The organism is Pseudomonas laurylsulfatiphila (genome assembly GCF_002934665.1).
Lineage (GTDB): Bacteria > Pseudomonadota > Gammaproteobacteria > Pseudomonadales > Pseudomonadaceae > Aquipseudomonas > Aquipseudomonas laurylsulfatiphila.
Map to the genome: position 1 here is coordinate 460,535 of NZ_NIRS01000006.1, position 113,117 is coordinate 573,651.

Consider the following 113,117-nt stretch of genomic DNA (forward strand, 5'->3'; position numbering starts at 1 on the left):
TGGGCCTGTCACCGTGGCGCAAGGGGCCGTTCGACCTGTTCGGTGTTCACGTCGACACCGAATGGCGCTCGGACTGGAAGTGGTCACGGGTCGCCCCGCATCTGGACCTTGCGGGCAAGCGCATCCTCGATGTCGGCTGCGGCAATGGCTACTACATGTGGCGCATGCTCGGCGCCGGTGCCGACAGCGTGATCGGTGTCGACCCCAACTGGCTGTTCTTCTGCCAGTTCCAGGCGGTGCAGCGCTACCTGTCCGAACCGAACGCCTGGCACCTGCCCTTCCCGTTCGAAGACCTGCCGCCGAACCTCGAAGGCTTCGACACGGTATTTTCCATGGGCGTGTTCTACCACCGCCGCTCACCCATCGAGCATTTGCTGGCGCTGAAGGACTGCCTGGTCAAGGGCGGTGAACTGGTGCTGGAAACGCTGGTGGTCGAAGGCGACAAGCATCAGGTGCTGGTGCCGGAAGACCGCTACGCGCAGATGCGCAACGTGTGGTTCCTGCCGTCGGTGCCGGCGCTGGAGTTGTGGCTGCGTCGTGCCGGGTTCACCGATGTGAAATGCGTGGATGTGAGCACCACCACAGTCGAAGAACAGCGCGGGACGGAGTGGATGAAGTATCAGTCGCTGAGCGACTTCCTCGATCCCGAGGATCACAGCAAGACGATTGAAGGGCTGCCGGCGCCGATGCGGGCGGTGATTGTGGCCCGTAAATAACAGCAAGATCAAAAGATCGCAGCCTGCGGCAGCTCCTACAGGGGGGTCTGTGTTTAGTCTGCTGGCTTGGCTCTTCGAGCCTTGAAGAACTCGCTCAACACCGCCCCGCACTCCTCCGCCAACACCCCCCCCTCATGCAACACCCGGTGATTCAAAAAACCCTGGGTAAAAAACTGCCCCTGGCTCTGCACAATCCCCGCCTTCGGCTCCAGCGCGCCATACACCACCCGCGTTATCCGCGAATGCACGATCAGCCCGGCGCACATGCTGCACGGCTCCAGCGTCACATACAGCGTGCTGCCGGGCAGGCGATAGTTGCTGACAGCCTCGGCGGCGGCGCGAATCGCGACCATCTCGGCGTGGGCACTGGGATCGCTGGTACTGATCGGGCAGTTGAAGCCACGCCCGATGATTTCACCGTCCTGCACCAGCACCGCGCCCACCGGCACTTCGCCCAGGGCCGCGCCCTGGGCGGCCAGGGCCAGGGCTTCACGCATGAATTCGCGATCACGGCTGCGATCGATGATGGCGGCGGGACGAATCTGACGCATCACGCCACCTCGATGGCGGCCATCAGGCCGGTTTCCATGTGGTCGATCACATGGCAGTGGAACATCCAGACCCCGGGATTATCCGCCACCAGCGCCACTTGCGCGCGCTCGTTCTTGCCCAGCAGATAAGTGTCGGTAAAGTACGGAATCACCTTGTGCCGGTTCGAGGCGATGACCTTGAAGCTCATGCCGTGCAGGTGAATCGGGTGCTGATACTGGGTCATGTTCTTCAATTCGAAAATGTAGCTCTTGCCCTTTTCCAGCTTGGCAATCGGGCGGTCGGCGCAGGTCTTGTCGGTGATGTCCCAGGCCTTGCCGTTGATCTGCCACAGGCTCGGCGGCTTGCCGTTGTCGACGTTGACCGACACCGAGCCGACCCATTCGAAATTGAAGTTGAGTTTCACGGCATTGGCCAGGTCCGGCTCGGCAATCGGGTTGGCCGGCAGTGCCGGCGGCCATTCGCTCGGTGCGTCGGTATTGGCCACTGAACGCAAGGTACCCAGGCGCACCGGACCGTTGCGCAAGGACAATTCTTCACCGGCCGGCGGGGCCTTGATCGCCAGGCAAATACGCATGCCGGGGCCGAGCCAGTATTCCTTGCCCAGCGGGCGCGGTTCGATGGGGTTGCCGTCCAGCGCATAGATCTGCGCCTCGACGCCGGGAATGTTCAGGCGATAGGTCAGGGTGTTGTCGAGGTTGAGAATGCGCACCCGGGTGATCTGCCCGGCCGGCAAGTCGATCACCGCCTGCGGCACACCGTTGATGGTCGCCAGGCGCCCCGCCGTGCCGCCACGGGCCGCTTCCCGGGGAATGCTGAACTCGACGAAATTGCCGACCTCGTCGACATGCCAGCTCTTCAGGCTCAAGGTCTTTTCGTACTTGAAACCGGTGGGCTCACGCTCTTCGATGATCAGCGGTCCCACCAGGCCACGGCCGAGTTCTTCGCTGCTGTTCACATGCGGGTGATACCAGTAGCTGCCGGCATCCGGCACGCGGAACTTATAGTCGAAGTACTCGCCCGGCAGCACCGGCAATTGCGAGACGTAGGGTACGCCGTCCATTTCCAGCGGCAGGCGTATGCCGTGCCAGTGAATGGTGGTCGCCACCGGCAGGTGGTTGATGAAGCGCACCCGCAGCCATTCACCCTGGCGCACCCGCAACTCGGTGCCCGGCGCCGACGGGCCGAAGGCCCAGGCCTGGGTCTTGTGCCCGGCCACCAACTCCACGTCCAACGGCGCCGCAATCAGCTCATAGTCATGACCGGCATCCGCGTCGGCCATCTTGCCCAGCCAGTAGCGTGACGCACCACCGGCTCCCACGCCAACCACCACAAGACCGGCCAGACCACCGAGTATTTGTCGACGGGAAAAGGACATTAACCAACCACCTCGCGAATCGGACAGGCCCCGGGGACCCGCAAAAGGCGAATACGATACACCTGCGATTGCGAAACAGTAAGGGCAGCGCGGCGGATGGACGCAGATGGCCTTGTCTCTACACCCATTCCGCGGACAAAGAGACATAACTATGCAGTGCATTTTCATCGAACGAGGGCAGCATCCTCGGCATTCGAATTCTCAAGGAAAGAGAGTGCAATGAACTCGACACAAACCCAGCCGTTGCCCAACGCCGCCGACAAGGCCGCCCTCAAGGCAATCGCCACCACCGTGATCCAGACCTGCCCGAGCCTGCAGGACACAGCCCACGAAGTCGCCAGCAATCTGCTGAAGAAGTACCACGTCACCGGCCTCGATCCGGACAAGGTCTATTTCCACCGTTTCGACGCTTCCCAAAGCAGCTCGAAAGCCTTCACTGGCTGGGAACACGTGCACGCCACGCCAACGTCGACCATGACCCTGACGCAACTGGTGATCCAGCGCTTTCGGGTCGGCGACCAGGACAATGCCGACCTGCTCGACGTGTATGGCGGCTTCTACACCGCCGGTCCCAATGCCGGTACGTTCAATGAAAGCAACGAAGTGCGCCTGCATGGCAACGAAGTGCTGAAGGACTTCTGGAACATCAATTTCAGCTCGCTGTACGAGGAACGACTGACCACCTTCTGGACCAGGTCCGGCGACGATTTCCGCACGCTGGCCAAATGCAACTTCCTCATCAAAGCCGTAAAGGCCCGGGACAAAGGCCAGTTGAGTGACGAGGATTTCCAGTACGTCACTCAAGCCGTAATCGGCCCTGTCACCTGGCCCGTCAGCCTGCAGATGCTGCAAGCGCTGCACCCTTGCGCCGGCAACGTTCGCAGCCTCGATGTCGCCGGCTACGTCGCCATCAATGCGCTGCGCATTGTCGCGCCCAAGGGGCGGCAGATCGTCTACCTGCCCGGTGAGATCAATGCGTTCACGGTATTGGAAACCGCGACGGACATGCACTTCTGGGTGTTGCAGCAGATGAACAAGAAAGAAGTGCGCCGGCAGTTCATGACGCACTTCTCCCAGGCTGACCGGCAGGCAATCGACGAGAACATCACCGACCTCATGAACCGGCTGGTGAGCACCTGGGGCCAGTACGATCATCACCTGATCAACCAGGAAGATCAGGTCATCAGCGGCGATGCCTTCACCTGGCTGCGCGACTCGACCAAGGACGCGATGTTCGCCGAAGCCGCGCTCTCGCTGACCTCCAATGGCGATCTGCGCAAAAAGCTCTGGCTCGGCTACCTCAGCGCCGGTGTGAAAGTCTTCGGCCCGATGGCGGTGGTCGGTTGGCCGGTCGCCCTTCCCGTGATCGGCGCCAGCATCGCCAGCATCGGTCTGAACATCGATCAGGCGGTGAACGGCAAAACCGCGCAAGAGCGCAAGGCCGGGATCCTTGGTGCGGTGCTCAGCGGCATTGATTTGCTGTTCAACCTGCTCGTCCTCAAGGGCCCGGGCTCGCTGGAGGAAATCGGCCCTGATATCGAAGCAGCCGAGGCCAAGGAAATGTCCGATCTGATTGAATCGACCACACCCGCGGTTAAACCAACACCGATCGAAACCGGTTTGCCCGCCGACCGCACGCCAACGGTACCGGACAGCTTCAGGATCGACGTGCCGTTGTCCGAGGACTCGCTGATACGAGAGCCCGGCAAGTTCCAGGGCATTCATCAGCTCGCTTCCAACCCTTCCACCGCGATCGAGCTCAACGACAGCGCGTACTTCGTGCGCTACGAAAGCGATCTCAACGGTCGCGGACACTGGGCAATCATCGACCCGGCCAACCCCAACGCCTTTTCCGGTTCGATTCCCGTGCGCCTGGGCGTCAATGGCAAGTGGGAAGTCATCCCGCGCCTTGGGTTGCAAGGCGGTTTGGAGGTGCCCCCTGTTTCGGATGCCAGCGCAACAGGCGCGCCCGTCGTCGAAGAGTGGGCGCAATCGCAGGGTATCCATGTACCTGGGCTTGATGCCCCCGAAATGAGGCGTTGGGCACTCGGCGGCGCCGAGGTGCGCACGGCATTCACCACCGAATCAGGGGCAACGGTGTCGGTGAGCGAGTTCGATCTGGCCCAGGATGTACCTCGCCGAAACCTGATCAGCGATGCCAACGCGTATTACCAACTTCATCCACCGACGCTCCGCCTGCCAAGACCTGCCGCCGAACTGATCAAAACCCCTGCTCAACTGCTCGACACTGTGTTCGCGAGCAAGCCGGGGCTGGTCTTCGGCGAGAGCCGCGGCGCCATCGGCAGCAAACAGTTCCTGATCAAGAACATGCCCGAACTGGCTCGGCGTGGGGTCAAGACGCTGTACTTGCAGGAACTGCTGGCGAACGCCAATCAGCTCGACCTGGACGCCTTCGCCCGCAGCGGAGAAATGTCCGAAGAACTGGAGAACTACCTGAACAAACTCGACTTGAAGGCGGGCAACGATCCCGAAGGTCAATTCAATCTCAAACAGTTGGTGAAAGCGGCCAATGCCCAGCGCATCCGGGTTCAGGCCATCGACATGTCCACCACCTACAACGTCAATGACGACCCGATCAACCCGAAACCGCAAAACCAGATGGTGCGAGGTTTTTTCGCCAGTGAGGTGATCAACTTCAACGAACAACTGAAGGGTCCAGCGAAATGGGTTGCCTTGGTCAATCAAGAAAACATGACGGCATTCAGAGGTTACCAAGGCATCAGCGAACAGACCGATGCTTTGAGCGTGCGCATCGTTGACGTCACGCCAGGACGGGCGCTGCCTGTCAGTTCCGATCCCGGTTTGACGGTAGAGTTTGCCGACTATCCGGACTCCCCTGTTTATGAAATGGACGGTGTGGCCGATCCCGACAGCCTCCAGGCCCGGATCAAAGGCGACTGGTGTGTGCAAGTGGAAACCCCGTGGGCCTACAGAACGCCACAAGACCTGCGGGGGCTGTTGCCGGAACCGGGGATGTTCACCTTCCAGCGCTACCGCAGCAGCGTGCTGGTGGTTTATCGCAACGCCGAAGGGCACATGGCCGACAGTGTTATCCGCTGGACACCCGGCGGCAGGATCAATCTGGATACCCCGCTCGCGCCGGCCTACGAGTCCATGACGGTGGATAATTACGAAGAACTGAAGCAGGCATTGATTACAAAAGGCATGCGGCCAATGGGCTGGCCGGTACTTCAAGACGTGGCAGAGGCGCTGCCTGACATTCCGCGACCGACCATTCCCTCCAACTGGCAAGCCAACGAACTGCTTGAAGGTGAAACGATGGTTGATGAGCCCGGAAAATTCCAGGGCATCTATCGACTCAACTCAAACCCTTCAACCGCCATCATGCTCGATCACACGCCTTACTACGTGCGTTGGGAAGCCGACCTCAACGGCGGCGGGCACTGGGCCGTCATCGACCCGGAAAACCCCCACGCGTTCTCCAACTCGATCCCCGTGCGTCTCAACGCCGAGGGTGAATGGCAAACCATGCCACGCGTTGGGCTCAACGGTGGTGGCAAGACACCTGTGCTGCGCTTGCCCGCCTCGGAGTACGACATGCCCGAGCAGTTGAAGGCCGAACTGAAAAGCGGTGCGAACGGGCAGGACGACGAGTCGTTACGCGACTTCTACGACAGCCTCAACGAGCACGATCCCTACCGTGATTTCAAGACGATCAGAAAACGCCTGCATCGCGATGCCACAAGATTTTATGCCGAACTTCAATTGCCTCCACGCCCGCCGATTCCGGCTCTCAATCCCGACGCCAGTGCCGAAGAGATCATCGAGAAAATCCTCGAGCACGCCCGAGGCCTGGTCATCGGCGAAAGCCATAGCTCTATCGCCAGCAAACAGTGGTTGATCGAAAACATGGAACTGCTGGCCAACAAAAACGTGAAGACCCTGTACATGGAACATCTACTGACAGATTTCCATCAAGCGGCGCTGGATACGTTTTTCGAAACAGGGACGATGGCGAAAGACCTGGAGAGCTACCTCAACGCACTCGATGTCGGCAACATGACCGATCCGCTGGGGCACGACACGTTTCTGCAACTGGTCAAACAGGCCCGTCGTTTCAAGATTCGTGTGCAGGCCATCGATTGCATGGCGAGCTACCGGCTCAATGGCATGGAGAGGGTCGGATCCCTGGAGCCTGCCGTTGAGCCAACGGCGCGACAGAAAATGATGAACTACTTCGCCCGCTCGATCATTCGCAGCGACCAGGCCTTGCGTGGCGCACACAAATGGGTGGCGTTGATGGGCAACTCCCACTCCAACAGCTTCGAAGGTGTGGCGGGGGTCAGCGAACTGGAAGAAGCCATCGGCATTCGCGTTGAAGACGTCGCCGAAGGTGCGCCGGCAGGTATCGATACCGATCCGGGGAGAATCCTTCCCCTGGGCGGCACCGAGTTTGATCGCAGCGCATTGGTCAGAGGTGACTTGCGCTTGCGAATAGAGGCGCCATGGACAGCACAGACCTCGTCGGAAATCGAAGCCGCCCTGCCTAGGCACGGGATGTACACCTTGAAACTGCAACCGCGCATGACCTTCCTGGTTCATCGCAGTCGCAGCAATGCAATCGTGCGCACACTGATCGAAAGCAACAACGGCCACTTCTACATCGTTCGTGCGGAATGGCCCTCGGTCAGCGGCAAGCGCTACGCCAGCATCAAGGCGCTGCTCAACGGGCTGGACCAAATGGGCATGACATTGGCCGGCTGGTCGAAACCGCTGTAACCCGGAAACAAAAAAGCCGTGTGAAATCTGATTTCACACGGCTTTTGCTGTTCCAGCCTTCAAACCCTCAAGGCTGGCGCGGGATCACTCCCACTCAATAGTCGCCGGCGGCTTGCTCGACACGTCGTAGGTGACGCGGGAGATGCCTTCGATTTCATTGATGATGCGGCCGGATACGGTTTCCAGCAGTTCGTAAGGCAGGTGTGCCCAACGCGCGGTCATGAAGTCGATGGTTTCCACGGCACGCAGGGCCACGACCCAGGCGTAACGACGGCCATCGCCAACAACGCCAACCGACTTCACTGGCTGGAACACCACGAAGGCCTGGCTGACCTTGTGGTACCAGTCGGCCTTGCGCAGTTCTTCGATGAAGATGTGGTCGGCACGACGCAGCAGGTCGGCGTATTCCTTCTTCACTTCACCGAGGATGCGCACGCCCAGGCCCGGGCCCGGGAACGGGTGACGGTAGACCATGTCGTACGGCAGGCCCAGTTCCAGGCCCAGACGACGGACTTCGTCCTTGAACAGTTCGCGCAGTGGCTCGACCAGTTTCAGGTTCATTTCTTCCGGCAGGCCGCCCACGTTGTGGTGCGACTTGATCACGTGGGCCTTGCCGCTTTTCGCGCCAGCCGACTCGATCACGTCCGGGTAGATGGTGCCCTGGGCCAGGTACTTGATGTTGTCCAGCTTGCAGGATTCGGCATCGAACACGTCGATGAAGGTGCGGCCGATGATCTTGCGCTTCTTCTCCGGGTCGGCTTCGCCGGCCAGGTTGTTGAGGAACTGGTCCTCGGCGTTGGCGCGGATCACCTTGACGCCCATGTTCTCGGCGAACATGGCCATCACTTGCTCGCCTTCGTGCAGGCGCAGCAGGCCGTTGTCGACGAACACGCAGGTCAGCTGATCGCCGATGGCCTTGTGCAGCAGTGCGGCAACCACGGACGAGTCAACACCGCCGGACAGGCCGAGCAGGACGTTGTCGGTGCCGACCTGGGCGCGAACCTGGGCGATGGCGTCTTCAGCGATCTTCGACGGGGTCCACAGCGCTTCGCACTCGCAGATGTCGAGGATGAAGCGCGACAGGATGCGACCGCCCTGCTTGGTGTGGGTCACTTCCGGGTGGAACTGCACGCCGTAGTAACGGCGCTCGTCGCTGAACATGCCGGCGATCGGGCAGCTCGGGGTGCTGGCCAGGATGTGGAAGTCTTCCGGCATCCGGGTGACTTTGTCACCGTGGCTCATCCATACGTCGAGGCCGAACAGGCCGTCGGCGTCGATGTGGTCTTCAATGCCGTCGAGCAAACGGCTCTTGCCAACCACGTCAACGCGGGCGTAACCGAACTCACGCAGCTCGGAACCTTCAACCTTGCCGCCCAGTTGTTCGGCCATGGTCTGCATGCCGTAGCAGATACCGAAGACCGGCACGCCCAGATCGAAAACGGCTTGCGGGCAGCGAGGGCTGTTGGCTTCGTGAACCGACTCCGGGCCACCGGCGAGGATGACGCCTTTAGGAGCGAACTCGCGGATCGCATCTTCGTCCATGTCGAACGGATGCAGTTCGCAGTACACACCGATTTCGCGCACGCGGCGGGCGATCAGCTGGGTGTACTGGGAACCGAAGTCGAGGATCAGGATGCGGTGAGCGTGAATGTCGAGGGCCATGATTCAGTCTCGTCTAAAAAATTCGGAAACAGTCGTGATTCAGAAACAACTCGGGGCTGATTAAAACAGCCCCGGTTGCTTAGCTTGTTGCTTGAAGGCTCAACCTACGCGGTAGTTTGGCGCTTCCTTGGTGATCTGCACGTCGTGGACGTGGGACTCGGCCATGCCGGCGCCGGTGATCCGCACGAACTCGGGCTTGGTGCGCATTTCTTCGATGTTGGCGCTACCGGTGTAGCCCATGGAAGAACGCAGGCCGCCCATCAGTTGATGGATGATGGCGCTCAGGGTGCCCTTGTACGGAACACGCCCTTCGATGCCTTCCGGAACCAGCTTCTCGGCGCCTGCCGAGGAGTCCTGGAAGTAACGGTCGGACGAACCCTGGGCCTGGGACATGGCGCCCAGCGAACCCATGCCGCGATAAGCCTTGTAGGAACGGCCCTGGAACAGTTCGATTTCGCCCGGCGCTTCTTCGGTACCGGCGAACATCGAGCCCATCATCACACAGGAAGCACCGGCCACGATGGCCTTGGACAGGTCACCGGAGAAACGGATGCCGCCGTCGGCGATCAACGGCACGCCAGTGCCTTCAAGGGCAGCGGCGACGTTGGCGATGGCACTGATTTGCGGTACGCCGACACCGGCGACGATACGGGTGGTGCAGATCGAGCCAGGGCCGATACCGACCTTGACCGCGTCAGCGCCGGCTTCGGCCAGGGCCTTGGCGGCAGCGCCGGTGGCGATGTTGCCGCCGATGACCTGCACTTCAGGGAAGTTCTGCTTGACCCAGCGAACGCGATCGATCACGCCTTTGGAGTGACCGTGAGCGGTGTCGACCACCACCACGTCAACACCGGCGTTGACCAGGGCCGCGACGCGGTCACCGGTGTCTTTACCGGTACCGACGGCAGCGCCAACGCGCAGACGACCTTGATCGTCCTTGCTGGCCAGCGGGTAAGCCTTGGCTTTTTCGATGTCGTTGACGGTCATCATGCCTTTGAGGGCGAACTTGTCGTCGACGATCAGCACGCGCTCGATGCGGTGCTTGTGCAGGAGTTCACGCACATCGTTCTTGTCGGCGCCTTCCTTGACCGTGACCAGACGCTCTTTAGGCGTCATCACTTCACGGACAGTGGCTTCCAGACGGTTCTCGAAACGCACGTCACGGGAGGTGACAATGCCGACCAGGTCGCCATTGTGCAGCACCGGAACGCCGGAGATGTTGTGCATGCGGGTCAATTCGAACAAATCACGCACCGTGGCATCAGCCTCGATGGTGATCGGGTCTTTTACGACGCCGGCTTCGAACTTCTTGACCTTGCGGACTTCGGCAGTTTGCTGCTCGATGGTCATGTTCTTGTGGATGATGCCGATACCACCTTCCTGAGCCATGGCAATTGCCAGACGGGCTTCAGTGACGGTGTCCATGGCGGCGGAGACCAGTGGAATATTCAGCTCGATGCCACGGGTAAGGCGGGTCTTGAGACTGACTTCGTTAGGAAGCACCTCGGAATAACCGGGCACTAGGAGAATGTCGTCGAATGTCAGAGCTTCTTGGCTGATACGCAGCATCGCGGGGGCTCCCGAGCGGGAAAATGGAAGCGCGCCATTATAGTCAGACACCCCCTCGGGTTCAATGTAAAACTCTGACTATTATTGGCATTACTGACATACGGGGATTAATGCCCGAATCTACGGGATTCACCACGTTCCTGTAGGAGCTGCCGAAGGCTGCGATCTTTTGACTTTGATTTTCAGAAACAGGATCAAAAGATCGCAGCCTTCGGCAGCTCCTACAGTCAGAGTTCGACTTTGACCCAGCTCACCGGTTGATCGAGCCAATCGGCGAATTCGTCGAGAAAGCTCTGCTTGAACCCGGCTTCGGCCCAGTTGTTGAAGATGAATCCGAGGTTGGAGAAGCCGCATTCCTGCAGGAACAGAAAGCCGTTGATGTCGTCTTCATGCCCGCATTCCGGGCAGGTGAAGTTATCGGTGCGCCCCGGCATCCAGTCTTCCAGGCTTTCGAACAGGGCTTCACCGACCTCTTTGCGACACTCGGCGCAGCCGGCTTCTTCAAGGAAACCCTTGGCTGGCGTATAGATGCAGCGTTTGGTAATGATCTCCAGGCCATTGACCGGCTCGCCGAACGGCAGGGCTTCGGGGTGCAGGACCACTGCGCGAGCACCGTCGGCGATGGCATGGGCCATGCGATTGCCGGTGCGACCACAGGTTGTCAGCTCTTCCTGGATGATGTTCTTGCGCACCAGCCAGCGCACAACGGCCCGGGCCCGGGGCTCGTGCACCGGCAGGGTGGAGATTTTCGGGACGATGATGCTTTGGGAATTCATGGGGTACAGGCCTGGAGCATTGATAAATGACCTGTAGGAGCGAGCCTGCTCGCGATGGTCGTTAACGATAACGCGGGGAGTCTGGTTCCCCGCGGTGTTCTTGAGTCCATCGCGAGCAGGCTCGCTCCTACAGGTAAAGCAATGGTGCGATGCCTATAGAAGGTATAGGCCCGCCATAGCTGTTTTTACAACTCGACGACAACCGCCTGCGAAGCACGGGTCGCCTTGGCGCGGGCGGCTTCGATCGACTCGTCGCGCGCCAGGGCCACGCCCATGCGGCGCTGGCCGTTGACTTCAGGCTTGCCGAACAGGCGCAGCGCGGTATCCGGCTCGCTCAAGGCGGCACCGAGGTTGGCGAAAGCGGTCTGGGTCGACTGCCCTTCCACCAGAATCACCGCCGAAGCCGATGGCCCGAACTGACGGATCAACGGGATCGGCAGGCCGAGAATGGCCCGTGCATGCAGGGCGAACTGCGACAGGTCCTGGGAGATCAGCGTGACCAGGCCGGTGTCATGCGGGCGCGGCGAGACTTCGCTGAACCACACCTGATCACCCTTGATGAACAACTCGACGCCGAACAGACCACGACCACCCAGGGCTTCGGTCACGGCTTTGGCGACGCGTTCGGATTCAGCCAGGGCAATCGGGCTCATGGCCTGCGGCTGCCAGGACTCCTGGTAGTCGCCCTTCTCCTGACGGTGACCGACCGGTGCGCAGAAGGTGGTGCCGCCGACGTGGCGCACGGTCAGCAGGGTGATTTCGTAGTCGAAATCGATGAAGCCTTCGATGATCACCCGACCTTTACCCGCACGGCCACCTTCCTGGGCGTAGTCCCAGGCTTTCTGCACGTCATCGACGCTGCGCAGCAGGCTCTGGCCCTTGCCCGAGGAACTCATGACCGGCTTGACCACGCATGGGAAACCGAGGTCTTCAACGGCTTTGCTGTAGTCCTCGAAGGTGTCGGCAAAGTGGTACGGCGAGGTCGGCAGGTCCAGCTCTTCAGCGGCCAGGCGACGGATGCCTTCGCGGTTCATGGTCAGTTGCGCGGCGCGGGCGGTCGGGATCACGGTGAAACCTTCAGCCTCCAGCTCCACCAGGGTCGCGGTGGCGATGGCTTCGATTTCCGGGACGATGAAATGCGGCTTCTCGGCCTCGATCACGGCACGCAGGGCAGCGCCATCGAGCATGTTGATCACGTGGCTGCGGTGCGCCACCTGCATGGCCGGCGCGTTGGCGTAGCGATCCACGGCAATCACTTCAACGCCCAGGCGTTGCAGCTCGATCACCACTTCCTTGCCCAACTCGCCACAGCCACACATCAATACGCGGGTCGCGGTGGGCGACAATGGAGTTCCGATACGGGTCATCTGAAGGTCCTCAAGAAGCGGATCATCGAGGGAAGCACGCTTCCCATGGGGAGAAAGCGCGGCATTTTACATGAACTTCAGCTGACGACAGCCTGTTTGCGCAGGCGCCAGGCCATGATCAGCCACACGGCAGTGACCCCGGCGAATTTCGAACCCAGGGCGGTGAGGATCACCCCCGGCGTCAGGGCGTCGATCATGCCGAAAAAGATAAAGGTATCGAGGGGAATGCTCAGGGCCGAACTTATCCACAGGCGATCATGCAGCGGACGCTTGGTGATGCTGAACACCAGCCAGTCGATGCACTCGGAAACCGCGAACGCCGTGGCGCTGGCCAGGGCGATGGAGGGATCGGAGGTGGCGTAGGACAACACCAGCGCCACCAGCATCGCCACGAGGGCACCATGCCCGAAACGGGTTTGCACCATGTCGCGCAGGATAAACACCAGCCCGCCCCAGGCCGACCAGATGATGTCCAGGTGGGGGGCGGTGGAGAAGGCGAAGTTGATCAGCACGACGCTACTGATGTAGGTGATCAGGAAGAGCATGGGAGCAGTAGTACCTGTCAATTTTGTGCACAGGGTACCGTAGGAGCGAGCCTGCTCGCGATGGTCGTTAACGATAACGCGGGGGAATCTGGTTCCCCGCGGTGTTCTTGCGTCCATCGCGAGCAGGCTCGCTCCTACAACTGCGGTTTTGCCCCGATCATCCACACCAGCCCACTGACCTTGGCCCGCTCATGACACAACCCCAGCACCGTACGGCGCTCTTCATTGGTCATACGGCTCCAGCGGGTGATTTCCTCAACCGTACGCTGGCAACCGGTGCAGATATCATCGTCATCCAGCGCACAAATGCTCACGCAGGGCGATGCCACCGGGCGTTCGGGCGTGCTCATTCTTCCTGCTCGACCAGATCGCGGGCATAACGCTGTGAGTTGTGCACATAGTGGGCTGCGCTGGCTTCCAGCATCTTGATTTGCGGTTCGGTCAATTCGCGCACCACTTTGCCGGGCGAACCCATGACCAGCGATCCGTCCGGAATTTCCTTGCCTTCGCCGATCAGCGAATTGGCGCCGATGATGCAGTTCTTGCCGATCTTCGCGCCATTGAGAATCACCGCGTTGATGCCGATCAGGCTGTTGTCGCCGACGGTGCAGCCGTGGAGCATCGCGTTGTGGCCGATGGTCACGCCGGTGCCGATGGTCAGCGGATAGCCCATGTCGGTGTGCATCACGGTTCCGTCCTGGACGTTGCTGTTCCTGCCGATCAGGATCAACTCGTTGTCGCCGCGCAGTACAGCGTTGAACCAGACGTTGGCGCCCTCTTCCAGCCTGACCTTGCCCACCAGCACGGCATTGGGGGCGACCCAGCTCTGTGGATGGGTTTCGACACGGGCGTCGCCCAGGCGGTATTTCATTGTTGTATTCCTCAGGGCTCGGGCAGTGCCATTCGAACGATGGCTTCAGGTATTGATAAAGCTTTTGGGAGGTTGATGCAGGCTGATTTTGGCGTCATACAGCAGGTTGATCAACTCGACGATCATGATCGCCGTCAGCCCCCAGATCTTGTATTCGCCAAAGCGATAGCTCGGCACGTACCAGCTGCGGCCCTGATAGTCGATGCGATGGGTATGTTCGCGGGGGTCTTTGCGGAAGAACTCCAGGGGTACGCTGAACACCGCGGCGATCTCGGCATCATTGGCCCGGTATTCGACAAAATCCGGGATCACCCCGACATAGGGCGTGACCATGATGCCATGCAGGCTGATCAGCGGGCTGAGCGGGCCGATCACCTCGACCAGCCCCGGCGGCAGGCCGATTTCTTCCTCGGCTTCACGCAGGGCGGTGAAAATCAGGTCGGAGTCTTCGGGGTCGCGGCGACCACCGGGGAAGGCGACTTCGCCGCCATGGGTCGACAGGCCGCTGGCACGCAGGGTCAAAACCAGCTCGGGCTCGTCACTGCGGGTGATGGGCACCAGCACTGCGGCCTCGGGAAAACGACGATCGGTCTCCAGCGTGCGTGGAGTGTGGTTACTAACCCGATGCAGTAGCTCGTCCAGCATGAGTGTTCTCGATTTGTGCCTTACCCGGCATCATGCACCAATCGCTGCGGTCGCCCAACCCCCGCAACCGCCCCATGTCGCGAAACGACAACTTGCCGACCGGCACCGCCGCACGCCAAGATAGGCGCAGCATTCAGGAACCCCAGCATGAAATTTTGCAGCCAGTGCGGTAACCCGGTGACCCAACGCATTCCCGAGGGCGATTCACGCCTGCGTTTTGTCTGCGACAGCTGTCAGGTCATTCACTACCAGAACCCCAATATCGTCGCCGGCTGCGTGGCGACCTGGGGCAGCAAGGTGTTGCTGTGCCGGCGGGCCATCGAGCCGCGCCGCGGCTACTGGACCCTGCCCGCCGGTTTCATGGAGAACGGCGAGACCATCGAACAGGCCGCCATTCGCGAAACCGCCGAGGAAGCCTGCGCCCGGGTGCGCAACCTGAGCATCTATACCCTGATCGATGTGCCACACATCAGCCAAGTGCATGTGTTCTTCCGTGCCACGCTTGCGGACCTGGATTTTTCTGCCGGCCCCGAGAGCCTGGAAGTGCAACTATTCGACGAAGCGGACATTCCTTGGGATGAGCTGGCTTTCCGCACGGTGGGCCGTACCTTAGAATGCTTCTTCGCTGACCGGCGGACCGAGGTCTATCCCGTACGGTCTGAATCGATTCCGCCGCTTGCTCAGCCTGCCATTATCTGATGCCATATTGGTATCATTCGTAGCCGCTGAAAAATCGTCCGAACGCGGCCCGAGCCTTCGGCAGCTCCTACATAAAACATCTATAAATAAATAGTCGCGACACCTCCTGGGGAATCGTTTCAATGCGCTGGTTGCTTGCCTTGTTCTGTTTGTCTTTCGTTGCGGTGTCCCAGGCTTCTGCCCTGGAACCCCTGGACGGCAAGGTCATCGAGAAAATCCTGGTTCTCAAGTCTTCCCATCAATTGCAATTGATCAATGACGGCAAGCCGCTCAAGACCTATCGCATTTCCCTGGGCAAGCGTCCCAAGGGGCCAAAACTGATGGAGGGCGACAAACGCACCCCGGAAGGCCTCTACTGGGTCGACTGGCGCAAGGTCAGTGATAAATTCAACCTGGCGATGCACATTTCCTACCCGAACATCAGTGACTCGGCCCGCGCCCGCCGTGAAGGCGTCGAGCCCGGCGGCATGATCATGATCCACGGCACCCCGGACACCGAAGACACCCCGGAAGACCTGTTCCACACCCTGGACTGGACCGACGGCTGCATCGCCATGCGCAACATGGACATGCGCGAAGTCTGGAACCTGGTGCCGGACGGCACGATGATCGAAATTCGTCCGTAATTCCCTCGACCATTGGTCGGCATCAAAAAATAAAATCAAAAGATCGCAGCCTGCGGCAGCTCCTACAGGGTGAATACCATTTCGCTCTGTAGGCGCTGCCGCAGGCTGCGATCTTTGTCGTTTTAAAGCCTACCGCTAATACCACTTCAAACCACCCCGCCTCCAGCCGGCCACAATCGGCATATTCTTGTAAAACAACCGCGTTGACATGGTATGCAAGTGGTATTAGTTTCGCCTCACAACCGGGCGACAACAATCCTATATCCGCATCGGACATTGCCTACATGAACGACCTACAGGCCCTGCGCCCCGACGACACCCAACCCACGCCGTTGTACCTGCAACTGGCACGCAATCTGGAAGCGGCGATCCATGCCGGCCAGTGGAAAGCCGAACAGGCCATGCCGTCGGAGCGCCATCTGAGCGAAACCCTGGGCATCTCCCGCGTCACTGCACGCAAGGCGCTGGAAGTATTGTTCGAACAAGGCCTGATCCGCCGTAACCAGGGCTCCGGTACCTTCATCACGCCGCGCCTCGAACAACCGCTATCGCGTCTGTCCGGTTTCAGTGAAATGCTCCGCCTCAAGGGTTTCGTGCCCGGTTCGCAATGGCTGGAGCGGGAAATCACCCTGCCGACACACGAAGAGCTGATCCGCCTCGGCCTGTCGCCCAACGACAAGGTCGCGCGCCTCAAACGCCTGCGCAAGGCCGACGACACCGTGATGGCCATCGAGATGAGCACCCTGCCCGCCTCGATCATCCCCAAGCCGCAATCGGTGGGCGACTCCCTCTACGAATTCCTCGACGGCATCGGCAAGCCGGTGGTGCGCGCCTTGCAGCACATCCAGGCGATCAACGCCTCGGACGAGTTCGCCGCGCTGGTCGGCATCGCCCCCGGCACCGCCATGCTGTTGATGACCCGGGTCGGCTACCTGGAAGACAACACGCCCATCGAAGTCACCGACACCTATTGCCGCAACGACTACTACGACTTTGTGGCAGAGCTGCGTCGCTGACAAACAGCCGGCCGCTAAAAACCGAGATCCCGACATGTCCGAAGACAACATCCTCACCGCCCGCGGCTGGGTTCGCGGCCGACTGGTCCACGCCCACGGCAAGGTCGTGTCCATCGAAGGCGTCCCTTGCGATCCGGCGGACAACGACCTGCCTTATCTGCTGCCGGGTTTCATCGACCTGCACGTTCACGGCGGTGGCGGCAAAGACATCATGGAAGGCACGCCCGCCTTCGAAACCATCACCCGCACCCACGTGCGCTTCGGTACCACGTCGCTGCTGGCCACCACCATGACGGCGCCGAGCGAAGAGATCGCCAGCGTGCTCGAAGCCGTCGGCGAATTCTGTGAGCAGCGGCCACAAGGTTGCGCCCGGGTGCTCGGCGTGCACCTCGAAGGCCCCTACATCAACCCCGGCAAGCTCGGCGCGCAACCCAACTTCGCCCATACCGCATTGATGGCCGAGGTCGAAGCTTACCTGGCACTGGCGCCGATCCGTGTGATCACCATTGCCCCGGAAATCGCCGGTCACGACGCCTTGATCCGCGACCTCAGCCGCCGCGGCATCCGCATGCAGATCGGCCACACCCTGGGCAGTTACGAGGAAGGCGTCGCGGCACTGGAGGCCGGCGCCAGCAGCTTCACCCACCTCTACAACGCCATGAGCCCACTGCATCACCGCGAGCCGGGGATCGTCGGCGCCGCACTGGCCCACGCGAAGTACGCCGAATTGATCCCGGACTTGCTGCACGTGCACCCCGGTGCCATCCGCGTCGCCCTGCGCTCGATCCCGTGCCTGTACTGCGTCACCGACTCGACCGCCGCTGCCGGCATGCCCGACGGCGAGTACAAACTCGGCAGCCACACCGTGACCAAGTGCCTGGGCGGCGTGCGCCTGCCCGACGGCACCCTGGCCGGCAGCACCCTGACCATGGATCAGGCCCTGCGCAACCTGGTGAAAATCGGCCTGCCCATCGCCGAAGCCTCGCAGCGCCTGTCGCAATTCCCCGCCGACTACCTCGGCCTCACCGAACGCGGGCGCCTGCAACCGGGGGCCTGGGCCGACTGCGTGCGGCTGGATCGCTCACTGAAACTGACCGCCGTCATGGTCGAAGGAGAAGACATTGACTTCAAAAATGCTTGAAGAGGCGCTGTCCTCGTTCGAGGCCGTGCAAGCCCAATTGCAAAAACTTGACCCGCAGATGATCGAGATCGCCGGACGCCTGCGTCGTCAGCCGCCGCAAGTGGCCATGACCGTGGCGCGCGGCAGCTCCGACCACGCCGCCAGTTACTTCGCCTACCTGACCATGCAGCTGCTGGGCATCCCGGTGGCGTCGTTGCCGATGTCGGTGGTGACCATGCAGCAGGCGCCGCTGAAGGTCAGCGGTCAGGTGGCATTCGCCTTCTCGCAATCGGGGCAAAGCCCGGACCTGGTCAACAGCCTGCGCCTGTTGCGCAAGCGCGGTGCCTTGAGCATTTCGCTGGTCAATGCCGAAGACTCGCCGCTGGAAGCCGCCTGTGAGTTCAGCCTGCCGCTGTGTGCCGGCACCGAAAGCAGCGTCGCCGCGACCAAGAGTTTCATCGCCACCCTGAGCGCCAGCGCGCGGTTGATCGGGCACTGGAAGGAAGACGCCGAACTGCTCGAGGCCGGTTTGGCCTTGCCCGAGGGCCTGCGCAACGCCGCGCAGCAGGACTGGAGCCCGGCCATCGAAGCCTTGCGCGATTGCCAGCGCCTGATGGTGATCGGCCGTGGCGCCGGTTTCGCCATCGCCCAGGAAGCGGCGCTCAAATTCAAAGAGACCTCGGCGATCCAGGCCGAAGCCTTCAGCAGCGCCGAAGTCCGCCACGGCCCGATGGCCCTGATCGGCGACAACTACCCGCTGCTGGTGTTTGCCCCACGGGGCGCCGAGCAGGCCGGTCTGTTGAGCCTGGCCGCCGACATGCGCCAGCGCGGCGCCCGTGTCCTGCTGGCCGCACCGGATGACGTGCTCGAGCGCGACCTGACCCTGACCCGCGCCGAACACCCGGCCCTCGACCCGATTCTGGCGATCCAGAGTTTCTACGTGATGGCCGCCGGCCTGGCCGTGGCCCGCGGCATGGACCCGGACCAGCCGCGGCACTTGAGCAAAGTCACCCGCACCCACTGATGACCGGTGCCCCGTGTGTAGGAGCTGCCGCAGGCTGCGATCTTTTGATTTTGATTTTGAAGATCAACAGATCGCAGCCTCCGGCAGCTCCTACACAAGCGTGCGAAGCGAACCTTTATTTGATGAGACCGAGCCATGCATAACAACAATAAAGAGCTGACTTTAAGCGCCCCGCTCAGCGGCCCGGTGCTCACGCTCGCCAAAGTCCCGGACCCGGTGTTTGCCAGCGGCGCCATGGGCGACGGCATCGCCATCGATCCGCTCAACGACACGCTCCACGCCCCCTGCGCGGGTGTGGTGGTGCATGTCGCGCGCACCGGTCACGCGCTGACCTTGCGTGCAGACAACGGCGCGGAATTGCTCCTGCACCTGGGCCTCGACACGGTCGAGTTGCAGGGCCATGGCTTCTCGATGCTGGTCAAGGAAGGCGCACGCGTCGCCAATGGTCAACCCCTGCTGCGCTACGACCTGGACATGGTCGCGCAACAGTGCAAAAGCCTGGTCAGCCTGCTGATCCTCACTAACAGCCAGGACTTTCAGGCGCGCCCCATCACCCTCAAATCGGTGAAAGTCGGTGAGCCGCTGCTGCACATCATTCGTCGACAGACATCGACCGCAGAGGTCGATGTCGAGTTTGCCGGCGCAGAGATTGTCGGTCACGTGCGCATTGCTCACCGTGGCGGCCTGCACGCGCGGCCAGCGGCGTTGATCCGTCAGACCGCACAAGGTTTCAAAAGCAAATCGCAGCTGCACTTCGCCGGCAAGTCGGCCACCTGCGACAGCCTGATCGGCCTGATGGGGCTGGCCATCGGCGAGCAGGCAGAAGTCCAGGTCAGTTGCCAGGGTCCGGACGCCGAAGCCGCGCTGCAAGCCTTGCTCACCGCGTTATCCACAGCCCTGGCCGAAGACAGTCACGCCGCCGCGCCACCGACGATCGCCCAACGCAATCGCCCCGCCGAAGCCGGTGTGTTGCACGGTGTCTGCGCAGCGCCAGGCCTGGTCGGCGGGCCGTTGTTTCGCCTGAATGCGATCAGCCTGCCAGTGGACGCCGGCGATCATGATCCGCAACAGCAACGGCAGGTTCTGGACGCGGCACTGAGCCAGGTTCGCAGCGAAATCGACCACACCTTGGCCCAGGCAAAAAAACACAAGGACAGCGCTGAAGAGGCCATTTTCGCCGCACACCTGGCACTGCTCGAAGACCCGGCCCTGCTGGACGCCGCCCGTCAAACCGTCGCCAAGGGCACGGCCGCGACCCACGCCTGGAGCCAGGCCATCGACGTGCAATGCGAAGTGCTCCAGCAAACCGGCAGCACATTGCTCGCCGAACGCGCCAACGACCTGCGCGACCTCAAGCAACGGGTGCTGCGCGTATTGCTCGGCGATACCTGGCATTACGACGTGCCGGCCGGCGCCATCGTCGCGGCCCATGAACTGACGCCCTCCGATCTGCTGCAACTGAGCCAGCAAGGCGTCGCCGGGCTGTGCATGGCCGAGGGCGGTGCGACTTCCCACGTGGCGATTCTGGCCCGGGGAAAAGGCCTGCCGTGCATGGTCGCACTGGGCTCGACGCTGCTCGATCAGCAACAGGGGCAACCGGTGGTGCTGGACGCCGACGGCGGCCGCCTCGAACTGACACCCGGCACACAGCGCCTGGCCGACGTGCGCCAGCTGCAACTGCAACAGCGACAACGCCGGGCCGAACAACAGGCCCAGGCGCACACACCGGCGCTGACCACCGATGGCCTGCACATCGAAGTCGCCGCCAACGTGGCGTCCAGCACGGAAGCGGCAGACGCATTGGCCAATGGCGCCGACGGTGTCGGCTTGCTGCGCACCGAGTTTCTCTTCGTCGACCGCCACACCGCCCCGGACGAACAGGAACAACACCAGGCCTATCAGGCCGTGCTCGATGCCATGGGCGACAAGTCGGTGATCATCCGCACCATCGACGTCGGTGGCGACAAGCAACTCGACTACCTGCCACTGCCCGCCGAGGCCAACCCGGTGCTCGGCCTGCGCGGCATTCGCCTGGCCCAGGTCCGCCCGGAACTGCTCGACCAGCAACTGCGCGCGCTGCTGCACCTGAGCCCATTGTCGCGCTGCCGGATCCTGCTGCCGATGATCACTGAGGTCGATGAACTGCTGCACATCCGCCAGCGCCTCGACGCCTTGTGCACCGAACTGGGCCTGGCGCAACGCCCGGAACTGGGGGTGATGATTGAAGTGCCGGCCGCCGCGCTGCTGGCCGAGCAACTGGCCGAACACGCGGATTTCCTGTCCATCGGCACCAATGACCTGTCGCAATACACCCTGGCCATGGACCGCGACCATGCCGGGCTTGCCGCACGCGTCGATGCGTTGCACCCGGCCCTGCTGCGGTTGATCGCCCAGACCTGCGCCGGTGCGGCGAAGCACAAGCGTTGGGTCGGTGTGTGCGGTGCACTGGCGTCCGACCCTCTGGCCACGCCGGTGTTGATCGGCCTGGGGGTTAGCGAGCTGTCGGTGAGCCCGGTACAGATCGGTGAAATCAAGGACCGCGTGCGTCATCTCGACGCCAGCGAATGCCGGCGCATCAGCCTGGGCCTGCTCAAGCTGAGCAGCGCCAGCGCCGTGCGTCATGCCTGTCACCAGCACTGGCCTCTGAGCTAGCTCTTTACAAAAGAAGAACAAAAATCCAGGGAGATCCGCCATGTACCAACTTTTCATTGAAGGCCTGCAACGCCTCGGCCGCGCGCTGATGCTGCCGATCGCGATCCTGCCGATTGCCGGCCTGCTGCTGCGCCTGGGCGACACCGATCTGCTCAACATCGCGATCATCCACGACGCCGGCCAGGTGATCTTTGCCAACCTGGCGATGATCTTCGCCATCGGCATCGCGGTCGGTTTCGCCAAGGACAACAACGGTACGGCGGGACTTGCCGGGGTGATCGGCTACCTGGTGATGATCGCCACCCTCAAGGTGCTCGACCCGAGCATCAACATGGGCATGCTCGCCGGGATCGTCAGCGGCCTGATGGCCGGCGCGCTGTACAACCGCTTCAAGGACATCAAGCTGCCGGAATACCTGGCGTTCTTCGGTGGTCGACGGTTCGTGCCGATTGTCACCGGGTTCGCCGCCGTGGGCCTGGGCGTGGTGTTCGGCTACATCTGGCCGCCGATCCAGCACGGCATCAACAGCTTCGGCACGCTGATGATGGAGAGTGGCAGCATTGGTGCGTTCGTCTTCGGCGTGTTCAACCGCCTGCTGATCGTCACCGGCCTGCACCACATCCTCAACAACATGGCGTGGTTCGTGTTCGGCAACTTCACCGACCCCACCACCGGTGCGCTGGTCACCGGAGACCTGTCGCGCTACTTCGCCGGCGACCCGAAAGGCGGCCAGTTCATGACCGGCATGTTCCCGATGATGATCTTCGGCCTGCCTGCCGCGTGCCTGGCGATGTACCGCAATGCCCTGCCGGAACGGCGCAAGGTGATGGGCGGGATTTTCCTGTCGATGGCACTGACCGCGTTCCTGACCGGCGTGACCGAGCCGATCGAATTCGCCTTCATGTTCCTCGCGCCGCTGCTGTTTCTGCTGCATGCGTTGCTGACCGGCCTGTCGATGGCCATCACCAATGCGCTGAACATTCACCTGGGCTTCACGTTCTCCGGTGGCTTCATCGACATGGTGCTGGGCTGGGGCAAGTCCACCAACGGCTGGCTGGTGTTCCCGGTGGGCCTGGCCTATGCCGTGATCTATTACGTGGTGTTCGATTACTGCATCCGCCGTTTCGACCTGAAGACACCGGGCCGCGAAACCAGCGCTGCCGCCCCGCAGGTAGCGGTGGCCGACAATGAACGCGCCGGGGCTTACATCAAGGCCTTGGGTGGCGCCGAAAACCTGATCACCGTCGGTGCCTGCACCACGCGTTTGCGCCTGGACATGGTGGATCGCAACAAGGCCTCGGATACCGATCTGAAGGCGCTCGGCGCCATGGCCGTGGTGCGTCCGGGCAAGGGCGGGAGTTTGCAGGTAGTGGTAGGGCCGATGGCCGATGCGATTGCCGATGAAATTCGCCTGGCGATGCCGGCGCTGGGGCGTGCCATCGTGTCGTCGCCGGCAGCAGAAATCGACGCGCCTGCACCCGCCGCCGTGGCAACACCCGAGGCGCAGCAATGGCTCAATGCGCTGGGGGGTGGCGACAATGTGCTGCAACTCGACTGCATCGCCATGACGCGCATTCGCCTGCAATTGGCCAATGGCAAGGCGTTGTCGGAGTGTGATTTGAAAGCGCTGGGTTGCCAGGGTGTGAGTCAGCTGGAAGGCGGGATCTGGCATCTGCTGGTTGGCGACAAGGCGGCGAGTTTGAGTGGGGCGTTGGAAGCGCTGGTCAATCGCAGGGAGGTCAGTGCCAAGGTTTGATCGACGACGTACACATTGTAGGCCAGCCCCTGCCCCGTCAAAAAACGGATCTTCTCGTTACAATAAAACCGCTGAAATCACTTTCCGCAGGTTTCCATTCAGCCCTTAGAAGCTCATCTGCCACTGCCCGGTCAGCGCTTGATTACGGCTATTGCTACCCACCTCTGCGTTGTAACCAATACTCAAGGTGTGGCGTGCAGAGATCCCGACGTCCAGACCTGCCCCGACCATCAAACTATCGCGGTCCAAAGCACTGCCCTGGACATTGAACCCGGAGCCGCCCAAAACAAAAGCCTGGCGGGTTTCATTTTCAACGTCGCCGTAAGTGTGGCGCCAGCCAAGGCTACCCCTCGGCGTTACGCTGATACCGTTCTGCAACTGATTGAGCTGTGCCAGGCGCACGCCGAAAGTGCTGCTGAAGTTGTCCTGAGTCTGGGTGTCGACGGCCAATGCGGCCAGGCCACCTTTTTCAGTGAACCCTTCGCGGTGATAACGCTGGTACCCCAGATTGGCGAACGGTTCGACGTTGAGCCGGCCACTACCCAGCAAATAGCCCAACTCGCCAAAGGCTTGCTGGCTGTCGGCATCGTAATTGCCTTTTGGCCGGTCGCTGAAGTCTTCGAACTCAACTGTTCGCTTGGTATCTCCGTCATGGCCGCTGTACGCCGCCCCCAGGCGTAACGCCAGAGGTCCATCCTGCCGCATGGCGTACGCGCCGACATGCCAACTGTGCAGCGTGCCCTCGAAGTTGTGGCTGTCGAGGTCAGTCTTCGAATAACCACCGAGTACACCCATGCGCCATTCGGGCGAGAGCGACCAATCCACGCCCAGCACACTGCCAGCCGTTCGTTGCTCAAGACCGGGCTCGCCATGTTCGCCATCCAGCTTGCCGTAGCCGCCGAGGCCCTGGAGCCAGACGCGGCCCTGTGCTCGAGGATCATTCAAGTTACGAACCGTGGCTGGCACGCCAGTGGCTGCCAACATTGGCGACTGCGAGGATTCCAGCCCAACCAGCAGGCCGCTGCCACTTCCCGTTTGCTGCATGGCCGAAAGCATGCTGGTACCGACCTGAGCGCTGGAATTGAGGGCTGCGCTGCCCAGATTGGCGAAGCTGCTGCCGGCGAGACTTTCAATGGCTGCACTGGCGCTGGCTCGGGAAGTACTCAACAGCGCGTCATACAACGGATTCTGAGTCTGCCACTCGCCCCAGAAATCGCGCTGACCGCCAATTGACTGAATACTGTCGACAGCCCGGGCGCCGTTGGCGGTTCGAGCGTATTCACTCAGATCGACATCGTTACGTGTATAGGTGATATCGACGCGAGTAGGCAGGTAGCTAACCTTCGGATCCACGAATGCGTAATAGTTTTCACCGGTCACATGACCGAAAGTGCCGGTGATGCTGCCAGCCTCCAGCACGGTGTATTGGCTGCGCCACGGGTATTCTCCGGGGGTGGTGTAAACCTTCAGGACAGAGCCGGTCAGGTTGGCATTGCCTGAAACCCGCGTCGTGGCGGCAGTGCCATCCGGGTTGATGCCAAACAGTAATATCGAGCCACGGCCCATATTCAGGTTGCCGTTGACTCTTGGCGCACCGATCGAGGTACTAGCGTTCAGGGTGCCGTTGATGTTCAGGTTGGAGACCGTCCCACCGCCACCGTAGGACGCGTATTGATCAACCGTGACATCACCGGCGATTCCTCCCTGGTTTATCAGCCCAGCACCGTTGTAGACATGCGCTCCCTCGCTGAAATCACCCGAGCCAGTCAGCGTCCAGGTGCCTTGCTGCACTTGTAACGATGCGAAGTTTCGACTCTCGCCAAAGCTGGAGTCGCCGAAGCCGCTGCCATCCATGACCAGCGTGTTGCGGCCACTGCCACCCTCCACCAGCCCCTCGAACCGACCGCCGCTTTTCAGCGTGAGCGTGTCATCACCGCCGCCCAGATCCAGCGCGATGCCATTGCTTCCGCCGATTATGCCGGCGTTGACAACCTGGTCGGCAAAATCGCCAATGAATTTCACACCAGCGCCGTTCAGGCCGCGGACGATGCCGTAGTTGAGCAACTGCGTAGCGGCCACCGCTGAGCCGCCGTTACCATCACTGACCACAATGCCGTTATTGCCTCCCCGAATCATACCGAAGCGCTGGCCTGGCAATAGGGAGCCGTAGTTATTCACCGTACCGCCGCCGATTGAGAGCGCTGCGTTACCCCCCTGAATCCCACCTGAATTAGTGATCCCGGCAACACGTTCAACGCGGATACCATTGCTGTGATCGTCGGCCTTGAGATCAACGTCGCCCCCCATGATGAGGCCAGTGTTGTTGAGATAAGCATTACCTTTGGAGTACACCCCTGCGCCATTGCCTCCAATGACGTTGCCCTGATTACTCAACCGTATGTCCTGCACGGCGGCAATGCCATGTCTGGCTCCGGATATCTGACCGTTGTTGGTGATCCGTACATCCACGGCTGCACCGATATCAATGCCGTTGAATGTGCCGGGGGCCTGGGTCGATTCGCGGGAAATGATCTCGCCGCCGTTGCTGATGTCAGCATGCGAGCCCGTTCTGATAGCGTCGCCACCCTCGGCGATAATCAGGCCGCCCTTGCTGTTGACGATCGTGGTTCTGGCGCGATCTCCGATTGCGGCACTGAAATCAAGCGCCTGCCCGCTGAGCGCACGAATGATGCCAGCGTTTGTCAGCGTGCTTTCACCGAAAGGATTCTGCGGGTTGCTAAATCGGATGGCACTCTGCGCGCCCTCGATCAACCCACCTGAATAATTGTTGATGTAGTAGTAACCCGAATCGACGTTTGCGTAGTGGGTCTCGATGGCATTCGCCGCGGTGGAGATGATCTGGCCATAGTTGAAAACATGCAGAGAGGGGATGGTGTTAAGGGAGGTACGCAAATCAACGGCAGTACCATCGACCACAACTCCCCCGCTATGAAATACCGTGAGGTTGTCAATGACAGTGAGCTGCTGCGGGGCTCCCGTAAAGGAGTCTATGAATGTCTCCTTTGCATTTACATGGCAGGACAATCCACTGCAGGTGATCAGGGCAATACGCAACGCGAGGTGATGGTGTACGAACGACATCGATGAAATCCTTTTCTTGTAGCCCGCCATCGTCGTCTATAGCGCTTTGATATTACAAGTGACCCTTTGATCAAAATCTGAGATTTGCAGGCAAAAAAAACCGCTGATTTAATCAGCGGTTTTTTTTGTTTCAACAGCAAAAAAGATCAGAAATCTTCAAGCTGCCACACCTCATAAGCCGGTGTCTCATACGGATGACTGAGCTTCAACGCGGCAACAACAGCCACGATCAACTCATCCGCCACCACAAGCTCAACCTTCCACTCCTCGACCCGCTCAACCTGCCCTGCCTCGCCAATGAACGGCTGACTGCCGTCCAAAGGTCGAAACTGGCCAGTGCCAAGCACTTGCCACGCACAGTGGTCATAGTCCCCGATCCGCCCACCACCGGCAGCGAATACAGCGTCCTTGACCACCTCGACATGACTGTCAGGAACAAAAAAAGCGAGCTTGTACACGGCGCTTAGTTCACCCACACGCGAGCATTACGGAACATGCGCATCAACGGTGCATCTTCGTTCCAGTCATCGGAACGCCACGAGTTCTGCACGGCGCGGAACACACGCTCCGGGTGCGGCATCATGATGGTCACGCGACCGTCGCGGCTGGTCAAACCGGTGATACCGCGCGGCGAGCCGTTCGGGTTGGCCGGGTAGCTTTCGGTGACCTTGCCGTGGTTGTCGACGAAACGCATCGCCACGCAACCGGACAGATCGGCTTCCAGCAACGCTTCCTCGCTGGCGAACTCGGCATGACCTTCGCCGTGGGCGATGGCGATCGGCATGCGCGAACCGGCCATACCCTGCAGGAAGATCGAGTTCGACTCCTGGATCTGCACCATGGCAACACGGGCTTCGAACTGTTCGGAACGGTTGCGCACGAAGTGCGGCCAGAACTCGCTGCCCGGGATCAGCTCGTGCAGGTTGGACATCATCTGGCAACCGTTGCACACGCCGAGGGTGAAGCTGTCGCTGCGCTCGAAGAAGCCCTGGAACGCATCGCGGGCACGGCTGTTGAACAGCGCGGATTTCGCCCAGCCTTCACCGGCACCCAATACGTCGCCGTAAGAGAAGCCGCCGCAAGCGACCATGCCCTTGAACTCGTTCAGGTCGACACGGCCGGCCAGGATGTCGCTCATGTGCACGTCGATCGCGTTGAAACCGGCGCGGTCGAACGCCGCCGCCATTTCCACCTGACCGTTGACGCCCTGCTCACGCAGCACGGCAACCTGTGGGCGAATGCCTTTCTTGATGTAAGGCGCGGCGATGTCCTGGTTGATGTCGTAGCTCAGCTTGACGCTCAGGCCAGGGTTGTCTTCTTCCAGCAGCACGTCGAACTCTTGCTCGGCGCAGTCGGCGTTGTCACGCAGGCGCTGGATCTGGTAGCTGGTCTCGGCCCACTGGCGTTGCAGCAGACGACGCTGGCCTTCGAACACGGTGTCACCGTTGAAGGTGATGCCGATCTCGCCATTGTTGATTGGCTGACCGATCACCGACACGCAATCGCCCAGGCCGGCAGCGCTGAACTGCGCGAGGATGTCCGGGGTGGCGTCCTGGCGAACCTGGATCACGGCACCCAGCTCTTCGTTGAACAGGATCGCAGCGATGTCGGCGGAGGAATCCGCCAGGCTGTCGAGGTTCAGGCTCAGGCCGCAGTGACCGGCGAAGGCCATTTCGACGACGGAGGTCAGCAGACCACCATCGGAACGGTCGTGGTAAGCCAGCAGGTGACCGTCGGCATTGAGGCCCTGGATCACGGCGAAGAAGGCCTCCAGGTCTTCGGCGTCGTCGACGTCCGGAGCCTGCTTGCCGAGCTTGCCGTGAACCTGCGCGAGGATCGAGGCGCCCATGCGGTTCTGGCCGCGGCCCAGGTCGATCAGGATCAGGTCGGTGGTGCCCTTGTCCATGCGCAGTTGCGGGGTCAGGGTCTGACGGATGTCAGTCACTGGCGCGAAACCGGTGACGATCAGGGACATCGGCGACGTGACGGACTTGTCCACGCCTTCATCGTTCCAGCGCGTGGCCATGGACATCGAGTCCTTGCCCACCGGAATGGTGATGCCCAGCTCAGGGCACAGTTCCATACCGACCGCTTTCACGGTGTCGTACAGACGCGCGTCTTCACCCGGGTGACCGGCGGCGGACATCCAGTTCGCCGACAGCTTGATGTCGGAGATCTTGCCGATGCGCGAGGCCGCGATGTTGGTCAGGGTTTCGCCGATGGCCATGCGGCCCGACGCCGGAGCGTCCAGCAGTGCCAGCGGAGTGCGCTCGCCCATAGCCATGGCTTCACCGGTGTAGACGTCGAAGCTGGTGGCGGTGACGGCAACGTCGGCCACCGGCACCTGCCACGGGCCGACCATCTGGTCACGGGCCACGAGGCCGGTGATGGTGCGGTCGCCGATGGTGATCAGGAAGCTCTTGCTGGCCACGGCCGGGTGATGCAGGACGCGCTCGACGCAGTCGGCAATGTTCAGGGTCGACGGATCGAAGTCGTCGCCCAGCTCGGCTTCACGCACCACCGAACGGTGCATGCGCGGCGCCTTGCCCAGCAACACTTCCAGCGGCATGTCCACCGGGCTGTTGCCGAAGTGGCTATCCGTGACAGTAAGCTGCGGCTCGGCAGTGGCTTCGCCGACCACGGCAAACGGGCAGCGCTCACGTTCGCAGATCGCCTTGAAACGCTCGAAATCCGCCGGGCCGACCGCCAGAACGTAGCGTTCCTGGGATTCGTTGGACCAGATTTCGTGCGGGGCCATGCCCGGCTCGTCGTTCGGAATGTTGCGCAGTTCGAAACGGCCACCGCGGTCGCCGTCGTTGACCAGTTCCGGGAAGGCGTTGGACAGACCACCGGCACCCACGTCGTGGATGAAGCTGATCGGGTTCTTGTCGCCCAGTTGCCAGCAACGGTCGATGACTTCCTGGCAGCGACGTTCCATTTCCGGGTTTTCGCGCTGAACCGAAGCGAAGTCCAGGTCCGCCGAGCTGGTGCCGGTGGCCATGGAGGAAGCTGCGCCGCCGCCCAGGCCGATCAGCATCGCCGGGCCACCGAGCACGATCAGCTTGGAGCCGACGACGATCTCGCCTTTCTTGACGTGTTCTTCGCGGATGTTGCCCATGCCGCCTGCCAGCATGATCGGCTTGTGGTAGCCGCGAACTTCGTCACCGTGTGGCGTGGTGATCGATTGCTCGAAGGTACGGAAGTAACCGGTCAGTGCCGGACGGCCGAATTCGTTGTTGAACGCGGCGCCGCCCAATGGGCCTTCGATCATGATGTCCAGCGCGGTAACGATGCGCTCAGGCTTGCCGTACGGCACTTCCCACGGCTGTTCGAAGCCCGGGATCTGCAGGTTGGACACCGTGAAACCGGTCAGGCCGGCCTTTGGCTTGGCGCCACGACCAGTCGCGCCTTCGTCACGGATCTCGCCACCGGAACCGGTGGATGCGCCTGGGAACGGGGCAATCGCGGTCGGGTGGTTGTGGGTCTCGACCTTCATCAGGATGTGCACCGGTTCCTGCACCGCACCGTACTGGCGGGTTTCAGGGTCCGGGAAGAAACGACCGGCCACGGAGCCGACGATCACCGAAGCGTTGTCCTTATAAGCCGACAGGACACCTTCGTTGTGCATCTGGTAGGTGTTCTTGATCATGCCGAACAGGCTTTTTTCCTGGCTCTGGCCATCAATGTCCCAACTGGCGTTGAAGATCTTGTGACGGCAGTGCTCGGAGTTCGCCTGGGCGAACATCATCAGTTCGATGTCATGCGGGTTGCGCTTCAAGCCGACGAAGGCGTTGACCAGGTAGTCGATCTCGTCTTCGGCCAGGGCCAGGCCCAGCTCGGTGTTGGCTTTTTCCAGCGCGGCGCGGCCGCCACCCAGCACGTCGATGGCGGTCAGGGGTTTCGGTTCGGCGTGGCTGAACAGGCCGGCGGCCTGTTCGAGGTTGCCCAGCACGATCTGGGTCATGCGGTCGTGCAGACCGTCAGCGATCAACTGGGCTTCAGCATCGCTGAACTGGCCGGCCACATAGAACGCGATGCCGCGCTCCAGGCGCTGGATTTTCGCCAGGCCGCAGTTGCGGGCGATGTCGCTGGCCTTGCTCGACCATGGCGAGATGGTGCCGAAACGCGGCAGCACCAGAAACAGACGACCGGTCGGTTCTTGTACCGGAACGCTTGGACCGTACTTCAGAAGGCGCGCGAGCACCTGCTGTTCGTCGCCGGTCAGGACGCCGGTAACTTCGGCGAAGTGAGCGAATTCAGCATACAGGCCGCTGACAGCCGGAACCTTCTGGCTCAGTTGCTCAAGGAGCTTGCTGTGGCGAAAGGCGGAAAGGGCAGGAGCGCCGCGCAGGATCAACATCTTCGGGACAGCCTCGGGAAGGGGTGTGCTTTGAGGCCGTGCATTCTAGCCTAAACAGCCCGCGACATCACCCGAAACGCTACGCACGGTTGCACTCGGGTGTCGATCTGTGTTTCTGCCCCGAAAGTCAGGTTAACCGGGCGTGTGACGACAGCTTATTTTTACTGTAACAAAACGCAGACAAGGCCCGTTCCTGCGGGGTTTCGGCCGAATTTGTGATCTCTAGCAGACTCGCCCTTCACTGTCGAGATATGGCGCCCGTGGTCCTTTGCGTATACTGCGCAGATGTTTTTCCCAATGGCTTTGCGTCCGCGGTACGCCAAATGGCTGATCGCAACCGGACTCTTCCTGATGCTCGGTGCCTGTGTTGATAAACCCAACACGCTCGAGCGCGTAAAGGAGGATGGCGTGCTGCGGGTGGTTACCCGAAACAGCCCCGCCACCTACTTTCAGGATCGCAACGGTGAAACCGGCTTCGAATACGAGCTGGTGAAGCGCTTCGCCGACGATCTGGGGGTCGAGCTCAAGATCGAGACCGCCGACAACCTCGATGACCTGTTCAACCAGGTCGGCAAGCCCAACGGCCCGGTGCTGGCGGCGGCCGGCCTGGTCAGCAGCGAAGAACGCAAGAAGCAGGTGCGCTTCTCCCACTCCTATCTGGAAGTCACCCCGCAGGTCATCTACCGCAACGGCCAGTCACGGCCGACGGACGCCAAGGACCTGGTGGGCAAGAAGATCATGGTGCTCAAGGGCAGCACCCACGCCGAACAGCTGGCGCAGCTGAAACAGAAATTTCCCGGCATCGAATACGAAGAGTCTGACGCAGTCGAGGTCGTCGATCTCCTGCGCATGGTCGACGAAGGTCAGATCGACCTGACGCTGGTCGACTCCAACGAAGTCGCGATGAACCAGGTGTACTTCACCAACATCCGGGTCGCCTTCGACCTCGGTGACGCCAGCAACCAGAGCTGGGCCGTTGGGCTGGGCGATGACAACAGCCTGCTCAACGAAATCAACGACTACCTCGACAAGGTCAAGAAAAACGGCACCCTGCAACGCCTCAAGGATCGTTACTACGGCCACGTCGACGTGCTTGGCTACATGGGCGCCACCACCTTTGCCCAACACTTGCAGCAACGCCTGCCCAAGTACGAACAGCACTTCAAGTCGTACGCCAAGAAAGAGAAAGTCGACTGGCGCCTGCTGGCGGCCATCGGCTATCAGGAGTCCCTGTGGCAACCGGCCGTCACGTCCAAGACCGGTGTGCGCGGCCTGATGATGCTGACCCAGAACACCGCGCAGGCCATGGGCGTGTCCAACCGCCTCGATCCGAAACAAAGCATCATGGGCGGCGCCAAGTACCTGGCCTACATGAAAGACCAGCTCGACGACTCGATCCAGGAACCGGACCGTACCTGGTTTGCCCTGGCGGCCTACAACGTCGGCAGCGGCCATCTGGACGACGCACGCAAACTGGCGGCCAAGGAAGGATTGAACCCGGACAAATGGCTGGACGTGAAGAAGATCCTGCCGCGCCTGTCCGAGAAGAAGTGGTACAGCAAGACCCGTTACGGCTATGCCCGCGGCGGCGAACCGGTGCACTTCGTGGCGAACATCCGTCGCTACTACGACATCCTGACCTGGGTAACCCAGCCGCAGCTTGAAGGCGACCAGGTCGCCGAGGGAAAATTGCTTGTGCCGGGGATCGACAAGACCAAGCCGGCGCAGGAGCCTGCCCCGCTCTGACAGCCACCACCAAACAAATGTGGGAGCGAGCTTGCTCGCGATGAGGCCCTTTCAGTCACATCGATTGTGTCTGTCAGACCGCTATCGCGAGCAAGCTCGCTCCCACAGGGTTTTGTGTTGGATTTAAGCCTTGGCAGCCGCCGCCAGAATCAGCGCCTTCATCTCCGACACCGCCGACTTGAAGCCGACGAACAACGCATGGGCAACCAGCGCATGCCCGATGTTCAGCTCGTTGATGCCCTTGATCGCCGCCACGGCTTCAACGTTGTGATAATGCAGGCCATGCCCGGCATTGACGATCAGGCCCTGGGCCAGGCCGAAGGCCACGCCATCGGCGACACGCTTGAGTTCTTCGGCGACTTCGGTCGGTGTCTCGGCATCGGCATAACGCCCGGTGTGCAGTTCGATGGCCGGGGCGCCAACACGGCGCGAGGCTTCGATCTGACGCTCGTCGGCGTCGATGAACAGCGACACTTCGGAGCCGATCTTCGACAGGCGTTCAACCGCCGCCTTGATCCGCGCTTCCTGCCCCGCCACATCCAGTCCGCCTTCGGTGGTCAGCTCCTGACGGGTTTCCGGCACCAGGCAAATGTGCGCCGGGCGGATGCGTTCGGCGAACTGCATCATTTCTTCGGTGATGCCCATTTCGAAGTTCATGCGGGTTTGCAGCACATCCTTGAGCACCAGAACGTCGCGTTCCTGAATGTGCCGGCGGTCTTCGCGCAGGTGCACGGTGATGCCGTCAGCGCCCGCCTCTTCCGCGTCCAGCGCTGCCTTGACCGGGTCCGGATAACGGGTGCCCCGGGCCTGACGCAGGGTGGCAACGTGGTCGATGTTCACGCCAAGAAGAATACGGGTGCTGGTGGTCACGGAAAGCGCTCCAGAAGAAGAGAAAGTTCGGTGCACAGCATACGGTGTGATCAGGGCTTGCGAAACAGCTCGCGACTGACAAGTGGACGGCCGCCCAGGTGTACGGCCAACGCCTGGCGCATCAAGCGCTTGGCGGCAGAAAGAGCGCCAGGGGCAGACCAGTCGGCCTCAGCCATGGCCAGCAGTTCGGTGCCGTTGAACAGACCCGGTTGCAGCAGGTAGACCCGCTCCAGCCCGGCATCCACTTGCAAACGGTAGAGGCCGTCCGGTGCGATGGGCTGATCGTGAATATCAGTCGTCAGGGAAAACCCGTAGCCGAGGTCATCGAGCAAGCGCCATTCGAAGGAGCGCAGCAAGGGCTCCAGGGGTCGACCTTCAGCCAGGGCCAGCAAGGTGGCGGCGTAATGATCGAACACCGAGGGGAGCGGATCTTCAGCGGGCAACAGGCGAATCAGCAGTTCATTGAGGTAAAGACCGCTGAACAGCGCCTCGCCATTGAGCCAGGTGGAAACACCGGCACTTTCCATGCGCCCGACGTTCTTCAGCTCACCCTTGCCCCGGAACTCGACTTCCAATGGCACGAATGGCCGCGCCAGCGTCCCGGCCTTGCCCCGCGCACTGCGCAACACCGCCCGCAGCCGGCCTTGCGGCGTCAGGAAATCCACCAGCGCACTGTTTTCACGGTAGGCGCGCGAATGCAGGACGTAGGCGGGTTGGGCGATGGGCGGGGTTTGCGACATGAGTGTCTCGCTGAAGGCGTGCCGTTTTGAAATCAACACAAACCAATGTGGGAGCGGGCTTGCCCGCGATGACGGACTCACATTCGACATCTCTGCTGAATGTTACATCCTCATCGCGGGCAAGCCCGCTCCCACAGGGTTCTACGGTGTAGTGCAAACCTGTTTACAGGTCGCCATAACCCAGCGAACGCAGCGCACGCTCGTCATCGGACCAGCCGCCCTTAACCTTGACCCACAGGTTGAGCATGATCTTGGAGTCGAACAGCAGCTCCATGTCCTTGCGCGCTTCGGTGCCGATACGCTTGATGCGCTCGCCCTTGTCGCCAATGATGATTTTCTTCTGGCCATCGCGCTCGACGAGGATCAAGGCATGGATGTGCAGGGTCTTGCCCTGCTGCTTGAACTCTTCGATTTCAACGGTGATCTGGTACGGCAGCTCGGCGCCCATCTGGCGCATGATTTTCTCGCGCACAAGCTCGGCGGCGAGGAAGCGGCTGCTGCGGTCGGTGATCTGGTCTTCCGGGAAGAAGTGATCGTTTTCCGGCAAGTGCTCGGCAATCACCCGCTCCAGCGCATCGAGGTTGTGCCCGTGTTGCGCGGAAATCGGGATGATCTGCGCATTCGGCAGCTGCTCCTGCAACCAGCTCAGGTGCGGCATCAGCTCGGCCTTGTCTTCGATGCGATCGGTCTTGTTCAGCGCCACGATCAGCGGGCCGGTCACGTACTGGACGCGCTCGAGCACCATCTGGTCCTCTTCGGTCCACTTGGTGCGGTCGACCACGAAAATCACCACGTCGACGTCTTTCAACGCCGCCGAAGCGGTCTTGTTCATGTAGCGGTTCAGGGCCTTCTCGCCACCCTTGTGCATACCGGGGGTGTCGACGTAGATCGCCTGCACGTCGCCCTCGGTCTTGATACCGAGCATGTTGTGACGGGTGGTTTGCGGCTTGCGCGAGGTAATCGCCAGCTTCTGACCCAGGATGTGGTTCAGCAGCGTGGACTTGCCCACGTTCGGACGGCCGACGATGGCAACATAGCCACAGCGCGTTGCGTTTGTATCAGTCATTGCCATTCTCCACACCCAGGGCAATCAGTGCTGCGGCGGCCGCTACCTGTTCGGCAATACGACGGCTCACACCCTGACCTCGGCTTTTTTCATTCAGTAAGATGATTTCGCATTCGACGAAGAACGTCCGGCAATGCGGCTCACCCTGGATATCCACCACTTCGTAACGCGGCAGCTCACAACCACGGGACTGCAGGAACTCCTGCAGGCGGGTCTTTGGATCTTTGTTGGTGTCGACCAGCGTCAGGCCTTCGAACTCTCCGGCCAGCCAGGCGAGCACACGCTCGCGGGCCACTTCCATGCCGGCATCGAGGTAGATCGCACCGATCAGCGCTTCCAGGGCATCGGCCAGAATCGACTCGCGACGGAAACCGCCGCTTTTCAGCTCGCCCGAGCCCAGGCGCAAGTATTCGCCCAGATCGAAACCGCGGGCCAGTACGGCCAGGGTCTCACCTTTCACCAAGCGTGCGCGCAAACGCGACAACTGGCCTTCGCGGGCCAGCGGGAAACGCTCGAACAACGCCTCGCCGGCGACGAAGTTGAGGATGGCGTCACCGAGGAATTCCAGGCGCTCGTTGTTACGCCCGGCAAAACTGCGGTGAGTCAGGGCCAGGACCATCAGTTCCTGATCCTTGAAGGTGTAGCCGAGCTGACGCTCTAGACGGCTTAAGGAGACGCTCACGGTTTACCCACGCTGAGTTCGTGGTTCGATTGCACTGCCATCGCCGTGAGGCGGCGCAGGCTTGGGACAATTAACGCTGTGTTCAAAAATAACGTCCTGAATATCATTGGCTTCATGCTTTTTCCGTCACCTTCTTCAGGTTCCAGAAATGCATTCGGCGCTGTGTTCAACAGCGCCGTGTTTGATTACTTGATCAGGCCAACCCGCGAGAAATTCGGCAGGTGACTGAGTTTGGGTTCCGGCCAGCTCATCCAGACCGCGAAGGCCTTGCCGACGATATTCTTGTCGGGAACCATGCCCAGCAGATCCTTGGGAATGCTCGGATCATCCCAGTAGCGACTGTCGTTCGAGTTGTCGCGGTTGTCGCCCATCATGAAGTAGTGCCCGGCCGGCACGGTCCACGAATGGTCCGGCATGGCGCGGTAGCGACTCATCTCTTTACGGATCATGTGCTCGGCGGCACCGAGTTTTTCCTTGTAGAGTTCGGCGCTGCCCAGCGTGCCCGGCTCAGAGCCGACCAGTTGCTCGGCAATCGATTGACCGTTGACGAACAGACGCTTGTCCGCGGTGTAGCGAACCGTGTCGCCCGGCAAGCCAACCACACGCTTGATGTAGTTGACGTTCGGATCGCTCGGGTAGCGGAATACCATCACATCGCCGCGCTGCGGATCACCGACTTCGATGACTTTCTTGTCGATCACCGGCAAGCGGATCCCGTAGGAAAACTTGCTCACCAGGATGAAATCACCGACATCCAGGGTTGGCTTCATCGAACCGGAAGGAATCTGGAACGGTTCCACCAGGAACGAACGCAGCACCAGCACGATGAACAACACCGGGAAGAACGACTTGCCGTATTCGACCAGCAGCGGCTCTTTGTTCAGCTTCTCGACCACGACCATGTCAGGCTGGCTGACGCTGCCCTGATAGGAAGCAATGGCGGCACGCCGACGCGGGGCCAGGATCAACAGATCGAGCAACGCCAACAGGCCGCAGACAAATACGGCGATGACCAGCAACAGCGGGAAATTTAGTGACATAGGACCTAACTATCCAACCTGAGCACTGCAAGGAAGGCTTCCTGTGGAATTTCCACGTTGCCGACCTGCTTCATGCGTTTCTTACCGGCCTTTTGCTTTTCCAGCAGCTTTTTCTTACGGCTGACGTCACCACCGTAGCATTTGGCCAATACGTTCTTTCTGAGCGCCTTGACGGTTGTCCGCGCCACAATCTGCCCGCCAATGGCGGCCTGGATTGCCACGTCGAACATCTGCCGCGGAATCAGATCCTTCATCTTCTCGGTCAACTGGCGACCTTTGTAGTGCGAATTGTCACGGTGCACGATCAGCGCCAGGGCGTCGACCTTGTCACCGTTGATCAGCACGTCCAGTTTCACCAGGCTGGCCGATTGGTAACGATCGAAATGGTAGTCCAGAGAAGCATAGCCGCGACTGGTGGATTTCAGGCGATCGAAGAAGTCCAGCACTACTTCGTTCATCGGCAAGTCGTAGGTCACTTGTACCTGGGAGCCGAGGAACAGCATGTCGACCTGTACACCGCGTTTTTCGATGCACAGGGTAATGACGTTGCCCAGGTGCTCTTGCGGCACAAGAATATTGGCGCGCACGATCGGCTCGCGCATGTCTTCGATGGCAGACAGGTCCGGCAGCTTCGACGGGTTATCGACGTAGATCGTCTCGCCGGTCTTGAGCAGCAGCTCGAAGATTACCGTCGGCGCCGTGGTGATCAGGTCCAGGTTGTACTCGCGCTCCAGGCGCTCCTGGATGATTTCCATGTGCAGCATGCCGAGGAAGCCGCAACGGAAGCCGAAGCCCAGGGCGTCGGAGCTTTCCGGCGTGTATTGCAGCGACGAATCGTTGAGGGTGAGCTTTTGCAGCGCCTCGCGGAAGTCTTCGAAGTCGTCGGAGCTGACCGGGAACAGGCCGGCGTACACCTGCGGCTGAATGCGTTTGAAGCCCGGCAGTACGTCGACGTCCGGCGTCGAGCTCAAGGTCAGGGTATCGCCCACTGGCGCACCGTGAATGTCCTTGATGCTGGCGATGATGAAGCCCACTTCGCCAGCCTTCAGATCAACGGTCGGGGTGTGTTTCGGGTTGAAGACACCGACGCTGTCCACCAGGTGGATCTTGCCGGTGGACTTGACCAGGATCTTGTCGCCCTTCTTCACGCGGCCGTGGCGCACGCGCACCAGGGAGACAACGCCCAGGTAGTTGTCGAACCAGGAATCGATGATCAACGCTTGCAGCGGATCTTCGATGTTGCCGGTCGGCGCCGGAATGGTGGTCACCAGGCGCTCGAGCACTTCATCGACGCCCAGACCGGTCTTGGCAGAGCAAGTGACCGCGTCGGTGGCATCGATACCGATGATTTTTTCGATTTCTTCCTTGACGCGCTCCGGGTCGGCCTGTGGCAGGTCGATCTTGTTCAGCACCGGCATCACTTCCAGGCCCTGCTCGATCGCCGTGTAGCAGTTGGCAACCGACTGCGCTTCAACACCCTGACCGGCGTCGACCACCAGCAGCGCGCCTTCACAGGCCGCCAGCGAACGGCTGACTTCGTAGGTGAAGTCAACGTGGCCGGGGGTGTCAATGAAGTTCAACTGGTAGTTGATACCGTCTTTGGCTTTGTAATACAGAGTAACGCTGTGCGCCTTGATGGTGATCCCGCGCTCGCGCTCGAGGTCCATGGAGTCCAGGACCTGGGCTTCCATTTCGCGCTCGGCCAGGCCGCCACACATCTGGATGAAGCGATCGGCCAGCGTCGACTTGCCATGGTCAATGTGGGCGATGATGGAGAAATTGCGGATATGACTCAAATCACTCACGGATCAACACTCAAAAAGGCTGCAGGCATAGCCCGCCGAAAAATAGCCGGGAATTGTACCTGATCCACGGCACAAGCGTCACGTTCGCAGGTCAGACGGCACCTACAAAAACGCCCCGGTCTTGCGACAAGGGCGTTTTTGATCGTCAAAGCGCTCGGAAAAAGCCCGCCATCAACCGGCCCGGCGCAACAGCCAGAGCCCGGCCACGGCACAAATACCCGCCGGCACCAGCACCGAAAGCAACGGTGGGAAGCCGAATACCTGGCTCGAAGGGCCCAGCAGATCCTGAACGATGCGGAAGGTAAAGCCCACCAGCACGCCAGTGAACACCCGTTGACCCAGGGTCACCGATCGCAGCGGACCAAAGATGAAGGAAATCGCCATCAACACCAGGGCGGCGGTGACCAGCGGTTGCAACACCTTGACCCAAAATGCCAGCCAGTAACGGCTGTTGTTCAACCCCTGGTCCGCCAGGTAGTGGATATAACCCCACAGACCGCTGATCGACAGCGACTCTGGCACCATGACCACGGTGCTCAGCAACTGCGGGCTCAAGGCCACTTCCCATCGTTCGATCGGGGCCGACACCACTTCAGTGCTGCGCTCGTGGAACAGCGTGGTCGTGACGTCCGTCAACTGCCAGTGATCCGTGTCGAACTCGGCGCGCTTGGCGAAGCTCGCCGACAGCATGTGCCGCTCGTTGTCGAAACGGTAGCGGGTCACGCCGTACAGGATGCCGTTAGGCTGCACCGAGTTGACGTGAATGAACTCATCGCCCTGGCGGTGCCACAAACCGTGCTTGGCGCTTTGTGCATCGCCGCTGCCCTGGGCCAGCGAGCGATTGGCCTGCGCGGTGGTTTCAGCGGGCGGAGCGACGTACTCGCCGATCAGTACCCCAGCCAGCATCAATACCAGCATTGGCTTCATGACCGCCCAGACGATCCGGCCGATCGACACGCCGGCGGCGCGCATGATCGTCAATTCACTGTTGCTGGCCAGACTGCCCAGGCCGATCAGGCAACCGATCAGCGCGGCCATCGGCAGCATTTCGTACATCCGGCGCGGCGCGGTCAACAACACATAACTCAGCGCATCGACCAGGGTGTAGGTGTCGCTGACTTCACTCATCTCGTCGATGAAGGCAAACAGCGTCGCCAGACCAAGAATGATCCCGAGCACCGCCAGAATCGCCATGAACACGCTGCTACCAATGTAGCGATCCAGCTTAACCACGGGCCACCTCCAGCGCGCTGCGGCGACTCGCCCTCATCAAGCGCAAGGGTTCCCAATAGAGCAGGCCCAGGCCAATGGCCAGGAAAATCCCGTGCACCCACCACAAGCCCAACACTGCGGGGATCTTGCCCTTGTCGAGGGCACCACGGGCGGCAATCAGAATGGTCAGGTAAGCCATATAGAGAAGAATCGCCGGCAGCAATTTGAGGAATCGACCCTGACGCGGGTTGACCCGCGACAGCGGCACCGCCATCAAGGTGACGATGAACACCAGCAATGGCAGCGATATGCGCCATTGCAATTCGGCACGCATGCGAATGTCTTCACTGCCGATCAACGTACTGGTCGGCATCGCGTCACGGTCGGTGACTTCGTCGCTGACTTCCGGCTTTGGCAGCAACACACCGTATTCGTCGTACTTGATCGCCCGGTAGTCGGCCTGACCCGGACTACCGTCATAGCGATATCCGTTGTCCAGGATCAGGTAGCGGTTTCCGTCCGGACGAATTTCCTGACGTCCCTTTTCCGCCACCAGCACAGAAATTCCGCGATCCTTGTTGTTGGAACTGATGTTCTTTTGCGAGATGAACACGCCACCAAGGTTCACGCGATCATCCGACATGCGCTCGGTATAGGTGACCCGGGTGCCGTCACGCAGGGCCTGGAAGCGACCCGGCTCCAGGGTATCGAATTCGGTGAGGGCATCCTGCTTGTTCAGCAGCAGCTGAAACTGATTGGCTCCTTGTGGCGCCAGGCTCAGGCTCAACCAAGCCACCACAAGTGCAACCAGGGTGGCCGGAAACATCGTCATCCAGACCAGCCGCTGCTGGCTCATGCCGGTGGCCGAGAGCACGGTCATTTCGCTTTCGAGGTACAGCCGCCCGTAGGACAACAGGATCCCGAGAAACAGCCCCAGCGGCAGGATCAGCTGGAGGAACCCCGGCAGGCGAAAGCCCATGATCAGGAACAGCGAGCCCGGATCCAGCAGGCCCGAGGCCGCCTGGGCGAGGTATTTGATGAAGCGACCGCTCATGATGATGACCAGCAGCACGGCGCTGACGGCGCTCAAGGTCAACAGGACTTCGCGGGACAGATAACGGAAGACGATCAAACCAGACACTCCAGGGTTGTCAGGCTAAGGCGGCCAAACAAGCAAACGTATCGGACAGCCCGCAAGACAGAGCCGCCGATAAAAAGATGGCGCATTATCCTGTGATTGGGTGCGCCTGTCACTGCGCAATGCATTGGGGCGCAGGGTGTAGGGGTGAGCTTGCTCCGGGCGGCGTTCCGACGATGATCGTCAATGATAACGCGGGGAGCCTGAAGCCCCGCGGTGGTCTCGGGTTCTTCGCGAGCGGGCTCGCTCCTACAGGGCCGTCAATTCCATGAAGATCGTACAACCGAGGGTTGTCAGCCGCCGGTAGCGAGGTTCAAACTGCGGCCTTTGTCGCCGGTCGATCCTGGCGCCTTTCTTTTATAAGCAATCGACGCACATAAGGTGTCGGGCGCATGCGTGATAACCATCAATTCAGGGACCCGGACATGGAACTGGTTGTAAAAAGCGTCAACCCCGAAACGTTGAAGACCGCCACTCTCGTGGTCTCCGTCGGCGAAGGCCGCAAGCTCGGCGCCGTTGCCAAGCAACTCGACGAACTGAGCGGCGGCGCGATCAGCGCAGTGCTCAAGCGCGGCGATCTGGCGGGCAAGGTTGGCCAGAGCCTGTTGCTGCACAGCCTGCCGAACCTCAAGGCCGAGCGCGTGCTGCTGGTGGGCGTTGGCAAGGACGACGAGCTGGGTGACCGCCCATTCCGCAAAATCATCGCCGGCATCCTCAACACCCTGAAGGGTCTGGGCGGCAGCGACGCGGTACTGGCCCTCGACGAAATCGTGGTCAAAGGCCGCGACAGCTATGGCAAGACCCGCCTGCTGGCCGAAACCCTGGTGGACGGCGAATACAGCTTCGAGCAGTTCAAGAGCCAGAAAGCCGAACCCCGCGCCCTGAAGAAAATCACCCTGCTGACCATCAAGGCCGCACAGGCCGAAGTGCAGCGCGCCGTGACCCACGCCACCGCCATCGCCAACGGCATGGCCTTCACCCGTAACCTGGGCAACCTGCCGCCAAACATCTGCCACCCGACCTTCCTCGGTGAGCAGGCCAAAGACCTGGGCAAGGAATTCAAGGATCTGAAAGTCGAAGTCCTCGACGAGAAGAAGATCAAGGCGCTGGGCATGGGCTCGTTCTACGCCGTAGGCCAGGGCAGCGCCCAGCCGCCACGCCTGATCGTCATGCAATACAACGGCGGCAAGAAATCCGAGAAGCCGTATGCGCTGGTCGGTAAGGGCATCACCTTCGACACCGGCGGCATCAGCCTCAAGCCAGGCGCCGGTATGGATGAAATGAAGTACGACATGGGCGGTGCCGCCAGCGTGTTCGGTACCCTGCGTGCCGTGCTGGAACTGAAGCTGCCGATCAACCTGGTGTGCATCCTGGCCTGCGCCGAGAACATGCCGAGCGGCAACGCTTCGCGCCCTGGCGACATCGTCACCACCATGAGCGGCCAGACCGTGGAAATCCTCAACACCGACGCCGAAGGCCGCCTGGTGCTGTGCGACGCCCTGACCTACTCCGAGCGCTTCAAGCCACAAGCGGTCATCGACATCGCCACCCTGACCGGTGCCTGCATCGTTGCGCTGGGCTCCCATACCTCGGGCCTGCTGGGCAACAACGACGAACTGATCGGCCAACTGCTGAGCGCCGGCAAGGCTGCCGACGACCGCGCCTGGCAACTGCCGCTGTTCGATGAGTACCAGGAACAGCTGGACAGCCCGTTCGCCGACATCGCCAACATTGGCGGCCCGAAAGCCGGCACCATCACCGCCGCCTGCTTCCTGTCGCGCTTCACCAAGAACCTGAACTGGGCGCACCTGGACATCGCCGGCACCGCCTGGACCAGCGGCGGCAAGGACAAGGGCGCCACTGGCCGTCCGGTTCCCCTGCTGACCCAATACCTGCTGGACCGCGCCAAAGCCTGAAACCAATGACCCTGGGGGGCATTGCTTTCGGGCAGTGCCCCCAAGGGATCAGGAACCGCAATGACCAAAGTCGACTTCTATATCCTGCCCAGCGCCGATCCTTCGGCACGCCTGGATTTCGCCTGCAAGCTCACCGAAAAGGCCTGGCGCATGGGTCACCGTGTCTACCTGCATTGCAGCGACGCCGCCCAACGCAACGATCTCGACGCACGCCTCTGGACGTTCAAGGGTGAAAGCTTCGTGCCCCACGGCCCCGCCGAAAACGAACCGGATGGCTTGATTGTCCTGGGTCTGGGTGACGATTGCGGTCAGCATCAGGACTTGCTGGTCAATCTCGATCTGAAAGTCCCGGCCTTCGCCCAGCGTTTCGCCCGCGTGGCGGAAGTGGTGGTGGAAGACCCGACGATTCGCCAGGCCGCGCGGGAGAGTTTCCGTTTCTACCGCGAACAGGGCTATCCTCTGCAAGATCACCGTTTACAGCGACTCTGAGCCTTCCAATGGACACTCCAAAACCGCTGCAACAGTCCGCGCACCTGCTGGACGACCTTGAGTCGATCCGCCAATTGCTCGGCGATGACAACCTGCAACCGCCCCTGCTGACCGACACGGTCGAGGAAGGCGATCAGGAACAGATTCCCATGTTGTTCGACGCCGTCAGCGAGCCTTCGCCGCCCGTCGAACCGACACCCCCTGCCCCGATCGTTGAACCGGTCATCACGGCTGCGCCGGCGCCTGCCGTCAGCAAGAACCCGGATGACCTGTTGCACCTGGACAGCGAACTGCGCGCCGCCGCGCAGTTGATCATGCAAGACGTGATCGACGATTTCGCCCCGCACATCGAGACCGAAATCAAACGCCGCCTCAGTGCACGACTGGAGCGGTTGTTGAGCCAGTACAACGACTGAACAACTTGCGGCGAGGGCTCTTCTGTGGGAGCGAGCTTGCTCGCGATAGCGGTCGAACAGACACATCAATGTTGAATGTGACGCCCTCATCGCGAGCAAGCTCGCTCCCACAAAAAGCCCCCGCCACAGGTTGAATCTTCAGGTGCTGAGATAGCGCCCGATCAACGCGATCCCACTGGCCAACACCAGCCACGTCACCAGACGCACGAACGCCTCGCGGGACAAGCGCAGGGTCAACCGTCGACCGAACCACAGCCCCAGCACCATTGCCGGCAACAGACACACCGCCAGCACCAGCAACGGCAGATCGGCATACACCCCGGCGATTGCAAACAGGCTCAAACGCACCACCGTGCTGCAACTGATCAGCGCACTCTGGGTGGCCCGGGCCGCCTCCTTCGGCAAACGGCTGTTCAGATAGATCGCATACAGAAAGCCGCCGCTGCCAAACAACGCGCCAAACATCCCGCCCACCGTGCCCATCGGCAGAGCCCACACGGCAGACAATTGCGTCGGGCGGGTTTTGACCCACAGGCTGTAGATCGCATAGGCGCTGATAAACAGCCCCATCAACAACAGCAACAGATCGGACTTCAAGTTCAGCAGGAAAATCACCCCCAGCGTGCAGCCCACCGCCATGCAGGGCAACAACCGCAACAGCTCCGGCCGGGCGACATCCCGCCGCGAAGGCAACAGATTGCCGAATGCCGCGACAAAATCGAGCAACACCAGCAACGGCACGATCTTGGACAGCGGCATGAACAGAATCAGAATCGGCCCCGCCACCAGCGCGGTGCCGAACCCGGCGATAGCGAACACAATGTAGGCCAAGGCGATTCCCGCGCCGATGACCAGCCAGTCCATGGCGCTGAAAGGCCATTGGTTCAACAACGTCAATACGCTCATTGCAGCGTTCCCCTACTTTAAGTTCGCTGACTTTAGCCATCGCTGAGCGTTGCGACTAATATCATCAAAGCCATTAACCCATCTCAAAAAGGCATGCCTTGTGCTTTCAACCCGGCAACTGCGTTACTTCGTTGAAATCGCTGAATGCGGCAGCTTCAGCGCCGCAGCCGAGCGCCTGTTCATCGCCCAATCGGCCCTGAGCCGGCAAATCAAGGACATGGAAGTCCATCTGCAAACCCCACTTTTCGAACGTACTGCGCGGCGGCCCCAGCTCACTCCAGCGGGTGAGGCTTTTTTACCCCGTGCCAAAAACCTGTTGAGCGAGCTGATCAAGGCCAGCGAGACGGCCACCAGGATCGGCAAAGGTCAACACGGCACCTTACGCTTGAGCCATTCCAGCACTGTGCCCATGAGCGGCCGACTGCTGCGCAGCGTCGGCCGTTATCTCGAACATCATCCCGGCGTGTCCATGGACATCGCTCAGTTGTCTTCCGAGGCGCAGCTGCAAGAGTTGGCAGACGGCCGACTGGACATCGGCCTATTGCGCCTGCCAGTGCTCCGTCAGTGTGAAGAGGTGCAAATCGACCCGCTCTACGACGAACCTTTGCTGGTGGCAGTCCCGCCCGATCACTGGCTGGCCAGGGACAAATCCGGGCGGCAGATCAACCTGGGGCAGCTACGCGACGAAGCGTTTATTTCCATCCCTCATCCCCAACGAGGTGGTCTTAGCTACCTTTCTGCCGAGTTGTGCATGCGCCAAGGCTTCTTTCCCAAAGCAGCTCGGGTAATTTCGCGCAAGACCACGCAACTGCAACTGATCCAGGCGGGATTTGGTATCGCACTCTTGCCGGAATCGATGCAAGACATTGCGCCACCCAACGTTCATTTCCTGCCTTTGGCAGACCCCGGCAGCCATAGCTGCGTCGCTCTGGCGTACCGCAAACACCCCACAGCACTGGTTCAACAGTTCCTCGAGCATTTGGTGATATAGGGGTCGTGCATTCACTTGAAGAATGCCTTTAAACTGCGCCCCATGATTAAAGATCCCTTTGCAAGACTCGGCCTGGACCGCGAAGTCCTGACCGTCAGCCAGCTCAACGGCCGCGCGCGGGTGTTGCTCGAAGACGTGTTCAGCAACATCTGGGTAGAGGGCGAGATCTCCAACCTCGCCCGCCCGGCGTCCGGTCACGTGTATTTCACCCTCAAGGACAGCGGCGCCCAGGTGCGTTGCGCGCTGTTCCGGCAGAACGCGGCACGGGTTCGCCAGGCCTTGAAGGACGGGCTGGCGGTCAAGGTGCGTGGCAAGGTCTCGTTGTTCGAGGGACGCGGTGACTATCAACTGATCCTCGACACCGTGGAGCCGGCCGGCGATGGCGCCTTGCGCCTGGCCTTCGATGCACTCAAGGAAAAGCTCAGCGCCGAAGGCCTGTTCAGTGCCGAGCGCAAGGTACCGCTGCCAGCGCATCCGCAACGCATCGGCATCATCAGTTCGCCCACCGGGGCGGTGATCCGCGACATCATCAGCGTGTTCCGCCGTCGCGCACCGCAGGTGCAGTTGACGCTGATCCCCACCGCCGTACAGGGCCGCGAAGCCACCGCACAGATTGTCCGCGCGCTGAAACTGGCGGATGCCCGAGGGTTCGACGCCCTGATCCTGGCCCGGGGCGGCGGTTCGCTGGAAGACCTCTGGTGTTTCAACGAAGAAGCCGTGGCCCGCGCCGTGGACGCTTGCGTGACACCAATTGTCAGCGCGGTCGGCCATGAAACCGACGTGTCGATCAGCGACTTCGTCGCCGATGTTCGCGCGCCCACCCCCTCCGCCGCCGCCGAATTGCTGGCACCGGACTCCAGTGACCTGGTGCGCCGGGTCGAGAGCCTGCACCGCCGGCTGGTGATGCGCATGCGTGACCGCTTGATGCGCGACCGCCTGCGCCTGGAGGGTATCTCTCGCCGCCTGCGCCATCCCGGCGAGCGCCTGCGCCAGCAAGCGCAACGCCTGGATGACCTGGACATGCGCATGCGCCGCGCGTTCGAGCGTAGCCTCAACACCCGTCGCGAACGCTTGATCCGTCTGGAAACCCGTCTGGCCGCACAACATCCGGGCCGGCAACTGGCAATGTTGCGCCAGCGCCTCGACAGCCTGGCCGAACGCCTGCCGCGCGCCATCCGCGAAGGGTTGAAGAACCGTCGCCTGCAATTGCACAGCCAAATGCAGACCCTGCATGTGGTCAGCCCCCTGGCGACCCTCGGCCGTGGCTACAGCATTTTGCTGGACGAGCGCGGCAACGCGATCCGCAACGCTGCGCAAACCCACACCGGCCAGCGCCTGAAGGCCAAGCTGGGCGAAGGCGAACTGCAAGTGCGGGTCGAAGACAACCACCTGACGCCTGTCACCCTTTCTTTACTGGACTGATCCATGCCGCGTTTCCTGGCTCCATTGCTGTTGCTGCTCCTGACCTTCAACGCCCACGCCGACAGCTACATCACCCGCCTGTTGAACAAACCGGTGCCGGGCGGCGTGGCGGTGGTGGATCTGGGCCCGTCCGCCCAGGCGCCAAAAGCCAGTTATCAAGGCAAACCCGTGCTGGTTGTGAAGGAGCAGAACAACTGGCTGGCCATCGTCGGCGTGCCGCTGACGGTCAAGCCGGGGGCCCAATCGATCAGCAGCGGTGGTCGCAATCTGAACTTTACGGTTGGCAACAAGAAATACCCGGAACAGCGCATCACCCTGAAGAACACCCAGCAGGTCAATCCGGACCCGGAAAATCTCAAGCGCATCGAGCGTGAACTGGCCGAGCAGATTGCCGCTTACCGCACGTTCAGCCCCAATACGCCTAGCAACCTGCTGCTGGACAAACCGGTGAACGGGCCGCTGTCGAGCAAGTTTGGCGTGCGGCGCTTCTTCAACGGTGAGGAGCGTAATCCTCATTCGGGTCTGGACTTCGCGGTAGGCGCCGGCACACCGATCAAGACCCCGGCCGCGGGCAAGGTGATCCTGATCGGCAACTACTTCTTCAATGGCAATACGGTGTTCGTCGACCATGGCCAGGGCTTCATCAGCATGTTCTGCCACATGTCGAAAATCGACGTTAAGGTGGGGCAGCAACTGGCCCGGGGTGGTGTGATTGGCAAGGTCGGGGCGACTGGTCGGGCGACCGGACCGCATATGCACTGGAATGTCAGCCTGAACGATACGCGAGTGGATCCGGCCATCTTCATTGGTGCGTTTCAACCTTGATTATTGCGTAAGGCAGCTGACGCCATCGCGAGCAAGCTCGCTCCCACAGTGTCCGTGTTCACGCAGATCCAATGTGGGAGCGAGCTTGCTCGCGATGGCAATTTCACAGGCACCGAAAGTCGTCCAGCCATGCCCCACACCAATTGCGCGCCGCCTGAACCTCGCGCAAAAAACAAGATCATCGCAACCATTTGAAGCAATAAAATCTCGATAAACACTCGCTCACGAGTATTCCTCTCAATTTTTTTCGACTGCTTGCCATCCTTTCCCCCCGCGGTTAGGGTTGAAGGCATGAAAACCTCTCACACCCTCATTCAGCTCCGCCAGCACAGCAGCCTGTGCCTTGTCAGCGCACGACTGCCGGGCTGAATCGTGGTGCCTCGTCCCAAGCGTCAGTCCAAGAACTTTTGATCCACCGGCAGGCCGCCTTTTTTCGGCCCACACAATAAGGATTTCCCGATGAGCATGCTCAAAGACCCGTCTTCGAAATACCGCGCGTTCCCGACCATCGACATTCCGGACCGCACCTGGCCATCGAAAACCATCACCGCCGCGCCGATCTGGTGCAGTTCCGACCTGCGCGACGGCAACCAGTCGCTGATCGAGCCGATGGACGCCGTCAAGAAGCTGCGCTTCTGGAAAACCCTGGTGCAGGTTGGCGTGAAGGAAATCGAAGCATCGTTCCCGGCCGCTTCGCAAACCGACTTCGACTTCGTCCGTACCCTGATCGAAGGCAACCACATCCCGGACGACACCACCATCCAGGTGCTGACCCAGGGCCGTGAAGACCTGATTGAGCGCACCTTCGAATCCCTGCGCGGCGCGAAGAAAGCCATCGTTCACCTGTACAACGCGACCTCCCCTTCGTTCCGCCGCATTGTCTTCAACCAGGACAAGGACGGGATCAAGGCCATCGCCGTGAACGCTGCCAAGCTGTTCGTCAAATACGCAGCCATGCAGCCGGACACCGAGTGGACCTTCGAATACTCGCCGGAAACCTTCAGCGCCACCGAACTGGAGTTCGCCAAGGAAGTCTGCGACGCGGTCATCGAGGTCTGGAACCCGACGCCCGAGCACAAGATGATCCTCAACCTGCCGGCCACCGTCGAATGCGCGACCCCAAACATCTATGCCGACCAGATCGAATGGTTCGGCCGTCACATCAACCGTCGTGACAGCGTGATCATCAGCCTGCACACCCACAACGACCGTGGCACTGGCGTTGCCGCCACCGAACTGGGCCTGATGGCCGGCGCCGACCGTGTCGAAGGCTGCCTGTTCGGCAACGGCGAGCGCACCGGCAACGTCGACCTGGTGACCGTGGCCCTGAACCTCTACACCCAGGGCGTGAACCCTGAGCTGGACTTCTCCGACATCGACGGCGTGCGCAAAGTCGTCGAAGAGTGCAACCAGATCCAGGTACACCCGCGTCACCCGTACGTCGGCGACCTGGTGCACACCGCGTTCTCCGGCTCGCACCAGGACGCGATCCGCAAGGGCTTCGCCCAGCAGAAATCCGATGCCTTGTGGGAAGTGCCGTACTTGCCGATCGACCCGGCTGACATCGGCCGCAGCTACGAGGCGGTCATCCGCGTCAACAGCCAGTCGGGCAAGGGTGGTATCGCCTACCTCCTGGAGCAGGAATACGGCATCAGCCTGCCACGTCGCATGCAGATCGAATTCAGCCAGGTCGTGCAGCGTGAAACCGACCGCCTGGGCCTTGAGATGACCGCCCAGCAAATCCACGCGCTGCTGCACAGCGAGTACTTGCAGGCCAACACACCGTACGCGCTGGTCAGCCATCGCCTGCAGGAAGAAAACGGTCACAGCGCCGTCGAAGTGGAAGTGGCCAGCAAAGGCCAGGGCGAGACCAACCTGCACTGGCGCGGCAAGGGCAACGGTGCCCTGGAAGCACTGGTGGCCGGTCTGCCGATCCCGGTGGAAATCATGGACTACAACGAGCACGCCATTGGCGCGGGCACCAATGCCAAGGCCGCGGCCTACATTGAACTGCGCGTAAACGGCGAGCGTGCGGTGCACGGCGTCGGCATCGATGAAAACATCACCACTGCCAGCTTCAAGGCCTTGTTCAGTGCGCTGAACCGCTCACTGAGCCAGCCGGAAGCGAAAGCGGCGTAAGACTTTGCTGCAATGCAAAAGGCCCCGGGGTTTGCACCTCGGGGCCTTTTTGTTGGATTGAAGATCAAAAGATCGCAGCCTGCGGCAGCTCCTACAGGAGAATGCGATCCCCTGTAGGAGCTGCCGCAGGCTGCGATCTTTTATGAAGTGAACTCGAAGGTATCGGCATCCAGATTCGCCGGAAACCGTGTGCGATAAGCTTGAAGGTCTGCAGCATTCAGAACGACCTGAAACACCCCATCCGCCTCTCCTGCGCTAAGCAACGTCTCGCCCTGGAAATCCAGCACCTGGCTGTCACCGGTATAGGCAAAGCCCTTGCCATCGGTGCCAACGCGATTGACCGCCGCCACGTAGCACAGGTTCTCGATCGCCCGCGCCGGCAACAGGCGGTTCCAATGCTGACGCCGCGCACCCGGCCAGTTCGCGGTATACAGCAGCAGATCCGTGTCCTGAGCGTCACGACTCCACACCGGGAAGCGCAAGTCATAGCAAATCAGCGGCCGCACCCGCCAGCCCTTTAACTCGAACTGCACCTGGCGCTCGCCCGGGGTGTAGTGGTTATGCTCACCAGCCATGCGGAACAGGTGACGCTTGTCGTAATGCAACACCTCGCCATCCGGGCGTGCCCACAACAGGCGATTGCGATGGCTGCCGTCGGCGGCCTGGATGATCACGCTGCCGGTAATCACGGCATCAAGTTTTGCCGCCTGAACCCGCAGCCACTTGCTGGTGGGGCCGGTTTCCGATTCCGCGAGGGTCTCGGACTCCATGGAAAAACCGGTGGTGAACATCTCCGGCAGAATAATCAGGTCAGCGCCGCGAGCCTGCTCCAGCAATGGCTCGAAATGCTCCAGGTTGGCCTGACGGTCGTGCCAGGCCAGGGATGTCTGGATCAGCGCCACGGTCAGGTTCGGCAATGCACTCAGATCACGCATAGTTTTTCCGCCGCTTCTCGCAGGGTCTCCTCACGCTTGGCAAAGCACAGCCGCACCAAGCGCTGCCCTTCAGGCGGTGTCTGGTAGAACACCGAGATCGGGATACTGGCCACACCATGCTCGCGCGTCATCCACAGGGCCATCTCGACATCATTGAGATCCGGGCGGATCTGCGAGTAATCGACCAACTGGAAATAGGTGCCGGTCACCCGGGTGAAACTGAAACGCGACGGCGCCAGCAGATCGCAGAACAGATCACGCTTGGCCTGATAGAAGTCCGGCAGCTCTTCGACGTGCTCAGGATGCTCGGCCATAAAATCGGCCAAGGCATGTTGCAGCGGCGTCACACCACAGAAGTTGACGTACTGGTGCACCTTGCGCAATTCCGCCGTCAGGGCCGGCGGCGCGACCACGTAGCCGGTTTTCCAGCCGGTGACGTGGTAGGTCTTGCCGAACGAGCTGACCACGAAAGCACGCTGATACAGCTCTTCATGGGCCAGCACGCTGACATGGGGCACCCCGTCATACACCAGGTGTTCGTAGACTTCGTCGCTGATCACATAGATGTCGCGATCGCGGATCAAGGCGGCCAACTGATCGAGTTCGGCACGACTGATCAATGCGCCACTGGGGTTGTGTGGGGAGTTGAGAATGATCATCCGCGTGCGCGGGCTCAGTGCCTGGGCAAGCTTCTCGAAGTCGATACTGAAATCGTTCAAGCCCAGTTGTACGTGCACGCAACGACCGCCGGCCAGCTCAACCGAGGGCTCGTAGCTGTCGTATGCCGGGTCAAACACGATGACTTCGTCGCCGCTGTGGATAACCGCCTGAATGGCACAGAAAATCGCTTCGGTCGCGCCTGGGGTGACCGTCACTTCAGTATCCGCATCCACCTGCGTGCCATAGCTGCGGGCGATCTTCACCGCAATCTGCTGACGCAACACCGGCAGCCCGGTCATCGGCGAATACTGGTTGTGGCCACTGGCGATATGCCGGCCAACCGCATCGCACAGGGCCTGCGGGGCCGCGAAATCGGGAAAGCCCTGGGACAGATTGAGCGCGCCGGTCTGTGCCGCGAGCTGAGACATCTGCGTGAAGATGGTGATGCCGACATTCGGCAGCTTGCTGGTGATCATCGGTGGTTCCCTGCTCTACACCCGGCTCTACGGCGGCGCGGGGGAGTCCGAGGATAGCCCAAACGGCGCCCATAAAAAAAGGGCGCTCTGGTGAGCGCCCTCTTTCTGACCGGGCCTTGTAGGAGCTGCCGCAGGCTGCGATCTTTTGATCTTGTCTTTAAAGCAAAATCAAAAGATCGCAGCCTGCGGCAGCTCCTACAAAAGCGGTGGATCAAGCCTTCAGGAATCAGCGCTTGTCGCGGCGCTTCTTGTCGGCTTTCTTGTGGTGCGACATCAAACGACGCTTCTTGTTGACCTGACGGTCGGTGAGCGTGTTCTTGTTGCCTTCGTACGGGTTCTCGCCGCCCTTGAACTCGATGCGGATCGGCGTACCGACCAGCTTCAGGACACGGCGGTAAGTGTTTTCCAGGTAACGCACGTAGGACTTCGGCACCTTCTCGATCTGGTTGCCGTGGATCACGATGATTGGCGGGTTTGCACCACCGAGGTGGGCATAACGCAGCTTGATCCGGCGGCTGTTGACCATCGGTGGCTGGTGCTCGCTGACCGCATCTTCGAGGATCTGGGTCAGGCGGCTGGTCGGCCAACGGGTAACCGCAGATTTGAACGAGTTCTGTACCGACGCGTAGAGGTTACCCACGCCCGTGCCGTGCAAGGCCGAGATGAAGTGGATATCGGCGTAGTCAACGAAGAACAGCCGACGTTGCAGCTCGACCTTCACGAAGTCGCGCTCGCTCGGCGTCATGCCGTCCCACTTGTTGATCGCGATGACCAGCGCACGACCCGATTCAATGGCGAAGCCCAACAGGTTGAGGTCGTGATCGACCACACCTTCGCGGGCGTCCATCACGAAGATCACCACGTTGGCGTCTTTGATCGCTTGCAGGGTTTTGACCACGGAAAACTTTTCGACTTCTTCGTGGATCTTGCCGCGCTTGCGCACACCGGCCGTGTCGATCAGCGTGTACTTCTCGTCGTTACGTTCGAACGGGATGTAGATACTGTCGCGGGTGGTGCCGGGCTGGTCGTAGACGATAACCCGGTCTTCACCGAGCATGCGGTTGACCAGGGTCGACTTGCCGACGTTCGGACGACCGATGATCGCGATCTTGATCCCGTCTTTTTCGCTTGGGCCAGGAATGCGCTTGGCTTCCTCGCCTTCGGCGACGACTTCTTCCTCGCCTTCTTCCAGCTCGTCTTCGTCTTTCGGGAATTCACTCAGTGCCGCTTCCAGCAACTGGGTGATACCACGGCCGTGAGCACCGGCGATCGGGATCGCATGGCCCATGCCCAACGGGGCGAATTCGGCGCGGGCCATTTCCGGGTCGATGTTGTCGACCTTGTTGGCAACCACGTGGGAACGCTTGTTACGTTTGCGCAAATGCTCGGCGATCATCTGGTCGGCGGCGGTAAAACCGGCCTTGGCATCTACCAGGAACAGAACGACATCAGCTTCTTCGATGGCCAGCAGCGACTGCTCGGCCATCTTTTCGTCCATACCATGCTCGTCACCGGAGATACCGCCGGTGTCGATCAGAATGTAGGAACGCCCTTGCCACTTGGCCTCACCGTACTGGCGATCACGGGTCAGACCGGACAAGTCGCCGACGATGGCGTCACGAGTCCTGGTCAGGCGGTTGAACAAGGTGGACTTGCCGACGTTCGGTCGGCCCACCAGGGCGATTACGGGAACCATGCGGCTCTCCACTTCGTTATTTCAGAAAATACAAAAGCCGCTGCGAGGCAGCGGCTGGTGCTCGGGGCAACACTGCGCGCTTGTCTGTAGGAGCGAGCCTGCTCGCGATAAACGCAAAGGCACCGCGTTCATTCAGGACGCAAACGTTATCGTTGACGTCCATCGCGAGCAGGCTCGCTCCCACATTCATACCCACAAGTGAAGCAGCCTGGGGTGGTTAACCCCAAGCATAGTCAAACCTTTACTTGATGGTCAGGGCTTCCAGTTTGCCGCTGTTGCCATACACATAAATCGTGTCACCCACCACCAGCGGACGGGCACGCAGGCCGTCGCTGTCGATGCGCTCGCGGCCGACGAATCGACCGTCCACCTGACTCAGCAGGTGCAGGTAACCTTCCAGGTCACCGACTGCAACGTAGCTGGAGAACACTTCCGGGGCCGACAGTTGACGACGGGCCAGCGAATCGTTGCTCCACAAGGCTGTGGTGGAACGCTCGTCGACGCCTTCAACGGTACCCGAAGACAGGCTTACATAAACGGTGCCAAAGCCCTGGGCGACACCGGCGTAGCTGGAAGCATCACGCTGCCAGAGCTGACGGCCGCTTTGCAGGTCCAGAGCGGCAACGCGCCCCTGATAGCTGGCGACATACAGCGTCTCGCCCGACAGCAGCAAGCCACCGTCGATATCGACCACGCGCTCCAGCTCCGAACGACCTTGCGGGATCGCTACGCGCTGTTCCCACACCGGTACGCCGTTGGAGATGTCCACGGCAACCACTTTACCGGTCGACAGGCCAGCCACCGCGAGGCGATTGGTCACGATCGGTGCACTGGTGCCCCGCAGGGTCAGAACTGCAGGCGTGCTGTCGTAGATCCAGCGACGATTACCGGTGGAGGCATCCAGGCCGATCAGACGATCGTCCTGGGTCTGAACCACCACAACGTCACCGTTGTTGGCTGGCGGTGCCAGCACTTCGCTGGACACGCGAGCGCGCCACTTTTCTTCACCGTTGATCGCGTCCAGGGCAACGATTTCACCCTTGATCGTACCGATCGTGACCAGACCATAACCAACGCCGACAGCGCCGGAAACAGGCAGCTCGAGGTCTTTCTTCCACTTGACGTCGCCCGTGTGGCGATCCATCGCCATCAACACGCCAGTGACGTCGGCGGCATAGATGGTATCGCCATCGATGGCCGGAACCAGCATGTTGTAGGTTTCGCCCTGACCGTCACCGATCGAACGACTCCACTGCTTGTGCAGAACCACTTCTTCCTTGAAGTCGACCAGTTCGGCCGGAGGCAGTTCTTTTTTGCTGTTGCTGCTGCAACCCGCGGCCAAAATGGCCAGGGCCAGCAATGCTGCATGTTTCCAACGAATCACGTCACGCATCCCCTTTGGCCAGGTCGTCCAGCTTGATTTGCAGGCCACCGACCGCCGCTTCATCCGACAGTGCCGCCTTGGCTTTTTGATACGCCGCGCTCGCCTCGTCGCTACGACCCAACTGCACCAGCAGGTCGCCCTTGAGTTCTTCGCGAGTGGCCAGGAATGCCTTGTCGGCATCGCCTTCGAGCAACTTCAGTGCTTCGTCGGCCTTGTTCTGCGCGCCGAGTACCTGGGCCAGACGCTGACGGGCGATTTCGCCCAGCGCCGGGTTGGCCGGTTTGGCGACAATGGCCTTGAGCTCGGTGGCCGCGTCGTCCAGCTTGCCGCTGTCGACCGCTACCTTGGCCACGAACAGGCTGCCGTACTGCGCGTAGGCGCTGCCGCCGTACTCGCTGTTGAGCTTGCCGGCCAGGTCCGAAACACGGGCCGCATCAGGCTTGCCGTCAGGCGTGAGCGTGGTCTCGAGCAATTGCTGATAGAGAATCGAGGCGCCTTGCGACTGATTGCTCTGATACTTGTGGAACGCCTGCCAGCCGAACACGATGACCAGCGCCAACAGGCCGCCAGTAACCAGGGGCTTACCGTTGCGTGACCACCATTCCTTCAATTCCGCCACATGTTCGTCTTCGGTACTCGACACCCCAATACTCCTTAATCGCTAATTCGGCTGTTTAGACAGCTTCAACCCTGCACGACGCAGGTGGCCAGGTGCGCTGCAAGCGCATCCCAGGCAATGCTTTGTTGTTCGCCCTGGCCACGCAGGGGTTTGAAACCTACCACTTGCTGGGCCATTTCGTCGTCACCGAGGATCAGCGCGTACAGCGCACCGCTCTTGTCGGCCTTCTTGAACTGGCTTTTGAAACTGCCGGCGCCGGCATTCACTTGCAGGCGCAGGTTGGGCAACTGGTCACGGACGCGCTCCGCCAGGGTCAGCCCGGCGAGCTCGGCGGCTTCACCGAAGGCGCAGAGGTAGACGTCAACCTGCCGGGAGATCTCCTCCGGAATCTGCTCCAGGGTTTCCAGCAACAGCACTAGGCGTTCGATGCCCATGGCAAAACCAACGCCGGCGGTCGGCTTGCCGCCCATTTGCTCCACCAGGCCGTCGTAACGGCCGCCAGCGCAGACGGTGCCCTGGGCGCCGAGCTTGTCGGTGACCCATTCGAAAACGGTCTTGCTGTAGTAATCCAGCCCGCGAACCAGCTTCGGGTTGATCACGTAAGGAATGCCGGCAGCATCCAGGCGAGCCTTGAGGCCCTCGAAATGCACGCGGGATTCTTCGTCGAGGTAGTCGGCCATCTTCGGCGCATCGACCAATACCGCCTGGGTGTCGGCGTTCTTGGTATCAAGAACTCGCAGCGGGTTGGTTTTCAGGCGACGCTGGCTGTCTTCGTCGAGCTTGTCCATGTGCGCCGAGAGGTATTCGACCAGCGCTTCGCGATAACGGCCGCGGGATTCGCTGGTACCCAGGCTGTTGAGCTCGAGTTTTACGGCATCGCGGATGCCCAGTTCGCCCCACAGGCGCCAGGTCAGCACGATCAGCTCGGCGTCGATGTCCGGACCGTCGAGGTTGAACACTTCGACACCAATCTGGTGGAACTGGCGATAACGACCTTTCTGCGGACGCTCGTGGCGGAACATCGGGCCGATGTACCAGAGTTTCTGAACCTGGCCACCGCCGGTGATGCCGTGTTCCAGCACCGCGCGCACGCAGGCCGCCGTGCCTTCAGGGCGCAGGGTCAGGGAGTCGCCGTTGCGGTCGTCGAAGGTGTACATCTCTTTTTCGACGATGTCGGTCACTTCACCGATGGAGCGCTTGAACAGCTCGGTGAACTCGACGATCGGCATGCGGATCTGCTTGTAACCGTAGTTATCCAGCAGGCGCGAAACGGTGCCTTCGAAATGACGCCACAGGGGGGTCTGTTCGGGCAGGATGTCGTTCATGCCACGAATGGCTTGCAATGACTTGCTCACTTTAAATCCTTAAATTCGTTCGGCTCTTCAGTCAGGTTCAGCCGCGCGCAATTACGGCAGCGTCAGCTTCGACCTTTTCGGCCGCTTTCTGACGGATCAAGCGCTCAAGCTCATCCACCAGATTGTCATTCGTCAGTTTCTGCGACGGCTTGCCGTCGATGTAAATCAGGTTTGGCGTGCCGCCGGTCAAGCCGATATGGGCTTCCTTGGCTTCGCCTGGGCCGTTGACCACGCAACCGATGACCGCGACATCCAGCGGCACCAGCAAATCTTCGAGGCGCCCTTCCAGCTCGTTCATGGTCTTGACCACATCGAAGTTCTGCCGCGAGCAGCTCGGGCAGGCGATGAAGTTGATGCCACGGGAACGCAGGTGCAGGGATTTGAGAATGTCGTAGCCGACTTTCACTTCCTCGACCGGGTCGGCCGCCAACGAGATGCGGATAGTATCGCCAATCCCTTCGGCGAGCAGCATACCGAGGCCCACGGCGGATTTCACCGTACCCGAACGCAAACCACCGGCTTCGGTGATACCCAGGTGCAGCGGCTGGACGATTTCCTTGGCCAGCAGGCGGTACGCTTCGACGGCCATGAACACGTCGGAGGCTTTCACGCTGACCTTGAAGTCCTGGAAGTTCAGGCGTTCAAGGTGCTCGACATGACGCAAGGCAGACTCGACCAGCGCGGCCGGGGTCGGCTCGCCGTATTTCTTCTGCAGGTCTTTTTCCAGGGAACCGGCGTTCACGCCGATACGGATCGGGATCCCGCGGTCACGGGCGGCATCGACCACCGCGCGCACGCGGTCTTCGCGACCGATGTTACCCGGGTTGATCCGCAGGCAATCGACACCCAGTTCGGCGACGCGCAACGCGATGCGGTAGTCGAAGTGGATGTCGGCGACCAAGGGGACTTTGACCAGCTGCTTGATCTTGCCGAAGGCTTCGGCGGCGTCCATGTCCGGGACGGAAACCCGCACGATATCGACGCCGGCCGCTTCCAGGCGATTGATTTGCGCAACCGTGGCCGCGACATCGTTGGTGTCGCTGTTGGTCATGCTCTGCACAGCGATAGGCGCATCGCCGCCAACAGGCACGTTACCGACCCAGATCTTGCGGGATTCGCGACGTTTGATTGGAGATTCGCCGTGCATGACTTATTGACCCAACTTCAGGCGAGCAGTCTCGCCACTGGTGAACGGAGCGACATCGACTGGCTGGCCGTTGTAGCTGACCTGAGCGCCACGGGCAAAGCCCAGGCGTACGGAAAACGGTGGTTTACCATTGACTGCCAGGCTGTCGCCTTTGCGTTTGAGACCGCTGAACAGCACCTTGCCGCTACCGTCGGTCACTTGTGTCCAGCAATCGGAGGTGAACTGCACCTGAACCTGGCCTTGACCGGCCACAGGTGCGGCGGCGACTGGAGCAGGAACCGCAGCGGCTACCGGTGCAGTCACCGCAGGGACCGGGGCGGCAGGCGCTGCCGGAGCCGGAGTTGCCGGGGTCACCGGCGCTGCGACAACGGGCGCGGTAGTGTGCGCGGGTGCAGCTGGCGTGGTCGGCGCTGCCGGGGCAACTGGCGCAGTCACTTGAGCCTGTTCCGTTGCTTCAGCCGGGGCCTCGGCCTGTGGCAGCGCGAGAGCCGTGCCGCCTTCGGTCTGACCTTCCACGACGGCCTGGTCTTCCGGCTCGTCCAGCGGATGAATCTGTGTGGTACCGTCGGCGCCTTCGACTTCTACGTGCTCTGGTGCCAGACCGATCAGGTCCTTGGTGCGCATCGAGGTCTGATCCTGCCACCAGACGAAACCGCCACCGATCACCGCGACCAGCAACAGCAGGCTGACGATTCGCAAAATGGTGTGGGAAACCCGGACCGGCTCTTCGATACGACCCAGGCTGTGAACATTGCTGCCCTGGGAGTCGGTACCGGTGGATTGATCGAATTGCTGGACCAGAACGGCCTGGTCCATGCCGAGCAACTTGGCATAAGCACGAATATAACCACGGGCAAAGGTATGCCCGGGCAGCTTGTCGAACGCGCCGGCTTCCAGATTGCTCAAGGAAGTGGTGGTGAGGTTGAGCTTGAGGGCCACTTCGGCCAGCGACCAGCCATTGCTTTCGCGGGCCTGGCGCAAAGTCTCACCGGGGTTAACGCGATTCGCTGCTACAACTTCGGGATGCGCCGCTTTCATCATTGCTCCGACAGGTATTGCTGATATTCCGGCGTACCGGGATAGAGTCTTTTTAGTTGCAGGCCTTTACTTGCAGCCTTGTCGCGATCTTCGAACACGTTTGCCAGCCGAACGCCGAGCAATAGACTACGTGCATTTTGCTCGGAGAGCTGGCTGAAACGGTCGTAATAATCTCGCGCGGGCACATAATGCCTGTCTTCGTAAGACAACTCAGCCATTTCCAGCAATGCACGAGGTTGTTGCCGGTTCAGGCGCAGGGCTTTTTCCAGTTGCTGCTGGGCCAGATCACGCTGGCCGAGCATCGCAGCGGTCATGCCCAGGTTCTCGAACACCCGTGAACGCTCAGGATACAGGGTATCGGCAGCGGCTTGTTCAAAGCGCTCGTAGGCTTCCTTGTAACGTTTCTGCTCGAAAAGAAAACTGCCGTAATTATTGAGGATTCGTGCGTCGCCCGGACGGGAAGACAGTGCCTTGCGAAAATGCTCGTCGGCCAGCTCCGGCTCCATCTCGGCCTGGAACACCAGCCCCAGCGCCGCGTTGGCATCCGGGTCGGAGCCATCGAGTTCCAGGGCTTTTCTCAGCGGAACCTTGGCGCGCTCGGTCATGCCTTGTTGCAAATACCCGATACCGAGCTGCACGTATGCCTCACGCGCTTCATCACGGCCCTTGCTGGTCTTCATCGGGTTGTAATCACCCGAAAGCACGCAGCCAGCACACAGGCTGGCCAACAGCAAAAGCAGCGCAAAGCGCAGGGACATAGAGATCCTCTCTTAATTGTTGTTCGCAGTGCTCGAAGCAACATCGCTGTCGGCGTTCAATTCACGCACGGCGATATAACGCTCGCTGCGACGGGTGCGATCCAGCACCTGCCCTACCAATTGACCACAGGCGGCGTCGATGTCTTCACCACGAGTGGTGCGGACAGTGACGTTGAAACCGGCATGATGAAGCTGATCCTGGAAACGGCGAATGGCGTTGTTGCTCGGACGCTCGTACCCGGAATGCGGGAACGGGTTGAACGGGATCAGGTTGATCTTGCACGGGATGTTCTTGAGCAGCTCGATCATTTCCACGGCGTGCTCAAGCTTGTCGTTGACGTCCTTGAGCAAGGTGTACTCGATGGTCAGCACACGCTTTTCGCCCAGGGACGACATGTAGCGCTGGCACGACTCGAGCAGCATCTTAAGCGGATACTTCTTGTTGATCGGCACCAATTGGTTACGCAATGCGTCATTCGGTGCGTGCAGGGACAACGCCAGGGAGACGTCGATGTACTTGGACAGCTCATCGATCATCGGTACCACGCCGGAGGTCGACAGGGTCACGCGGCGCTTGGAAATGCCGTAGCCCAGGTCGTCCATCATCAGATGCATGGCCGCGACGACGTTGTCGAAGTTCAGCAGCGGCTCACCCATGCCCATCATCACCACGTTGGTGATGGCACGGTCGACGGTTGCCGGGACACTGCCAAAGGATTTGTTGGCAATCCACACCTGGCCGATGACTTCGGCGGCGGTGAGGTTGCTGTTGAAGCCTTGCTTGCCGGTGGAGCAGAAACTGCAATCCAGGGCACAGCCTGCCTGGGACGAAACGCACAAGGTGCCGCGTTTGCCCTGGGGAATGTACACGGTCTCGACGCAGCTGCCGGACGCCACGCGCACCACCCACTTGCGGGTGCCGTCGCTGGAGATGTCCTCGCTGACCACTTCCGGACCACGGACCTCAGCAACAGCCTTGAGCTTTTCGCGCAAGGCCTTGCTGACGTTCGTCATGGCATCGAAATCATCGACACCAAAGTGGTGAATCCATTTCATTACCTGACCGGCACGGAAACGCTTCTCCCCGATTGAGTCGAAGAATTTTTCCATTTCCTGTTGAGTCAGACCCAGCAGGTTAGTTTTTACAGTCGATGTAGTCATGGATTCACCTTCACTCTTAAGCCAATGCTTAGCGAGTGGTTACTTCAGTAGCTGCGAAGAAGTACGAGATTTCGCGAGCGGCAGCGGCTTCGGAGTCCGAACCGTGTACGGCGTTGGCGTCGATGGAATCAGCGAAGTCAGCGCGGATGGTGCCGGCAGCAGCTTCTTTAGGGTTGGTAGCGCCCATCAGCTCACGGTTCAGAGCGATAGCGTTTTCGCCTTCCAGAACCTGAACGACAACCGGACCGGAGATCATGAAAGCAACCAGGTCGTTGAAGAAACCACGAGCGCTGTGCTCAGCGTAGAAGCCTTCGGCTTCAGCTTTGGACAGTTGCTTCAGTTTCGAAGCTACAACGCGCAGGCCGGCTTTTTCGAAACGAGTGGTGATCTCGCCGATCACGTTTTTAGCAACGGCGTCAGGCTTGATGATGGAGAAAGTACGTTGAACAGCCATGGTGTAACTCCAGAAACGGTAATTTACGAAAAATTAAACCCGCGAATTATACGCGGGTTCTCGGGTATTGCCTAACCTGCGGCGTGGCTCAGTCGCGTTCTTCGATCCAGTGGGCCTGAATGGCCTCCAGGATCTTTTCGCCACAATGCTCAGGCATATCGTCGAAATCGGGTAATTCCATTACCCATTTGCGCAGATCGACGAAGTTGACCGACATAGGGTCCACGTCGGGCTTGCTTTCAGCCAGCTGGATCGCGATCTCCAGCACATCAGTCCACTTGAGTTTCATGACAATTCCTTGAATCAGTGCGGCGCTTCGGCGGCGTGGTTGAGCGAGTACTTCGGAATTTCGACCGTCAGGTCTTCGGTACCGACCTTGGCCTGGCACCCCAGGCGGGACTCGCGCTCAAGGCCCCAAGCCTTATCAAGGTAGTCTTCTTCCAGCTCGTCAGCCTCTTCCAGCGAGTCGAAACCCTCGCGGATGATGCAGTGACAGGTGGTGCAGGCACACACGCCGCCACAGGCGCTTTCCATCTCGATGTGGTGCTCATGGGCCAGCTCGAGGATGGAAACCCCCGTCTCAGCCTCAACAACCATGCCTTCGGGGCAAAACTTCTCGTGTGGCAGAAAAATGACCTGCGGCATCGTTATTCCTCAATCTCATTCAGGTTGCGCCCCGCCAGCGCGGCTTTCACCGTCGAGTCCAGGCGGCGGGCAGCAAAGGCGTCGGTCACTTGCGACAGACGCTTGGTCTGCTGCTCGATGGCGTAACCATCGGTACCTTTCATCAGTTCGGTCAATTCCTGCACCTGCAGGTCGATGACCAGGCGCTCTTCGGCGTCGAGCAAACGCTCGCCATCGGCCTCCAGAGCGGCCTGCACAGCCTCGATCAGGCGCTGGGCGTCGACCTGCTGCTCGCGCAGTACACGGGCAACCTTGTCGTCATTGGCGTGCTGGAACGAGTCCTTGAGCATTTTGGCGATTTCGCCGTCGGTCAGGCCGTAGGACGGCTTGACCTGAATGCTGGCTTCGACGCCCGAACCCAGTTCGCGAGCGGAAACACTGAGCAGACCGTCGGCATCGACCTGGAAGGTCACGCGAATCTTCGCCGCACCCGCCACCATTGCCGGAATGCCACGCAACTCGAAGCGCGCCAGGGAGCGGCAGTCGCTGATCAGCTCGCGCTCGCCCTGCAACACATGGATCGCCATGGCCGACTGGCCATCTTTATACGTGGTGAAGTCCTGGGCACGAGCGACGGGGATGGTGGTGTTGCGCGGAATCACCTTCTCCATCAGGCCGCCCATGGTTTCCAGGCCCAGGGACAGCGGAATCACGTCGAGCAGCAGCAGCTCGCCACCATCGCGCTTGTTACCGGCCAGGGTATCGGCCTGGATCGCAGCACCGATGGCGACCACTTGATCCGGGTCGATTTCCGTCAGGGGCTGACGACCGAACGCTTCGGCGACGGCTTCGCGAACGCGGGGTACGCGAGTCGAACCACCGACCATGACCACGGCGTGCACGTCTTCCAGCTCGATACCGGAATCCCGTACCGCACGACGGCAGGCTTTGAGGCTGCGCGCGACCATCGGCTCGATCAGCGCATTGAAGGCTTCACGGGTCAGCTCGGCTTTCCAGTCGCCATAGGCAACTTCAACGGCCGCCGCATTGGTCAGCGCTTCTTTGGCGGCACAGGCGGTTTGCAGCAGGTTGCGCTGCGTACCTGGATCGAGGTCGGCGGACAGACCGGCGCTCTCGATGATCCAGCCAGCGATCGCGTGGTCGAAGTCATCGCCGCCCAGAGCGCTGTCGCCGCCAGTGGCCAGGACTTCGAAGACACCGCCGGTCAGGCGCAGAATCGAAATATCGAAGGTACCGCCGCCCAGGTCGTAAATGGCGACCAGGCCTTCGGCATGCTGATCCAGACCATAGGCCACAGCGGCTGCGGTCGGCTCATTGAGCAAGCGCAGCACATTCAGACCGGCCAGCTTGGCCGCATCCTTGGTGGCTTGACGTTGAGCGTCGTCGAAATAGGCCGGAACGGTGATCACCGCACCCACCAGCTCACCGCCCAGGGTCGCTTCGGCGCGCTGGCGCAGGACCTTGAGGATATCGGCGGACACTTCGACCGGGCTTTTCGGGCCCTGGATGGTGTCGATGAACGGCATGTGCGACTCACCGCCGACAAAGCGGTAGGGCAGTTGCTCGCCCAACTGCTTGACGTCGGACAGACCACGCCCCATCAAGCGCTTGACCGACAGCACGGTGTTCAGGGGATCGGTGGCGGCAGCCAGCTTGGCGGATTCGCCAACCTCGACGCGATCGGCGTGATAGCGCACGGCAGACGGCAGGATGACCCGCCCTTGCGCGTCAGCCAGAGGCTCGGAAAGTCCACTGCGCAATGCAGCGACCAGCGAATTGGTAGTGCCCAAGTCGATCCCCACAGCCAGACGACGCTGGTGCGGTTGAGGACTTTGGCCGGGTTCGGCGATCTGCAGTAGGGCCATCGTTATCAGGACTTATCTGTATATCAGGCGTGCGACCGGAGCGGCACTGGGTTAATCGTCGAGGCGCTCTTCTAACTGGCGCACTTCGTAGGTGAGCTTGTCGAGGAACTGCATGCGCCGCATCAGGCGTTCGGCCCGTTCACGTTGCGCGGCATCGTTCCAGCAAGCTGCGAAGCTTTGGTTCAGTTCATCCTGGGCAGCCTTCAGGCGACGCTTGAAGACGGCAACGCCATTGAGATCGGCGCTGTCCTGCAGGTCTTCGAGCTCTTCACGCAACTCCATCTGCTGCAGAAGGAACTCCGGATCATGCACCGTGACCTCCAGCGGCAGCTCGCCACCATTCAAGGCGAGCAGGTAACGCGCGCGCTTGGGTGGACTCTTGAGCGTCTGATAGGCCTCGTTGAGGCTCGCGGATTGCTCCAGCGCCAGCCGCTGCTCGCGCTCGGAAGCGTCTGCAAAGCGGTCCGGATGAACGCCGCGCGCCAACTCACGGTAGCGCGTAGCCAGCTGATCGAGGTCCAGATCGAAACTCGGTTGCAGCTCGAATAAAGCGAAATGACAAGGAGTACCCACGACAAGCCTCAGATGTTGAAGCTTTCGCCGCAGCCACATTCACCGCGCACGTTGGGGTTGTTGAACTTGAAGCCTTCGTTCAACCCTTCCTTGACGAAATCGAGTTCGGTGCCGTCCAGGTAGGCCAGGCTTTTCGGGTCGATAATCACTTTTTCGCCGTGACTTTCGAACACCTGGTCCTCAGCAACCACCTCGTCGACAAACTCCAGCACGTAGGCAAGGCCGGAACAGCCCGTGGTGCGAACACCCAGACGAATCCCCTCACCCTTGCCGCGCCCGTCGAGGGAGCGTCGCACGTGCTTGGCCGCCGCTTCTGTCATGCTGATAGCCATCGTTGACTCCTTACTCGTCGCCAAATGCTTAGATCAAGCCTTTCTTCTGCTTGTAGTCGCGAACAGCCGCCTTGATGGCGTCTTCAGCGAGTACCGAGCAGTGGATTTTCACTGGCGGCAGGGCCAGTTCTTCAGCCAGCTGGGTGTTCTTGATGGTTTCCGCTTCGTCCAGGGTCTTGCCCTTCATCCACTCGGTGGCGAGGGAGCTGGACGCGATAGCCGAACCGCAGCCGTAAGTCTTGAACTTGGCATCTTCGATGATGCCGGCGTCGTTGACCTTGATCTGCAGGCGCATCACGTCGCCGCACGCCGGAGCGCCGACCATGCCGGTGCCGACATCAGGATCTTCCGCGTCCATCTTGCCGACGTTGCGCGGGTTTTCGTAGTGGTCGATGACCTTTTCGCTGTAAGCCATGATTCTCAATCCTCACTCATCAGAGAGTCGCTCTTTGAGCCCCGCAACCGAAGTTCGCGGGGCCGGTTCGCGGCGACTTGAAATCAGTGTGCCGCCCACTCGATTTTCGAAATGTCGACACCGTCTTTGTACATATCCCACAGCGGCGACAGAGCGCGCAGCTTGGTTACGGCCTCGCAGACTTTCTGCGCGGCGTAGTCGATTTCTTCTTCGGTGGTGAAACGGCCGAAGGTGAAGCGGATCGAGCTGTGAGCCAGTTCGTCGTTGCGGCCCAGGGCGCGCAGTACGTACGAAGGCTCAAGGGATGCCGAGGTGCAGGCCGAACCGGACGAAACCGCCAGATCCTTGAGCGCCATGATCAGCGACTCGCCTTCAACGTAGTTGAAGCTCAGGTTCAGGTTGTGCGGAACGCGGGCGGTCAGGCTGCCGTTGACGTACAGCTCTTCCAGATGCTCGACCTGCTTGTAGAAACGGTCGCTCAGGGCCTTGATGCGCACGTTCTCGGCAGCCATGTCTTCCTTGGCTACGCGGAAGGCTTCGCCCATGCCGACGATCTGGTGGGTCGCCAGGGTACCGGAACGCATGCCACGCTCGTGGCCGCCACCGTGCATCGTCGCTTCGATACGTACGCGCGGCTTGCGGCTTACGTACAGGGCGCCGATACCTTTAGGACCGTAGGTCTTGTGGGCGGAGAACGACATCATGTCGACTTTCAGCTTCTGCAGGTCGATCTCGACCTTGCCGGTGGACTGAGCGGCGTCGACGTGGAACAGGATGCCCTTGGAACGGAGCAGTTCGCCGATCGCTGCGATGTCGTTGATGGTGCCGATTTCGTTGTTCACGTGCATGACCGACACCAGGATGGTGTCGTCGCGCAGTTCGGCTTCGATCATCTCAGGCGTTACCAGGCCATCGGTGCGAGGCTCGATGTAGGTCACTTCGAACCCTTCACGCTCCAGTTGGCGCATGGTGTCCAGGACAGCCTTGTGCTCGATCTTGGTGGTGATCAGGTGCTTGCCTTTGGTGGCGTAGAAATGTGCCGCACCCTTGATTGCCAGGTTGTCGGATTCGGTGGCACCGGAGGTCCAGACGATTTCGCGCGGGTCGGCGTTGACCAGATCGGCCACCTGACGACGGGCGTTTTCAACGGACTCTTCAGCTTTCCAGCCGAACACGTGGGAACGGGACGCCGGGTTACCGAAGTTTCCGTCGACCAGCAGGCATTCACTCATCTTTTGCGCGACACGCGGATCAACCGGGGTGGTCGCAGAGTAATCAAGGTAAATCGGCAATTTCATGGACTATCTCCTAAATCAGGCTGGCTGGCGTGCCGCTAGCTCTTTGGCTGTCATTCGACGGCGGACGCTTCAATCTTGTCCAGGCGTGGCACCTTGCTGTTGCAACGGCGCTGGTCCTGACGCTGGGCTACTTCTTGCACCTCACGGCGAGTCACAAGGTCAGCCAAGCTGATACCGCTCAGAAATTCGTGAATCTGCAGGCTCAGGTCGCACCACAAGTGGTGGGTCAGACAGGTGTCGCCTTGATGGCAATCACCCTGCCCCTGGCATTTGGTGGCATCGACCGATTCGTTCACCGCATCGATCACCTGGGCGACCTGGATGCCCTGCATGTCGCGGGACAATTGGTAGCCACCGCCCGGACCACGCACGCTGGACACCAGATTGCTGCGGCGCAATTTGGCAAAAAGCTGTTCGAGGTAGGACAGGGAGATGCCTTGGCGCTCGGAGATATCGGCCAGGGACACGGGCCCGTGCTGCGCGTGCAACGCCAGGTCAAGCATGGCGGTCACGGCGTATCGGCCTTTTGTAGTCAGTCGCATGGACAATTACCACGGAGTTCGGAATGAGGCGAGTATGCAATTCCCGAGTATTTAAGTCAACTATAAGACCTAGTACTTTAGTCGGGATTACCCGCAAAGAGCGGGCGCATCATAGCAGGGTCTGCGGCTTAATGGCACACCGCTTAGCGCAGCGCCATTACCCAAATACGACCCCCAATCCCTGTAGGAGCTGCCGAAGGCTGCGATCTTTTGACTTTGATTTTTAAAAAAACAAGATCAAAAGATCGCAGCCTTCGGCAGCTCCTACACAAAGGCGTCAGCTGGCCTGGGTCTGGTCTTTGTCTTTTACGCAGGCGAAGTCTTCTTCGCGCAGCTCAGGCAGATCTTTCGCACAGTAATTACTGCCCAGATCCTTCAACGCCCCGCACATTCCCTCCAGACGCCCATCGACCGCCTGCAGGTGGTCGAGCAACTGGTTGATGGCGCGTGCCACCGGGTCAGGCATGTCTTCAGTCACGCCATAGGCATCAAAACCAATCTTCTCGGCCATGGCCTTGCGCTTGGCATCCTGCTCTTCGTCGGATTTGACGATGATCCGCCCCGGAATCCCGACCACGGTCGCCCCCGGAGGCACTTCCTTGGTCACGACAGCATTGGAACCCACCTTGGCACCGGCACCGACAGTGAACGGACCAAGCACCTTGGCGCCCGCCCCGACCACGACGCCATCACCCAGGGTCGGATGACGCTTGCCCTTGTTCCAGCTGGTGCCGCCCAGGGTCACGCCCTGGTAAATAGTGACGTCGTCGCCGATCTCGGCGGTTTCACCGATGACGATGCCCATGCCATGGTCGATGAAGAAACGTCGACCGACCTTGGCCCCCGGATGGATCTCGATCCCGGTCAGCCAGCGACCGAAGTTCGACACCAGCCGCGCCAGCCACTTCAGGTCCGCGCGCCACAGCATCGCCGACAAACGGTGAATCCAGATGGCGTGCATGCCGGGGTAGCAGGTCAGGACTTCAAAAGCGTTACGCGCCGCCGGGTCTCGATGGAATACGCTCTGGATATCTTCACGCAAACGCTCAAACATCATTAATCCTTCCGCTTTAGAAGCTCACCACGGGCCGCTTTCTGGGTTTCCGTGAGGATGCCACGCAAAATATTCATTTCCGCCCGGCTGACCGAGCTGCGTCCGTACAACCGGCGCAGGCGCGCCATCAAGTGCCGTGGTTTTTCCGGATCGAGGAATTCGATGGCCACCAGAGTTTGCTCCAGGTGCTCATAGAACCGCTCCAGCTCGTCCATGGTCGCCAGCTCAGCGCTTTTGACCGAAGCCACCTCTTCCTTCTCGACCTTGCTTGGCTGGCCTTGGGCGGCCAGCCAGGACATGCGCACTTCATAGCTCAACACCTGCACCGCCGCCCCAAGGTTCAGCGAACTGAACTCAGGGTCGGATGGGATGTGCACGTGATAATGACATCGCTGCAGCTCTTCGTTGGTCAGGCCGGAATCTTCACGACCGAACACCAGGGCGATTTCCGCGCCCTGCCCGGCTTCCTCGACCACCTTCGTTCCGCATTCGCGGGGATCGAGCAGCGGCCAGGGAATGCGCCGGTCGCGGGCACTGGTACCCAGCACCAGATTGCAGCCGACCAGGGCATCTTCCAAGGTGGCGACGACTTGCGCGTTTTCAAGGATGTCACCGGCACCGGAAGCACGGGCGTCGGCTTCGTGATGCGGGAACTGACGAGGCTCGACCAGCACCAGCCGCGACAAGCCCATGTTCTTCATGGCACGCGCAGCCCCGCCGATATTGCCCGGATGGCTGGTATTGACCAGGACGACACGAATGTTATGCAGCAAGGGAGGCGCTCTCGAACACGATAATCGGGAGCGGAATCTTACAGCTGAAGCTACCGTTAAGCCATGAAAGCGAACGTCGTCCTTCTCCTGTAGAAACTTTCTGATAGAATGCCCGGCTTTCTTTAACAACCTTAGGTGACACATCCATGCAGCCCATGCTGAATATCGCGCTGCGCGCCGCCCGCAGCGCCAGTGAATTGATCTTCCGCTCCATCGAGCGCCTGGATACCATCAAGGTCGACGAAAAAGACGCCAAGGATTACGTATCCGAGGTGGATCGCGCCGCTGAACAGAAAATCATCGACGCCCTGCGCAAGGCGTACCCGAATCACTCGATCCTGGGTGAAGAGACCGGCATGCACGCCGGCACCGGCATCGAAGGCGAAGAGTACCTGTGGATCATCGATCCGCTGGACGGCACCACCAACTTCCTGCGCGGCATTCCTCACTTCGCTGTCAGCATTGCCTGCAAATACCGCGGTCGCCTGGAGCACGCTGTTGTTCTGGACCCGGTTCGCCAGGAAGAATTCACCGCCAGCCGTGGTCGCGGCGCTCAACTGAACGGTCGTCGCCTGCGCGTCAGCGGTCGCACCAGCCTGGACGGCGCCCTGCTGGGTACCGGCTTCCCGTTCCGTGACGAGCAGATGGACAACCTCGACAACTACCTGGGCATGTTCCGCGCCCTGGTTGGCCAGACTGCCGGCATCCGCCGCGCAGGTTCCGCGAGCCTGGACCTGGCCTACGTGGCCGCCGGCCGTTTCGACGCGTTCTGGGAGTCGGGCCTGTCCGAGTGGGACATGGCCGCAGGCGCCCTGCTGATCCAGGAAGCCGGCGGTTTGGTGAGCGACTTCACCGGCGGTCACGACTTCCTCGAGAAAGGCCACGTCGTTGCCGGCAACACCAAATGCTTCAAGGCAGTTTTGACGGCGATCCAGCCGCACCTGCCGGCCTCGCTGAAGCGCTAAGCTTCCCGCGACAGAAAAAGCACCCTTCGGGGTGCTTTTTTTATGCCTGGAATTCCACCGCAACCCTTTGTAGGAGCCGGCTTGCCGGCGATCCAATCTGACATTCACTATTGATGTCGACTGTTACACCGCGATCGCCGGCAAGCCGGCTCCTACAGGGATTGGTGGGGACGCATAAATTGTGGGCACAAAAAAGCACCCCGCAGGGTGCTTCTTTTTTGTCCGGCTTCAGCAGATCACTGACCCTGCTGATTCTCCGACAGGATCAACTTGCCTTCCTTATCCACCGGAATCTGGTTGCCCGGATCACGATCCATGCGCACCTTGCCTTCCTTGCCGTCCAGCGAATACCGCACGTCGTAACCTACAACCTTGTCACTGATGTCGTTGACCGTGTTGCAGCGGGTCTGGGTCGTGGTGTAGGTATCACGCTCTTGCATGCCTTCCTGCACCTTGTTGCCGGCATAACCACCACCGACAGCACCCGCGACCGTGGCAATCTTCTTGCCGGTGCCGCCACCGATCTGGTTACCCAGCAAACCACCTGCCAATGCACCGACCACCGTACCGGCGATCTGATGTTGATCTTTCACCGGCGCCTGCCGGGTGACCGTTACATCCTTGCACACTTCACGTGGAGTCTTGATTTGTGTCTTGACCGGCTCAACGGCGAGTACTTGTGCGAACTCAGGACCGCTTTTAACCAGGCTGTAGGTGGCCACAGCGCCCCCGGCAGTCACACCGACAGCACCCAGTACAGCACCAACCAGCATCGACTTGTTCACATGAACCTCCTGGACCATCACATGCGGAACGTGTCCGCGCTTCTCCCAGCCTTGGAGCACAAAAAAAGGCGCGAGTTCAACTCGCGCCTTTTTTGGACTACATCGCAGAGAGAAACTTCCCTCAAGGACGGTCGTCGACTTCCTTCTCGGTATTGGCAGGAGGAATCAGGTCTTCCGTGCTCAGGTTCAGCCAGATCAGCACCACGTTCGCGATGTAGATCGACGAGTAGGTACCCGCCAGAACACCGATGAACAGGGCGATGGAGAAGCCGAACAGGTTGTCGCCGCCGAAGAACAACAGGGCCGCGATCGCCAGCAAGGTGGAGATCGACGTCGCCATGGTCCGCAGCAGGGTTTGCGTGGTCGAGATGTTGATGTTCTCGATCAGGCTGGCCTTGCGCAGGACACGGAAGTTCTCACGAACCCGGTCGAATACCACGATGGTGTCGTTGAGCGAGTAACCGATGATCGCCAGTACCGCCGCCAGCACCGTCAGGTCGAAGGTGATCTGAAAGAACGACAAGATACCGATGGTCACGATCACGTCGTGGATCAGGGACACGATCGCACCGACCGCGAACTTCCACTGAAAGCGGAATGCCAGGTAGATCAGGATGCCGCCCAGCGCCATCAGCATGCCGAGGCCGCCCTGGTCGCGCAGCTCTTCACCCACCTGCGGGCCGACGAACTCGACGCGCTTGACCGTCGCCGGGTTCTCGCCGCCGACCTTCTGCAAGGCCTCGGCAACCTGGTGACCCAGTTGCGGGTCTTCGCCCGGCATGCGCACCAGCAGATCGGTGGTCGCACCGAAGTTCTGCACGATGGCTTCGTGATAACCCGCAGTTACCAGCTGCTCACGCACCTTGGTGACATCGGCCGGACGCTCGTAGGTCAGCTCGATGAGCGTACCGCCGGTGAAGTCCAGGCCCCAGTTCATGCCCTTGTGGAAGACACTGAACAAGGCCAGTGCGGTAAGGAACAATGTGACGCCGAACGCAAAGTTGCGAACGCCCATGAAGTTGATTGTACGTAACATGGCAGCCCCTTAAATCCACAACTTCTTGAAGTCACGACCGCCGAAGATCAGGTTGACCATCGCGCGGGTCACCATGATGGCCGTGAACATCGAGGTAAAGATCCCGAGGGACATGGTCACTGCGAAGCCCTTGACCGGGCCGGTGCCCATGGCAAAGAGGATGCCGCCGACCAGCAGTGTGGTCAGGTTGGCGTCGAGAATCGCGGTGAAAGCCCGGCCGAAGCCTTCGTTGATTGCGCGCTGCACGGTCATGCCGGCGGCGATCTCTTCACGAATCCGCGAGAAGATCAGCACGTTGGCGTCGACCGCCATACCCATGGTCAATACGATACCGGCGATACCCGGCAGGGTCAGCGTTGCACCCAGCAGCGACATCAGCGCCAGCAGCATCACCATGTTCACCGCCAGAGCGACGGTAGCAATCAGACCGAAGAAGCGGTAGATCGCCATGATGAACAGCGAGACGAACAGCATGCCCCACAGCGACGCATCGATACCCTTGGTGATGTTGTCGGCACCCAGACTTGGACCAATGGTGCGTTCTTCAGCAAAGTACATCGGTGCAGCCAGACCACCGGCACGCAGCAGCAGCGCCAGCTCGGACGACTCTCCCTGGCCGTTCAGGCCGGTAATACGGAACTGGGCACCCAGCGGCGACTGGATGGTCGCCAGGCTGATGATCTTCTTCTCTTCCTTGAAGCTCTGAACCGCCACGTCTTTCTCGACGCCGTTGACCACTTGCTTGGTGTAAGTGGTGACCGGACGCTGCTCGATGAAGATCACCGCCATGCTGCGACCGACGTTCGAACGGGTCGCACGGCTCATCAGCTCGCCGCCGTGGCCGTCCAGACGAATGTTCACTTCCGGCGTACCGTGCTCGCCGAAGCCAGCCTTGGCGTCAGTCACCTGGTCACCGGTGATGATCAGGCCACGCTCGATCAGCGCAGGAGGACGCTTGCCCTCACGGAACTCGAAGGACTCGGAAGTGGCTTTCGAAGCACCCGGCTCAGCAGCCAGACGGAACTCGAGGTTGGCCGTCTTGCCGAGGATACGCTTGGCTTCGGCGGTGTCCTGCACGCCCGGCAGCTCAACCACGATGCGGTTGGCGCCCTGACGCTGGACGATCGGTTCGGCAACACCCAGCTCGTTGACGCGGTTACGTACCGTGGTCAAGTTCTGCTTGATGGAGTATTCGCGGATTTCCGCCAGCTTGGCCGGGGTCATCGCCAGACGCAGCACCGGTTGACCATTGAGGTCGGCCGGAACAATGTCGAAATCGTTGAAGTTCTTGCGGATCAGCACACGGGCCTGTTCACGGCTGTCTTCATCAGCGAAGCCCAGCTGGATGGCACCATTGAGTTGCGGCAGGCTGCGATAGCGCAGCTTTTCTTTACGCAGCAGGCTCTTTACATCGCCTTCGTAGACTTTCAGACGCGCGTCGAGGGCTTTGTCCATGTCCACTTCCAGCAGGAAGTGCACACCACCGGACAAGTCCAGACCCAGCTTCATCGGGTGCGCAGCGAGGTTGCGCAGCCATTGCGGGGTGGTTTGTGCCAGGTTCAAAGCAACGACGTAGTCATCACCCAACGCCTTGCGCACAACGTCCTTGGCCGGCAGCTGGTCTTCAGCCTTGGTCAGGCGAATCAGCCCGCCCTTGCCGTTGGCGGCCAGGGTGGCAGCCTTGACGTTGATCCCGGATTCCTTGAGCGCCGTGCTTACACGATCCAGATCAGCCTGATTGACCTGCAGCGCAGTGCTTGCACCGCTGACCTGAATGGCCGGGTCATCAGGGTAAAGATTGGGAGCGGAATAAATCAGACCGACCGCCAGCACCGCCAGGATCAGAATGTATTTCCACAGAGGATATTTGTTCAGCATCACGCCGCCCGTTTATGACGCGGGGCGCCTTGCGCGCCCCGTCGATTGAAGATGAAGTTGAAACTTAGATCGCTTTGAGCGTGCCTTTTGGCAGCGTTGCAGCGATGGCACCTTTCTGGAATTTCATTTCGACGGTGTCGGAAACTTCCAGAACGACGAAATCGTCGGCCACTTTAGTGATCTTGCCGGCGATGCCGCCGGTGGTCACAACTTCGTCACCCTTTTGCAGGCTGCTCAGCAGGTTTTTCTGCTCTTTGGCGCGCTTGGCCTGTGGACGCCAGATCATCAGGTAGAAGATGACCAGGAAGCCGACCAGGAAAATCCACTCGAAACCGCCGCCCATAGGGGCTGCCGCAGGTGCTGCAGCGTCTGCCATGGCATTAGAGATAAAAAAGCTCATTTAGCACTCCAGTTGCAAATGTTGAATCTTGGGGTCAGAAAACTCAGTCCAAAGGCGGAACAGGTAACCCGCGTTTGGCGTAGAAGGCATCGACAAAGGCGGCCAATGTACCCTGTTGAATAGCCTCGCGCAAACCAGCCATAAGCACTTGATAATGACGCAAGTTATGGATGGTATTGAGCATGCTTCCCAGCATTTCGCCGCACTTGTCCAGGTGATGCAGATAAGCGCGGGAGAAGTTCTGGCAGGTATAGCAATCGCAGGTCGGATCGAGCGGCGAATCATCATGGCGATGGAACGCGTTTCGGATCTTCAGCACGCCGGTATCGATGAACAGATGCCCATTGCGGGCATTACGGGTTGGCATCACGCAATCGAACATGTCCACACCGCGGCGCACACCCTCAACCAAGTCTTCCGGTTTGCCAACGCCCATAAGGTAACGAGGTTTGTCAGCCGGCATCATGCCCGGCAGGTAGTCCAGCACCTTGATCATCTCGTGCTTGGGCTCGCCCACCGACAGGCCGCCGATGGCCAGGCCGTCGAAGCCGATCTTGTCCAGGCCCTCAAGGGAGCGCATGCGCAGGTCCTGGTGCATGCCGCCCTGAACGATGCCGAACAGCGCCGCGGTATTGTCGCCATGGGCTTCTTTCGAACGCTTGGCCCAACGCAGGGACAACTCCATGGAAATACGCGCGACATCTTCATCAGCCGGGTACGGCGTGCATTCGTCGAAAATCATCACGATGTCGGAGCCCAGGTCACGCTGGACCTGCATCGACTCTTCCGGGCCCATGAACACCTTGGCGCCGTCGACCGGGGAGGCGAAGGTCACGCCCTCCTCCTTGATCTTGCGCATGGCGCCCAGGCTGAACACCTGGAAACCACCGGAGTCAGTCAGGATCGGGCCTTTCCACTGCATGAAATCGTGCAGGTCGCCGTGCTTCTTGATCACTTCCGTGCCCGGGCGCAGCCACAGGTGGAAGGTGTTGCCCAGAATGATTTCAGCGCCAGTCGCCTCGATATCCCGTGGCAGCATGCCCTTGACCGTGCCGTAGGTGCCCACCGGCATGAAGGCCGGGGTCTCGACGGTACCGCGCGGGAAGGTCAAGCGACCGCGACGAGCCTTGCCATCAGTGGCCAGCAGCTCGAAAGACATACGACAGGTGCGACTCATACTGTTTCCTCTGGGCCCGATTCTTTAGGGGCAGTCGGCGCAGGATTACGCGTGATGAACATCGCATCACCGTAGCTGAAAAAGCGGTAACCGTTGTCGACCGCAGCCTTGTAGGCCGCCATGGTCTCGGGATAACCGGCGAACGCCGAAACCAGCATCAACAGCGTGGATTCGGGCAAATGGAAGTTGGTGACCAGGGCATCGACCACATGAAACGGCCGACCAGGGTAAATGAAAATATCTGTATCGCCGCTGAACGGCTTGAGTACGCCATCGCGCGCCGCACTTTCCAGCGAGCGCACACTGGTGGTCCCCACGGCCACCACACGACCACCGCGCGCGCGGCACGCGGCAACGGCATCCACCACATCCTGGCCGACTTCCAGCCATTCGCTGTGCATATGGTGGTCTTCGATCTTCTCGACCCGCACCGGCTGGAACGTACCCGCGCCAACGTGCAGGGTCACGAACGCCGTCTCGACGCCCTTGGCGGCAATCGCCTCCATCAGCACCTGATCGAAATGCAGCCCCGCCGTCGGCGCCGCCACCGCACCCAAACGCTCGGCGTAGACGGTCTGGTAACGCTCGCGGTCGGCGCCTTCATCCGGGCGGTCTATATAAGGAGGCAACGGCATGTGCCCGACGCGGTCGAGCAGCGGCAACACTTCCTCAGTGAACCCCAGCTCGAACAACGCATCGTGCCGCGCCAGCATCTCGGCCTCGCCACCGCCGTCGATCAGGATCTTCGACCCAGGCTTCGGCGATTTGCTGGAACGCACATGGGCCAGCACGCGATGACTGTCGAGCACCCGCTCCACCAGGATTTCCAGCTTGCCGCCGGAAGCCTTCTGGCCAAACAGCCGCGCCGGAATCACCCGGGTATTGTTGAACACCATCAAATCGCCGGGGCGCAAATGCTCCAGCAAATCAGTGAATTGACGGTGTGCCAGGGCGCCGCTGACCCCATCCAGGGTCAACAGACGACTATTGCGACGCTCGGCCAAAGGATGGCGGGCAATCAGCGAATCAGGGAGCTCGAAAGTAAAGTCAGCAACGCGCATGATGGGGTTCGTCTAGCAGGGCCGGGAAGTCTAGCGGAATTATCAAAAATTCTCCATGTACCTGATTGACCAGCGGTTATCTCATCTCTATACTTCGCCGCCATTGAGCCCTGATGGCGGAATTGGTAGACGCGGCGGATTCAAAATCCGTTTTCGAAAGGAGTGGGAGTTCGAGTCTCCCTCGGGGCACCAAACACGTGTTTCAAGCTGTCTCTGACAGTCTACGAAACAACCTGCAAAGCCCGCCTAGTGCGGGCTTTGTTGTTTCTGGCTATATCTTCTTATCTAGCCCCATACCTTCCCTCCGTGTATCCCACCTTGTATCCTCAGGAAAACCCATAACTTTGGGATACATATCATGAAGCGCTCCGAGATCAAACGCCGCCCGCTGGCTGACACAGTGCTGAACAGCCTTGAACCAGATGCACAGGAATATCGGGAACTGCATGAACGCGGGCTTTACTTCCGGGTGAAGCCGAACGGCGGCAAATCGTGGCAGCTCCGGTACAAAAATGCGGCAAGTAAATGGGCATGGATGGGGTTAGGCAGTTATCCCGAGGTGAGCGCCAAGCGTGTTGCCGCTGACCGAAAACTGACCCAGTAATGGCTGTTCTGCCGACTGAAAACTGACCCAGGTGTTCAACTGCTTCTGCTCACTTTTCGAGCAGGAGAACACAGGGTGATCAGCATGGAAATGTTGGGAAAAATCCGGCGGATGTACTTCCGCGACAAGCTCTCGCTGCACCAGATAGCCAAGCGTACCGGGCTGTCGAGAAACACCATCCGAAAATGGGTCAGAGCGCCCGAAGCTACTCAGCCGGCGTACCAGCGGTGCGCGACCTTCAACAAACTCAGCCCTTTCCACGACACGCTGGAACAGGCGCTGAAAGCCGATTCGTTCCGGGCAAAGCACAATCGTAGAAGCGCCAAAGCACTTTTCGAGCAGATCAAGGCCGAGGGTTATGACGGCGGCTACAGCCAGCTCACAGCGTTTGTACGCTCGTGGCGAGGTGAGCAAGGCAAGTCTTTACGCGCTTTTGTACCGCTGACGTTTGCGCTCGGTGAAGCTTTTCAATTTGACTGGAGCGAAGAAGGGTTGCTGATCGGTGGCCTGTTTCGACGCATCCAGGTCTCCCACATGAAGCTGTGCGCCAGTCGCGCATTCTGGTTGGTTGCGTACCCTAGCCAAGGTCACGAGATGCTATTCGATGCCCATACACGCTCGTTCGGAGCGTTAGGTGGCGTGCCGCGTCGCGGCATCTACGACAACATGAAAACGGCTGTCGACAAGGTCAACAAAGGCAAAGGCCGCACGGTCAATGCCCGGTTTGCTGTCATGTGTGCCCACTACCTGTTCGACCCGGACTTCTGCAACGTCGCCTCGGGTTGGGAAAAAGGTATCGTTGAAAAGAACGTCCAAGACAGCCGGCGGCGCATCTGGATCGACGCTCAAGATTGCATGTTTCACACCTTCGAAGAACTGAATATCTGGCTCGGTCAACGCTGCCGGTCGCTCTGGAGCGAGCTGGAGCATCCGCAGTACAGCGGGCTGACGGTGGCGGAAGTTTTGGAGCTGGAACGGGTCGAAATGATGCCGATGCCGACGGCCTTTGATGGCTACGTCGAGCGCACCGTACGGGTCTCCAGCACCTGCCTGATCAGCGTGGCGCGAAATCGCTATTCGGTGCCTTGTGAACGAGTCGGCCAGTGGGTCAGCAGCCGTCTTTACCCATCCCGGATCGTGGTCATCGCCGATGACGCAATGATTGCCAGCCACGAGCGCCTCTTTGATCGAGATCAGGTCAGTTTTGACTGGCAGCATTACATCCCACTCATCGAACGCAAGCCGGGTGCACTGCGCAATGGCGCACCGTTTGCCGATCTGCCCAATCCGTTGCGGCTTCTCAAACGGGGCCTGAGACGTCACAGCAACGGTGATCGAATCATGACGCAGGTGCTCGCTGCCGTGCCCATCGCCGGTCTCGACCCGGTGCTGGTAGCGGTAGAACTGGTGCTTGAGTCGGGAAGTCTGAGCGCCGATCACATTTTAAATGTTCTCGCCCGACTCACCGCTACTGCACCAACGCCTTCCGTAGAAACCAGCCTGCAACTCAAGGTGGCTCCCGTTGCGAACACGGCCCGATATGACCAACTCCGTACAACAGATGAGGAGAGCCGCAATGCGTGACTTGATGGCAGAACTTAAAGAACTGCGCCTGCATGGCATGGCGCAGGCTTGGGAAGAACTGGCGGCCCAGGGAGAAGCTTCGACGGCATCCTCGAAATGGCTGCTTGAGCATCTGCTCCAACAGGAGCAGGCAGATCGCGCCGTGCGCTCTGTGAATCATCAGATGAACATGGCAAAGCTCCCCATGCACCGTGATTTAGCTGGCTTCGACTTCAGCGCTTCCAGCGCAGATGCCCGTCTGGTCAAGGAATTATCCAGCCTTGAGTTTACGGAGACTGCGCAAAATGTCGTGTTCATCGGTGGGCCTGGAACAGGCAAAACACACCTGGCCACCGCCTTGGCCGTGTCCGGAATCACGACGCATAACAAACGCGTGCGCTTCTACTCCACGGTGGATCTGGTCAATTTGCTGGAGCGCGAAAAACACGAGGGTAAAGCAGGCCGAATCGCTCAAGCGCTGCTTCGCACAGATCTGGTGATACTCGATGAGCTGGGATATTTGCCCTTCAGTCAGAGCGGTGGCGCCCTGTTATTTCATCTGCTGTCCAAGCTATACGAGCACACCAGCGTGCTCATCACCACCAACCTTAGCTTCTCGGAATGGTCGAGTGTGTTCGGCGACGCCAAGATGACCACGGCGTTGCTGGATCGGCTGACACACCACTGCCACATCGTCGAAACGGGCAACGAGTCCTACCGCCTGCAACACAGCACCTTGGCCGCCCAGACAAAGATCAAATCGCGTGAACGAAAGCGTAAGGACGAAGACGGTATCGAGGACGACGAAGCGTTTTGATCTGCATCGTAAACACCCTGCCGCATGCCTGCATGCGGCAGGGCCCGATGCGTCTTCAACCAGGACACTGCTGCTAAGCTTATCCACAATTGCTGGGGCAAAAATCAGCAATCCGCCCTGGGTCAATTTTCAATCGGCAGGGTGGGTCAGTTTTCAATCAGCGCCAACAGGATGCCTTTGTCGATGACATGCGCCGGTACCGGTGCCTGGATCAACGTCTCGCACTGCTCACAGGCCCATTTCCCACGGATATGGCGTTCGACGGTAAACACGCCGGGGGTGTAGTCGAGCTTTTCGCTGGCATCTTCACCGATGCGCTTGAGGGCGCAGCCGCATTGGCAATGGCTGTTGTCCGGTTCGTGGTGGATCAGCGTACGAGGAAACTGCGCTGGCAGCGGCGCACGCTTGGGTTGCTGACGCACTTTGGCCGCAGTCGGCGTTGATTGCAGTGCCTCAAGTTCAGCTTCGATAGCCGCGATGTCGGTGTCGATCAGGTCATCGAGCAAGCTAGCTTGAGCAGGACTTAGTTGTTCGCTGCGCTTGGCAAACTTGAAGCGCTTGAGCAGCGCGATCTCATGGGTCAGTTTCTCGTTGACTGTTTTGTGATGGTGGATTTGTTTGTCCATCGTCTCGACGCGCTGCATCAACTGCGCGGCCAGAGCACGCAGTTGTTCAGGGTTCAGTTGGTCGAGATTCGGGGCGGAAGTCATGCCGCTGATTTTGCCAGAGCAGGCATTAGGCGACGATAGGTTGATCGGACAATTGTGCTGGCGAGCTGGCCATGACAGAACTTAAAGCACAGTGATGACGCCGCCGGCACCGACTCTTTGCCACGGTAATCCGAGTATCAGGGCCTGAAGTTGCTCGGCGTCTAATTCAAGCTCTGAACCGTGTCGGACACCCGGCCAGAAAAAGCGCCCCTGGTGCAATCGACGTGCTGCCAGCCAGATGCCGACGCCGTCATGCACCAGCACTTTCATCCGATTGGCGCGGCGGTTGGCGAAGAGATAAGCACAGTGCGGCTTCGCCGCACCGAACACGGCCACTACCCGTGCAAGCGCGGTGTCGGTGCCCGCGCGCATGTCCATCGGCTCGGTGGCGAGCCAGATGGAATCGATGCGGATCATCAGATTAATCCCCGGACGAATCGGGCACATCCCTCGGGATCGTTGACGGGCCAGTTCACCACGAGGCTCCCATGCTCGCTTGGCACGTCGATTCTGATCGATGGCTCGGGACGATCATGAACGCAGGGTTCTAGTTTCAAAGGGATAAAAGCGGGCAGGTTTTTACTGTCCGCGTCGCGATAAAGCGGAATCCATTTACGCACGAGATTGGCATTGATCCCGTGGCTCAGCGCGACGCTTGCGATGGACGCACCAGCGTGCAGACATTCCTGAACGACTTGGGCTTTGAAAGGTTTGGGGTAAGAGTGTCGTTGGCGCATGGCGATCCGCTTAATAAGGCTAAAAATGGTGTCCACTTAAATAGGTGTCCACCATCGCCCTAAGCGTTGGGATCAGAAAGGTGTGTTGGCCGGACGCTTACGACGGCCATAACTTTTTCCATGCTCCTTTTTAGATGATGTCAATAGGCCGGCAAGCTACAAGCTGCTGCGGCGCTTGTCCATTGATGCCCCATAGTCGGCGGGCTGCTGCATCGGATTCAGGCCGTGGGTATTGCGGTGTTCCTGAATACAAGGTTTCAGTATGTGTCCCAGTCGCTGCTCAAAGTCGGCATAGGTTATGCTCGTAAGGTGTACGGGAAACTGTACGGTGTGCAGCACTCGGTGCAGTTTTGAGAGCAAATACCCTGAGCCGTAATCATCAGACTGATTTTTGTTCTTCGTCGCGTGCCCAGTGAATGCAGGGATTAGCCGGTCAGCCTCATCACTGGTGTTCCTAAGCAGATCAACAAAGGTATGGCGGAAAGCATGGAATTTCTTGCCGTCAGGCTTGCCATCATGGAGGCGCTTACGGATACCGATGCTATAGAAATAGCCACCATACGTCGTGCTGGGGCTTGGCATGCGGGTGAAGAAGGTGGTTGCGATTCCGCCCCAGCCTTTGATCTTCTGATAGGTGAGCCCGTCCGAGAATAGGTTTTTTCGACCTTCTCTTTGAGCTTGGGCCACAAAATCCAAGAACCCGATTCTGATCAGTTCGTTGTGGATAGGTATGAATCGATTGCTGTTATCGTTTTTCAACGATTTTGAACCTTCTTCAACGAGTCGAGCAAACCAGATCCCGGAATTCAGCTCTTGAGTGATGTCGGCTGTTTCCAGCTGACAGAGTTCATTGAGCCGTCCTCCAGTAAAAATGCCAAGCAGCGGAAGCCAGAATTGGTAAGGGAAAACAAGATTGGTTGGGCCGCTATCCGTTCCCTCGTAGAGATAGCCTGAGAAGATTGCGTGCAGCTCTTGGGTTGAAAACGGCTTGTCCTGTCGAGCGATACGCCCAGCCTCAATGTTGACAGACGGAACTTCAGTTTTGGTCGGCTCAATGTCTGTGTAGCCTTTGGCGTAAGCGAATTTATGCAGCACACTGAGCCGGATGATCATCTTTTCAATGGTTGGACCGCTAATCAGGTCGTCCCCTTGCGAGGCAAGGATCGATTCAATAGGTGAGTCCGGCGGCGGAATTTTTTTGCCGCGAAGGGCTTTGACCTGCTGAGTGAGTAGATACAGCTGATTGATATCTTCTAGCGTTAGAGAGCCAAACGGCCTGTTACCGCTCAGAATGGTAAGCCTGAGGGCGTGTCCCTGTTCGTCAGCGTGGGCGCTGGCTGACTTTTTTCTGTTCAGGCGCTGGTCAGTCTCACGTAGAAGCAGCCAAAGCTCATACAGAGTAGGGCTTGGTGGTTTTGGCACTATTGGTGCTGAGGTCGGGGCTGGCGCTGCTACGGTTGCGCCCGGTCTACGGAGCTGTTGCAGAGCTAGCTCATCTAATAGCTTCGGCAGAAGCTTCCGGAACCTTGTAAACGGGATTCCATTGCCTGCGGCAAAAACCTGATCTGCGAGGCCTTTCTGACTCTCTGGGATAGCCCGCTTTGCATTGCCGGTTAGCACTTCAGCTATGGCATTCCAGCGTTGCTGTATTTCGATTTTTTGCCAGTCTTCGTCTGAAAGGGTCGATACGGCTTTCTGCGCTGGTTCAGCCGGGTGGCTCGCCCACGCGCCAGCCGACTCAGCCTGCTCTATCTCATTAATGTAGAGCTCGTAATCTGCGTCTGTCGGAACGTAATCGTCTTTCCCTGCCACGGCTAACACCCTATCAAAAGCAGCTTCGAAGCATGCAGCGTATTGCCGGGCACGCTTAAGCGCTAGCCTGGCGCTGTCCGTTTTTAGCGAGCGTCGGATTTCCCTTTGTAAGGAAAAGGCAGTGCGAAGAGGTTTGGGAACCACTATGCGGAAGTAGTAGGTTTTATGTCTGTTGAGGGTGAGGAATGCGGGTTGGACTGGCATGGGCTGCACCGTTGCGATGCCCCACCTAAAAGCACGTCTCAGTGCCCCACCAGCCTTTCAGACCCTCTGTTTGTCGATAAATGTATACCGGACAAGCAGTTACAGAAAATGGTGCACCAGGCGGGATTCGAACCCACGACCCCTGCCTTCGGAGGGCAGTACTCTATCCAGCTGAGCTACTGGTGCAGCGGGCGCCATGATACTCATATGCACTGCGGGCGTCCATGCTGCTGAATCGCCTGCGTTTTTTTAAAGCTGTAACGGACGTTTGCTACGTTGATCAGAAAATACGGGCAAAAGCGTCGTTTTCGTTCTTTTTTTCGAACAGCCTATTGTCCTTTACCCCCTTTGATCCTAGGATTCGTTTGAGATTTCAAACGCTCTTGTCTGGGTGCTGAACCGCACGAGTTCAATCAGTGCGCTATTTATGTGCTTCAGCCCGGTGAATGATTTCCCTGACGGCAGCCTATCGAGGCGCCTTTCTACAATCATAATTTGCTCCGCGCGTGCGCGGTGCTGTTAAGGAAAGCCGACATGCAGCTTAAAGACACCCAGTTGTTCCGCCAGCAAGCCTTTATCGATGGCGCGTGGGTTGATGCGGACAATGGTCAGACGATCAAGGTCAACAACCCGGCAACGGGCGAAATTCTGGGCACCGTACCGAAAATGGGCGCTGCCGAAACCCGCCGTGCAATCGAAGCCGCTGACAAAGCGCTGCCGGCCTGGCGTGCACTGACCGCCAAAGAACGTGCGAACAAGCTGCGTCGCTGGTTCGAACTGATCATCGAGAACCAGGACGACCTGGCTCGCCTGATGACCCTGGAACAAGGCAAGCCATTGGCCGAAGCCAAGGGCGAAATCGTTTACGCCGCTTCCTTCATCGAATGGTTCGCCGAAGAAGCCAAGCGCATCTACGGTGACGTGATTCCGGGCCACCAGCCAGACAAGCGCCTGATCGTGATCAAGCAGCCAATCGGCGTGACCGCTGCAATCACCCCGTGGAACTTTCCGGCTGCCATGATCACCCGTAAAGCCGGCCCGGCCCTGGCCGCCGGTTGCACCATGGTGCTCAAGCCTGCTTCGCAAACCCCGTTCTCGGCCTTTGCCCTGGCCGAACTGGCCCAGCGTGCCGGCATCCCGGCTGGCGTGTTCAGCGTTGTTTCCGGCAGCGCCGGCGACATCGGCAGCGAACTGACCAGCAACCCGATCGTACGCAAGCTGTCCTTCACCGGTTCGACCGAAATCGGTCGTCAACTGATGTCGGAATGTGCCAAGGACATCAAGAAAGTGTCCCTGGAGCTGGGCGGCAACGCGCCGTTCATCGTGTTCGACGACGCGGACCTGGATAAGGCCGTCGAAGGCGCGATCATTTCCAAGTATCGCAATAACGGTCAGACCTGCGTCTGCGCCAACCGCCTGTACATTCAGGATTCGGTCTACGACGCGTTCGCCGAGAAGCTGAAAGTGGCTGTGGCTAAGCTCAAGATCGGTAACGGTCTGGAAGACGGCACCACCACTGGCCCGCTGATCGACGAAAAAGCCGTGGCCAAGGTGCAAGAGCACATCGCTGACGCCATTTCCAAAGGCGCCACCGTGCTGTCCGGCGGCAAGTCGATGGAAGGCAACTTCTTCGAGCCGACCATCCTGACCAACGTGCCGAACAACGCCGCCGTGGCCAAGGAAGAAACCTTCGGTCCATTGGCTCCACTGTTCCGCTTCAAAGACGAAGCCGATGTGATCGCGATGTCCAACGACACCGAGTTCGGTCTGGCCTCGTACTTCTATGCTCGCGACCTGGGCCGTGTGTTCCGTGTGGCTGAAGCCCTGGAATACGGCATGGTCGGCGTCAACACCGGGTTGATCTCCAACGAAGTCGCGCCGTTCGGCGGCATCAAGGCTTCGGGCCTGGGCCGTGAAGGCTCCAAGTACGGCATCGAAGATTACCTGGAAATCAAATACCTCTGCCTGGGCATCTAAGCTCGAAGGTATAAGCCCGGAAGAGCATTGCTTCAAGCGCAAAGGGCACGAGAGCGCTGTCCCTTTGCGCCGCTTCAAACCGGAATTTTCTCTGTGGTCGGGAACGCTGTGGCAGTCGATCATCGCATGCTGCCTTAGTTACCTCCCCACCGCTTAATCCTTGAACCACGCCGACCGATGAGCGGCGAATGAGGAATGTAATGAGCAAGACTAACGCTTCTTTGATGGCCCGCCGTACCAATGCAGTTCCACGTGGTGTTGGCCAGATTCACCCGATCTTCGCCGAGTCCGCGAAGAACGCGACCGTGACCGATGTTGAAGGTCGTGAGTTCATCGACTTCGCCGGCGGTATCGCCGTGCTGAACACCGGCCACGTGCACCCGAAAATCATCGCGGCCGTGACCGAGCAGCTGAACAAGCTGACCCACACTTGCTTCCAGGTGCTGGCCTACGAGCCGTACGTAGAAGTGTGCGAAAAAATCAACGCCAAGGTGCCAGGTGATTTCGCCAAGAAAACCCTGCTGGTGACCACCGGTTCCGAAGCCGTGGAAAACTCGATCAAGATCGCTCGTGCCGCCACTGGGCGTGCTGGCGTGATCGCCTTCACCGGCGCCTACCACGGCCGCACCATGATGACCCTGGGCCTGACCGGTAAAGTCGTGCCTTACTCGGCCGGCATGGGCCTGATGCCAGGCGGCATCTTCCGTGCGCTGTACCCGAACGAACTGCACGGCGTGAGCATCGACGATTCGATCGCGTCCATCGAGCGCATCTTCAAGAACGACGCCGAGCCGAAAGACATCGCTGCGATCATCATCGAGCCGGTTCAGGGCGAAGGTGGATTCTACGTCGCTCCGAAAGAATTCATGAAGCGTCTGCGTGCCCTGTGCGACCAGCACGGCATCCTGCTGATCGCTGACGAAGTACAGACTGGCGCTGGCCGTACCGGTACTTTCTTCGCCATGGAACAGATGGGCGTTGCTGCAGACCTGACCACCTTCGCCAAATCCATCGCTGGCGGCTTCCCGCTGGCCGGTGTGTGCGGCAAGGCCGAGTACATGGACGCCATCGCTCCAGGCGGCCTGGGCGGCACCTACGCCGGTAGCCCGATCGCTTGCGCCGCGGCCCTGGCCGTGATGGAAGTGTTCGAAGAAGAGCACCTGCTGGATCGTTGCAAGGCCGTTGGCGAGCGTCTGGTAACCGGTCTGAAGGCCATCCAGGCCAAGTACCCGGTGATCGGCGAAGTCCGTGCCCTGGGTGCGATGATCGCTGTCGAGCTGTTCGAAAACGGCGACAGCCACAAGCCAAACGCCGCCGCTGTGGCATCGGTTGTGGCCAAGGCTCGCGACAAGGGCCTGATCCTGCTGTCCTGCGGCACCTACGGCAACGTTCTGCGCGTCCTGGTACCGCTGACCTCGCCGGACGAGCAACTGGACAAAGGCCTGGCGATCATCGAAGAGTGCTTCGCCGAGCTGTGATCACTTAGTGTGACCTGATCGACAAAAAGCCCGCTTCGGCGGGTTTTTTCATGCCCCTGGAAACACATCCCGCGCATTAACGCTGTATCGAATGGCCCGCATTGGCTAAGGTTCCTGCATTGCCAGGGAGAGCTGTATGACAACTGTCATTTTACCCGCGGTTCCGAGAGTACTGATCGCCGAGGCCGACCCCTGGTCCCGGGACCTGCTCAAGGAAGTGTTGTTGAACGTACGCTGCGATGCGCGGCTGGATTTGTGCGCCGATGGCCAGCAGGCGCTGGAGCTATTGGCTGCCAACCCTTATGACCTGGTCATCGCCGATTGGGAGTTGCCGGGTGTCGATGGCCTGAATGTCTTGCGCAACATCCGCCAGCGCAAACGCAACCCGCCGCTGCCCTTCATCCTCATGAGCAGTCGCAACGACAGTGCCAGCGTGCGCGAGGCCTTGCCACTGGCGCCGGCCGCGTACCTGACCAAGCCCCTGAATATGGAAAGCCTGACCCATCGGTTGCAGGGGTTGCTGCTGCACGCAGGGGAAGAAGTCTCGTGCGAAGTGCCGGCGCTGGCGCCGGGCATGACGTTGTCGGTGTTTCTGGAGCGTCGACGGGAATTGGCCGACGGCGCGCCGCTGATGACCGACGTGCAGGTGGCGGTCAAACGCAGCCTCAATCCCAATGGCCTCGACCTGACGGTGCTGGAAGACGAAATCCGCACCGATCCGCAGGTCACGGCTGTGCTGATTGCCGCTGCCAACAGCGCGGCTCAGCACCGCGGCGCGGGCGTGCAAACCCTGTCCCAGGCACTGCATCGCCTGGGCACCGGACAGAGCATGAACCTGATTCTCGGCCTGGCGCTCAAGCGCAGTGCCCGGCTCAGCGATCCGCAATTAGCCGACTATGCCGAGCGTTACTGGGAGCTGTCACTGCACACTGCCGAGTACGCACGAACCCTGGCGCGCTTACTCGATCTGGATCAGGAGCGTTGCTATTGCGCCGGCATGTTGCATCGTCTCGGCGATCTGGCATTGCTGCGCTGTCTGCAGGAATGGCAACAGGCTGGCGGCGCACTGGACGAGTTGGAAGAAGTGGGTGAGGCGCTGGTTGAATATGGCGCGGCCTATGGCTCGGCCCTGCGTACACGCTGGCGCCTGCCGCTGGAGTTGCGGGAGCTGATTGCGGCGGCCTACCAGCTCGGTGGCGGGGTTTATTCCCGCGAAGCGCTGGTGATGAACATGGCGGCGCAGATGGCGCGCCTGACCGAGCATGAGGGCATCGAGGAACTGGCCAAGAGCCGGACGGCGCGGTTGCTCAAGATCGGCTTGCCGGAGCTGATGCGGTTGCGCAAGAAGTAAGCTCCCTCTTACCCTTGTAGGAGCTGGCTTGCCAGCGAAGGCGGTGTATCTGACACACACCGGGTTGTATGGATCGCTGGCAAGCCAGCTCCTACAGGGGCCTCAGGCAGTGACAATCCGGTTCTTGCCCTCGCGCTTGGCCTGATACATCGCGGCATCCGCCCGGGAAAACAGGTCCTCCACGTTTTCGTCCGAGGCGCTCAGGCTGGTCAGGCCCTGGCTGACAGTGATGCCGAACGTCCGGCCTTCATGGTTGAAACTCAACTGCTGAATCTGCCGATGCAGGCGTTCAGCCACTTGCAGGGCCATTTGGGGCGTGCACCCGGGAAACACCGCAGCAAATTCCTCACCGCCTATGCGCCCGAACAGGTCGCGACGGCGCAGAGCTGCGCGGCCGCTTTCGGCAATGCGTTGCAGCACGTTGTCGCCTTCCTGGTGACCGTAGGTGTCGTTGATCGTTTTGAAGTCATCAATGTCCAGCATCAGAAACGACAGCGGCTCGCCCTGTTGCCGGGCGTGTGCGAACTCGCGGTGAGCGCATTCGAAGAAATGATGGCGATTGCTGCTCTGGGTCAGGGCATCGGTGGTGGCCAGGCGATGCAGTTCGGTTTCCATCTGCTTCTTGTGGGTGATGTCTTCGGCAAAGCCGACGATGATCACCGGTTGCCCCGGCTCGGCCTGGCGATTGATGAAGCATTTGTCGCTGAGCCAGCGCACCTGGCCGTCGGCGGCAATGATTCGATACTCGCGGTCTTCGACGGCGCCTTTGTCCAGCACTTCGGCCAGGCTGCGTTCGGCGTAGTCGAGGTCGTCAGGGTGAATGCTGTCGCGCCATTGATTGCAGTCGGCCAGCAACAGATCGGCTGAACGGCCAAAGATCCGTTCATAGGCCGGGCTGACGTAAAGCACCCGGCGGGTTTCCCAATCGAATGCCCACAGCACCGCGTTGACGCTTGCCAGCAAGGTGTTGAACAGCTGTTCCCGTTCGGTCAGGCGTGCGACTTCGCCTTGGGCGTGCATCAGCGCCATCAGGGTCTGCGCGGCCTCGGGGCAATGTGACGGAGATGAGTCTTGCAGGTTCTTTTGGGCCATCGACACAAATCTCAAAGGGCATGCCGCATGATCGATAGCGGCCAACACCAAGCCCGCCGGGGATGGCGAAGTGTCTTTGAGATAAGGGTTTCAAGATGAAGTTCCCGCCTTTTGTGGCGAGGGAGCTTGCTCCCGCCGGGCGGTACGTTCAGTTCAGGATAACGCGGGCTGGTAGGAGCCCGGCTTGCCGGCGATAGCGTTTTCCAAGGAGCTATCGCCGGCAAGCCGGCTCCTACAGTGAGGCTTCCGGTCAGACGGCGGCAGGGCGCAGGGAGTAGGTTTTCAACTGATCGGCGAAGTCGCGCAGGGATTGAATCCCGCTGGCTTCGGCTTCGTGCACCCAATCCTTGATCGCCGCGAGCATGTCGTGGCCATTTGAGCTGGTCTTGACCCAGATCTGTTGCAGGGCCAGGCGTTTCTCGTAGATTACCTTCAGTGCCTGACTGTGCTCGAGCATGTTCTGGATGCGTACATGGTGCTTGTCATCCAGCAGGCTGGTCTCTCGCGAAAGCAGGCGTTTGGCCCGGTGGAACTGGTGACGTACCGAGTGATCGACCTTTTCCAGCTCTTGCTTGACCAGCGGGCCGATCACCAATTTGCGGTACTGGGCCATGATCTGGAAGCGGTTGTTGAGGATCGCCATGGCGGTGTCCATGTCCAGGTTGCCCTTGCCTTCTACGCGATGGGCAATCGGCGCAACCCGTTGAACCTTGGCCAGGCGCAGGAAGCTGAAGACTTTGATCCAAGCCCAGCCGAGGTCGAATTCCCACTTCTTCACCGACAGTTTTGCCGAATTAGGGTAGGTGTGATGGTTGTTATGCAGTTCTTCGCCGCCAATCAGGATGCCCCATGGCACCAGGTTGGTCGCCGCATCGCGGCATTCGAAGTTGCGGTAGCCGATGGCATGGCCCAGGCCATTGACCACGCCGGCGGCCCACACCGGGATCCACATCATCTGGATGGCCCAGATGGTGATGCCGATGGTGCCGAACAGCAGCAGGTCGATAACGGCCATGATCGCCACACCCAGCAGCGGGAAGCGGCTGTAGAGGTTGCGCTCGATCCAGTCTTCGGGGCAGTTCTTGCCGTAGATGCGCAGCGTCTCGGGGTTTTCCGCTTCGGCGCGGTACAGCTCGGCGCCTTTGCGCAGCACCGTGGACAGCCCCTTGATGACCGGGCTGTGCGGATCATCGACGGTTTCGCATTTGGCGTGATGCTTGCGGTGGATGGCCGTCCACTCGCGGGTGTTCTGCGCCGTGGTCAGCCACAGCCAGAAACGGAAGAAATGCTTGAGGCCCCCATTCAGCTCCAGGGAGCGGTGGGCCGAGTAACGATGCAGATAGACCGTAACGGCGATGATCGTGACGTGGGTCATCAGCAGGGTGACTGCTACCAGTGACCAGGCCGACAAGCCAAGTAAACCTTCGTACCACATAGGCTGTAGGGCCCTCGATAAAGAAAAAAACAGCCGTTGCATTATCACTAAGCCCACACAGAAAACCAGTCGCCCTTTCAGATAAGAGTGGCTGGATGTGTCTTTAAACTATAATTCCAACCTTTTCGTATGGACATGGATTGCCGGATGCTTGCCACCTATCGCGATGCCTTGCGTGCAGCGCTGCTCTATCTGTTGCTTTCTGTGGTTTGGCTGCAGATCAGTGGCTATTTATTAAACAGTTTCTTCGATAGCTCGGAAGAGCTATTGCGGTGGCAACTGATCAACGGTTATGCCTGGGTGGTGCTAAGTGCCGGGTTGATCTTCATCGCCCGTGCGCGACTGCTTCGTTGCCTCGGGGTTGGCGCCAAACTGCGTGAGCGTAGCGAAGATCGCGAGCGCTTGCGTCAAGCCGCCGCTGTGTTCGACTGCACTCGCGAAGGGGTGTTGGTCACCAATTGCGAAGGCTTGATTGTCCATGTCAACCGGGCGTTCATGGAGATCACCGGCTATCAAAGTGAAGAAGTCCTGGGCCAGCGCCCCAGTCTGTTCAAGTCTGGCCGTCATCCAGCGGATTTCTACCGGGCCATGTTCGCCACGCTCGACAGTGCGGGGGAGTGGAGCGGGGAGATCTGGAACCGCCGTAAAAGCGGTGAAATCTACCCGCAATGGCAGACTATCCGCGTCATTCACGACGATCATGGGCGACGTAACCAATACGTGGCAGTTTTTTCCGACATCAGTGCGATCAAGGACTCCGAGCATGAGCTGATGCACCTGGCTCACCACGATCCGCTGACCGATCTGCCCAATCGGCTGCTGTTCACCGACCGAGTCGAGCAGGCCCTGACATCGGCGCAGATCCACAAGCGTGGCTGCGCGTTGCTGATGATCGATCTGGACCACTTCAAGATGATCAACGACAGCCTCGGGCACACCATTGGGGATCATTTGCTCAAGGCCGTAGCCGGGCGCCTGAAAGGTATGTTCGACCCCGGTATTACCCTGGCTCGGCTGGGCGGCGACGAGTTTGCCGTGCTGGCCGAATGCTGTCCGCAGCTGGTCCAGGCGGCTGCGCTGGCGCAACGGATCATCAACGGACTGAAAGAGCCGTTTGCTATCGATGGACATCAGTTGTTCATCAACACCAGCATTGGCATCAGCCTGTTCCCCAGCGATGCCTTGAGCGTTGAACAATTGTTGCGTAACGCCGACTCGGCGCTGTTCAAGGCCAAAAGCACCGGTCGCAATGACTACGCGCTCTACACCGAAGAATTGACCGCCCATGCTCAACAAAGGGTCGAGATCGCCTTCGAATTGCGCCGTGCCCTGGACCAGCAGGAATTGCAGGTTTATTACCAGCCGGTACACGACCTCAAGACCAGCCGCCTGATAGGTGTCGAGGCGCTGGTGCGTTGGCAGCACCCGCAGCGGGGGCTGGTGTCTCCGGCGGAATTCATTCCGGTCGCCGAACGAACCGGTCTGATTGCCGAAATCGATGCCTGGGTCATGGCGCAGGCGTGCCGGCAGATGTGTCAGTGGCAGCGGGACGGTGTGGTGCTGTCGTTTGTGGCGGTCAACGTTTCTTCGCGCCTGTTCGCCCGTCGCGAGTTGTATCAGCAGGTGGCGCAGGTGCTGCACGAAACCGGGTTGGAACCGGCCTGTCTGGAACTGGAAGTGACCGAAAGCGCGGTGATGGACGATCCGGAAGTCGCGCTGGAACAAATGCATCGCCTGCGCGAGTTGGGTGTACGCCTGGCCATTGATGACTTCGGCACGGGTTACTCATCGCTGTTGCGGCTCAAGCGCCTGCCGGTGCAAAAACTGAAAATCGACCAGGGTTTCGTCGCCGGATTGCCGTGGGACGAGGATGATGCGGCGATCTCGCGGGTGATCATCGCCCTGGCCCAAAGCATGGGCATGCAGGTTCATGCCGAAGGGATCGAGCAGGTCGAACAGGCGGCTTTCCTCCTCGAACAGGGCTGTGATCTGGGGCAGGGCTACTGGTTCGGTCGGCCGCTGCCGGCGGCGCAGCTGGATTGGATGCATGTGCCCGTCGTCCACTAAAACGATACCTGTAGGAGCTGGCTTGCCAGCGATAGCGGCCTTGGGTCTACGCAATATTTGAGGTCCCCTCGCCGGCAAGCCGGCTCCTACTGGTCGTCTTTGCCCCTTTATCCCTCGCAAAGCCTTGTCCCGCCAGATAATGTTTTCTGGTTATATAAACATTCTTAAATAGTCTTTTTAAGAATATCCAGACCTCACTAGTATTGCTCCCAAGCCGCAAGCAGTGCCGACACTGCGAGGCAATCTCTCAGTTGAAGGAGCAGCAACATGAGCGCATCCCTGCGTAGCGTCGACGGTCAAGACGAAGCCACCATCCTGCGTGAAATCCAGAGCGCCCTGCGCGACCTGCGGTTTGGTGCCGTGGAAATCACTGTGCACAACGCGCAGGTGGTGCAGATCGAACGCAAAGAAAAATTCCGTTTGCAGCAGCCAGGCAACAAGCCGGGCTGAAGTGGATCGCAGCCTCTGTAGGAGCTGCCGAAGGCTGCGATCTTTGAACCGGCAACGCGATTCCAGAAATCCATAAAAAAAGCCAACAAACCAAGAATTCCAGGAGCTTTCACCATGTCGTCGATTCGTCATTTCGCTTTGGCCGCCCTGGCTAGCGCCCTTTTTGCCGGTTCCGCAGTTGCCAAGGACTACGAACTGCTCAACGTGTCGTACGACCCGACCCGTGAGCTGTACCAGGACTACAACGCCGAATTCGTGAAGTTCTGGCAAAAGGAACATGCCGGCGACACCGTGAAAATCCAGCAATCCCATGGTGGCTCGGGCAAGCAAGGCCGGGCGGTGATCGATGGCCTGCGCGCCGACGTCGTGACCCTGGCCCTGGCCGGTGACATCGACGAAATCGCCAAACTCGGCAAGACCCTGCCGGCGGACTGGCAAAAGCGCCTGCCCGACGCAAGCACGCCTTACACCTCGACCATCGTGTTCCTGGTGCGCAAGGGCAACCCTAAAGGCATCAAGGACTGGGGTGACCTGGTCAAGAATGACGTTTCGGTGATCACGCCGAACCCGAAAACCTCCGGCGGTGCGCGCTGGAACTTCCTCGCGGCCTGGGCCTATGGCCTCAAAGCCAATGGCGGTGACGAAGCCAAGGCCAAGGAGTACGTACAAACCCTGTTCAAGCACGTGCCTGTGCTGGACACCGGCGCTCGCGGCTCGACCATTACCTTCGTCAACAACGGCCAGGGCGACGTGTTGCTGGCCTGGGAAAACGAAGCCTTCCTGGCCCTGAAAGAAGAGGGCGGCGCCGACAAATTCGACATCGTCGTGCCTTCGCTGTCGATCCTCGCCGAGCCACCGGTGGCGGTGGTCGACAAGAATGCCGAGAAAAAGGGCAACGAGCAGATCGCCGAGGCCTACCTCAAGCACCTGTACAGCCCGGCCGGCCAGGAAATCGCGGCGAAGAATTTCTATCGCCCGCGTGACAAGGACGTGGCCGCCAAGTACGCCCAGCAGTTCCCGAAACTGGAGCTGGTGAGCATCGACAAGGACTTCGGCGGCTGGAAAACAGCACAGCCGAAATTCTTCAACGACGGCGGGGTGTTCGACCAGATCTACCAGGCGCAGTAATCTTAAATAGCCATCAATGAGCACCCATGCAGTCAGCCTGGGTGCTTAACCTGTGGGAGCGAGCCTGCTCGCGAAGGCGGTGTTTCAGTCGACAGGGATGTTGACGGGTACTCCTCCTTCGCGAGCAGGCTCGCTCTCACAGGGATGGTTTTAGCGGAACGCTTTTTAACCAAGGACTTTTATGTCGCGTCGTATCTCCCCCGTCATACCCGGCTTCGGGCTGACGCTGGGCTACACCTTGGTGTACCTCAGCCTGATTGTGCTCATACCACTGGCGGCGATGTTCGTGCATGCCGCTCAACTCACCTGGGATCAGTTCTGGGCAATCATCTCGGCGCCACGGGTGCTGGCGGCGCTGAAGCTCAGTTTCGGCACAGCCCTGTGTGCCGCAATCATCAACGGCATCATCGGCACGCTGCTGGCCTGGGTATTAGTGCGCTATACCTTCCCTGGACGAAAAGTGATCGACGCAATGATCGACTTGCCGTTCGCATTGCCCACGGCGGTGGCCGGTATTGCACTGACAGCGTTGTACACCCCTACCGGTCTGGTCGGTCAGTTTGCAGCGGATCTGGGTTTCAAGATCGCCTACACCCCTCTGGGCATCACCCTTGCCCTCACTTTTGTGACACTTCCATTCGTAGTACGTACCGTACAGCCAGTATTGGCGGACATTCCTCGTGAAGTCGAAGAAGCAGCGGCGTGCCTGGGGGCGAAGCCATTGCAGGTTTTCCGCCATATCCTGCTGCCGGCACTGCTTCCGGCATGGCTGACCGGTTTCGCGTTGGCCTTTGCCCGCGGGGTTGGCGAGTACGGTTCGGTGATTTTCATCGCCGGCAACATGCCGATGAAAACCGAGATTCTGCCGCTGCTGATCATGGTCAAACTCGACCAATACGATTACACCGGCGCTACCTCCATTGGTGTACTGATGCTGGTGGTTTCCTTCGTCCTGTTGCTGCTGATCAACTTGTTGCAGCGACGCATCGAAACCCCATAAGGAGGCGCACCCATGTCCCAATCGTCTATTGCTGCCGCCTCCTCGAACGCTGCCCGCCGTGGCAGTGCGACTTCGCGGCGAATCCTGATCGGCCTTGGCTGGCTGATTTTTGCCCTGTTCCTGCTGCTGCCGCTGTTCATCGTGGTGTCCCAGGGCCTGAAGCTCGGCCTCGGTGCGTTCTTCACCGCGATCTTTGAGCCGGACGCGCTATCGGCACTGAAACTCACGGTCATCGCCGTACTGATTTCGGTGCCGCTGAACCTGGTGTTCGGCGTCAGCGCCGCGTGGTGCGTGAGCAAGTACTCGTTCCGCGGCAAGAGCATGCTGGTGACGCTGATCGACCTGCCGTTCTCGGTGTCGCCGGTAATTGCCGGTCTGGTCTATGTGCTGATGTTCGGCGCCCAGGGCCTGTTCGGCCCATGGCTGCAGGATCACGACATCCAGATCGTCTTCGCCCTGCCGGGCATCGTGTTGGCGACGATTTTCGTCACCGTGCCGTTCGTGGCCCGCGAACTGATCCCGCTGATGCAGGAACAAGGCACTCAGGAAGAGGAGGCCGCGCGTCTGCTCGGCGCCAATGGCTGGCAGATGTTCTGGCACGTCACCGTACCCAACATCAAATGGGGCCTGATCTACGGCGTGGTGTTGTGTACTGCGCGGGCCATGGGTGAATTCGGTGCGGTGTCGGTGGTTTCCGGGCACATTCGCGGGGTGACCAACACCCTGCCGTTGCACGTCGAGATCCTCTACAACGAATACAACCACGTGGCCGCGTTCGCCGTGGCGAGCCTGTTGCTGATCCTGGCGCTCTTCATCCTGCTGCTCAAGCAGTGGAGCGAAAACCGTATTAACCGCCTGCGCGCCAGCGCCGCGGAGGAATAATTCATGTCGATCGAAGTGCGTAACGTCAGCAAGAATTTCAACGCGTTCAAGGCGCTGGACAACATCAGCCTGGACATCCAGAGCGGCGAACTCGTCGCGTTGCTCGGTCCGTCGGGCTGCGGCAAGACCACGCTGCTGCGGATCATTGCCGGCCTGGAAACCCCGGACAAGGGCAACATCGTGTTCCACGGTGAAGACGTTTCCGGCCACGACGTGCGGGATCGCAACGTCGGTTTCGTGTTCCAGCACTACGCCTTGTTCCGTCACATGACGGTGTTCGACAACGTCGCGTTCGGCCTGCGCATGAAGCCGAAAAACCAGCGTCCGAGCGAAAGCCAGATCGCAACCAAGGTTCACGAACTGTTGAACATGGTGCAATTGGACTGGTTGTCGGATCGCTACCCGGAGCAACTCTCCGGCGGTCAGCGTCAGCGCATTGCCTTGGCGCGGGCGCTGGCGGTGGAGCCGAAAGTGCTGCTGCTCGACGAACCTTTCGGCGCCCTCGACGCCAAGGTTCGTAAAGAGCTGCGCCGCTGGTTGGCGCGTCTGCACGAAGACATCAACCTGACCTCGGTGTTCGTGACCCACGACCAGGAAGAAGCGATGGAAGTTGCCGACCGTATCGTGGTGATGAACAAGGGCGTGATCGAGCAGATCGGCTCACCGGGCGACGTCTACGAAAACCCGGCCAGCGATTTCGTCTATCACTTCCTCGGTGATTCGAACCGCCTGCACCTGGGCGAAGACAACCACGTGCTGTTCCGCCCGCACGAAGTGTCGCTGTCGCGCCATGAACTGGAAGATCACCACGCGGCCGAAGTGCGCGATATTCGTCCATTGGGCGCGACAACGCGGGTGACGCTGAAGGTCGAAGGGCAGAGCGATCTGATCGAGGCCGAGGTGGTCAAGGATCACGACAGCCTGATCGGGTTGGCGAAGGGTGAAACGCTGTTCTTCAAGCCGAAGGTCTGGCAGAAAGTCGCCAACATCTAAAGCCAAAGCTTCGCGAGCAGGCTCGCTCCCACAGTGGATTTGTGAACTACGCAAATCAGTGTGGGAGCGAGCCTGCTCGCGATTGCTATCTAAACAGCAGCACGCTTCGGATTGACGCGCACCCCACCCGCCCGCGCCTCGATCTGCTCTTTGAGCTCATGCCGCATCCCCAGCATGAACGCCAGTTCCGCCACCACAAACAACGGCCCGACAATCAATCCGGTCACGTCATCGACAAATGCCGGTTTGCGCCCTTCGTAGTGATGGCCGACAAACTGGATCGCCCAACCGATCACGAACATCGCCACGCCGCTGCCCAGCCAGACCAGCGTGCTTTGCTGTGCCAACGCATGACCGGCCCAGACACTCAGCCCGAGCAACAGGGACATCAACACGCCCAGGCGCAATTCCAGGCGCAGGTAAAACCACGCCGATGCCAGCGAAACGAGCACCGCCGGTGACAGCCACACGCCACCCAGCGACCACTGCGGGCGAGACAGCAACACCGCGACGGCGACCACGATCAGTGGAATGCCGATAAAGTGCGAAGCAATATTGCGCGGGTCACGGTGGTAGGCGGCGTATTGACTGAGGTGGTCGACGAGGCTTTTCATTGTTGTTCTCCTGTGGGGTGAATGATCATGCCCCGGGGTCACTTCCCGCTCTGTCAGCCAGGCGACAATCTCTAGGAGTTTTCATGGATATGCAGGTCTGGCGCCCTCGTCTGATGAGTGGTCAGTGGTTCAGCCATTTGCCTGTTTCCCTACAGGATAGCCTGCTGTCGGCGGCAAGGCTGCGGCGCCTGTCGCCGGGCCAGCGGCTGTTCAAGCGCGGCGATCCGCCCTGCGGCCTGTACGCGGTGCTTGAAGGCGCGGTACGCGTCGGTGCGGTGAGCGAGCAGGGCAAGGAAGCGTTGCTGAGTCTGGTGGAGCCGCCGCACTGGTTCGGCGAGATCTGCCTGTTCGATGGCCAGCCACGCACCCACGATGCCTACGGCGTGGGCCAGTGCACACTGCTGCACATTCCCCAGAACACCTTGCTGACGTTGCTCGACGAGCATCCGCATCACTGGCGGCAACTGGCGTTGTTGATGAGCCAGAAACTGCGCATGACCTTCATCAACCTCGAACAACTGAGCCTGCTGCCGGCCCCAGCACGGCTGGCGCACCGCTTGCTGATGATCGCCGAAGGCTATGGCGAGACCGCCCCGCCGCGACGCGTCCTGCAACTGCCCCAGGAGCAGCTTGCCGCCATGCTGTCGCTGTCGCGCCAGACCACCAACCAGATTCTCAAGGAGTTGCAGGGGCAGGGGGTTATCGGACTGAGTTACGGCGAGATCGAAATCCTCGATGCTGCTCGTTTGCGGGTTTTGGCGATGGTGTGATGCCTGATATGGGCGTCAGCAAATGTAGCTGGACTTAAATCATGATCTGCATTAAATACAATGCATAATTGTTGATTCGATACAATATGCATTGTATATGATGCATGGTGGTGAAATGGAAAACCTTGGCAAGCTGATCCGAACGTTACGCAAGGAGAGAAAACTCTCCCAGCAGGCATTGGCACAGCAGTACGGAATGAGCCGGGCGACGATCTCCGGCATTGAAAACAACACGCTCTCCGAAATTGGATTGCGCAAGGTTGAGGCGATTCTCAACGGCTTCGGTTATGAACTGACAGCAGTGCCGCGACAATCGAAGCGGCCGACGCTGGACACCCTCAAAAAGGTAGATTTCCATGGATGAGCCGCAGGAAAAGGATCGACTGGCTATCAGCGTTTCCAACAGTGCGGTGGGAGTCCTTGGTCGTGGTCAGTCTCCCGTTGATAGCGTGTTTGCCTACGCCGAAAACGCGTCAGAACAAAACGCCGTCTCGCTGACCATGCCGGTGCGGCTGGAGAGTTACGCGTGGGAATCGGGCGTTCCACCGGTTTTTGAAATGAATCTGCCTGAGGGAGCCCTGCGTGATGAATTGACTCGTCGCTTCAGCAAGGCCGTCCGAGGGTTTGACGATTTTTCGATGCTTGCCATTGTCGGCCCGCACCAGCTCGGAAGAGTCGGCATTTCAAAGGCGCAGGATCCGGGAGACCAGCCACCTGAAACCAGCCTGGCGGACCTTCTTGTACATGATGGCGCGCAAGGTCTGTTCGAAGACCTCTTACAGACCTATGGCCAGTATTCGGGTGTTTCCGGCGTGCAGCCGAAGGTACTGGTGCGTGACAGCGCGTCATCCATTGATCGGCTGTCCCATCGGGGGGCCACGCATCTGGTCAAAACCTTTCGTCCAGAGCAATACCCGGAACTCGCCGCCAATGAATACTTCTGCATGCGGGCGGCATTGCATTCGGGTCTTGAGGTGCCGAAGTTTGAACTCAGTGAGCACGGCAAGTTTTTGATCGTAGAACGCTTCGATCTGAATGAAAAAGGTTACTTGGGGTTCGAGGACTTCTGCGTGCTCAATGCCTGGCCATCAAAAGCCAAATACGATGGTTCATACGAAGGTGCGGCCAAGCAGATCAAGGCCTTTGTTTCTCCGCCTTTGCTCAATCAGGCACTTGAGTCGTTTTTCAAAATCGTCGCGCTGTCATCGGGTTTGAAAAATGGCGACGCGCACCTCAAGAATTTTGGCGTTCTGTACGAAGACTGTGGTGTCGATGCGCCAATCAGCCTGGCACCTGCCTACGACATCATCACCACGTCGGTCTACATCAAGACCGATAGCATGGCGTTGTTACTGGGCGGATCGAAGGCGTGGCCCAAGTACAAAATGGTGATGCGATTTGGTCGCTCCGCCTGCAATTTGACCGAGGGGCGCTGCAACGAACTGCTGCAACAGGTCATCCATGGGGTGGCAGTGGCGATGGGCGAGATGGGCCAGTACATGAAGGCAAACAGTGCCTTTGCCGAGGTTGGAGAGGCGATGCTGGAGCAGTGGAACGAAGGTATGGCACGCAGTCTGGTCAAAGACTGATCACCGTAACCCATCCCGAAACTGCCCCGGCGTCATCCCGGTCCAGCGCTTGAATGCGCGACTGAAGCTGCTGGTATCGGCAAACCCGAGCAGGTAACTGATTTCGCTCAGCGACACCTGCGGGTCCCGCAGGTGCAATAGCGCGAGGTTTTCGCGGCTTTCATTGAGCAGCGTATCGAACCGGCAGCCCTCATCCGCCAGGTGCCGTTGCAGGCTGCGCAGGCTCAGGTGCAGGGCCTTGGCGATGTGCTCGGCGCTGGGTTCGCCTTCGGGCAGTTGTTCTTCAATGGCGTCGCGGACCTTGCGCTCCCACGTCAGCGGCTTGAGTTGCGCCAGGGTGCGCTTGAGCACGGTTTCGTTGTGTTCGGCCAGTTCCGGGTTGGCGTCGTCCAGGTGGCTGTCGAAGTCGACGAGGGCAAATTCCAGTCGGTCTTCGTCGGCACTGAAGTGCACGGGCGAGCGAAAGACTTTATGCCATTGATGCGCGTCTGCCGGCTCCGGGCGGCGCAGGAAGGTCGCCAGCGGTGCGTATTCACGGCCCAGGCGATTGCGGCAGGTGCGCACGTAGATCGCCATGAACGCATCGATGGCTTCGAAGGCGGGGGCGGGATTGCCAGCGGGGATTTTCAGACGGAAACGGTAGCGATCCTCGGCGCGGGTCAGTTCCAGCTCCAGGGCATCGCTGACCACCTGGTGATAGCGCACGATACGTTCGAACACCTCCCGCAAACTGCCGCTGGCCACCAGGGCATAACCCAGCGCATGGAAGGTGGTCGGGCTGACGAAGCGCGAAACCCGCAAGCCGATCGCCGGGTCGCCGCTGGCCTGCACTGCCAGATTCCACAGGTGTGTGGTGCCCGACAGTGGGTAGCGCGCGTTCGGGTCGTCCATCAGTTGCGGGTCGAGCCCCGATTGCTGGCACAGGGCGGTGCTGTCAATGCCAAGGGCATCGAGTTGCTTGCGCAGGGCGCGGGTCCAGCTGGCGAGGGAGGTGGGTTCAGTCATGCTGATTGGCGCTTCCAGTCAACAGGTTGGCGTTCACGGCTACCGCATTGCGAGGTTCCGCAAGGCAGGATGCAACCATCAATAACCAGAGGATGGAAGCATGGACCGTACTTCTGCAAGCCCCCAACGACTGAATGCAGCCCAACGATCAGCCCATATCCGTGAAGTGGTGCTGGCCAGAGGCGTCGAATTGCGTGAGCAATACCCGATTCTCAAGCACCAGGACGCCCTCGGCGCAGGCATTCTGACCTTCGCCATCGCCGGTATGGTCGGTTCGGCGGCGCTCTACATGACCGGGCACATGGCCTGGTGGGCGTGCCTGCTGCTCAACGCTTTTTTCGCCTCGCTGACCCATGAGCTGGAACACGACCTGATCCACAGCATGTACTTCCGCAAGCAGAAAGTGCCGCACAACCTGATGATGGGATTGGTGTGGCTCGCCCGGCCGAGCACCATCAACCCCTGGATTCGCCGCCATCTGCACCTCAATCACCACAAGGTGTCGGGTTCTGAGGCCGACCTGGAAGAGCGCGCCATCACCAACGGCGAGCCTTGGGGCTTCGCACGTTTGTTGATGATTGGCGACAACATCATGTCCTCGGTCATCCGCATGCTGCGCGCCAAGACCTGGGCCATGAAGTTCAGCATCATCAAACGCACGCTGAAGGTCTACGCACCGCTGGCGCTGATGCATTGGGGCGCGTGGTACGTGTTTCTCGGTTTCCACGCAGCGAACGGCGTTGCGCACCTGATGGGCGCACCGATCGAGTGGTCGGCGACGACGTTGTCGGTGATGCAGGTCATCGACATCGCGGCCGTCGTGATCATCGGCCCGAACGTGTTGCGCACCTTCTGCCTGCACTTCATCAGCTCGAACATGCATTACTACGGAGACGTGGAGCCGGGCAACGTGATGCAGCAGTGCCAGGTACTCAATGCCCCGTGGCTGTGGCCACTGCAGGCGTTCTGCTTCAACTTCGGCAGCAGCCACGGGATCCATCACTTTGTGGTGAAGGAACCGTTCTACATCCGCCAGTTGACCGTGCCGGTGGCGCACAAGGTGATGCGCGAGATGGGTGTGCGGTTCAATGATTTCGGTACGTTTGCGCGGGCTAACCGGTTTGAGCGCAGGGACGAAGCGGCGGTAGAAGAAGTGCGTGCCGCCAGGGCTTGATGGGTTGTCATCAAGGGCCTCATCGCGAGCAGGCTCGCTCCCACAGGGGATCTCCGTTGTTCACAAATAATGTGTTCACCAAAGATCAAATGTGGGAGCGAGCCTGCTCGCGAAAGCGTTGTATCAGGCAACATCAATCCGGCTGAAACGGCGACTCACTCAAGATCACCCCGGTCTCATCCACATACTGCTGCCAATGCTCGATCAAGGCGCTGAGCCGCTGCGGCTGGCTCGACGCCAGGTCATGAATCTCCCCCGGATCATTGCCCAGGTCATACAACTGCCAGGTCGCCGGCCCCACCGGTCCCGGGATGTACACCGCCTTCCATTGCCCCTGGCGGATCGCCCGCCGACCGAACAATTCCCACCCGGTCACGGTGTGCTCGTCATGCACGTGCGCCGTCTCGCCCGACAGGAACCCCAGCCACGACTTCCCGCGAACTGGCGCCACGGGTTTGCCGTGCCATTGCTTGCCCGGATGGCGCACACCGGCCAGGTCGAGAATGGTCGGCGTGATGTCCATCACCGTGCCAAACCCATGGCTGATCTGGCCCTTGAGCGGCAGCTGCGGGTAATGCACCAGCGCCGGCACGCGAATCCCGCCTTCGGTGGTGAAGGCTTTGAATAACCGCGACGGCGCGGTCGCCACTTGCGCCCAGTTCGGCCCGTACCAGACGTAGGAATTGGCCCGGCCGATGTTGTCCAGGCTGTTGTCGTAATGCTGGTTGAGATAGGTCAGCAACTGCGGGCCGAATTTCGGGAAAGCCTCCAGCAACGCCCCTTCGGCACCGTTATCGGACATGAACAGGATGAAGGTGTTGTCCAGTTGTCCCTGCTGGCGCAAGTAATCGACGACACGTCCGATGTTCCAGTCCATACGCTCGACCATCGCCGCATAAACTTCCATGGCCCGCGCAGAAATCTGCCGCTGTTCATCACTCAACGCATCCCACTGTGCGCTCAGCTGGATCAGTGGATGCGGCTCGACATCGGCCTCGATCAATCCCAGCTTCTTGAGTTTTTCCAGACGTTCCAGCCGCAGCACCTCAGGGCCGGCGTCATAGCGCCCGCGGTATTTTTCCACCACCTCGGCCGGTGCCTGCAGCGGCCAGTGCGGTGCGGAAAACGGCAAGTAGGCGAAGAACGGCCGGGTCTGGTCGCGCTCCTTGAGGTATTGCAGCAGCTTGTCGCCGAAGGCGTCGGAGGAATAAAAATCCTTCGGCAGTTCGTCGATGAACCGGTCGTCTACGTAAGGGTAAGGTACCTACCTATGGACATTCTTGGATCCTCTGTCCAGCTGGGGTATTGGGACTGCATCATATGTCCATGGATACCAATTTTTTCTTGTGTAAAACGGTGTTTTTTGTCCATAGAGGGGAGCCGACAGCATTCGGAAATAATCCTACTTCGTGAGGTTCCCCGTTCTCCCTTTATCTTTTTGAATCCTGTCAGCAGTTTTCAGGCATACCGACAATGAACAATAGGTGACAGAAGAGCCCTCACAAAAACACATCCAAGGCGCAGGTAAATTGAAACACCTCTACAGCCGCTTCAATTAGTGCTCGGGTTAGGTAAGTGGAGAACGCTTGACCGGAGACGGCTACTAACCCATACCTAGGGGACCGTTTCGACGGGCGCAGATCAATATAGTCTCAATCAGCCACGGACCTACCCGCCCCCACAGGGGACTGCCCACAGACGCCAACTTGCGGTACCAATTGGACCTCCACCCGGAGATTGTCTGCTTTCCCGGACGCAGGTCATTGCTGGCGATCGGCTGACGGTCCATTGCTCCAAGGACGCTAAAGCAGTTTTCGGGTATGTCGCCCATGCGTTTCATCCAGTCGCGCACGACTCGAGGCACGGGCGTAGGAGATCTGAAGGTTTTTCCCCGCGTTGCCCGTGGCGTTGGCTGCTGGCCAGCGCAAAAAAAAGCGGGAGTTTGCAGTTCCGCCCCTTTTTTGTGGAACAACGCCAGGCGCAACTGCTCTACCTTGGCCCTGTCGAGTCCGGACGTCCTGTTTTCCCAATGTCCTGCATACTTCGTTTTTTGTCGCCCAGACATGCCTCGAGAAAATTATGAAATTTTCCATAATTGCGCATAAAGTTGATTTTTTAGAGTTTTTATCAAGTTATATAGTGTGCGATCACAAAAAAAATCTAAAATTCTTTGTTGTCACACCATCCTGGCACTCGCATTTTTGCTCTTGCTCCGCGCACATCACCTAGCACTCCGGCCAAAGCAGCTCGTTCTTGGCACTAACCCCTCTCCATCAAGAAAGCTAACGAGCTACATTTAGTCGAACTCATCGGTAGAGAGCTGCCCATTGCTGTTGGTAGAGATAGGCGGCAATCGGCTCAGAGTGTTTGAAATGCTCATAGCCTCATCGTCTTTGATCATCAACACTCGTTGGGTGAGCGATCGCACGATCAATACGGGCCGCATCGGTCGTGACCTGGAGTACGTCAGCGCTGTTTTTACAGCCTCTGGGATGGGCTAAAATCAGCCTTTTTTATGCCGGCAGCGCCTTTTATCAAGCTGTGGGCAACGATTATTTTTATCCCGTTTCATGTTGTAGGCGAGCACATTTCAAACTCATCTCCGAGTCCACCCCGGCCAGTTTCTGCGTCAGGAGGCGCCCCATCAGCGTTGGCTCCGGAGGTCATCGGGTTGGGCACATAGGCCATGATGTCTACAACGTGGCAAGTCAGGATTTCGCTTTTGAAATAACCTCGATCAGCCACTCCCGACAGCGCTTCTGACGCTATCACCTCGCGGACCTGCTTAGCCATTGAGCTGGGTTGATCGCGGTCGGAGCCGACGTTGGTGACCTCATGCGCAACGATTAAATGGGGCTGGGGATAGACCACTGTCTGCACGTTGTAGCCGATGATTCCGGTGCTGTGATTCATCATAGAGCGGGCGTCTGGATCGGTCGGTGAGACTTGTTAATGGGGCGATTCGTTGGGCTGGCTTTCGATCGGCTGAAGTTCCTTAATTTGAGTGTTGAACTTGGCGATTTTCTCTTCCAATAGGAAGTCTTTTGGTTCAGAGCATGTGGGTTCTTGGCGATCGGCAGCATCGGGTACCGTTAGGTAACGGTTGATACTCGATTTAACTTCCTCCATTCGCCGCTTCAGTTTTTACGCTGGTGAAATTGCGGTCACGGTTGTTGACGTCCTTGAATTTACTACCATCGATGGCGACCAGATTTTCTCCGAGCATTCCAAAAAAGCTGACACAGTCCCACGAACTGGCGACAGGAAGTACACATCGAAATCGACACACCAAAGGAAAAGCCGGTGCACCGTGAAGAGATCTCTCAGCGTATTAAGGTCGAGATGCTGACTGCTTCAGTTAAAATTGATAGAGCAAAGCAGTGAGCTTTTGGAATAAGCCTATCTTTCGAAATATTAAGGATATCCCTACAGACAAGTCGGCATAGAGGGTTTTAAGTGTTTCACTCCAAAGAACTAAGGTAAGGAGTAAGCATGTTGAAGATTACACGGCGCTGCTCAGAGTCGGTCGTTATTGGCGAGCGAGAAGTAACTCTCACGATCTTGGGCATTGGAGGCCAATGTGTGAGGATTGGTATCGAAGCTCCGAAGGAAGTTGCAGTGTACCGTAAAGAAATTTATGACCGGATCACGCTGGTAGCGCCGCTACCAACTAACCGTTAAACCACATCTCGTCAGTCTGGCGTTAACCGCCCGACCCCCTCCTATCCATGAGGGCGCATCGGTGAGCTCTGAAGCCTATTCTACGGGTGGTTGGTTGCCATTCCTCAGAGCTCACCAGTGCATTAAGATTATCGCCGTACAATTTTCAGGAATCACCTACATGCATGTACTCGCGACCATATTCAACATGCGCCATCCGGAAATGAGCCCGGATTTCATTCGCATAGGGAAATATAAATGGCGTTGATCTACTGCACCAAGTGCAAAAATGAAGTAAGTAATACCGCTTGGGATTGCACTACATGCGGACTCCAACGTCGAAAGCCACGTCGTGCCGTATTCGGAAAATTCATCAAGTGTTCTTTTATCCTATTTAACCTTCTAATGGCTTACTGGTTTTTTGCTGGAATGGAAGCGGCTACTGAAGGCGTGTCCGAAGCGAAGAAGTCAGGAGCATCTATTGGTGCTAGTCTCGGCGCATTTTTTATTTTCTTTATGTGGGCAACTGGAGATGCAATTTTAGGGTTGCTCATTCTGTTTGCGCGCTCTAGCAAGAAATAATGATCGCTATGCTTCGTCTAAAAAAATTTTCGTGCATCTCTAAATATCCTATCTACTCCGCGAGCGAGGAATTTATTTATTCGTTGGAGTTTGATGATTTTGGCGCGCGAAAAATTAAGTAATTGCATGGATTGAAGTGGAAGTTCAAAAATTGATGGTCTATTTATATGTGTGGAGAGTCAATCTTGTGAACGATGGACAAGTCAGAAATCAAGGCCTTCTAAGGTCTGGTCGCTGCGAAAGATCAGGATAAATTGAATGTCGTGATTGAGGCAAGCTGCGAGGGGGTTATTGATATTTGCTCTTATGCAAATTTTGAAATGTATAATCAATAAATAAAATCCAGTACGCAAAAGGCCAAGATGATGGCGCGCGTGCCGTCGCAATTGGTTGCCAGCAACCAATACTCTAATTATCTGATCGTCAAGATCTCGGGGAGGGGGCGATCATGAAGCGGTTCATTGAAGGTGAGGCTCGCAAGTTACGTGGCTGCCGGAGTGCTTGGACGATTACGTTGCCGAAGAAAATCCGGTGCGAATGGTCGACGTTTTCGTCGATGAGCTCGACCTGGGAGTACTTGGGATTGAAGGTGTTGATCCTGCTGCAACGGGGCGTTCTGCCTACCATCCGGCAATATTGCTGAAAATCTATATCTGCGGTTACCTCAATCGGATTCAGTCCAGCCGCCGGCGTGAGCGTGAGGCGGAGCGTAGCGTCGAGCTGATGTGACTAATGGGGCGTGTTTGGTTCCGGACTTCAAAACCATTGCCGACTTTCGCAAAAACAGCGGCAATGCCATTTGCAGCGTACGCTGCCAGCTATAAGTGCTTTGCCGCAACCTCAATCTCTTCTTTCGGTCGATCATCGCCATCGCCGGCAGCAAATTCAAAGCCGTCAATAATCGCGACCGCATTTTCACTCAGGGCAAAGTGAGGGCGCGCATGCCCATATCAGTGCGGTCACAAATGGCACATGGCAGCGGTGGTCAACCCCGGCGATCACTAATTCTGAGCGGAAGCCCTGCGCGATATGAGGGGTTTCCCTACGGAGGTTTCTTCGTTTTTCTGACATTTTACTCTCGAAGGTTTTGCTGGGATGGTGAGGCTGGCTGGAGTGAATGATAAGGGGGTGGCTACCCCTTCCTCCTTTTAGGTGCATGCCGTTTCGTGAGTTGATTTTCATTGTCTCGCCAAAATCTGGATTTAATGACTAATCTGTTTGGATGCGAATCAAGTGGCCTCTGGCTTTGCTTGGGGTATAGGTGGGTGCATCCCTGTTATAAATGGAGTGATTGCTTGGCTAGAATATTGATTGCAGACGACCATGCGGTAGTTCGCATGGCTGTGCGCCTTTTGCTCGAGAAAGCCGGACATGAGGTCGTGGGCGAGGCCGATAGCGGAGTGGATGTCATTGCGCTTGTAAGGGAACTCGTCCCTGATTTAGTCATTTTGGACATTGACCTCCCGCAGCTGGATGGATTTGCTGTGCTGCAGCGGCTTTGTGGTGGGGGCGAGCGCTCCAAGGTTGTGGTTTTTTCCGGCCTGCAGGCGGATCGCTATGCAATCCGCTGCTCCAGAGCGGGGGCCTCGGGGTTTGTCTGCAAGGACAGCGATTTGACCGAGTTGCTGAGTGCTGTGCAGATTGTTCTAGCCGGCTATACGCTGTTTCCGACAACGGATTTTTCTTCCGTTGATAGCTCTTCCAGGCTGGCCTCAGAAGAGACTCTGGTCAAAGCTCTCTCGGACAGGGAGCTGACTGTCCTGCGTAACTTGGCCCGTGGTCATCGTGTCAAGGACATCGCTCGAGAGCTGATGTTGAGTGAGAAGACCGCTAGCACTTACAAGGCCCGGCTTATCGTTAAATTGCAGGTGGGCAACTTTGTTGAATTGGTCGAATTGGCCAAGCGTAATGGGCTTGCTTGAACTCTGTATCGAGCCATTCCTGTGAACGGGTCAGTTGGTCCGTAAGTGTTCGGGGCTATTTCTCTGCCATTAGCGGGGCCAGCGCCTGTAGAAAAAGCTTCGGGGGCAATGGTTTGCTTAAGCAGGCAAGTAGGGGGAGGTGGTGTTGCTGGGCTGCCCAAAGCAGTTGCTGGAGTGCAGGGTGATCTTCGATCCCGCTGATGATTATTGCGTGACTAATACCGCCCAGCTTGTAAGCCTTCTCAATCAGATCGATGCCGCGACCATCCGGTAGGTGCTGATCGCACAACAACAGGTCGTAACGGTTACCGTTCTTGATGGTCTCCAGGGCTTCAGTGCAGTCGAGTGCCGGGGTCAGCCTAAATAAGCCCAAGTGATTCAGTAGCATCTCTAGGCCGATCAGCTGAAATGGATGGTCTTCGACCAGTAAAATTCTGGGGCCTCCCAGTAGATCGTGCTCACCCATTTCTCAAGCCCTCTTCTGTGTTGCCCGTGCTTGTTTGTGCTGATGTAGCCAATCCATGAATTCGGGGCCGGGGAGTGGGCGGGCAAACACATAGCCTTGGCCGATTTGGCAGCCCAGACGCTGTAGCAGGGTGAGTTGTTCGTGGGTCTCGATGCCTTCGGCTACGAGTTGGATGCCGAGGTTGTCGCTTAGGCGCAGCAAGCTGTCCACTGCCGCCAGGCTGCGCGGGTTGTGGGTCATGCTGCGGATGAAGCTCATATCCAGTTTCAGCTCGCTACAAGGCATTTCGCAAACGCGCTGTAGGGAGGAGAAGCCTGCGCCGAAATCGTCAATGGAAACCCCGCAGCCAAGCAGGCGCAGGCGCACCAAGTTTTCGATGCTGGTGATAGGTGCCTGCATTAATCCGCTTTCGGTGATTTCTAGGATCAGGCTTTGTGCCGGTACCCGCTCCGCGTCCAGGTTTTGGCGAACGGCTTCCAGTAGGTCGGGTCGTGCAAGTTGTTCGGTCTCCACATTGATCGAAAGGCGAAGCTCACCAATCAACCGTTGTTCGCGTAGGAAGCTAAGTGCTTGTCGTGCGATTGTCTGTGTCATGACATTCAGAAAGCCAAAGTGTCGCACGGCCCCTAGAAATAGCCCGGGAGAAATCAGTCCGTGTAGGGGGTGTTGCCAGCGAACGAGGACCTCCATGCCGATTACTTCTAATGTCTGCAGGTTGAGTTTCGGTTGATAAAAGGGAATAAACTCACCGTCGTTCAAGCCACTCTGAATTTCGGTGGCTGAGGGCAGTTCGTCGATAGTGGGTGGGGCTCGATGTGGGGCGCTTGGGCAGTAACGCAGCATGAGCACTTTTAGCTCGTCGCGAGTGAAGGGTTTGCCTAGATCGCCCAGTACTTGATAACCCGTCAGTCGCGCGAGCTGTTGGATGGCCAGCCGCAGATCCGGCGCTATAGCGCTGGAGATGATCAGTGCGGCGATGTAGCCAATTTCAGCGGCTTCGCGCAAAAAAGTTAGGCCGTCGATGCCATGCATCTGGATATCGCAGATCAATACATCGAAATGGCCTTCATGCTTCAGCAGGGCGAAAGCTTGCTTGCCGCAATCAGCTGTATGGACATTTGTGTAGCCAAGCCCTTGCAATGCCAGGACAAGCATTTGACGAGTCATTGGGTGGTCTTCAAGGATCAGAATTTTAGTGCTGTTCATTGCTAAAGCTCCGCTGGAAACCACCCAATTATCGTGAGCTTGGTAAGCGCATGATGCAGGCCATTCGCTAATTCTGTGTAGGAAATACCGTCAGAGATCGAGGCTCTGCAGGGCTAAGGCGGGTTGCATTGAAGAGGGTGTCGAAAGAGGGAAATCCCTACGTAATCTGAAGGGTTGGCTGGTCGGGAAGCGGGGCTGCGGGTGCCAAGATTGCCGTCGTTAAATCTAAACGACGGTACTCCCTCGGTGAAAAAGCAAAAATATCCACGTCAGTCTTATACCGACCTTGATCAGACAAATGCGCCGGCCCCAGAGTTTGCCAAGCGCAAACGTAGTCGCCTAACGGCAGGCATTGTTCTCGCTCTCTATGGCTACGAGGCTCTGGCGATGCCGCTGGCTACAGCCGCGACACGAATCGAAAGCTCGCAGAAAATGGTTGATTCTTCAAATGAGGACTCGTACGTACTGTATGTCCCGCAGCAGGGGGAAACTCCTGCCGAAGTGGCGCAGCGCTTTAGTGTGAGTGAGTCCGCATTGGCTGTTTTACGGGCTCAGGTGGCTAGTTACGGTTGGTCCGGTCGTGTGTGGCTGGTGCCTAAGCGGTCTACTGGCGAAGCCACTCTCTATCCAGGCTATGTGCTCTATTCACTGAAGAAGGGCGAGCGTCTGGACTCGTTGGCGTTACGTGTTAACCGCTCAGTGCGCGAGCTGGTTCGCCTCAATGCTCAGGTGATGGGGGAGGCCGCTGTTGCCGACTTGAAGGCCGGCGATCTGGTTGTGCTGCCAGCCCCGCAGGTAAAGGATGTAAAAGCGGCCGAGTTGTCCGAGCGTGAAAGTCGCGCATTCGAGCAGCGCCTGGCGCAAAACGTGTCGCAAGCCGCTCAAAGCTACCAGGCCTTGCAAGACTCCAACGGTGGTGCGTCGGCCAGCAGTCAGCTGATGCAGCAGACGGCCACTGGCGCGAGCAGTGCTTTGTCGCAGGGTGTCGAGGAGCTCCTCAGTCCTTTTGGTCGCGCGAAGATCAATGTGCGCACCAATACTGAGACCAAAGACGTTGACATCGAATTAGATTACCTGCATCCCCTTCTGGAAGGTAATGATGACATCCTGTTTGGCCAGGTGGGTGCGCGTACCTTTGACGAACGCAACATCGCCAACGTTGGTCTGGGGTATCGCAAGCAGGTAAGTCCTGGCCTGATGCTTGGTGCTAACGCCTTCGTTGACCAGGACTTCAGCAATAATCACACCCGTGGTGGCGTGGGCGTTGAAGCCTGGACCGAAGAAGCTCGACTGGCGGCCAACGCTTATGCACCCCTGAGTGGTTGGAAAGAGTCGAATCGGGATCACTTGAACACCGACCCAGAGCATTTCGATCTGCTAGAGCGTGCAGCTTCCGGTTGGGATGTGCGGGCGGAAGTGGCGTTGCCTGGTGCGCCAAAATTGGCCGGTACGGCCAAGTATTTCCAATGGAATGGTGAGGGTGTCGACGCCTTTGGTGGTGGTCGGCTGGAAAAGGATCCTAAGGGGTACAGTCTTGGCGCTAAGTGGCAGCCGATCCCTCTCGTGGGTTTCACGGCGGAGCACCAGAAAATTCATGGTGGTGATGGGCAGTGGCAGGTTGGGGCGAGCCTCACCTGGAGCTTTGATCGTGATCTGACATCTCAGCTCAACCCGGACAAAGCGACAGCGCTCAGGCCATTGTCAGAGGCGCGTAAGGATTTTGTGCAGCGCGAATACAACGTGGTGCTGGATTACAAGCAGAAAGAGAAAAAAGTGGAACCGCTGGCTTTCGTGGTCAACGAGTTAACTTTGTATTCTCCGGCCGCCAGTGCGAGTGCGGTCAGTCAACCGAGCCCCGCGCTAAAGGGGGTTCGCTCCAGCATGGCGCTCACGTATGTGAAGGGGGCTATCGATTTTGGTCAGGCTGCTGCCTCGAGGTCCGCTCAGCTTTACACAACGGTTGATCCCGTGACTGGGGTTGTTGATGTCCCTCCAGGCATTAGTCCGCGAAGCGTTCAGGTAATTGCGCAGGAGATGTATAACGGCGTAGTTACCCGTGAGGCTTCTTACACGCTGATGCTCAAGGCGCCTAAGGACACCGACGGTGACGGCCTGGCGGATAGCGAGGAAGAAATCCATGGCACCGATCCGACTAAGCCGGATACCGATGGCGATGGACTGACTGACAAGGAAGAAGTGGATGCGGGTACCGATCCGTTAGACCCGAATGATCCGGGGGCTTTGGCGGCTCCGATCGTTGACGTCACCGACATCAAGGGTGTGCTGCAGGTTGGCCAGACCCTGACCGGTGAATACAGCTTCAACGCGAACGGTGGCAACACCACCGATGCGTCGACCATGCAATGGAACAACGGTGGTCAGACTGACACCGACGCCACCTACTTGCTGAATGCCAGCGACGTGGGCCGGGTACTGGAGTTTGAAGTGACCGCGAAGAACGGCGCCGCTGTCGTGGGTAACACCGACCGTCTCGACACGGCCAACGCGCCGGGTGTTTCGGGTGGCGGTACCACGCCTCCAGGTTCGATCATCGACCCGGTGGCGACGCCAATCGTTGACGTCACCGACATCAAGGGTGTGCTGCAGGTTGGCCAGACCCTGACCGGTGAATACAGCTTCAACGCCAACGGTGGCAACACCACCGATGCGTCGACCATGCAATGGAACAACGGTGGTCAGACTGACACCGACGCCACCTACTTGCTGAATGCCAGCGACGTGGGCCGGGT

95 protein-coding genes, 2 tRNA genes and 5 pseudogenes (1 of these 102 cut by a window edge) are annotated in these 113,117 nt (G+C 59.5%); 40 read left to right on the forward strand and 62 right to left on the reverse strand.

Translation table 11 applies throughout. The features are described from left to right. Positions 1-716 carry the 3' portion of a tRNA 5-methoxyuridine(34)/uridine 5-oxyacetic acid(34) synthase CmoB gene (cmoB, locus tag CD175_RS24355; protein ID WP_104450757.1) on the forward strand. 241 nt of this gene lie to the left of the window's left edge, so only the last 716 of its 957 coding nucleotides appear in the window; its start codon lies off the left edge, out of view; its stop codon occupies positions 714-716. A 53-nt stretch (positions 717-769) separates the two neighbouring features. Here cmoB and tadA read toward each other — a convergent pair whose 3' ends face one another. Both tadA and CD175_RS24365 read right to left on the reverse strand, forming a co-directional pair. After that, entirely contained in the window at positions 770-1,267 is a 498-nt protein-coding gene (tadA, locus tag CD175_RS24360) for a tRNA adenosine(34) deaminase TadA (RefSeq protein ID WP_104450758.1), read from the reverse strand. Then, positions 1,267-2,643, reverse strand: coding sequence for a multicopper oxidase family protein (locus CD175_RS24365; protein WP_104450759.1), 1,377 nt, complete (start codon positions 2,641-2,643; stop codon positions 1,267-1,269). The genes tadA and CD175_RS24365 overlap by 1 nt, the downstream gene beginning before the upstream one ends. Before the next feature lie 219 nt (positions 2,644-2,862). Between CD175_RS24365 and CD175_RS24370 the strand changes: the two genes are divergently transcribed. Next, a complete protein-coding gene (locus CD175_RS24370) occupies positions 2,863-7,404 on the forward strand; it encodes a membrane-targeted effector domain-containing toxin (protein WP_104450760.1) in 4,542 nt (1,513 codons plus the stop codon). A gap of 84 nt (positions 7,405-7,488) precedes the next feature. Here CD175_RS24370 and guaA read toward each other — a convergent pair whose 3' ends face one another. From guaA to CD175_RS24410, 8 genes are all read right to left on the reverse strand, one after another. Further along, positions 7,489-9,066, reverse strand: coding sequence for a glutamine-hydrolyzing GMP synthase (guaA, locus tag CD175_RS24375; RefSeq protein ID WP_007973927.1), 1,578 nt, complete (start codon positions 9,064-9,066; stop codon positions 7,489-7,491). Between the two features lie 99 nt (positions 9,067-9,165). Continuing rightward, positions 9,166-10,635, reverse strand: coding sequence for an IMP dehydrogenase (gene guaB / locus CD175_RS24380; RefSeq protein WP_104450761.1), 1,470 nt, complete (start codon positions 10,633-10,635; stop codon positions 9,166-9,168). A gap of 227 nt (positions 10,636-10,862) precedes the next feature. Beyond that, entirely contained in the window at positions 10,863-11,411 is a 549-nt protein-coding gene (locus CD175_RS24385) for a hypothetical protein (RefSeq protein ID WP_007973932.1), read from the reverse strand. Between the two features lie 185 nt (positions 11,412-11,596). Next, a complete protein-coding gene (gene purT / locus CD175_RS24390; RefSeq protein WP_007982831.1) occupies positions 11,597-12,778 on the reverse strand; it encodes a formate-dependent phosphoribosylglycinamide formyltransferase in 1,182 nt (393 codons plus the stop codon). A 77-nt stretch (positions 12,779-12,855) separates the two neighbouring features. After that, positions 12,856-13,323 carry a VUT family protein gene (locus CD175_RS24395; protein WP_104450762.1) on the reverse strand — a complete coding sequence of 156 codons (468 nt, stop codon included), beginning with the start codon at positions 13,321-13,323 and terminating at the stop codon, positions 12,856-12,858. Between the two features lie 134 nt (positions 13,324-13,457). Further along, positions 13,458-13,673, reverse strand: a complete 216-nt coding sequence (locus CD175_RS24400) for a DUF1289 domain-containing protein (RefSeq protein WP_104450763.1) — start codon at positions 13,671-13,673, stop codon at positions 13,458-13,460. After that, positions 13,670-14,194 (reverse strand): gamma carbonic anhydrase family protein, encoded by a 525-nt coding sequence (locus CD175_RS24405; RefSeq protein ID WP_104450764.1) that lies wholly within the window; start codon positions 14,192-14,194, stop codon positions 13,670-13,672. Before CD175_RS24405 ends, CD175_RS24400 begins: the two co-directional genes overlap by 4 nt. 45 nt (positions 14,195-14,239) lie before the next feature. Further along, complete coding sequence (locus CD175_RS24410) at positions 14,240-14,839, reverse strand: CoA pyrophosphatase (RefSeq protein ID WP_007973942.1); 600 nt, start codon at positions 14,837-14,839, stop codon at positions 14,240-14,242. A gap of 147 nt (positions 14,840-14,986) precedes the next feature. Between CD175_RS24410 and CD175_RS24415 the strand changes: the two genes are divergently transcribed. From CD175_RS24415 to nagE, 7 genes are all read left to right on the forward strand, one after another. Further along, positions 14,987-15,538: an NUDIX hydrolase gene (locus tag CD175_RS24415; RefSeq protein WP_104450765.1), complete on the forward strand. Its 552-nt coding sequence runs from the start codon at positions 14,987-14,989 to the stop codon at positions 15,536-15,538. 122 nt (positions 15,539-15,660) lie between these two features. Beyond that, positions 15,661-16,164 carry a L,D-transpeptidase family protein gene (locus tag CD175_RS24420; protein WP_007973946.1) on the forward strand — a complete coding sequence of 168 codons (504 nt, stop codon included), beginning with the start codon at positions 15,661-15,663 and terminating at the stop codon, positions 16,162-16,164. 284 nt (positions 16,165-16,448) lie between these two features. Then, positions 16,449-17,180: a GntR family transcriptional regulator gene (locus tag CD175_RS24425; RefSeq protein ID WP_007973947.1), complete on the forward strand. Its 732-nt coding sequence runs from the start codon at positions 16,449-16,451 to the stop codon at positions 17,178-17,180. Positions 17,181-17,214: 34 nt separating this feature from the next. Further along, on the forward strand, positions 17,215-18,321 hold the full coding sequence (gene nagA / locus CD175_RS24430) for an N-acetylglucosamine-6-phosphate deacetylase (protein ID WP_104450766.1): 1,107 nt from the start codon (positions 17,215-17,217) through the stop codon (positions 18,319-18,321). Beyond that, positions 18,302-19,324 (forward strand): SIS domain-containing protein, encoded by a 1,023-nt coding sequence (locus tag CD175_RS24435; protein WP_104450767.1) that lies wholly within the window; start codon positions 18,302-18,304, stop codon positions 19,322-19,324. Before nagA ends, CD175_RS24435 begins: the two co-directional genes overlap by 20 nt. Positions 19,325-19,459: 135 nt before the next feature. Beyond that, positions 19,460-21,976 carry a phosphoenolpyruvate--protein phosphotransferase gene (gene ptsP, locus CD175_RS24440; RefSeq protein ID WP_104450768.1) on the forward strand — a complete coding sequence of 839 codons (2,517 nt, stop codon included), beginning with the start codon at positions 19,460-19,462 and terminating at the stop codon, positions 21,974-21,976. Positions 21,977-22,016: 40 nt separating this feature from the next. Further along, entirely contained in the window at positions 22,017-23,732 is a 1,716-nt protein-coding gene (nagE, locus tag CD175_RS24445) for an N-acetylglucosamine-specific PTS transporter subunit IIBC (protein WP_104450769.1), read from the forward strand. A 105-nt stretch (positions 23,733-23,837) separates the two neighbouring features. Here the strand turns inward: nagE and CD175_RS24450 are convergent, their stop codons facing one another. The 3 genes from CD175_RS24450 to purL all read right to left on the reverse strand — a co-directional run bounded on the left by CD175_RS24450 (position 23,838) and on the right by purL (position 31,194). Next, complete coding sequence (locus CD175_RS24450) at positions 23,838-26,834, reverse strand: autotransporter family protein (protein ID WP_104450770.1); 2,997 nt, start codon at positions 26,832-26,834, stop codon at positions 23,838-23,840. A 146-nt stretch (positions 26,835-26,980) separates the two neighbouring features. Then, positions 26,981-27,292, reverse strand: a complete 312-nt coding sequence (locus CD175_RS24455) for a YqfO family protein (protein ID WP_104450821.1) — start codon at positions 27,290-27,292, stop codon at positions 26,981-26,983. Positions 27,293-27,297: 5 nt separating this feature from the next. Then, a complete protein-coding gene (purL, locus tag CD175_RS24460; RefSeq protein WP_104450771.1) occupies positions 27,298-31,194 on the reverse strand; it encodes a phosphoribosylformylglycinamidine synthase in 3,897 nt (1,298 codons plus the stop codon). 285 nt (positions 31,195-31,479) lie between these two features. Between purL and mltF the strand changes: the two genes are divergently transcribed. Then, positions 31,480-32,940, forward strand: coding sequence for a membrane-bound lytic murein transglycosylase MltF (mltF, locus tag CD175_RS24465; RefSeq protein WP_104450772.1), 1,461 nt, complete (start codon positions 31,480-31,482; stop codon positions 32,938-32,940). A gap of 123 nt (positions 32,941-33,063) precedes the next feature. Here the strand turns inward: mltF and pdxJ are convergent, their stop codons facing one another. From pdxJ to lptF, 8 genes are all read right to left on the reverse strand, one after another. Continuing rightward, a complete protein-coding gene (gene pdxJ / locus CD175_RS24470) occupies positions 33,064-33,810 on the reverse strand; it encodes a pyridoxine 5'-phosphate synthase (RefSeq protein WP_007973957.1) in 747 nt (248 codons plus the stop codon). A 50-nt stretch (positions 33,811-33,860) separates the two neighbouring features. After that, a complete protein-coding gene (gene recO / locus CD175_RS24475) occupies positions 33,861-34,550 on the reverse strand; it encodes a DNA repair protein RecO (protein ID WP_104450773.1) in 690 nt (229 codons plus the stop codon). A gap of 163 nt (positions 34,551-34,713) precedes the next feature. After that, positions 34,714-35,616: a GTPase Era gene (era, locus tag CD175_RS24485; RefSeq protein ID WP_007973959.1), complete on the reverse strand. Its 903-nt coding sequence runs from the start codon at positions 35,614-35,616 to the stop codon at positions 34,714-34,716. Beyond that, positions 35,609-36,298 carry a ribonuclease III gene (gene rnc / locus CD175_RS24490; protein WP_007973960.1) on the reverse strand — a complete coding sequence of 230 codons (690 nt, stop codon included), beginning with the start codon at positions 36,296-36,298 and terminating at the stop codon, positions 35,609-35,611. The genes era and rnc overlap by 8 nt, the downstream gene beginning before the upstream one ends. A 185-nt stretch (positions 36,299-36,483) precedes the next feature. Further along, complete coding sequence (gene lepB / locus CD175_RS24495) at positions 36,484-37,338, reverse strand: signal peptidase I (protein WP_007973961.1); 855 nt, start codon at positions 37,336-37,338, stop codon at positions 36,484-36,486. A gap of 5 nt (positions 37,339-37,343) precedes the next feature. Continuing rightward, a complete protein-coding gene (gene lepA / locus CD175_RS24500) occupies positions 37,344-39,143 on the reverse strand; it encodes a translation elongation factor 4 (RefSeq protein ID WP_007973962.1) in 1,800 nt (599 codons plus the stop codon). A 171-nt stretch (positions 39,144-39,314) separates the two neighbouring features. Beyond that, the gene (gene lptG / locus CD175_RS24505; RefSeq protein WP_104450774.1) at positions 39,315-40,376 is read right to left on the reverse strand and encodes an LPS export ABC transporter permease LptG; all 1,062 of its coding nucleotides are present in this window, start codon (positions 40,374-40,376) and stop codon (positions 39,315-39,317) included. Then, the gene (gene lptF, locus CD175_RS24510; protein WP_104450775.1) at positions 40,369-41,487 is read right to left on the reverse strand and encodes an LPS export ABC transporter permease LptF; all 1,119 of its coding nucleotides are present in this window, start codon (positions 41,485-41,487) and stop codon (positions 40,369-40,371) included. The genes lptG and lptF overlap by 8 nt, the downstream gene beginning before the upstream one ends. A gap of 431 nt (positions 41,488-41,918) precedes the next feature. Here lptF and CD175_RS24515 point away from each other — a divergent pair, with 431 nt between their 5' ends. From CD175_RS24515 to CD175_RS24525, 3 genes are read left to right on the forward strand one after another with little or no spacing between them, the layout of a single operon-like run. Beyond that, positions 41,919-43,409, forward strand: a complete 1,491-nt coding sequence (locus CD175_RS24515) for a leucyl aminopeptidase (protein ID WP_033047791.1) — start codon at positions 41,919-41,921, stop codon at positions 43,407-43,409. A 60-nt stretch (positions 43,410-43,469) separates the two neighbouring features. After that, complete coding sequence (locus CD175_RS24520; protein ID WP_015093639.1) at positions 43,470-43,898, forward strand: DNA polymerase III subunit chi; 429 nt, start codon at positions 43,470-43,472, stop codon at positions 43,896-43,898. Between the two features lie 8 nt (positions 43,899-43,906). Continuing rightward, positions 43,907-44,314, forward strand: coding sequence for a hypothetical protein (locus CD175_RS24525; protein WP_007973972.1), 408 nt, complete (start codon positions 43,907-43,909; stop codon positions 44,312-44,314). Positions 44,315-44,452: 138 nt separating this feature from the next. Here the strand turns inward: CD175_RS24525 and CD175_RS24530 are convergent, their stop codons facing one another. Further along, positions 44,453-45,220, reverse strand: a complete 768-nt coding sequence (locus CD175_RS24530; protein ID WP_104450776.1) for a sulfite exporter TauE/SafE family protein — start codon at positions 45,218-45,220, stop codon at positions 44,453-44,455. Positions 45,221-45,320: 100 nt separating this feature from the next. Between CD175_RS24530 and CD175_RS24535 the strand changes: the two genes are divergently transcribed. The 4 genes from CD175_RS24535 to leuA all read left to right on the forward strand — a co-directional run bounded on the left by CD175_RS24535 (position 45,321) and on the right by leuA (position 50,597). Continuing rightward, positions 45,321-46,211 carry a LysR family transcriptional regulator gene (locus tag CD175_RS24535; protein ID WP_104450777.1) on the forward strand — a complete coding sequence of 297 codons (891 nt, stop codon included), beginning with the start codon at positions 45,321-45,323 and terminating at the stop codon, positions 46,209-46,211. A gap of 42 nt (positions 46,212-46,253) precedes the next feature. After that, the gene (gene xseA / locus CD175_RS24540; RefSeq protein WP_008053235.1) at positions 46,254-47,633 is read left to right on the forward strand and encodes an exodeoxyribonuclease VII large subunit; all 1,380 of its coding nucleotides are present in this window, start codon (positions 46,254-46,256) and stop codon (positions 47,631-47,633) included. Between the two features lie 3 nt (positions 47,634-47,636). After that, a complete protein-coding gene (locus CD175_RS24545; RefSeq protein WP_104450778.1) occupies positions 47,637-48,458 on the forward strand; it encodes a M23 family metallopeptidase in 822 nt (273 codons plus the stop codon). 459 nt (positions 48,459-48,917) lie between these two features. Then, positions 48,918-50,597 (forward strand): 2-isopropylmalate synthase, encoded by a 1,680-nt coding sequence (leuA, locus tag CD175_RS24555; protein WP_007973979.1) that lies wholly within the window; start codon positions 48,918-48,920, stop codon positions 50,595-50,597. A gap of 140 nt (positions 50,598-50,737) precedes the next feature. Here the strand turns inward: leuA and CD175_RS24560 are convergent, their stop codons facing one another. The 21 genes from CD175_RS24560 to trmJ form a co-directional block, all read right to left on the reverse strand. After that, the gene (locus CD175_RS24560; RefSeq protein ID WP_104450779.1) at positions 50,738-51,532 is read right to left on the reverse strand and encodes an amidohydrolase; all 795 of its coding nucleotides are present in this window, start codon (positions 51,530-51,532) and stop codon (positions 50,738-50,740) included. Beyond that, complete coding sequence (locus CD175_RS24565; protein ID WP_104450780.1) at positions 51,520-52,668, reverse strand: pyridoxal phosphate-dependent aminotransferase; 1,149 nt, start codon at positions 52,666-52,668, stop codon at positions 51,520-51,522. The genes CD175_RS24560 and CD175_RS24565 overlap by 13 nt, the downstream gene beginning before the upstream one ends. A gap of 226 nt (positions 52,669-52,894) precedes the next feature. Continuing rightward, positions 52,895-54,364: a ribosome biogenesis GTPase Der gene (gene der, locus CD175_RS24570; protein ID WP_104450781.1), complete on the reverse strand. Its 1,470-nt coding sequence runs from the start codon at positions 54,362-54,364 to the stop codon at positions 52,895-52,897. Between the two features lie 241 nt (positions 54,365-54,605). Beyond that, positions 54,606-55,757, reverse strand: a complete 1,152-nt coding sequence (gene bamB, locus CD175_RS24575) for an outer membrane protein assembly factor BamB (RefSeq protein WP_104450782.1) — start codon at positions 55,755-55,757, stop codon at positions 54,606-54,608. After that, entirely contained in the window at positions 55,750-56,391 is a 642-nt protein-coding gene (locus tag CD175_RS24580; RefSeq protein ID WP_104450783.1) for a tetratricopeptide repeat protein, read from the reverse strand. The genes bamB and CD175_RS24580 overlap by 8 nt, the downstream gene beginning before the upstream one ends. Before the next feature lie 41 nt (positions 56,392-56,432). Next, positions 56,433-57,722, reverse strand: a complete 1,290-nt coding sequence (hisS, locus tag CD175_RS24585) for a histidine--tRNA ligase (RefSeq protein WP_007973994.1) — start codon at positions 57,720-57,722, stop codon at positions 56,433-56,435. 37 nt (positions 57,723-57,759) lie between these two features. Continuing rightward, positions 57,760-58,869, reverse strand: coding sequence for a flavodoxin-dependent (E)-4-hydroxy-3-methylbut-2-enyl-diphosphate synthase (gene ispG / locus CD175_RS24590; RefSeq protein ID WP_003185136.1), 1,110 nt, complete (start codon positions 58,867-58,869; stop codon positions 57,760-57,762). Positions 58,870-58,872: 3 nt separating this feature from the next. Then, positions 58,873-59,907 carry a RodZ domain-containing protein gene (locus tag CD175_RS24595; protein WP_104450784.1) on the reverse strand — a complete coding sequence of 345 codons (1,035 nt, stop codon included), beginning with the start codon at positions 59,905-59,907 and terminating at the stop codon, positions 58,873-58,875. Then, positions 59,907-60,665 carry a type IV pilus biogenesis/stability protein PilW gene (pilW, locus tag CD175_RS24600; protein WP_015093628.1) on the reverse strand — a complete coding sequence of 253 codons (759 nt, stop codon included), beginning with the start codon at positions 60,663-60,665 and terminating at the stop codon, positions 59,907-59,909. The genes CD175_RS24595 and pilW overlap by 1 nt, the downstream gene beginning before the upstream one ends. A 12-nt stretch (positions 60,666-60,677) precedes the next feature. Continuing rightward, positions 60,678-61,826 carry a dual-specificity RNA methyltransferase RlmN gene (gene rlmN / locus CD175_RS24605; protein WP_104450785.1) on the reverse strand — a complete coding sequence of 383 codons (1,149 nt, stop codon included), beginning with the start codon at positions 61,824-61,826 and terminating at the stop codon, positions 60,678-60,680. Positions 61,827-61,854: 28 nt separating this feature from the next. After that, positions 61,855-62,280: a nucleoside-diphosphate kinase gene (ndk, locus tag CD175_RS24610; protein ID WP_007903599.1), complete on the reverse strand. Its 426-nt coding sequence runs from the start codon at positions 62,278-62,280 to the stop codon at positions 61,855-61,857. Positions 62,281-62,368: 88 nt separating this feature from the next. Next, on the reverse strand, positions 62,369-62,569 hold the full coding sequence (gene iscX / locus CD175_RS24615) for a Fe-S cluster assembly protein IscX (protein WP_007973999.1): 201 nt from the start codon (positions 62,567-62,569) through the stop codon (positions 62,369-62,371). Between the two features lie 14 nt (positions 62,570-62,583). Further along, complete coding sequence (fdx, locus tag CD175_RS24620; RefSeq protein ID WP_015093626.1) at positions 62,584-62,925, reverse strand: ISC system 2Fe-2S type ferredoxin; 342 nt, start codon at positions 62,923-62,925, stop codon at positions 62,584-62,586. A 2-nt stretch (positions 62,926-62,927) separates the two neighbouring features. Then, the gene (gene hscA, locus CD175_RS24625; protein ID WP_104450786.1) at positions 62,928-64,790 is read right to left on the reverse strand and encodes a Fe-S protein assembly chaperone HscA; all 1,863 of its coding nucleotides are present in this window, start codon (positions 64,788-64,790) and stop codon (positions 62,928-62,930) included. Between the two features lie 51 nt (positions 64,791-64,841). Continuing rightward, positions 64,842-65,363, reverse strand: a complete 522-nt coding sequence (hscB, locus tag CD175_RS24630; RefSeq protein WP_007974002.1) for a co-chaperone HscB — start codon at positions 65,361-65,363, stop codon at positions 64,842-64,844. An 8-nt stretch (positions 65,364-65,371) separates the two neighbouring features. Then, on the reverse strand, positions 65,372-65,695 hold the full coding sequence (gene iscA / locus CD175_RS24635) for an iron-sulfur cluster assembly protein IscA (protein ID WP_007974004.1): 324 nt from the start codon (positions 65,693-65,695) through the stop codon (positions 65,372-65,374). Between the two features lie 28 nt (positions 65,696-65,723). Then, a complete protein-coding gene (gene iscU / locus CD175_RS24640; protein ID WP_007974006.1) occupies positions 65,724-66,110 on the reverse strand; it encodes a Fe-S cluster assembly scaffold IscU in 387 nt (128 codons plus the stop codon). Positions 66,111-66,193: 83 nt separating this feature from the next. Then, complete coding sequence (locus CD175_RS24645) at positions 66,194-67,408, reverse strand: IscS subfamily cysteine desulfurase (RefSeq protein WP_008057730.1); 1,215 nt, start codon at positions 67,406-67,408, stop codon at positions 66,194-66,196. 50 nt (positions 67,409-67,458) lie between these two features. Next, complete coding sequence (gene iscR, locus CD175_RS24650) at positions 67,459-67,950, reverse strand: Fe-S cluster assembly transcriptional regulator IscR (protein ID WP_007974010.1); 492 nt, start codon at positions 67,948-67,950, stop codon at positions 67,459-67,461. 277 nt (positions 67,951-68,227) lie between these two features. Then, positions 68,228-69,004: a serine O-acetyltransferase gene (gene cysE / locus CD175_RS24655; RefSeq protein ID WP_015093624.1), complete on the reverse strand. Its 777-nt coding sequence runs from the start codon at positions 69,002-69,004 to the stop codon at positions 68,228-68,230. A gap of 2 nt (positions 69,005-69,006) precedes the next feature. Further along, a complete protein-coding gene (gene trmJ / locus CD175_RS24660) occupies positions 69,007-69,777 on the reverse strand; it encodes a tRNA (cytosine(32)/uridine(32)-2'-O)-methyltransferase TrmJ (protein WP_007974014.1) in 771 nt (256 codons plus the stop codon). A gap of 146 nt (positions 69,778-69,923) precedes the next feature. Between trmJ and suhB the strand changes: the two genes are divergently transcribed. After that, the gene (gene suhB, locus CD175_RS24665) at positions 69,924-70,742 is read left to right on the forward strand and encodes a type III secretion system regulator SuhB (RefSeq protein WP_007974015.1); all 819 of its coding nucleotides are present in this window, start codon (positions 69,924-69,926) and stop codon (positions 70,740-70,742) included. 236 nt (positions 70,743-70,978) lie between these two features. Here the strand turns inward: suhB and CD175_RS24670 are convergent, their stop codons facing one another. From CD175_RS24670 to queA, 6 genes are all read right to left on the reverse strand, one after another. Further along, positions 70,979-71,527: a glycine zipper 2TM domain-containing protein gene (locus CD175_RS24670; RefSeq protein ID WP_104450787.1), complete on the reverse strand. Its 549-nt coding sequence runs from the start codon at positions 71,525-71,527 to the stop codon at positions 70,979-70,981. Between the two features lie 121 nt (positions 71,528-71,648). After that, the gene (gene secF / locus CD175_RS24675; RefSeq protein WP_007980597.1) at positions 71,649-72,563 is read right to left on the reverse strand and encodes a protein translocase subunit SecF; all 915 of its coding nucleotides are present in this window, start codon (positions 72,561-72,563) and stop codon (positions 71,649-71,651) included. Between the two features lie 9 nt (positions 72,564-72,572). Then, a complete protein-coding gene (gene secD / locus CD175_RS24680; protein WP_007980595.1) occupies positions 72,573-74,441 on the reverse strand; it encodes a protein translocase subunit SecD in 1,869 nt (622 codons plus the stop codon). 64 nt (positions 74,442-74,505) lie between these two features. Beyond that, positions 74,506-74,841, reverse strand: a complete 336-nt coding sequence (gene yajC / locus CD175_RS24685; RefSeq protein ID WP_007956696.1) for a preprotein translocase subunit YajC — start codon at positions 74,839-74,841, stop codon at positions 74,506-74,508. 43 nt (positions 74,842-74,884) lie between these two features. Continuing rightward, positions 74,885-76,000 carry a tRNA guanosine(34) transglycosylase Tgt gene (gene tgt / locus CD175_RS24690; RefSeq protein ID WP_162130301.1) on the reverse strand — a complete coding sequence of 372 codons (1,116 nt, stop codon included), beginning with the start codon at positions 75,998-76,000 and terminating at the stop codon, positions 74,885-74,887. A 14-nt stretch (positions 76,001-76,014) separates the two neighbouring features. Then, complete coding sequence (queA, locus tag CD175_RS24695) at positions 76,015-77,079, reverse strand: tRNA preQ1(34) S-adenosylmethionine ribosyltransferase-isomerase QueA (RefSeq protein WP_104450788.1); 1,065 nt, start codon at positions 77,077-77,079, stop codon at positions 76,015-76,017. Positions 77,080-77,186: 107 nt separating this feature from the next. Between queA and CD175_RS24700 the strand changes: the two genes are divergently transcribed. From CD175_RS24700 to istB, 4 genes and pseudogenes are all read left to right on the forward strand, one after another. Then, positions 77,187-77,271: transfer RNA gene (locus CD175_RS24700), tRNA-Leu, on the forward strand. Positions 77,272-77,437: 166 nt separating this feature from the next. Further along, a pseudogene (locus CD175_RS24705) lies at positions 77,438-77,665 on the forward strand (Arm DNA-binding domain-containing protein); the annotation flags it as partial. Between the two features lie 102 nt (positions 77,666-77,767). Further along, positions 77,768-79,267 (forward strand): IS21 family transposase, encoded by a 1,500-nt coding sequence (gene istA / locus CD175_RS24710; RefSeq protein ID WP_104450822.1) that lies wholly within the window; start codon positions 77,768-77,770, stop codon positions 79,265-79,267. Further along, complete coding sequence (gene istB / locus CD175_RS24715) at positions 79,260-80,063, forward strand: IS21-like element helper ATPase IstB (protein WP_104450790.1); 804 nt, start codon at positions 79,260-79,262, stop codon at positions 80,061-80,063. The genes istA and istB overlap by 8 nt, the downstream gene beginning before the upstream one ends. A gap of 170 nt (positions 80,064-80,233) precedes the next feature. On the opposite strand, the pseudogene CD175_RS24720 reads toward istB, so the two are convergent. The 5 genes and pseudogenes from CD175_RS24720 to CD175_RS24740 all read right to left on the reverse strand — a co-directional run. Then, positions 80,234-80,773 (reverse strand): annotated as a pseudogene (locus CD175_RS24720) (IS66 family transposase zinc-finger binding domain-containing protein); the annotation flags it as partial. 81 nt (positions 80,774-80,854) lie between these two features. Further along, positions 80,855-81,190, reverse strand: a complete 336-nt coding sequence (gene tnpB, locus CD175_RS31810) for an IS66 family insertion sequence element accessory protein TnpB (RefSeq protein ID WP_034149241.1) — start codon at positions 81,188-81,190, stop codon at positions 80,855-80,857. After that, positions 81,190-81,546 (reverse strand): IS66-like element accessory protein TnpA, encoded by a 357-nt coding sequence (gene tnpA / locus CD175_RS24730; RefSeq protein ID WP_240628883.1) that lies wholly within the window; start codon positions 81,544-81,546, stop codon positions 81,190-81,192. Before tnpA ends, tnpB begins: the two co-directional genes overlap by 1 nt. A 120-nt stretch (positions 81,547-81,666) precedes the next feature. Then, positions 81,667-83,526 carry a site-specific integrase gene (locus CD175_RS24735; RefSeq protein WP_104450791.1) on the reverse strand — a complete coding sequence of 620 codons (1,860 nt, stop codon included), beginning with the start codon at positions 83,524-83,526 and terminating at the stop codon, positions 81,667-81,669. 109 nt (positions 83,527-83,635) lie between these two features. Further along, positions 83,636-83,712 (reverse strand) — tRNA-Arg (locus tag CD175_RS24740). A 348-nt stretch (positions 83,713-84,060) separates the two neighbouring features. On the opposite strand from CD175_RS24740, the gene gabD reads away from it, so the two are divergent. The 3 genes from gabD to CD175_RS24755 all read left to right on the forward strand — a co-directional run bounded on the left by gabD (position 84,061) and on the right by CD175_RS24755 (position 88,332). Further along, the gene (gabD, locus tag CD175_RS24745) at positions 84,061-85,503 is read left to right on the forward strand and encodes an NADP-dependent succinate-semialdehyde dehydrogenase (RefSeq protein WP_104450792.1); all 1,443 of its coding nucleotides are present in this window, start codon (positions 84,061-84,063) and stop codon (positions 85,501-85,503) included. Between the two features lie 200 nt (positions 85,504-85,703). Further along, complete coding sequence (gene gabT, locus CD175_RS24750; RefSeq protein ID WP_007975624.1) at positions 85,704-86,981, forward strand: 4-aminobutyrate--2-oxoglutarate transaminase; 1,278 nt, start codon at positions 85,704-85,706, stop codon at positions 86,979-86,981. 136 nt (positions 86,982-87,117) lie between these two features. Beyond that, positions 87,118-88,332: a response regulator gene (locus CD175_RS24755; protein ID WP_104450793.1), complete on the forward strand. Its 1,215-nt coding sequence runs from the start codon at positions 87,118-87,120 to the stop codon at positions 88,330-88,332. 102 nt (positions 88,333-88,434) lie between these two features. On the opposite strand, the gene CD175_RS24760 is transcribed toward CD175_RS24755, so the two are convergent. After that, complete coding sequence (locus CD175_RS24760; RefSeq protein ID WP_104450794.1) at positions 88,435-89,424, reverse strand: sensor domain-containing diguanylate cyclase; 990 nt, start codon at positions 89,422-89,424, stop codon at positions 88,435-88,437. 250 nt (positions 89,425-89,674) lie between these two features. Then, the gene (gene desA / locus CD175_RS24765; RefSeq protein ID WP_095964474.1) at positions 89,675-90,859 is read right to left on the reverse strand and encodes a delta-9 fatty acid desaturase DesA; all 1,185 of its coding nucleotides are present in this window, start codon (positions 90,857-90,859) and stop codon (positions 89,675-89,677) included. A gap of 147 nt (positions 90,860-91,006) precedes the next feature. Between desA and dibA the strand changes: the two genes are divergently transcribed. The 6 genes from dibA to CD175_RS24795 all read left to right on the forward strand — a co-directional run bounded on the left by dibA (position 91,007) and on the right by CD175_RS24795 (position 97,379). After that, positions 91,007-92,926: a phosphodiesterase DibA gene (gene dibA / locus CD175_RS24770; protein WP_104450795.1), complete on the forward strand. Its 1,920-nt coding sequence runs from the start codon at positions 91,007-91,009 to the stop codon at positions 92,924-92,926. A gap of 267 nt (positions 92,927-93,193) precedes the next feature. Further along, positions 93,194-93,376 carry a sulfur starvation response protein OscA gene (gene oscA, locus CD175_RS24775; RefSeq protein WP_007975618.1) on the forward strand — a complete coding sequence of 61 codons (183 nt, stop codon included), beginning with the start codon at positions 93,194-93,196 and terminating at the stop codon, positions 93,374-93,376. 114 nt (positions 93,377-93,490) lie between these two features. After that, positions 93,491-94,504 (forward strand): sulfate ABC transporter substrate-binding protein, encoded by a 1,014-nt coding sequence (locus CD175_RS24780; RefSeq protein WP_102701901.1) that lies wholly within the window; start codon positions 93,491-93,493, stop codon positions 94,502-94,504. Between the two features lie 181 nt (positions 94,505-94,685). Beyond that, on the forward strand, positions 94,686-95,504 hold the full coding sequence (cysT, locus tag CD175_RS24785) for a sulfate ABC transporter permease subunit CysT (protein WP_007972956.1): 819 nt from the start codon (positions 94,686-94,688) through the stop codon (positions 95,502-95,504). 12 nt (positions 95,505-95,516) lie between these two features. Next, positions 95,517-96,386, forward strand: a complete 870-nt coding sequence (gene cysW / locus CD175_RS24790) for a sulfate ABC transporter permease subunit CysW (protein WP_007972954.1) — start codon at positions 95,517-95,519, stop codon at positions 96,384-96,386. A 3-nt stretch (positions 96,387-96,389) separates the two neighbouring features. Then, a complete protein-coding gene (locus CD175_RS24795) occupies positions 96,390-97,379 on the forward strand; it encodes a sulfate/molybdate ABC transporter ATP-binding protein (RefSeq protein WP_015092978.1) in 990 nt (329 codons plus the stop codon). A gap of 89 nt (positions 97,380-97,468) precedes the next feature. Here the strand turns inward: CD175_RS24795 and CD175_RS24800 are convergent, their stop codons facing one another. Continuing rightward, positions 97,469-97,993, reverse strand: coding sequence for an Mpo1 family 2-hydroxy fatty acid dioxygenase (locus CD175_RS24800; RefSeq protein WP_104450796.1), 525 nt, complete (start codon positions 97,991-97,993; stop codon positions 97,469-97,471). 83 nt (positions 97,994-98,076) lie between these two features. Here CD175_RS24800 and CD175_RS24805 point away from each other — a divergent pair, with 83 nt between their 5' ends. The 3 genes from CD175_RS24805 to CD175_RS24815 all read left to right on the forward strand — a co-directional run bounded on the left by CD175_RS24805 (position 98,077) and on the right by CD175_RS24815 (position 100,352). Further along, the gene (locus tag CD175_RS24805) at positions 98,077-98,763 is read left to right on the forward strand and encodes a Crp/Fnr family transcriptional regulator (RefSeq protein ID WP_104450797.1); all 687 of its coding nucleotides are present in this window, start codon (positions 98,077-98,079) and stop codon (positions 98,761-98,763) included. Between the two features lie 115 nt (positions 98,764-98,878). After that, positions 98,879-99,127, forward strand: a complete 249-nt coding sequence (locus tag CD175_RS24810; RefSeq protein WP_104450798.1) for a helix-turn-helix domain-containing protein — start codon at positions 98,879-98,881, stop codon at positions 99,125-99,127. Then, the gene (locus CD175_RS24815) at positions 99,120-100,352 is read left to right on the forward strand and encodes a type II toxin-antitoxin system HipA family toxin (protein WP_104450799.1); all 1,233 of its coding nucleotides are present in this window, start codon (positions 99,120-99,122) and stop codon (positions 100,350-100,352) included. Before CD175_RS24810 ends, CD175_RS24815 begins: the two co-directional genes overlap by 8 nt. Here the strand turns inward: CD175_RS24815 and CD175_RS24820 are convergent, their stop codons facing one another. Beyond that, positions 100,353-101,357 (reverse strand): AraC family transcriptional regulator, encoded by a 1,005-nt coding sequence (locus CD175_RS24820; protein WP_104450800.1) that lies wholly within the window; start codon positions 101,355-101,357, stop codon positions 100,353-100,355. A 100-nt stretch (positions 101,358-101,457) separates the two neighbouring features. On the opposite strand from CD175_RS24820, the gene CD175_RS24825 reads away from it, so the two are divergent. Continuing rightward, positions 101,458-102,531, forward strand: a complete 1,074-nt coding sequence (locus CD175_RS24825) for a fatty acid desaturase (protein ID WP_104450801.1) — start codon at positions 101,458-101,460, stop codon at positions 102,529-102,531. A gap of 133 nt (positions 102,532-102,664) precedes the next feature. Here the strand turns inward: CD175_RS24825 and CD175_RS24830 are convergent. Further along, positions 102,665-103,792, reverse strand: a pseudogene (locus CD175_RS24830) (sulfatase-like hydrolase/transferase); the annotation flags it as partial. A gap of 1,379 nt (positions 103,793-105,171) precedes the next feature. Beyond that, positions 105,172-105,794: pseudogene (locus tag CD175_RS24835) on the reverse strand (transposase); the annotation flags it as partial. Positions 105,795-106,023: 229 nt separating this feature from the next. On the opposite strand from CD175_RS24835, the gene csrA reads away from it, so the two are divergent. The 4 genes and pseudogenes from csrA to CD175_RS24855 all read left to right on the forward strand — a co-directional run bounded on the left by csrA (position 106,024) and on the right by CD175_RS24855 (position 108,695). Further along, the gene (gene csrA, locus CD175_RS24840) at positions 106,024-106,212 is read left to right on the forward strand and encodes a carbon storage regulator CsrA (RefSeq protein ID WP_104450802.1); all 189 of its coding nucleotides are present in this window, start codon (positions 106,024-106,026) and stop codon (positions 106,210-106,212) included. 237 nt (positions 106,213-106,449) lie between these two features. Continuing rightward, the gene (locus tag CD175_RS24845; RefSeq protein WP_104450803.1) at positions 106,450-106,773 is read left to right on the forward strand and encodes a hypothetical protein; all 324 of its coding nucleotides are present in this window, start codon (positions 106,450-106,452) and stop codon (positions 106,771-106,773) included. Between the two features lie 448 nt (positions 106,774-107,221). Beyond that, positions 107,222-107,717: pseudogene (locus CD175_RS24850) on the forward strand (transposase); the annotation flags it as partial. A 351-nt stretch (positions 107,718-108,068) separates the two neighbouring features. Beyond that, positions 108,069-108,695, forward strand: a complete 627-nt coding sequence (locus tag CD175_RS24855; protein ID WP_104450804.1) for a response regulator transcription factor — start codon at positions 108,069-108,071, stop codon at positions 108,693-108,695. Positions 108,696-108,750: 55 nt separating this feature from the next. Here the strand turns inward: CD175_RS24855 and CD175_RS24860 are convergent, their stop codons facing one another. Beyond that, entirely contained in the window at positions 108,751-109,161 is a 411-nt protein-coding gene (locus CD175_RS24860) for a response regulator (RefSeq protein WP_104450805.1), read from the reverse strand. A 3-nt stretch (positions 109,162-109,164) separates the two neighbouring features. Then, complete coding sequence (locus CD175_RS24865) at positions 109,165-110,367, reverse strand: EAL domain-containing response regulator (RefSeq protein ID WP_104450806.1); 1,203 nt, start codon at positions 110,365-110,367, stop codon at positions 109,165-109,167. Between the two features lie 246 nt (positions 110,368-110,613). Between CD175_RS24865 and CD175_RS24870 the strand changes: the two genes are divergently transcribed. Next, on the forward strand, positions 110,614-113,117 hold a 2,504-nt coding region (locus tag CD175_RS24870; RefSeq protein ID WP_205886351.1), incomplete at its 3' end, for an inverse autotransporter beta domain-containing protein.

Coding starts and splice junctions, on each gene's coding strand:
- tadA (WP_104450758.1), bottom strand. CDS start 1,267: ATGCGTCAGATTCGTCCCGCCGCCATCATCGATCGCAGCCGTGATCGC.
- CD175_RS24365 (WP_104450759.1), bottom strand. CDS start 2,643: ATGTCCTTTTCCCGTCGACAAATACTCGGTGGTCTGGCCGGTCTTGTG.
- CD175_RS24370 (WP_104450760.1), top strand. CDS start 2,863: ATGAACTCGACACAAACCCAGCCGTTGCCCAACGCCGCCGACAAGGCC.
- guaA (WP_007973927.1), bottom strand. CDS start 9,066: ATGGCCCTCGACATTCACGCTCACCGCATCCTGATCCTCGACTTCGGT.
- guaB (WP_104450761.1), bottom strand. CDS start 10,635: ATGCTGCGTATCAGCCAAGAAGCTCTGACATTCGACGACATTCTCCTA.
- CD175_RS24385 (WP_007973932.1), bottom strand. CDS start 11,411: ATGAATTCCCAAAGCATCATCGTCCCGAAAATCTCCACCCTGCCGGTG.
- purT (WP_007982831.1), bottom strand. CDS start 12,778: ATGACCCGTATCGGAACTCCATTGTCGCCCACCGCGACCCGCGTATTG.
- CD175_RS24395 (WP_104450762.1), bottom strand. CDS start 13,323: ATGCTCTTCCTGATCACCTACATCAGTAGCGTCGTGCTGATCAACTTC.
- CD175_RS24400 (WP_104450763.1), bottom strand. CDS start 13,673: ATGAGCACGCCCGAACGCCCGGTGGCATCGCCCTGCGTGAGCATTTGT.
- CD175_RS24405 (WP_104450764.1), bottom strand. CDS start 14,194: ATGAAATACCGCCTGGGCGACGCCCGTGTCGAAACCCATCCACAGAGC.
- CD175_RS24410 (WP_007973942.1), bottom strand. CDS start 14,839: ATGCTGGACGAGCTACTGCATCGGGTTAGTAACCACACTCCACGCACG.
- CD175_RS24415 (WP_104450765.1), top strand. CDS start 14,987: ATGAAATTTTGCAGCCAGTGCGGTAACCCGGTGACCCAACGCATTCCC.
- CD175_RS24420 (WP_007973946.1), top strand. CDS start 15,661: ATGCGCTGGTTGCTTGCCTTGTTCTGTTTGTCTTTCGTTGCGGTGTCC.
- CD175_RS24425 (WP_007973947.1), top strand. CDS start 16,449: ATGAACGACCTACAGGCCCTGCGCCCCGACGACACCCAACCCACGCCG.
- nagA (WP_104450766.1), top strand. CDS start 17,215: ATGTCCGAAGACAACATCCTCACCGCCCGCGGCTGGGTTCGCGGCCGA.
- ptsP (WP_104450768.1), top strand. CDS start 19,460: ATGCATAACAACAATAAAGAGCTGACTTTAAGCGCCCCGCTCAGCGGC.
- nagE (WP_104450769.1), top strand. CDS start 22,017: ATGTACCAACTTTTCATTGAAGGCCTGCAACGCCTCGGCCGCGCGCTG.
- CD175_RS24450 (WP_104450770.1), bottom strand. CDS start 26,834: ATGTCGTTCGTACACCATCACCTCGCGTTGCGTATTGCCCTGATCACC.
- purL (WP_104450771.1), bottom strand. CDS start 31,194: ATGTTGATCCTGCGCGGCGCTCCTGCCCTTTCCGCCTTTCGCCACAGC.
- mltF (WP_104450772.1), top strand. CDS start 31,480: ATGTTTTTCCCAATGGCTTTGCGTCCGCGGTACGCCAAATGGCTGATC.
- recO (WP_104450773.1), bottom strand. CDS start 34,550: ATGTCGCAAACCCCGCCCATCGCCCAACCCGCCTACGTCCTGCATTCG.
- era (WP_007973959.1), bottom strand. CDS start 35,616: ATGACTGATACAAACGCAACGCGCTGTGGCTATGTTGCCATCGTCGGC.
- lepB (WP_007973961.1), bottom strand. CDS start 37,338: ATGTCACTAAATTTCCCGCTGTTGCTGGTCATCGCCGTATTTGTCTGC.
- CD175_RS24515 (WP_033047791.1), top strand. CDS start 41,919: ATGGAACTGGTTGTAAAAAGCGTCAACCCCGAAACGTTGAAGACCGCC.
- CD175_RS24520 (WP_015093639.1), top strand. CDS start 43,470: ATGACCAAAGTCGACTTCTATATCCTGCCCAGCGCCGATCCTTCGGCA.
- CD175_RS24525 (WP_007973972.1), top strand. CDS start 43,907: ATGGACACTCCAAAACCGCTGCAACAGTCCGCGCACCTGCTGGACGAC.
- CD175_RS24530 (WP_104450776.1), bottom strand. CDS start 45,220: ATGAGCGTATTGACGTTGTTGAACCAATGGCCTTTCAGCGCCATGGAC.
- xseA (WP_008053235.1), top strand. CDS start 46,254: ATGATTAAAGATCCCTTTGCAAGACTCGGCCTGGACCGCGAAGTCCTG.
- CD175_RS24545 (WP_104450778.1), top strand. CDS start 47,637: ATGCCGCGTTTCCTGGCTCCATTGCTGTTGCTGCTCCTGACCTTCAAC.
- leuA (WP_007973979.1), top strand. CDS start 48,918: ATGAGCATGCTCAAAGACCCGTCTTCGAAATACCGCGCGTTCCCGACC.
- CD175_RS24560 (WP_104450779.1), bottom strand. CDS start 51,532: ATGCGTGATCTGAGTGCATTGCCGAACCTGACCGTGGCGCTGATCCAG.
- CD175_RS24565 (WP_104450780.1), bottom strand. CDS start 52,668: ATGATCACCAGCAAGCTGCCGAATGTCGGCATCACCATCTTCACGCAG.
- der (WP_104450781.1), bottom strand. CDS start 54,364: ATGGTTCCCGTAATCGCCCTGGTGGGCCGACCGAACGTCGGCAAGTCC.
- bamB (WP_104450782.1), bottom strand. CDS start 55,757: ATGCGTGACGTGATTCGTTGGAAACATGCAGCATTGCTGGCCCTGGCC.
- ispG (WP_003185136.1), bottom strand. CDS start 58,869: ATGCACGGCGAATCTCCAATCAAACGTCGCGAATCCCGCAAGATCTGG.
- CD175_RS24595 (WP_104450784.1), bottom strand. CDS start 59,907: ATGAAAGCGGCGCATCCCGAAGTTGTAGCAGCGAATCGCGTTAACCCC.
- pilW (WP_015093628.1), bottom strand. CDS start 60,665: ATGTCCCTGCGCTTTGCGCTGCTTTTGCTGTTGGCCAGCCTGTGTGCT.
- rlmN (WP_104450785.1), bottom strand. CDS start 61,826: ATGACTACATCGACTGTAAAAACTAACCTGCTGGGTCTGACTCAACAG.
- ndk (WP_007903599.1), bottom strand. CDS start 62,280: ATGGCTGTTCAACGTACTTTCTCCATCATCAAGCCTGACGCCGTTGCT.
- iscX (WP_007973999.1), bottom strand. CDS start 62,569: ATGAAACTCAAGTGGACTGATGTGCTGGAGATCGCGATCCAGCTGGCT.
- fdx (WP_015093626.1), bottom strand. CDS start 62,925: ATGCCGCAGGTCATTTTTCTGCCACACGAGAAGTTTTGCCCCGAAGGC.
- hscA (WP_104450786.1), bottom strand. CDS start 64,790: ATGGCCCTACTGCAGATCGCCGAACCCGGCCAAAGTCCTCAACCGCAC.
- iscA (WP_007974004.1), bottom strand. CDS start 65,695: ATGGCTATCAGCATGACAGAAGCGGCGGCCAAGCACGTGCGACGCTCC.
- iscU (WP_007974006.1), bottom strand. CDS start 66,110: ATGGCTTACAGCGAAAAGGTCATCGACCACTACGAAAACCCGCGCAAC.
- CD175_RS24645 (WP_008057730.1), bottom strand. CDS start 67,408: ATGAAATTGCCGATTTACCTTGATTACTCTGCGACCACCCCGGTTGAT.
- iscR (WP_007974010.1), bottom strand. CDS start 67,950: ATGCGACTGACTACAAAAGGCCGATACGCCGTGACCGCCATGCTTGAC.
- cysE (WP_015093624.1), bottom strand. CDS start 69,004: ATGTTTGAGCGTTTGCGTGAAGATATCCAGAGCGTATTCCATCGAGAC.
- suhB (WP_007974015.1), top strand. CDS start 69,924: ATGCAGCCCATGCTGAATATCGCGCTGCGCGCCGCCCGCAGCGCCAGT.
- secF (WP_007980597.1), bottom strand. CDS start 72,563: ATGTTACGTACAATCAACTTCATGGGCGTTCGCAACTTTGCGTTCGGC.
- secD (WP_007980595.1), bottom strand. CDS start 74,441: ATGCTGAACAAATATCCTCTGTGGAAATACATTCTGATCCTGGCGGTG.
- yajC (WP_007956696.1), bottom strand. CDS start 74,841: ATGAGCTTTTTTATCTCTAATGCCATGGCAGACGCTGCAGCACCTGCG.
- tgt (WP_162130301.1), bottom strand. CDS start 76,000: ATGTCTTTCGAGCTGCTGGCCACTGATGGCAAGGCTCGTCGCGGTCGC.
- queA (WP_104450788.1), bottom strand. CDS start 77,079: ATGCGCGTTGCTGACTTTACTTTCGAGCTCCCTGATTCGCTGATTGCC.
- istA (WP_104450822.1), top strand. CDS start 77,768: ATGGAAATGTTGGGAAAAATCCGGCGGATGTACTTCCGCGACAAGCTC.
- istB (WP_104450790.1), top strand. CDS start 79,260: ATGCGTGACTTGATGGCAGAACTTAAAGAACTGCGCCTGCATGGCATG.
- tnpB (WP_034149241.1), bottom strand. CDS start 81,190: ATGATCCGCATCGATTCCATCTGGCTCGCCACCGAGCCGATGGACATG.
- CD175_RS24735 (WP_104450791.1), bottom strand. CDS start 83,526: ATGCCAGTCCAACCCGCATTCCTCACCCTCAACAGACATAAAACCTAC.
- gabD (WP_104450792.1), top strand. CDS start 84,061: ATGCAGCTTAAAGACACCCAGTTGTTCCGCCAGCAAGCCTTTATCGAT.
- gabT (WP_007975624.1), top strand. CDS start 85,704: ATGAGCAAGACTAACGCTTCTTTGATGGCCCGCCGTACCAATGCAGTT.
- CD175_RS24755 (WP_104450793.1), top strand. CDS start 87,118: ATGACAACTGTCATTTTACCCGCGGTTCCGAGAGTACTGATCGCCGAG.
- CD175_RS24760 (WP_104450794.1), bottom strand. CDS start 89,424: ATGGCCCAAAAGAACCTGCAAGACTCATCTCCGTCACATTGCCCCGAG.
- desA (WP_095964474.1), bottom strand. CDS start 90,859: ATGTGGTACGAAGGTTTACTTGGCTTGTCGGCCTGGTCACTGGTAGCA.
- dibA (WP_104450795.1), top strand. CDS start 91,007: ATGCTTGCCACCTATCGCGATGCCTTGCGTGCAGCGCTGCTCTATCTG.
- oscA (WP_007975618.1), top strand. CDS start 93,194: ATGAGCGCATCCCTGCGTAGCGTCGACGGTCAAGACGAAGCCACCATC.
- CD175_RS24780 (WP_102701901.1), top strand. CDS start 93,491: ATGTCGTCGATTCGTCATTTCGCTTTGGCCGCCCTGGCTAGCGCCCTT.
- cysT (WP_007972956.1), top strand. CDS start 94,686: ATGTCGCGTCGTATCTCCCCCGTCATACCCGGCTTCGGGCTGACGCTG.
- cysW (WP_007972954.1), top strand. CDS start 95,517: ATGTCCCAATCGTCTATTGCTGCCGCCTCCTCGAACGCTGCCCGCCGT.
- CD175_RS24795 (WP_015092978.1), top strand. CDS start 96,390: ATGTCGATCGAAGTGCGTAACGTCAGCAAGAATTTCAACGCGTTCAAG.
- CD175_RS24800 (WP_104450796.1), bottom strand. CDS start 97,993: ATGAAAAGCCTCGTCGACCACCTCAGTCAATACGCCGCCTACCACCGT.
- CD175_RS24805 (WP_104450797.1), top strand. CDS start 98,077: ATGGATATGCAGGTCTGGCGCCCTCGTCTGATGAGTGGTCAGTGGTTC.
- CD175_RS24810 (WP_104450798.1), top strand. CDS start 98,879: ATGGAAAACCTTGGCAAGCTGATCCGAACGTTACGCAAGGAGAGAAAA.
- CD175_RS24815 (WP_104450799.1), top strand. CDS start 99,120: ATGGATGAGCCGCAGGAAAAGGATCGACTGGCTATCAGCGTTTCCAAC.
- CD175_RS24820 (WP_104450800.1), bottom strand. CDS start 101,357: ATGACTGAACCCACCTCCCTCGCCAGCTGGACCCGCGCCCTGCGCAAG.
- CD175_RS24825 (WP_104450801.1), top strand. CDS start 101,458: ATGGACCGTACTTCTGCAAGCCCCCAACGACTGAATGCAGCCCAACGA.
- csrA (WP_104450802.1), top strand. CDS start 106,024: ATGTTGAAGATTACACGGCGCTGCTCAGAGTCGGTCGTTATTGGCGAG.
- CD175_RS24845 (WP_104450803.1), top strand. CDS start 106,450: ATGGCGTTGATCTACTGCACCAAGTGCAAAAATGAAGTAAGTAATACC.
- CD175_RS24860 (WP_104450805.1), bottom strand. CDS start 109,161: ATGGGTGAGCACGATCTACTGGGAGGCCCCAGAATTTTACTGGTCGAA.
- CD175_RS24865 (WP_104450806.1), bottom strand. CDS start 110,367: ATGAACAGCACTAAAATTCTGATCCTTGAAGACCACCCAATGACTCGT.